At 30.0% G+C, this 115,343-nt stretch carries 129 protein-coding genes, 1 other RNA gene, 1 pseudogene and 1 riboswitch (2 of these 132 only partly in view); of the genes and pseudogenes, 28 read left to right on the forward strand and 103 right to left on the reverse strand.

The features are described 5' to 3' along the window. From P8F83_RS10720 to P8F83_RS10805, 18 genes are all read right to left on the reverse strand, one after another. Positions 1–956, reverse strand: partial view of a C40 family peptidase gene (locus P8F83_RS10720; RefSeq protein WP_326514592.1) — the 5' portion only. The gene continues 250 nt to the left of window position 1, outside the view; only the first 956 of its 1,206 coding nucleotides appear in the window; it begins with the start codon at positions 954–956; its stop codon lies beyond the left edge, outside the window. A gap of 348 nt (positions 957–1,304) precedes the next feature. Next, positions 1,305–3,578, reverse strand: coding sequence for a heavy metal translocating P-type ATPase (locus P8F83_RS10725; protein WP_326514593.1), 2,274 nt, complete (start codon positions 3,576–3,578; stop codon positions 1,305–1,307). Positions 3,579–3,602: 24 nt separating this feature from the next. Continuing rightward, positions 3,603–3,968 carry an ArsR/SmtB family transcription factor gene (locus P8F83_RS10730; RefSeq protein WP_021801173.1) on the reverse strand — a complete coding sequence of 122 codons (366 nt, stop codon included), beginning with the start codon at positions 3,966–3,968 and terminating at the stop codon, positions 3,603–3,605. Positions 3,969–4,305: 337 nt separating this feature from the next. After that, positions 4,306–4,635, reverse strand: coding sequence for a tRNA-binding protein (locus P8F83_RS10735; RefSeq protein WP_326514594.1), 330 nt, complete (start codon positions 4,633–4,635; stop codon positions 4,306–4,308). A 140-nt stretch (positions 4,636–4,775) separates the two neighbouring features. Beyond that, positions 4,776–5,501: an AraC family transcriptional regulator gene (locus P8F83_RS10740; RefSeq protein WP_326514837.1), complete on the reverse strand. Its 726-nt coding sequence runs from the start codon at positions 5,499–5,501 to the stop codon at positions 4,776–4,778. Positions 5,502–5,512: 11 nt separating this feature from the next. Continuing rightward, the gene (locus P8F83_RS10745) at positions 5,513–6,715 is read right to left on the reverse strand and encodes a tetratricopeptide repeat protein (protein ID WP_326514595.1); all 1,203 of its coding nucleotides are present in this window, start codon (positions 6,713–6,715) and stop codon (positions 5,513–5,515) included. Positions 6,716–6,753: 38 nt separating this feature from the next. Beyond that, positions 6,754–7,269 carry a 2'-5' RNA ligase family protein gene (locus P8F83_RS10750; protein WP_326514596.1) on the reverse strand — a complete coding sequence of 172 codons (516 nt, stop codon included), beginning with the start codon at positions 7,267–7,269 and terminating at the stop codon, positions 6,754–6,756. A gap of 24 nt (positions 7,270–7,293) precedes the next feature. After that, positions 7,294–7,824, reverse strand: coding sequence for a GNAT family N-acetyltransferase (locus P8F83_RS10755; protein ID WP_326514597.1), 531 nt, complete (start codon positions 7,822–7,824; stop codon positions 7,294–7,296). Between the two features lie 168 nt (positions 7,825–7,992). Then, the gene (locus P8F83_RS10760; RefSeq protein WP_315109468.1) at positions 7,993–8,484 is read right to left on the reverse strand and encodes a GNAT family N-acetyltransferase; all 492 of its coding nucleotides are present in this window, start codon (positions 8,482–8,484) and stop codon (positions 7,993–7,995) included. A gap of 17 nt (positions 8,485–8,501) precedes the next feature. Beyond that, positions 8,502–8,930, reverse strand: a complete 429-nt coding sequence (locus P8F83_RS10765; protein WP_326514598.1) for a GNAT family N-acetyltransferase — start codon at positions 8,928–8,930, stop codon at positions 8,502–8,504. Between the two features lie 104 nt (positions 8,931–9,034). Then, positions 9,035–9,439 carry a DUF4362 domain-containing protein gene (locus P8F83_RS10770; RefSeq protein WP_326514599.1) on the reverse strand — a complete coding sequence of 135 codons (405 nt, stop codon included), beginning with the start codon at positions 9,437–9,439 and terminating at the stop codon, positions 9,035–9,037. 3 nt (positions 9,440–9,442) lie between these two features. Then, the gene (locus P8F83_RS10775) at positions 9,443–10,507 is read right to left on the reverse strand and encodes a GNAT family N-acetyltransferase (RefSeq protein ID WP_326514600.1); all 1,065 of its coding nucleotides are present in this window, start codon (positions 10,505–10,507) and stop codon (positions 9,443–9,445) included. Between the two features lie 128 nt (positions 10,508–10,635). Next, on the reverse strand, positions 10,636–11,472 hold the full coding sequence (locus P8F83_RS10780; RefSeq protein ID WP_326514601.1) for a class I SAM-dependent methyltransferase: 837 nt from the start codon (positions 11,470–11,472) through the stop codon (positions 10,636–10,638). 136 nt (positions 11,473–11,608) lie between these two features. Further along, entirely contained in the window at positions 11,609–12,157 is a 549-nt protein-coding gene (locus P8F83_RS10785) for an SF0329 family protein (RefSeq protein ID WP_326514602.1), read from the reverse strand. Between the two features lie 30 nt (positions 12,158–12,187). After that, positions 12,188–12,484, reverse strand: a complete 297-nt coding sequence (locus P8F83_RS10790; RefSeq protein ID WP_326514603.1) for a hypothetical protein — start codon at positions 12,482–12,484, stop codon at positions 12,188–12,190. Positions 12,485–12,529: 45 nt separating this feature from the next. After that, complete coding sequence (locus P8F83_RS10795) at positions 12,530–12,733, reverse strand: hypothetical protein (RefSeq protein ID WP_326514604.1); 204 nt, start codon at positions 12,731–12,733, stop codon at positions 12,530–12,532. A 240-nt stretch (positions 12,734–12,973) separates the two neighbouring features. Next, the gene (locus P8F83_RS10800) at positions 12,974–13,174 is read right to left on the reverse strand and encodes a hypothetical protein (RefSeq protein ID WP_073022472.1); all 201 of its coding nucleotides are present in this window, start codon (positions 13,172–13,174) and stop codon (positions 12,974–12,976) included. 111 nt (positions 13,175–13,285) lie between these two features. Further along, the gene (locus P8F83_RS10805) at positions 13,286–13,999 is read right to left on the reverse strand and encodes a nitroreductase family protein (RefSeq protein WP_326514605.1); all 714 of its coding nucleotides are present in this window, start codon (positions 13,997–13,999) and stop codon (positions 13,286–13,288) included. A gap of 117 nt (positions 14,000–14,116) precedes the next feature. Between P8F83_RS10805 and P8F83_RS10810 the strand changes: the two genes are divergently transcribed. Then, complete coding sequence (locus P8F83_RS10810) at positions 14,117–14,464, forward strand: winged helix-turn-helix transcriptional regulator (protein ID WP_326514606.1); 348 nt, start codon at positions 14,117–14,119, stop codon at positions 14,462–14,464. A 73-nt stretch (positions 14,465–14,537) separates the two neighbouring features. Here the strand turns inward: P8F83_RS10810 and P8F83_RS10815 are convergent, their stop codons facing one another. From P8F83_RS10815 to P8F83_RS10840, 6 genes and pseudogenes are all read right to left on the reverse strand, one after another. Then, positions 14,538–14,999 (reverse strand): DUF6773 family protein, encoded by a 462-nt coding sequence (locus tag P8F83_RS10815; RefSeq protein ID WP_326514607.1) that lies wholly within the window; start codon positions 14,997–14,999, stop codon positions 14,538–14,540. Beyond that, positions 14,999–15,196, reverse strand: a complete 198-nt coding sequence (locus P8F83_RS10820; protein WP_073022475.1) for a helix-turn-helix transcriptional regulator — start codon at positions 15,194–15,196, stop codon at positions 14,999–15,001. Before P8F83_RS10820 ends, P8F83_RS10815 begins: the two co-directional genes overlap by 1 nt. Positions 15,197–15,582: 386 nt before the next feature. Continuing rightward, positions 15,583–16,870: pseudogene (locus tag P8F83_RS10825) on the reverse strand (IS30 family transposase); the annotation flags it as partial. Between the two features lie 253 nt (positions 16,871–17,123). Continuing rightward, a complete protein-coding gene (locus P8F83_RS10830) occupies positions 17,124–17,657 on the reverse strand; it encodes a MaoC family dehydratase (RefSeq protein WP_326514608.1) in 534 nt (177 codons plus the stop codon). 29 nt (positions 17,658–17,686) lie between these two features. After that, positions 17,687–18,199 (reverse strand): P-loop NTPase family protein, encoded by a 513-nt coding sequence (locus tag P8F83_RS10835; RefSeq protein ID WP_315109496.1) that lies wholly within the window; start codon positions 18,197–18,199, stop codon positions 17,687–17,689. 49 nt (positions 18,200–18,248) lie between these two features. Next, positions 18,249–18,797: a GNAT family N-acetyltransferase gene (locus P8F83_RS10840; RefSeq protein ID WP_326514609.1), complete on the reverse strand. Its 549-nt coding sequence runs from the start codon at positions 18,795–18,797 to the stop codon at positions 18,249–18,251. Between the two features lie 115 nt (positions 18,798–18,912). Between P8F83_RS10840 and P8F83_RS10845 the strand changes: the two genes are divergently transcribed. Further along, on the forward strand, positions 18,913–19,152 hold the full coding sequence (locus P8F83_RS10845; RefSeq protein ID WP_326514610.1) for a hypothetical protein: 240 nt from the start codon (positions 18,913–18,915) through the stop codon (positions 19,150–19,152). A gap of 41 nt (positions 19,153–19,193) precedes the next feature. On the opposite strand, the gene P8F83_RS10850 is transcribed toward P8F83_RS10845, so the two are convergent. Together P8F83_RS10850 and P8F83_RS10855 are read right to left on the reverse strand one after the other, a co-directional pair. Continuing rightward, a complete protein-coding gene (locus P8F83_RS10850) occupies positions 19,194–19,604 on the reverse strand; it encodes a nuclear transport factor 2 family protein (RefSeq protein WP_326514611.1) in 411 nt (136 codons plus the stop codon). Positions 19,605–19,703: 99 nt separating this feature from the next. Beyond that, on the reverse strand, positions 19,704–20,252 hold the full coding sequence (locus P8F83_RS10855; protein WP_326514612.1) for a cysteine hydrolase family protein: 549 nt from the start codon (positions 20,250–20,252) through the stop codon (positions 19,704–19,706). A 125-nt stretch (positions 20,253–20,377) separates the two neighbouring features. On the opposite strand from P8F83_RS10855, the gene P8F83_RS10860 reads away from it, so the two are divergent. Next, the gene (locus P8F83_RS10860) at positions 20,378–20,803 is read left to right on the forward strand and encodes an Lrp/AsnC family transcriptional regulator (RefSeq protein ID WP_326514613.1); all 426 of its coding nucleotides are present in this window, start codon (positions 20,378–20,380) and stop codon (positions 20,801–20,803) included. Here the strand turns inward: P8F83_RS10860 and P8F83_RS10865 are convergent. Together P8F83_RS10865 and P8F83_RS10870 are read right to left on the reverse strand one after the other, a co-directional pair. Next, positions 20,798–21,451: an HAD family hydrolase gene (locus P8F83_RS10865; protein ID WP_326514614.1), complete on the reverse strand. Its 654-nt coding sequence runs from the start codon at positions 21,449–21,451 to the stop codon at positions 20,798–20,800. The genes P8F83_RS10860 and P8F83_RS10865 overlap by 6 nt on opposite strands. A 102-nt stretch (positions 21,452–21,553) precedes the next feature. After that, on the reverse strand, positions 21,554–21,964 hold the full coding sequence (locus P8F83_RS10870) for a hypothetical protein (protein WP_286905173.1): 411 nt from the start codon (positions 21,962–21,964) through the stop codon (positions 21,554–21,556). Between the two features lie 301 nt (positions 21,965–22,265). On the opposite strand from P8F83_RS10870, the gene P8F83_RS10875 reads away from it, so the two are divergent. The 3 genes from P8F83_RS10875 to P8F83_RS10885 all read left to right on the forward strand — a co-directional run bounded on the left by P8F83_RS10875 (position 22,266) and on the right by P8F83_RS10885 (position 23,892). Then, positions 22,266–22,490: a DUF1659 domain-containing protein gene (locus P8F83_RS10875; protein WP_286905172.1), complete on the forward strand. Its 225-nt coding sequence runs from the start codon at positions 22,266–22,268 to the stop codon at positions 22,488–22,490. A 35-nt stretch (positions 22,491–22,525) separates the two neighbouring features. Further along, the gene (locus P8F83_RS10880) at positions 22,526–22,753 is read left to right on the forward strand and encodes a DUF2922 domain-containing protein (protein ID WP_286905171.1); all 228 of its coding nucleotides are present in this window, start codon (positions 22,526–22,528) and stop codon (positions 22,751–22,753) included. Positions 22,754–22,872: 119 nt separating this feature from the next. After that, a complete protein-coding gene (locus tag P8F83_RS10885) occupies positions 22,873–23,892 on the forward strand; it encodes a sugar ABC transporter substrate-binding protein (protein WP_326514615.1) in 1,020 nt (339 codons plus the stop codon). 41 nt (positions 23,893–23,933) lie between these two features. On the opposite strand, the gene P8F83_RS10890 is transcribed toward P8F83_RS10885, so the two are convergent. Both P8F83_RS10890 and P8F83_RS10895 read right to left on the reverse strand, forming a co-directional pair. Further along, positions 23,934–24,197, reverse strand: coding sequence for a hypothetical protein (locus tag P8F83_RS10890; RefSeq protein WP_326514616.1), 264 nt, complete (start codon positions 24,195–24,197; stop codon positions 23,934–23,936). 14 nt (positions 24,198–24,211) lie between these two features. Beyond that, positions 24,212–25,471 carry a DNA polymerase Y family protein gene (locus P8F83_RS10895; RefSeq protein ID WP_326514617.1) on the reverse strand — a complete coding sequence of 420 codons (1,260 nt, stop codon included), beginning with the start codon at positions 25,469–25,471 and terminating at the stop codon, positions 24,212–24,214. A gap of 183 nt (positions 25,472–25,654) precedes the next feature. On the opposite strand from P8F83_RS10895, the gene P8F83_RS10900 reads away from it, so the two are divergent. Further along, positions 25,655–26,674, forward strand: coding sequence for a sugar ABC transporter substrate-binding protein (locus P8F83_RS10900; RefSeq protein ID WP_326514618.1), 1,020 nt, complete (start codon positions 25,655–25,657; stop codon positions 26,672–26,674). Between the two features lie 51 nt (positions 26,675–26,725). Here P8F83_RS10900 and P8F83_RS10905 read toward each other — a convergent pair whose 3' ends face one another. Together P8F83_RS10905 and P8F83_RS10910 are read right to left on the reverse strand one after the other, a co-directional pair. Then, positions 26,726–27,265 carry a GNAT family N-acetyltransferase gene (locus P8F83_RS10905; RefSeq protein WP_326514619.1) on the reverse strand — a complete coding sequence of 180 codons (540 nt, stop codon included), beginning with the start codon at positions 27,263–27,265 and terminating at the stop codon, positions 26,726–26,728. Between the two features lie 72 nt (positions 27,266–27,337). Next, entirely contained in the window at positions 27,338–28,033 is a 696-nt protein-coding gene (locus tag P8F83_RS10910; RefSeq protein WP_326514620.1) for a TVP38/TMEM64 family protein, read from the reverse strand. A 168-nt stretch (positions 28,034–28,201) separates the two neighbouring features. Here P8F83_RS10910 and P8F83_RS10915 point away from each other — a divergent pair, with 168 nt between their 5' ends. Both P8F83_RS10915 and P8F83_RS10920 read left to right on the forward strand, forming a co-directional pair. Beyond that, complete coding sequence (locus tag P8F83_RS10915) at positions 28,202–28,891, forward strand: response regulator transcription factor (protein WP_238902486.1); 690 nt, start codon at positions 28,202–28,204, stop codon at positions 28,889–28,891. Further along, a complete protein-coding gene (locus P8F83_RS10920) occupies positions 28,884–30,209 on the forward strand; it encodes a sensor histidine kinase (RefSeq protein ID WP_326514621.1) in 1,326 nt (441 codons plus the stop codon). The genes P8F83_RS10915 and P8F83_RS10920 overlap by 8 nt, the downstream gene beginning before the upstream one ends. 84 nt (positions 30,210–30,293) lie before the next feature. Here the strand turns inward: P8F83_RS10920 and P8F83_RS10925 are convergent, their stop codons facing one another. Together P8F83_RS10925 and P8F83_RS10930 are read right to left on the reverse strand one after the other, a co-directional pair. Next, positions 30,294–30,689 carry a metal-dependent hydrolase gene (locus tag P8F83_RS10925; RefSeq protein ID WP_021801121.1) on the reverse strand — a complete coding sequence of 132 codons (396 nt, stop codon included), beginning with the start codon at positions 30,687–30,689 and terminating at the stop codon, positions 30,294–30,296. 81 nt (positions 30,690–30,770) lie between these two features. Then, a complete protein-coding gene (locus P8F83_RS10930) occupies positions 30,771–31,343 on the reverse strand; it encodes a phosphatase PAP2 family protein (protein ID WP_326514622.1) in 573 nt (190 codons plus the stop codon). A 156-nt stretch (positions 31,344–31,499) separates the two neighbouring features. On the opposite strand from P8F83_RS10930, the gene P8F83_RS10935 reads away from it, so the two are divergent. Beyond that, positions 31,500–31,802 (forward strand): hypothetical protein, encoded by a 303-nt coding sequence (locus P8F83_RS10935; RefSeq protein ID WP_326514623.1) that lies wholly within the window; start codon positions 31,500–31,502, stop codon positions 31,800–31,802. Positions 31,803–31,804: 2 nt separating this feature from the next. Continuing rightward, the gene (locus tag P8F83_RS10940) at positions 31,805–32,611 is read left to right on the forward strand and encodes a tocopherol cyclase family protein (RefSeq protein WP_326514838.1); all 807 of its coding nucleotides are present in this window, start codon (positions 31,805–31,807) and stop codon (positions 32,609–32,611) included. Positions 32,612–32,659: 48 nt separating this feature from the next. Here the strand turns inward: P8F83_RS10940 and P8F83_RS10945 are convergent, their stop codons facing one another. Beyond that, positions 32,660–33,214 carry a GNAT family N-acetyltransferase gene (locus P8F83_RS10945; protein WP_326514624.1) on the reverse strand — a complete coding sequence of 185 codons (555 nt, stop codon included), beginning with the start codon at positions 33,212–33,214 and terminating at the stop codon, positions 32,660–32,662. Between the two features lie 320 nt (positions 33,215–33,534). Then, on the reverse strand, positions 33,535–33,960 hold the full coding sequence (locus tag P8F83_RS10950; protein ID WP_315109542.1) for a DUF3788 domain-containing protein: 426 nt from the start codon (positions 33,958–33,960) through the stop codon (positions 33,535–33,537). Positions 33,961–34,167: 207 nt separating this feature from the next. On the opposite strand from P8F83_RS10950, the gene P8F83_RS10955 reads away from it, so the two are divergent. Further along, the gene (locus P8F83_RS10955) at positions 34,168–34,875 is read left to right on the forward strand and encodes a YjgB family protein (protein ID WP_326514625.1); all 708 of its coding nucleotides are present in this window, start codon (positions 34,168–34,170) and stop codon (positions 34,873–34,875) included. Positions 34,876–34,901: 26 nt separating this feature from the next. Here the strand turns inward: P8F83_RS10955 and P8F83_RS10960 are convergent, their stop codons facing one another. Both P8F83_RS10960 and P8F83_RS10965 read right to left on the reverse strand, forming a co-directional pair. Beyond that, positions 34,902–35,378, reverse strand: coding sequence for an HIT family protein (locus P8F83_RS10960; RefSeq protein WP_326514626.1), 477 nt, complete (start codon positions 35,376–35,378; stop codon positions 34,902–34,904). 97 nt (positions 35,379–35,475) lie between these two features. Next, positions 35,476–36,060: a TetR/AcrR family transcriptional regulator gene (locus P8F83_RS10965; RefSeq protein WP_326514627.1), complete on the reverse strand. Its 585-nt coding sequence runs from the start codon at positions 36,058–36,060 to the stop codon at positions 35,476–35,478. A 119-nt stretch (positions 36,061–36,179) separates the two neighbouring features. Here P8F83_RS10965 and P8F83_RS10970 point away from each other — a divergent pair, with 119 nt between their 5' ends. Beyond that, on the forward strand, positions 36,180–38,021 hold the full coding sequence (locus P8F83_RS10970; RefSeq protein WP_326514628.1) for a hypothetical protein: 1,842 nt from the start codon (positions 36,180–36,182) through the stop codon (positions 38,019–38,021). Positions 38,022–38,066: 45 nt separating this feature from the next. On the opposite strand, the gene P8F83_RS10975 is transcribed toward P8F83_RS10970, so the two are convergent. Both P8F83_RS10975 and P8F83_RS10980 read right to left on the reverse strand, forming a co-directional pair. Continuing rightward, positions 38,067–39,035, reverse strand: a complete 969-nt coding sequence (locus P8F83_RS10975) for a Gfo/Idh/MocA family protein (RefSeq protein ID WP_326514629.1) — start codon at positions 39,033–39,035, stop codon at positions 38,067–38,069. Positions 39,036–39,135: 100 nt separating this feature from the next. Next, positions 39,136–39,849, reverse strand: coding sequence for an ATP-binding protein (locus tag P8F83_RS10980; protein ID WP_326514630.1), 714 nt, complete (start codon positions 39,847–39,849; stop codon positions 39,136–39,138). A gap of 267 nt (positions 39,850–40,116) precedes the next feature. Here P8F83_RS10980 and P8F83_RS10985 point away from each other — a divergent pair, with 267 nt between their 5' ends. After that, the gene (locus tag P8F83_RS10985) at positions 40,117–40,434 is read left to right on the forward strand and encodes a hypothetical protein (RefSeq protein ID WP_326514631.1); all 318 of its coding nucleotides are present in this window, start codon (positions 40,117–40,119) and stop codon (positions 40,432–40,434) included. A gap of 49 nt (positions 40,435–40,483) precedes the next feature. Here P8F83_RS10985 and clpP read toward each other — a convergent pair whose 3' ends face one another. Both clpP and P8F83_RS10995 read right to left on the reverse strand, forming a co-directional pair. Continuing rightward, the gene (gene clpP / locus P8F83_RS10990; RefSeq protein ID WP_326514632.1) at positions 40,484–41,062 is read right to left on the reverse strand and encodes an ATP-dependent Clp endopeptidase proteolytic subunit ClpP; all 579 of its coding nucleotides are present in this window, start codon (positions 41,060–41,062) and stop codon (positions 40,484–40,486) included. 20 nt (positions 41,063–41,082) lie between these two features. Next, positions 41,083–41,460 carry a helix-turn-helix transcriptional regulator gene (locus P8F83_RS10995; RefSeq protein ID WP_326514633.1) on the reverse strand — a complete coding sequence of 126 codons (378 nt, stop codon included), beginning with the start codon at positions 41,458–41,460 and terminating at the stop codon, positions 41,083–41,085. Between the two features lie 143 nt (positions 41,461–41,603). Between P8F83_RS10995 and P8F83_RS11000 the strand changes: the two genes are divergently transcribed. Further along, complete coding sequence (locus P8F83_RS11000; RefSeq protein WP_326514634.1) at positions 41,604–41,864, forward strand: hypothetical protein; 261 nt, start codon at positions 41,604–41,606, stop codon at positions 41,862–41,864. A gap of 26 nt (positions 41,865–41,890) precedes the next feature. On the opposite strand, the gene namA is transcribed toward P8F83_RS11000, so the two are convergent. After that, complete coding sequence (gene namA, locus P8F83_RS11005; protein WP_326514635.1) at positions 41,891–42,907, reverse strand: NADPH dehydrogenase NamA; 1,017 nt, start codon at positions 42,905–42,907, stop codon at positions 41,891–41,893. A 117-nt stretch (positions 42,908–43,024) separates the two neighbouring features. Here namA and P8F83_RS11010 point away from each other — a divergent pair, with 117 nt between their 5' ends. Continuing rightward, positions 43,025–43,879: a CorA family divalent cation transporter gene (locus tag P8F83_RS11010; protein ID WP_326514636.1), complete on the forward strand. Its 855-nt coding sequence runs from the start codon at positions 43,025–43,027 to the stop codon at positions 43,877–43,879. A gap of 70 nt (positions 43,880–43,949) precedes the next feature. On the opposite strand, the gene P8F83_RS11015 is transcribed toward P8F83_RS11010, so the two are convergent. Then, positions 43,950–45,050 (reverse strand): GGDEF domain-containing protein, encoded by a 1,101-nt coding sequence (locus P8F83_RS11015; RefSeq protein WP_326514637.1) that lies wholly within the window; start codon positions 45,048–45,050, stop codon positions 43,950–43,952. A 160-nt stretch (positions 45,051–45,210) separates the two neighbouring features. Beyond that, entirely contained in the window at positions 45,211–47,196 is a 1,986-nt protein-coding gene (locus P8F83_RS11020) for a methyl-accepting chemotaxis protein (RefSeq protein ID WP_326514638.1), read from the reverse strand. A gap of 277 nt (positions 47,197–47,473) precedes the next feature. On the opposite strand from P8F83_RS11020, the gene P8F83_RS11025 reads away from it, so the two are divergent. The 5 genes from P8F83_RS11025 (at position 47,474) to P8F83_RS11045 (ending at position 53,289) form a co-directional block, all read left to right on the forward strand. Beyond that, positions 47,474–48,169, forward strand: coding sequence for a response regulator transcription factor (locus P8F83_RS11025; protein ID WP_286904068.1), 696 nt, complete (start codon positions 47,474–47,476; stop codon positions 48,167–48,169). 9 nt (positions 48,170–48,178) lie between these two features. After that, entirely contained in the window at positions 48,179–49,633 is a 1,455-nt protein-coding gene (locus P8F83_RS11030; RefSeq protein WP_326514639.1) for a sensor histidine kinase, read from the forward strand. Between the two features lie 2 nt (positions 49,634–49,635). Next, entirely contained in the window at positions 49,636–50,784 is a 1,149-nt protein-coding gene (locus P8F83_RS11035; RefSeq protein WP_326514640.1) for a hypothetical protein, read from the forward strand. An 88-nt stretch (positions 50,785–50,872) separates the two neighbouring features. Further along, complete coding sequence (locus P8F83_RS11040; RefSeq protein ID WP_326514641.1) at positions 50,873–52,162, forward strand: lipid II:glycine glycyltransferase FemX; 1,290 nt, start codon at positions 50,873–50,875, stop codon at positions 52,160–52,162. 80 nt (positions 52,163–52,242) lie between these two features. After that, the gene (locus P8F83_RS11045; RefSeq protein WP_326514642.1) at positions 52,243–53,289 is read left to right on the forward strand and encodes an alanine racemase; all 1,047 of its coding nucleotides are present in this window, start codon (positions 52,243–52,245) and stop codon (positions 53,287–53,289) included. 40 nt (positions 53,290–53,329) lie between these two features. On the opposite strand, the gene P8F83_RS11050 is transcribed toward P8F83_RS11045, so the two are convergent. After that, positions 53,330–54,964, reverse strand: a complete 1,635-nt coding sequence (locus tag P8F83_RS11050) for a putative bifunctional diguanylate cyclase/phosphodiesterase (RefSeq protein ID WP_326514643.1) — start codon at positions 54,962–54,964, stop codon at positions 53,330–53,332. A gap of 108 nt (positions 54,965–55,072) precedes the next feature. Beyond that, on the reverse strand, positions 55,073–55,225 hold the full coding sequence (locus P8F83_RS11055) for a hypothetical protein (protein WP_156337820.1): 153 nt from the start codon (positions 55,223–55,225) through the stop codon (positions 55,073–55,075). A 206-nt stretch (positions 55,226–55,431) separates the two neighbouring features. On the opposite strand from P8F83_RS11055, the gene P8F83_RS11060 reads away from it, so the two are divergent. Next, a complete protein-coding gene (locus P8F83_RS11060; protein ID WP_315109593.1) occupies positions 55,432–55,797 on the forward strand; it encodes a hypothetical protein in 366 nt (121 codons plus the stop codon). A 34-nt stretch (positions 55,798–55,831) separates the two neighbouring features. Here the strand turns inward: P8F83_RS11060 and P8F83_RS11065 are convergent, their stop codons facing one another. Together P8F83_RS11065 and P8F83_RS11070 are read right to left on the reverse strand one after the other, a co-directional pair. Next, on the reverse strand, positions 55,832–56,293 hold the full coding sequence (locus tag P8F83_RS11065; RefSeq protein WP_326514644.1) for a hypothetical protein: 462 nt from the start codon (positions 56,291–56,293) through the stop codon (positions 55,832–55,834). Between the two features lie 85 nt (positions 56,294–56,378). Then, positions 56,379–56,921: an AAA family ATPase gene (locus P8F83_RS11070; protein WP_326514645.1), complete on the reverse strand. Its 543-nt coding sequence runs from the start codon at positions 56,919–56,921 to the stop codon at positions 56,379–56,381. Positions 56,922–57,055: 134 nt separating this feature from the next. Between P8F83_RS11070 and P8F83_RS11075 the strand changes: the two genes are divergently transcribed. Next, positions 57,056–57,280, forward strand: coding sequence for a hypothetical protein (locus tag P8F83_RS11075; protein WP_073018839.1), 225 nt, complete (start codon positions 57,056–57,058; stop codon positions 57,278–57,280). Positions 57,281–57,357: 77 nt separating this feature from the next. Here P8F83_RS11075 and rnpB read toward each other — a convergent pair. The 8 genes from rnpB to P8F83_RS11115 form a co-directional block, all read right to left on the reverse strand. Continuing rightward, positions 57,358–57,699, reverse strand: an RNA gene (gene rnpB, locus P8F83_RS11080) — RNase P RNA component class A. Positions 57,700–57,763: 64 nt separating this feature from the next. Next, a complete protein-coding gene (locus tag P8F83_RS11085; protein ID WP_073018832.1) occupies positions 57,764–58,111 on the reverse strand; it encodes a hypothetical protein in 348 nt (115 codons plus the stop codon). Positions 58,112–58,246: 135 nt separating this feature from the next. Continuing rightward, on the reverse strand, positions 58,247–59,047 hold the full coding sequence (locus P8F83_RS11090; protein WP_326514646.1) for a Nif3-like dinuclear metal center hexameric protein: 801 nt from the start codon (positions 59,045–59,047) through the stop codon (positions 58,247–58,249). Further along, positions 59,044–59,742, reverse strand: a complete 699-nt coding sequence (locus P8F83_RS11095) for a tRNA (adenine(22)-N(1))-methyltransferase (RefSeq protein WP_326514647.1) — start codon at positions 59,740–59,742, stop codon at positions 59,044–59,046. Before P8F83_RS11095 ends, P8F83_RS11090 begins: the two co-directional genes overlap by 4 nt. A gap of 12 nt (positions 59,743–59,754) precedes the next feature. Then, entirely contained in the window at positions 59,755–60,642 is an 888-nt protein-coding gene (locus P8F83_RS11100) for a PH domain-containing protein (protein WP_326514648.1), read from the reverse strand. 66 nt (positions 60,643–60,708) lie between these two features. Beyond that, positions 60,709–61,821, reverse strand: a complete 1,113-nt coding sequence (gene rpoD, locus P8F83_RS11105) for an RNA polymerase sigma factor RpoD (RefSeq protein WP_073018821.1) — start codon at positions 61,819–61,821, stop codon at positions 60,709–60,711. Positions 61,822–61,847: 26 nt separating this feature from the next. Next, positions 61,848–63,623, reverse strand: coding sequence for a DNA primase (dnaG, locus tag P8F83_RS11110; RefSeq protein WP_073018819.1), 1,776 nt, complete (start codon positions 63,621–63,623; stop codon positions 61,848–61,850). 207 nt (positions 63,624–63,830) lie between these two features. Then, on the reverse strand, positions 63,831–64,859 hold the full coding sequence (locus P8F83_RS11115; RefSeq protein WP_073018816.1) for a deoxyguanosinetriphosphate triphosphohydrolase: 1,029 nt from the start codon (positions 64,857–64,859) through the stop codon (positions 63,831–63,833). A gap of 196 nt (positions 64,860–65,055) precedes the next feature. Between P8F83_RS11115 and P8F83_RS11120 the strand changes: the two genes are divergently transcribed. Further along, entirely contained in the window at positions 65,056–66,132 is a 1,077-nt protein-coding gene (locus P8F83_RS11120; protein ID WP_326514649.1) for a CotS family spore coat protein, read from the forward strand. 102 nt (positions 66,133–66,234) lie between these two features. Here P8F83_RS11120 and P8F83_RS11125 read toward each other — a convergent pair whose 3' ends face one another. From P8F83_RS11125 to tpx, 22 genes are all read right to left on the reverse strand, one after another. Beyond that, entirely contained in the window at positions 66,235–66,924 is a 690-nt protein-coding gene (locus P8F83_RS11125) for an OmpA/MotB family protein (RefSeq protein ID WP_326514650.1), read from the reverse strand. Continuing rightward, positions 66,921–67,394, reverse strand: a complete 474-nt coding sequence (locus P8F83_RS11130) for a motility protein A (RefSeq protein WP_326514651.1) — start codon at positions 67,392–67,394, stop codon at positions 66,921–66,923. The genes P8F83_RS11125 and P8F83_RS11130 overlap by 4 nt, the downstream gene beginning before the upstream one ends. Positions 67,395–67,403: 9 nt before the next feature. Then, a complete protein-coding gene (locus P8F83_RS11135; RefSeq protein WP_326514652.1) occupies positions 67,404–67,733 on the reverse strand; it encodes a motility protein A in 330 nt (109 codons plus the stop codon). 373 nt (positions 67,734–68,106) lie between these two features. Then, positions 68,107–70,740 carry a pyruvate, phosphate dikinase gene (gene ppdK, locus P8F83_RS11140; protein ID WP_326514653.1) on the reverse strand — a complete coding sequence of 878 codons (2,634 nt, stop codon included), beginning with the start codon at positions 70,738–70,740 and terminating at the stop codon, positions 68,107–68,109. Positions 70,741–70,812: 72 nt separating this feature from the next. Further along, on the reverse strand, positions 70,813–71,442 hold the full coding sequence (locus P8F83_RS11145) for a transcriptional regulator CcpN (protein WP_238902516.1): 630 nt from the start codon (positions 71,440–71,442) through the stop codon (positions 70,813–70,815). A gap of 201 nt (positions 71,443–71,643) precedes the next feature. Beyond that, positions 71,644–72,246 carry a DUF4342 domain-containing protein gene (locus P8F83_RS11150; protein WP_073018799.1) on the reverse strand — a complete coding sequence of 201 codons (603 nt, stop codon included), beginning with the start codon at positions 72,244–72,246 and terminating at the stop codon, positions 71,644–71,646. Between the two features lie 2 nt (positions 72,247–72,248). Next, entirely contained in the window at positions 72,249–72,992 is a 744-nt protein-coding gene (recO, locus tag P8F83_RS11155; protein WP_326514654.1) for a DNA repair protein RecO, read from the reverse strand. A gap of 12 nt (positions 72,993–73,004) precedes the next feature. Then, positions 73,005–73,895 carry a GTPase Era gene (era, locus tag P8F83_RS11160; protein WP_073018794.1) on the reverse strand — a complete coding sequence of 297 codons (891 nt, stop codon included), beginning with the start codon at positions 73,893–73,895 and terminating at the stop codon, positions 73,005–73,007. An 8-nt stretch (positions 73,896–73,903) separates the two neighbouring features. Continuing rightward, positions 73,904–74,311 carry a cytidine deaminase gene (locus P8F83_RS11165; RefSeq protein ID WP_420022611.1) on the reverse strand — a complete coding sequence of 136 codons (408 nt, stop codon included), beginning with the start codon at positions 74,309–74,311 and terminating at the stop codon, positions 73,904–73,906. A gap of 19 nt (positions 74,312–74,330) precedes the next feature. Next, positions 74,331–75,029, reverse strand: a complete 699-nt coding sequence (locus tag P8F83_RS11170; protein ID WP_073018790.1) for a diacylglycerol kinase — start codon at positions 75,027–75,029, stop codon at positions 74,331–74,333. A 12-nt stretch (positions 75,030–75,041) separates the two neighbouring features. Then, positions 75,042–75,545, reverse strand: a complete 504-nt coding sequence (gene ybeY, locus P8F83_RS11175) for an rRNA maturation RNase YbeY (RefSeq protein ID WP_315109619.1) — start codon at positions 75,543–75,545, stop codon at positions 75,042–75,044. Position 75,546: 1 nt separating this feature from the next. Further along, on the reverse strand, positions 75,547–77,604 hold the full coding sequence (locus P8F83_RS11180; RefSeq protein ID WP_326514655.1) for an HD family phosphohydrolase: 2,058 nt from the start codon (positions 77,602–77,604) through the stop codon (positions 75,547–75,549). A 27-nt stretch (positions 77,605–77,631) separates the two neighbouring features. Continuing rightward, positions 77,632–78,768 (reverse strand): sporulation protein YqfD, encoded by a 1,137-nt coding sequence (yqfD, locus tag P8F83_RS11185; protein WP_326514656.1) that lies wholly within the window; start codon positions 78,766–78,768, stop codon positions 77,632–77,634. Next, entirely contained in the window at positions 78,769–79,053 is a 285-nt protein-coding gene (gene yqfC / locus P8F83_RS11190; RefSeq protein ID WP_021801015.1) for a sporulation protein YqfC, read from the reverse strand. Positions 79,054–79,197: 144 nt separating this feature from the next. Continuing rightward, the gene (locus tag P8F83_RS11195) at positions 79,198–79,647 is read right to left on the reverse strand and encodes a GatB/YqeY domain-containing protein (RefSeq protein ID WP_073018782.1); all 450 of its coding nucleotides are present in this window, start codon (positions 79,645–79,647) and stop codon (positions 79,198–79,200) included. A gap of 44 nt (positions 79,648–79,691) precedes the next feature. After that, on the reverse strand, positions 79,692–79,868 hold the full coding sequence (gene rpsU, locus P8F83_RS11200; RefSeq protein ID WP_021801013.1) for a 30S ribosomal protein S21: 177 nt from the start codon (positions 79,866–79,868) through the stop codon (positions 79,692–79,694). Between the two features lie 119 nt (positions 79,869–79,987). Continuing rightward, positions 79,988–80,332, reverse strand: a complete 345-nt coding sequence (locus P8F83_RS11205; protein WP_238902521.1) for a histidine triad nucleotide-binding protein — start codon at positions 80,330–80,332, stop codon at positions 79,988–79,990. A 12-nt stretch (positions 80,333–80,344) separates the two neighbouring features. Beyond that, a complete protein-coding gene (mtaB, locus tag P8F83_RS11210; RefSeq protein WP_326514657.1) occupies positions 80,345–81,652 on the reverse strand; it encodes a tRNA (N(6)-L-threonylcarbamoyladenosine(37)-C(2))-methylthiotransferase MtaB in 1,308 nt (435 codons plus the stop codon). Further along, complete coding sequence (locus P8F83_RS11215) at positions 81,652–82,398, reverse strand: 16S rRNA (uracil(1498)-N(3))-methyltransferase (protein WP_326514658.1); 747 nt, start codon at positions 82,396–82,398, stop codon at positions 81,652–81,654. The genes mtaB and P8F83_RS11215 overlap by 1 nt, the downstream gene beginning before the upstream one ends. 12 nt (positions 82,399–82,410) lie before the next feature. Beyond that, on the reverse strand, positions 82,411–83,352 hold the full coding sequence (gene prmA / locus P8F83_RS11220) for a 50S ribosomal protein L11 methyltransferase (protein WP_326514840.1): 942 nt from the start codon (positions 83,350–83,352) through the stop codon (positions 82,411–82,413). A gap of 101 nt (positions 83,353–83,453) precedes the next feature. After that, positions 83,454–84,275, reverse strand: coding sequence for a CPBP family intramembrane glutamic endopeptidase (locus tag P8F83_RS11225; protein ID WP_326514659.1), 822 nt, complete (start codon positions 84,273–84,275; stop codon positions 83,454–83,456). A 157-nt stretch (positions 84,276–84,432) separates the two neighbouring features. Then, complete coding sequence (gene tpx, locus P8F83_RS11230) at positions 84,433–84,927, reverse strand: thiol peroxidase (protein WP_073018771.1); 495 nt, start codon at positions 84,925–84,927, stop codon at positions 84,433–84,435. A gap of 230 nt (positions 84,928–85,157) precedes the next feature. Here tpx and P8F83_RS11235 point away from each other — a divergent pair, with 230 nt between their 5' ends. After that, positions 85,158–85,685 carry a sigma-70 family RNA polymerase sigma factor gene (locus tag P8F83_RS11235; RefSeq protein ID WP_326514660.1) on the forward strand — a complete coding sequence of 176 codons (528 nt, stop codon included), beginning with the start codon at positions 85,158–85,160 and terminating at the stop codon, positions 85,683–85,685. Next, positions 85,675–86,985, forward strand: a complete 1,311-nt coding sequence (locus tag P8F83_RS11240) for a DUF4179 domain-containing protein (RefSeq protein ID WP_326514661.1) — start codon at positions 85,675–85,677, stop codon at positions 86,983–86,985. The genes P8F83_RS11235 and P8F83_RS11240 overlap by 11 nt, the downstream gene beginning before the upstream one ends. Before the next feature lie 53 nt (positions 86,986–87,038). Here P8F83_RS11240 and P8F83_RS11245 read toward each other — a convergent pair whose 3' ends face one another. Both P8F83_RS11245 and yaaA read right to left on the reverse strand, forming a co-directional pair. Continuing rightward, positions 87,039–88,445: an NCS2 family permease gene (locus P8F83_RS11245; protein WP_326514662.1), complete on the reverse strand. Its 1,407-nt coding sequence runs from the start codon at positions 88,443–88,445 to the stop codon at positions 87,039–87,041. A gap of 80 nt (positions 88,446–88,525) precedes the next feature. Then, positions 88,526–88,625: riboswitch (purine riboswitch) on the reverse strand. Positions 88,626–88,667: 42 nt separating this feature from the next. Continuing rightward, on the reverse strand, positions 88,668–89,429 hold the full coding sequence (yaaA, locus tag P8F83_RS11250) for a peroxide stress protein YaaA (protein WP_326514663.1): 762 nt from the start codon (positions 89,427–89,429) through the stop codon (positions 88,668–88,670). Between the two features lie 213 nt (positions 89,430–89,642). On the opposite strand from yaaA, the gene P8F83_RS11255 reads away from it, so the two are divergent. Continuing rightward, positions 89,643–90,191: an NADPH-dependent FMN reductase gene (locus P8F83_RS11255; protein WP_326514664.1), complete on the forward strand. Its 549-nt coding sequence runs from the start codon at positions 89,643–89,645 to the stop codon at positions 90,189–90,191. Between the two features lie 101 nt (positions 90,192–90,292). Here the strand turns inward: P8F83_RS11255 and dnaJ are convergent, their stop codons facing one another. The 9 genes from dnaJ to gpr all read right to left on the reverse strand — a co-directional run bounded on the left by dnaJ (position 90,293) and on the right by gpr (position 101,048). After that, on the reverse strand, positions 90,293–91,447 hold the full coding sequence (dnaJ, locus tag P8F83_RS11260; RefSeq protein WP_326514665.1) for a molecular chaperone DnaJ: 1,155 nt from the start codon (positions 91,445–91,447) through the stop codon (positions 90,293–90,295). 92 nt (positions 91,448–91,539) lie between these two features. Continuing rightward, complete coding sequence (dnaK, locus tag P8F83_RS11265) at positions 91,540–93,381, reverse strand: molecular chaperone DnaK (RefSeq protein WP_073018758.1); 1,842 nt, start codon at positions 93,379–93,381, stop codon at positions 91,540–91,542. 29 nt (positions 93,382–93,410) lie between these two features. Beyond that, positions 93,411–94,049: a nucleotide exchange factor GrpE gene (grpE, locus tag P8F83_RS11270; protein WP_326514666.1), complete on the reverse strand. Its 639-nt coding sequence runs from the start codon at positions 94,047–94,049 to the stop codon at positions 93,411–93,413. A gap of 26 nt (positions 94,050–94,075) precedes the next feature. After that, a complete protein-coding gene (gene hrcA / locus P8F83_RS11275) occupies positions 94,076–95,107 on the reverse strand; it encodes a heat-inducible transcriptional repressor HrcA (protein ID WP_073018753.1) in 1,032 nt (343 codons plus the stop codon). A gap of 199 nt (positions 95,108–95,306) precedes the next feature. Next, positions 95,307–96,434, reverse strand: coding sequence for a radical SAM family heme chaperone HemW (gene hemW / locus P8F83_RS11280; protein WP_326514667.1), 1,128 nt, complete (start codon positions 96,432–96,434; stop codon positions 95,307–95,309). A gap of 59 nt (positions 96,435–96,493) precedes the next feature. After that, positions 96,494–98,299, reverse strand: a complete 1,806-nt coding sequence (gene lepA / locus P8F83_RS11285) for a translation elongation factor 4 (protein ID WP_073018749.1) — start codon at positions 98,297–98,299, stop codon at positions 96,494–96,496. A gap of 205 nt (positions 98,300–98,504) precedes the next feature. Next, complete coding sequence (locus tag P8F83_RS11290; RefSeq protein WP_326514668.1) at positions 98,505–98,843, reverse strand: hypothetical protein; 339 nt, start codon at positions 98,841–98,843, stop codon at positions 98,505–98,507. Positions 98,844–98,903: 60 nt separating this feature from the next. Beyond that, positions 98,904–99,959: a stage II sporulation protein P gene (locus P8F83_RS11295; protein WP_326514669.1), complete on the reverse strand. Its 1,056-nt coding sequence runs from the start codon at positions 99,957–99,959 to the stop codon at positions 98,904–98,906. 108 nt (positions 99,960–100,067) lie between these two features. Continuing rightward, positions 100,068–101,048: a GPR endopeptidase gene (gpr, locus tag P8F83_RS11300; protein ID WP_021800993.1), complete on the reverse strand. Its 981-nt coding sequence runs from the start codon at positions 101,046–101,048 to the stop codon at positions 100,068–100,070. A 214-nt stretch (positions 101,049–101,262) separates the two neighbouring features. Between gpr and rpsT the strand changes: the two genes are divergently transcribed. Beyond that, positions 101,263–101,526, forward strand: coding sequence for a 30S ribosomal protein S20 (gene rpsT / locus P8F83_RS11305; protein WP_021800992.1), 264 nt, complete (start codon positions 101,263–101,265; stop codon positions 101,524–101,526). 290 nt (positions 101,527–101,816) lie between these two features. Here the strand turns inward: rpsT and holA are convergent, their stop codons facing one another. The 13 genes from holA to P8F83_RS11370 form a co-directional block, all read right to left on the reverse strand. Beyond that, positions 101,817–102,851: a DNA polymerase III subunit delta gene (holA, locus tag P8F83_RS11310; RefSeq protein ID WP_326514670.1), complete on the reverse strand. Its 1,035-nt coding sequence runs from the start codon at positions 102,849–102,851 to the stop codon at positions 101,817–101,819. Positions 102,852–102,872: 21 nt separating this feature from the next. Then, the gene (locus P8F83_RS11315) at positions 102,873–104,549 is read right to left on the reverse strand and encodes a ComEC/Rec2 family competence protein (RefSeq protein ID WP_326514671.1); all 1,677 of its coding nucleotides are present in this window, start codon (positions 104,547–104,549) and stop codon (positions 102,873–102,875) included. Between the two features lie 49 nt (positions 104,550–104,598). Continuing rightward, complete coding sequence (locus P8F83_RS11320) at positions 104,599–106,944, reverse strand: P-type ATPase actuator domain-containing protein (RefSeq protein ID WP_326514672.1); 2,346 nt, start codon at positions 106,942–106,944, stop codon at positions 104,599–104,601. A 94-nt stretch (positions 106,945–107,038) separates the two neighbouring features. Continuing rightward, positions 107,039–107,398: a stage V sporulation protein AE gene (spoVAE, locus tag P8F83_RS11325; RefSeq protein WP_315109666.1), complete on the reverse strand. Its 360-nt coding sequence runs from the start codon at positions 107,396–107,398 to the stop codon at positions 107,039–107,041. Next, positions 107,399–108,433: a stage V sporulation protein AD gene (gene spoVAD / locus P8F83_RS11330; protein ID WP_315109667.1), complete on the reverse strand. Its 1,035-nt coding sequence runs from the start codon at positions 108,431–108,433 to the stop codon at positions 107,399–107,401. Positions 108,434–108,449: 16 nt separating this feature from the next. Continuing rightward, entirely contained in the window at positions 108,450–108,908 is a 459-nt protein-coding gene (spoVAC, locus tag P8F83_RS11335) for a stage V sporulation protein AC (RefSeq protein WP_315109671.1), read from the reverse strand. Between the two features lie 82 nt (positions 108,909–108,990). Further along, the gene (sigF, locus tag P8F83_RS11340) at positions 108,991–109,746 is read right to left on the reverse strand and encodes an RNA polymerase sporulation sigma factor SigF (RefSeq protein WP_315109673.1); all 756 of its coding nucleotides are present in this window, start codon (positions 109,744–109,746) and stop codon (positions 108,991–108,993) included. Positions 109,747–109,764: 18 nt separating this feature from the next. Next, positions 109,765–110,193: an anti-sigma F factor gene (gene spoIIAB, locus P8F83_RS11345; RefSeq protein WP_238902537.1), complete on the reverse strand. Its 429-nt coding sequence runs from the start codon at positions 110,191–110,193 to the stop codon at positions 109,765–109,767. 15 nt (positions 110,194–110,208) lie between these two features. Then, complete coding sequence (spoIIAA, locus tag P8F83_RS11350) at positions 110,209–110,544, reverse strand: anti-sigma F factor antagonist (RefSeq protein ID WP_021800984.1); 336 nt, start codon at positions 110,542–110,544, stop codon at positions 110,209–110,211. 181 nt (positions 110,545–110,725) lie between these two features. Continuing rightward, positions 110,726–113,008 (reverse strand): AAA family ATPase, encoded by a 2,283-nt coding sequence (locus P8F83_RS11355; protein WP_326514673.1) that lies wholly within the window; start codon positions 113,006–113,008, stop codon positions 110,726–110,728. Positions 113,009–113,167: 159 nt separating this feature from the next. Continuing rightward, positions 113,168–113,842 (reverse strand): deoxyribose-phosphate aldolase, encoded by a 675-nt coding sequence (gene deoC / locus P8F83_RS11360; protein WP_326514674.1) that lies wholly within the window; start codon positions 113,840–113,842, stop codon positions 113,168–113,170. Between the two features lie 104 nt (positions 113,843–113,946). Further along, positions 113,947–114,990, reverse strand: a complete 1,044-nt coding sequence (locus P8F83_RS11365) for a DNA polymerase IV (protein WP_326514675.1) — start codon at positions 114,988–114,990, stop codon at positions 113,947–113,949. Positions 114,991–115,002: 12 nt separating this feature from the next. Then, positions 115,003–115,343 carry the end of a DUF4003 family protein gene (locus P8F83_RS11370; RefSeq protein WP_326514676.1) on the reverse strand. It continues 547 nt past the right edge of the window, so the window shows 341 of its 888 coding nt (coding positions 548–888); its start codon lies beyond the right edge, outside the window — the gene reads right to left on this strand; it ends in the stop codon at positions 115,003–115,005.

A 115,343-nucleotide genomic window follows, 5' to 3' on the forward strand; every position in this document is an offset into this window, starting at 1 on the left:
TCAAACACGTTAGGACCTGTAGCTCCATAAACATATGTAGCTCCTAATTTACTATATGCAACTGAAAGTAATGATGATCCTGATACATTGCCACCATTTCCACCTCTACTCATAGTAGGTGCTGTTTTTTGTGAAACTAGGCTTTTAGCTTTTTCAATTAAGTCAAATAACTCATTGTCAACAGTAGAGCTTTTAACACTCTTTCTTAATGCTCTTAGAGTAGTTATAGCATTGTTTAAATCATCAACTGTACTACTTGAATTATTTACTATGTTAGCAAATGGTCTATATAAGTTTCTTTCAGTAGTAGCTAAATCACCAGCTATTTTATCGTATTCTACTTTAGCTTGATCAACATACACTTGTTGTTCTGCTTTTTTAACATTTAGCTCGTCTAGTTTTACTTTATTATCTTTATTTAAGTCTTCAAGTTCTTGAATCTTAGTTTTAAGTGTTGCAATATGATCATCATATTCTTTTTGTTTAGCTTCAAGCTCGTCTATAATTTGTTTATCTAAACTCATTATCTTACCAACTGCTTGAGCCTTAGATATGAAGTCTCCTAAACTGTTAGCGCTTAACAGAATTCCTATATAGCTTTCTTGTCCACCTGATTTATATAGAGCTCTCATTCTAGCTCCAAAAACCTCTTCTTTTTCAGCTAATTCTTTTTTACTTTTTTCAATGTCTTTTTTAGTATTATCGATTTCTCTATTTGTATTACTAATTTTAGTATTATTATCGTTTAATGCGATTGCTATTGGTTGTATTTGTGCATCCAATTCATCAACTTTATTTTTTAATTCAGCATATTTGCTTTTAGCAATGTCAGCCTTTGCACTTTTGTCATTAATCTCTTGTTGCTGTTCTTGCGTTATAGGCTCTGCCCACGCTTGTGTTCCTATTCCTAATATTAATGATGTCGTAATTAAACCAGATATTACTCTCTTTTTCATTTTCATACCAGCATTACTATCTTAATAAGTAACACTTTCCCCTTTCGATTATCAGTAAACTAATATCATAATAACACTTGTCCCTATAATAGCCAATGTCAATTCATTCCATTAATAATCCTTTACAATTTCTTAAAAATGCCACCACTCCTTATATACTGCGAAAGTTGGCGGATGTATTTCTTACATTTTTCTTAATATTTTATAAATATTAATTTTTTGTGAACAAGCTTATTTGTTTATTAATAAATTTATCTAAATAACGGGGTCCCCTTTTATCCTTTTTTAACAGGTTGTAAACTACATACTAAAAATGCAGCCACTATTTAAATGACTGCATTTATATAACTATTTCTTTTCAATTTTCATGGCTCTCATGGAGTTTAATACTGCAAGAAGAGTTACTCCTACATCTCCAAATACAGCTTCCCACATAGTTCCTAATCCTATAGCTACAAGTACTAATAAAATTGCTTTAACTGCTAGGGCAAAGATAATGTTTTGCATTACTATAGTTCTTGTTTTCTTAGCTATTTTTATTGCTTCTGCAATTTTTGATGGTTCGTCAGTCATTATAACTACATCAGCAGCTTCTATTGCAGCATCTGATCCAACACCACCCATTGCTATACCTATATCAGCTCTAGCTAAAACTGGAGCATCGTTTATTCCGTCTCCTACAAATATTAACTTGCCTTTAGAGGATTTTTGTTTATCTAATAATTCTAACTTTTCAACCTTTTGATCTGGTAAAAGTTCAGCATGAACTTCGTCAAGTCCTAAGTCTTTAGAAACCTTTTTGCCTACTGCTTTATTATCTCCTGTAAGCATTACTGTTTTCTTTACGCCTAAAGCTTTTAAATCTCTTATAGCTTTGGCTGAATCATCTTTAACTTCATCAGATATTACTATATATCCATAATATTCTTTATCTATAGCTATATGAACTACAGTCCCTATTGTCTCAACTTCATTGTAGTTTATACCTTCTTTATACATAAGCTTATAATTACCAGCTAAAACTTCTTTTCCTTTAATACTTACTTTAACACCATGTCCAGAGACTTCTTCATAATTTTCAACAACTTCTTTTTCTATGTCTTTTCCATAAGCATTTAATATTGAAGTAGCTATTGGATGATTCGAATAACTTTCAGCATGAGCTGCATAATACATCAATTCATCATTAGTAGTATTTTCTTGCGGCTTAACTTCAGTTACTTTAAATACGCCTTTAGTAAGAGTTCCTGTTTTATCAAATACAACAATTTCTACATCATTAAGTGCTTCAAGGTAGTTTCCACCTTTAACAAGTATACCATTCTTTGAAGCCCCACCTATTCCTCCAAAGAAACCAAGTGGAATAGATACTACTAAGGCACAAGGACAAGATACAACTAAAAATGCTAATGCTCTATAAAGCCAATCTGAAAAAGTTGCACCTTGAATTACAAGTGGTGGAATTATAGCTAATGCCACTGCTGCAAAAACTACAGCTGGAGTGTAATATCTAGAGAACTTTGTTATAAACTTCTCTGTTGGTGCTTTCTTACTACTTGCATTTTGAACTAAATCCAATATTTTAGCTACAGTAGAATCTCCAAATTCTTTTTCAACTTCAATAGTTAAAAGACCATTTTTATTGATTACTCCACCTAAAACATTATCTCCTGCTTCAACTTCTCTAGGAACTGATTCCCCAGTTAATGCAGAAGTATCAACCATAGAAGTTCCTTTAATCACCTTTCCATCTAAAGGTACTTTTTCACCTGGTTTTACAACTATGATATCACCTATACGAACTTCTTCTGGAGACACCTTCTTTAGTTCATCTCCTACCATAATATTAGCAAAATCAGGTCTTATATCCATAAGTGAAGTAATAGATTTTCTTGAGCGATTAACAGCTATACCTTGGAATATCTCTCCTATTTGATAGAATAACATAACTGCTACACCCTCTGGATATTGACCTATTGCAAAAGCTCCAATAGTTGCAATACTCATAAGGAAGTTTTCATCAAATACTTGCCCTCTACGTATATTCTTTAGAGCTCTTAAAACAATCTCTCCACCTACAATAATATAACTTATAACGTATAATATTAATTCAGTAATAGGCGAAAATTTTGCTATACTTGCAACTCCAAATATCGCAGCTCCTATAACAAACTTAATTATTTCTTTTTTACTTCCCTCTCCATGTTCGTGATCATGTCCGTCATGATCGTGGTCATGATCGTGGTCGTGTTCATGGTCATGCTCCTCTCCATGTTCATGATGATGAGAATGACTTGTTGATTCCTTCTTCTTACTTCCAACTTCAACAACTTTTACATGAGATTCTACTTTAGGAACTAATTCTTTAATTTCTGAAACTAATTCCTTAGCTCTATCACCTTCATTTATTTCTACTGTTAGAGTCTTAGTCAAAAAATTTACGTTAGCTGAATCAATTCCAGCTATTTTTGATACCTTATCTTCTATCTTAGCTGCACAATTTGCACAATCTAGACCATTAAGGATAAATTCTTTTTTTATTAGTTTATCATCTTGTTTTTCTACACCTTTGTTAACTACTTTAAAATCACTTTTAATGTTTTTCTCAACTACTTTATCCATGGAATCTCCTCCTAATATAAATAATTACTTCTCTTCTATGTGAGTTAATCCAAGATTAAATATTCCTTTAACATGTTCGTCATCTAAGGAATAATAGACTACCTTTCCTTCTTTTCTGTATCTTACAAGTCTAGATTGTTTTAAAACTCTTAATTGATGAGAAATAGCTGATTGAGTCATACCAAGTAATGCTGCTATATCACACACACACATCTCGGCTTGAAATAAAGCACATAATATTTTTATCCTTGTTGTATCACCAAATATCTTAAATAAGTCAGCTAAGTCATATAGAACCTCTTCTTTTGGTATACAATCCTTAACTCTAGTAACTATATCCTCATGAATTACTGTACAATTACAGCTTTGAATAACTTCTTTTTCTTCCATAAAATCTTCTCCCTCATCTACAAACGTATGAATACTTGTTCATATGTTCATTATATGCAACTATGAAATTAATGTCAACAAAACTCAGAAAATAATTTGATATTTTTTGATCCTATTTTTAAGATATCTTTATCAACGTATAAAAAAAACACATCTTTCATTTCTGAAAAATGCGTTATCCGCTAGCTTTTAACAAAATGTGTAACAACACTTATATATATTCATATGATGTATTATAGTTAATAGTTTTTTGTTCATAACCGATTCTCCTAACCTATTTTTTATACAAGTGAAAGCCTCTTTTATAGAGGCTTTTCTTATATCATAGATCATTTTATCATCCTAACTTATCACCTTTCTTAACGCCCTGCTCTGGTTGAATTAATACGACTCCCTGCTCAGCATAAATTCCAAGTACTAATACTTCTGACATAAAATCGGCTATCTGTCTTTCTGGGAAATTTACTACACCCAGAATCTGTTTGTTTATAAGCTCTTCTTTGTTATAGCATTTAGTAATCTGAGCACTTGACTTCTTTACTCCAATTTCATCACCAAAATCAATCCATAATTTATAAGCAGGCTTTTTTGCTTTTTCAAAAAATTCTACTTTAATTATTTCTCCCACTCTAATATCTAACTTCATAAGATCTTCAAAAGTTGCCATTATAACACACTCCTATATAACGCTTTAGTTTTAAAATAATATATAAAAACAAAGAACTATTGTCTTAAATAGATCTCTTTTTCTATATTATTAACTTATATTATATGTTAAATAAAATAAATTTCTTATCCTAAATCAAGTTATTTCTTATTCATTCTTCTGATTCTTTTTCTATAATCTAAAGGAGTAATTTTCTCATGTATCTTAAATACTTTTGTAAGTGATGAGTTATAATTATATCCAACTTCATTTGCAATTTGAATTAAGTTTAAGTCAGTATCTCTTAAAAGTTCTTTTGCCCTTTGTATTCTTAATTTCTGTATATATTCAGTAAGATAAACCCCTGTTTTCTTTTTAAACCATTCACTATAATAAGTTGAATTATAATGTTCAATATCTGCCAAAGTCTTTAAATTAATATCCTCATTATAGTGTTCATGAATATATTTAATGGAATCCTCAATCCTCTTTTCAAATATAAAAGAACTAAAGTAATGATATAACTTTGATATTTTTTCACTGCTATAATAACCATCTTTAAGCTCATTTAAGATTAGAAATCTAATTGCTTTCCATTTATCATCTAAGGATAATTCAACTTCCTCATGCAATGTAGCACTACTATTTTCATTAATAATATATTCAGGTATATCTAAAACCAAAAACTCATTTTTCTTTTCTGATTTAAATGTATGGATACTACTTGGAGGTAAATAAAACAAATTATTTTCATCAAGTTCAAGCTCTTTATATTTAGTTTTAATATCTAACCTACCCATGATTGGTAATATAAGTTGTCCATACTTATGAAAATGCGTGGTTACTATATCTTTATATACTCTTACTTCGCTTAAAATTCCATTCATTTTAGTCATTACTATTTCCTTAATTCCTTTACTTTATCAAAACATTCCTCAGACAAATCTAACATATTATTTTCTTCATAAATTGATCCTAGGCTTGCCCATAATTTAATCTCTTCAGGATGCTTCTCTATACTTTTCTTCAAAAAATCTACCGCAACATTAAAACCATTATTATTTTTATAATAATTACCTAACAGTTGATAAGCCCTTATATCATCTTCGTTATAAGCTATATAGTCCTCTAAACATTTTATTTTAGTATCTAAGTGATCATTTGCCCATATATCAGTAACCCATCCAGATTGCTTTACATCCTTACTAAAATTATTTTTTAAATTCCCCTCAAATTCATCCAAGCTTATTCCTAAAGCATTTTCAAAACTTTCACTAAATATTTTTTCCTTACAACCAAGTATTATATCTTTAATGACACTAGAGCTCCTTAGATTTATTATTTTATAGATCGCGTAATGACTCTGCATATAAGCACTAGTATTTTCATTGTTAGTATTGTTTTTTTCCCAATCCCCACTATTGTTTAATTCTCTTAATGAAATGAAATCTAAGTCTTTATCAGCATAAACGTCCTCATTTCCTATATATTCAGATATACCTTCATTAAACCAAATTGGTAAATTTTCAATATTAATATTATTTTCTTCAAGAAAATTACTATATATGTAATGAAAATATTCATGAGAAAATGTGCTTTTAAATTTAGAATCTCCCCATCCTTGTAAAACACCATCTTCATATCTAGTCTTCTTCCCATTAAATATTATATCATGATAAATATCTTTAACATTCATATACATTGTATTAGTTGAGGGATTATAATATCCCACTACATCTGACACAGCTCCGCTTGTTTTATGCCTATTTAAAAATACACTCTCATCATAATCAAATTGTATAACAAGCTCCTTTGATGATATATATCCATACAATTCATTACTTTTCGCTTCTAATTCATCTAAATACGCAAAAACCAGCAGTAGAGCCGGCTCTACATCCTTGCTATGTAATATTTTATAGTTTTTATAATGTGTCTCTTCAAAACCACTTTTGTAATCATCACTCTCCGAACTTGTCATATCTATTTTATTTAAGATAAATATTCCTTTACTTTTGATATACAGACCTCCACAAATAACAAATAAAATACAAATAATACCTATAGTATAGATTGATTTTCTTTTTTTAACTAATCTCATATTTTCCCCCATTAAATTCTAACGATATTCCTTTATTATTAACCCAATTCCTGCTCTATTAATATAATTGATTCCTCAACTTCACCAATCATTTCAACAGATATTTTTCTTACTTCAGTGTTAAATTTATCATTATACTTTTGTACATCCTTAAAAGCCTTATCAAGTAAGTCAATAGAAGATAACTTCCCAACTGTCATATGAGGAATATATTCATATCCTAAATCAAATTTCTTTAACTTATCTTTATATAAAATATCATGAATCTCTTTAATTATCTCTATGCCTTGTACTACATTTAAAAATAAGTAGTTTCCATACTTGTCTACCTGTTTTCTAAAACCTTGTAATTCAATCTCAAATGCTTTTATATCTTTTAAAGCCTCTTTTAAATATAGACTAAGCTCCTCATTACTTAACTCATCCTCAAAAGGAAAAACCAATGTAATATGAGGCTCTACAAAATCTGATAATGGATCATATTTCTTTCTGATATTATTTATAATGTGCATATTTTCAAACTTAGGAAAAATCATTATAACTCTTGTATTCATAATATCACTCCTTTACTAACTTATTTATAAGGAGAACTCTAGTTGATAATCTCTCCTATCAATTTCATATAGTTCTTTATTTATTTCCTCTACTTCTTTACATCCTGATTTAAAATAAAAGGCAATAGTTTCTTCATCTGAACCAGCACAGATATAAATCTTATTCGCATCCCATTTTCGTGCTTCCTCTGTAGATAGCATAAACAACTTTTTACCTATTCCTTTATTTCTATAATCTAAAGTTATAAATAATTGATCTAATAAAACATACTTATACTTTTCTCCAAAAACTTGTGGATTAACTGTAGCAAACCCTAACAACTTATTATCTAGATTAAAAGCACCTATTGCACTTCCCCCATTTAAGATAGTTTCTCTTAAATGACTTATGTGATATTCATACCCATTAGGCCAATCCTCGTCTTGGTAGTTTATTTCTACTAGTTGACGATTTCCTTCTATTTCTCTCCATGCCTTTCCTATATATTGAGATGGATCTATTTCCTTTATACATTCACATTCTTCTAATGATAGTTTTCTATATAGTAACTCCATACTTTCTGCCTTCCATCTTATTTTCTCCAGTTAAATACGATCCCCAATTAATTTATTCCAATTATATCATATCATGGTATATAATTGGACAAGATTTACATCATATAGGCATTTAAGTGTAAAAAAGCCGCAAATTCAATCTATGAATATTGCGACTTCTTAATATTTCTATACACCTAATCTATAATTTTCAATATCTCTATATTCTCCAAACTTCATTCCCACTTCTTTTATTGTTCCACAAAACTCAAACCCAAATTTCTCATGAAGTTTTCTACTAGCTTCATTTCCTGCTGTTATAACAGAAACTACAGTATGCGTTCTTTCGTCTTTTTTAGCTTCATCTAAAGTGAATTCCATAAGCTTAGATGCAACCCCTTTTTTTCTGTAATCTGCTCCTATATATATTGATAACTCTACGGTACTCTTATAGGCTTCTTTCTCTCTATAGGAAGATAAACTAGCATAACCTGCTACACAATTATCTATCTCTGCAACAAATAATGGATGGTTGTGTATGTTGTGCTTATAAAACCATTCTTCTCTTTGCTCCAAGGTTCTTGGTTCTAAATCTAAAGTAGCAACTCCGTTTTTTACTTCATAATTATAAATTTCTAATAGTTCTTTTAAATCTGTTATTTTAGCTTTTCTTATTATCATATCCATTAATTCCTTCGCTATTTAATTTTTTTATTATCATTGTTTTGATTTCTAAGCATTCCATACTTGTTTTCAGGTAAATACTCAAACTTGTGTTTATTATAAAGTAAATCTGCTGGGCGATTTGCTATTAAGCAGATATAACTATCTTCATGTGTATTTTCTTCAAAATAACCATCAATAGCCTTCATAATTTGTTCTGCTAAACCTCTTCTTTGATAATCCTTGTCCACCATAATGTCACTCACAACATAGGTTATTCCACCATCACCAACTACTCTACCAAAGCCAATTAATTTTTCTTCATCATATAGAGCTACTATGAACAAAGAGTTGTTTAAAGCAATTTCACTTCTTTTCAAATCTTTATTCCCCATGCCAGAACGAAGCCTAAGACTCACATAATCCTCAGCTGATGGTGCTCCATATACAACTTGTATATTCATCTATTGCCCTCCATAGCTTTCTATTTATCTATTAGTTTATAAATATTATATTGCTTACTTGGCTAAGTTTTCAACATATAATTTCCCTAGGTTGTGATATTTATCTACTCTAAATCAAAAAGTAATATATCACCTTTAGAAGTCTTAATATAATACTTATTTTCATTTTTATAAAAATCATTTTTATTAACTTGCTCTTCTGTAATATCAGATTTTCCATATTTATCTTTTGAGTTATCATATTTATACATTATAGAATTACCACTATACGATAAACTAAAGTAAATAGGATCGCCTTCCTTAGTGAGCTGTACAATAGTTAAATCACTACTTTCACCTTGCTCTAACTTAAATAAAAACTCATCAAGCTTTTCAACATTATGCTTATTAGAAATCCCAGAAATTACATATCCTTTATTAATGTCTGATTCCATATTATACGAAGCTGACTTACACGAGGTCAAAGAAATCATTAAGAACATAATAAATACCATTTTTAATATTTTCATCTCTTATCTCCCCTTGATATATTCACTTTCTAAAATTGACATCACAATTAGGGACTCATAAGCTCCTTCATGTAAAATACATTCTCTCAAAATCCCTTCTTCTATAAAGCCCTCGGATTTATATAGATTTTGCGCTCTTTCGTTTTTTTCTCTAACATCAAGCCATAATCTATGCGCTTTTAACTCTTCAAAAGCAATCTTTTTAATCAACTTTAATGATTCTCTTCCAAAGCCTTTCCCTTTACTTGATATCACAAATCTTCTAAATTCAATATTTCTATTTGAATTTGTTAATCCTGCTATAATTATATATCCAACATTTTTCTTTGCAGTCTTATCTTCTACTATTAAATGAAGAATATCATCTTGAACTAATGCATTTCTATGTTGTTCTTTTGTCCATTGTCCAACATACTGAGCATTATTAGGTTCTCTTTCGCATTTAACTACAAAGTCTAGGTCGCACTCATTTGTATTTCTTATTATTATGGAGTTAGATTCCACTTTAATATACTTATTATACTCGTCAATAGTTAGTCCGTAACAAACTTCCCCCTCAAGCTTTATATTTTCCATTTCAAACCGTCTTACATTTTCTACTCTTTTCATTAAGGTCTTTTCCAAAACCCTCCCTGATCTAGGATTAGCTGCTCTATGATATGCCTCCAGCTTATAAAACTTGGGCTGTTTAAATGAGAAATCAATAACAGCATTTAATGCCTCTGTAGCATAACCTTGTCCAGTATAACCTTCACCTATACAATACTCAATTTCTGCAGTTTCGATGTCACTGTACACCCTACAAAAAGCAATTTGTCCTATGTTTTCATTATTTCCCTTAAGGATTATAGCCCATCTGTAGAAGTCATCCCTATCATAACTTTGAATCCATTTATTTAATAATTCTCGAACCTCTTTAACTGTTTTATAGACAGGTTCACCATATTCATTTTGCACTTTAGGATTTGCAATCCAATTTTTTATCATATGTGGTATATCATCGTATATAAATCTACGAAGTGTTAATCTTTCTGATTCTATTTGAACAGTTCCAGTGTGTCTTAACATTTTGCACCCCCAAATTTATAATAGCCCTAACTAAATTTAAATTATTATGATTATATCATAGGAATTATTATACTTTTAAGTAAAATATAACACATAAGTTTAAATATAATTTGTAAATACCTCTTACACTATTTTTCTGCTATAACTGTAAGCCAGTCACTTTCTTCCACCAAGTCTTGCTCATATAAGCCTTTTATAACTTTAACTTTACTAAACCCACTATTTAATACAACTTGTTTAATAACATCTTCAGTATAGTCATGAAACCAATTCCTATAAACTTTTAGATTATTCTTGTCTATAACCACATATTGATCAAGCCAAATATCATCGTTGTATTCAAATCCATTTTCCAAAACCATGTGTTTTTCTTCCCTCCAGAAACCTTCTTCACTAACATACCAATTTTTATTTACTCTATTTTTTATTCTCCAGAGTGGTGTAGAAACATCGAAGATAAACAAACCTCCATGCTTTAAAGATCTTTTTACTATATTAAATAATCTATTTCTTTCTTCATCTGAAAAAGTATTTACTTCACCATAAATTTGCAATACAACATCATATTGTCCGTTATAATCAAGGTTAAACATGTCTTGACATATATATTCTATAGGAAGTTTTTTCTGGTTAGCTATGTTCTTAGCATACTTGATTGACCCTTCTGAAAAATCTATTCCAGTTACTTTCTTTCCAATCATGCATAACTTTTCAGCATATAGTCCTGGACCACATCCTAAATCTAATATCTCTTTCCTATCTTTAATGATATTTTCTAAAAAAGCTATTGTTTTATTAATACTTTCAATGTTTCTTGATGCTCCATCCCCTTTATAATCTAAATGTGCTTTAAGCATTTGTTTTGATATATGGGGCTCTGTCCAGATAGAACCTGTGCCTTTTTCAAATAAGTTTGGTCTTTTATTAACTTCAAATACCTCATTAATAATATTTTCATTTATCATCTTCTCTTAACTCCTTAATTATATATTTGTAATAGTAGAATATTCAAAAATAATAAAAGCTGTAGATTTTACTCTACAGCTTCATCAAAATGATAGATTTATTGTAGTGAGAGTAAAATAAAATTCGATTGCATCATTAATAACTAATTTCTTCTGCATCTAGTCTTAATTTATAAAAAAATGCTAACCAATTTGGTTGCTTTTCTACTTCACTAACTAACTTTAACAATGTTCTTTTACCAATTCTTCTGTCTATTACTGCAAACATTCTTACAAGCATATTCTTAGAATTTATACTTTCGATAATATTAGAATTTTTATATTCATATATAGCTCTTGTAAAATCATAAATTTCAAATACACCATCTTTATGTGCAATATCTCTAATTTTATCTTCAATTATCTCGTTCTCTTCCTCGTATAGATACCCCTTATCTGTGTATTCTCTACTTGGTGCTTTAAGCTCATTTTTAACTCTTAATTCCTCTAACCTATACCCTTTAACATAAAAATCATAAGGATTACCTTTAACTACTTCCTTCCCATCAACCCTAACACACACCCTCCCATACTTATCTGGTGCCCCATGATAATGGGTAAGAAAATATTTGACTCTTCCTTTCAAAGAATCACAAATTAAATCCTCTTCTAATTCTCTTCTAAGTCCACTCCACGATTGTCCCATCTCATTTACCCCAATCTTACAAAAATTAATTTAGATTAAATAAATCACCCTAGGAATAATATCTATTATCAAAACCATTAATAATAAAATTATTGCTCCTATAACTTGGTATATATAATACTCTGGATATTTAGTTTTCATACTCACTCCACTTAATATAAGGACAATGCATGTTAAGCTAAAAATCAACGTACTAAATAAGCTTCCATTACTTAAGTTTTCTTTAAAGTCGCCATTACGAAAACTTATAAAAACCATAAAAACTGAAGCTATAATTGAAAAAGCTAAAATGAATCTACCAAGATTTTTATATGATCTTATCTCCATAAATTCTCCCCCCCTTACTTCACAATATCCAAACACTCTTTCAGTTTATTTTTTCTCCAATAGTTTCTTTTTCTCCATATAATTATTAACTTGATTTAATATACTAAGTAGTAATGTAATTACTAAAGATAACATCATCATATCTATATTTCCATTAAAGAAATCAAAGAAATGCAATACTGCTAAACTAATTGTTATGATGGCAGATATAATTGATACTATAAACAATACTTTTTGACTAACCTTCATAAATAATCCCTCTTTTCTTTTATCTATAATCCTTCTAAAATCTATCATAAAACTAAGTCTTATAGTAAAATACGGTTTTGTAACTATATTTTACAATTATAGGATAATTATATCACAATAATAAAAAACAAGCCCCATAATAGACTTAATTTCTATAATGGAGCTCATTTTTATTTATTTCTTCTATTTGAAAAACTTTTAATTCGCCAATTCCTAAATCCTTCATATATACTATAAGTACTAATTTTTAGAATTCCACTCATCACTTAATTTATCTTTTGCTTCTTCATCAATTCTAGGTCTTCTAACAGTTGAGGTTCTACTAGTTACCTTAATTGTTTTTTCGCCACATTCAGGGCACTCATACCAATATTTCATTCCAAGTTCATCATTCTCAAGTACAGGATACATCTGACACTTTGAACAAACTTTAATTCCCATAATTATTCTCCTTCAAAACTATAATTTAATCTTTACTGTAGATAAATTATAACATGTTTTTATGGAATTACTTAATTATCAGAAAAACATTTCTTAATTTACTATACATACTTATTTTTGAAACTCACTATTATTGCCTAAACTAAAGCTACCTCCAGTTGCAAGCTCAAAGTGTAGTTTAGCAATTCCCAAATCTATTAAGTCAAATCTATAACTATCAGGAACCCCAGCTCTCACAATTCCATCATTATACGTAAAGTGTACCTTTTGACTATTTTTGGCTGAAGGTGCTTTCTGCACAGCGGTAATTCCAGCAACAAACCAATCAGGAACAGCACTATCAGCCGTATAGAATGCTTCTATATCCTTTGTACGTTTAATTTTATTTACTAAACTTCCAATTAAAGATTTTTTATCAGCCGCAATACCTACAGTAATTACACAAACGAATTCTTCACCTTCTGAAACACTAAAAATCGGGTTTTCACGTTCAAATGAACCACCTACCCAACATGTTGCTAATCCTAATGATGTAGCCCTCAAAATAACTTTTTCTCCTACATAACCTAACTTCTCTTTTAAGTGAATATCATTTTTGGGTCCCTTCATAACTATAACTGAGCGTACTCCCTTGAACATACCATAGCTTTTGCCAAAGCTATTGAAAGCACTGCTGCCATCCTCAAGAAAAGAAATTGAAAGGCCATATTTTTGGTTCCCCTCCTCTATCTCGTTTATAAGTAAGGATATTTTTTCTTTCTCAATGACAGTTTCTAAATAACTACGCGTAGATACTCTTTGTTCAATTTCTTTTAAATAATCCATTTTTAATTCCTCCAATTACTTTGCAAGTTCATTATATAGAGAGTATAATTCAAATGATATATGTCATCAAGTATGCACTTATTTGTGTGATACTATCAAAAAGGAGAGTAAAAGAAAATGGTTGAAAAAGAAGAAATGGATAAAATAAAGAGTTGCAATAATATTGAGGGTTCCCATCCTATTGAATACACACTATCTGTAATAGGCGGACAGTGGAAGCTTCTGATTATATATTGGCTGTCTGTTAATAAAGTCATGAGGTATGGGGAACTTAAAAAAAGTATAAATGGAATTACACATAAGATGTTGTCTATGAGACTTAAAGAATTGGAGGATCATAAGGTGATTATAAGAACACAATACAATCAAATTCCTCCAAAAGTTGAATACAGCCTTTCTGAAAAAGGTTGGTCTTTACGCTCAGTTTTAAAGACCTTGTACGAGTGGGGAGAAGAGAATGAGTAGCATACAGATTGATTCTGTAATGCTACTCCTTTTGCTAACTCTATTGTTAGTCAATTCTACTAATTGATTTTAATTATTTAAAATTATCCTCATCTTCGCTATCTAATTCCTTTTCAATTTCTTCTTGCTTCCTTTTATTTAAATAATAAGACAGAAATGAAATAACTAAAAAACAAATAGTAGTACCTATAAAGATATATCCAAGCTTTGCTATGTCAGTTATACCTGCTAATACAAAAAGTATAATACAACTAAATAATCCTGATGTAATATCACTTATAATTATATTTTTCCAAGTATTATTCCCTTTAGGATAAATATCATTTCCTAAAAATATATTACTAGTTCTCACAAAAAAGACAGCACCTATAACCCCTGCTAATTCAACTCCAATTTGATAAAATGAACCATTAAAAAGAAATTTCTTAATCATAATTGCTATTAATAGATATCCTATTAATAGTTGAAAAGCATCGCTTTGGATTTTTCTCTTTGAGATTAAAATTCTCTCATCTTGATTTTTTAAACTTTTCATTACAGCTCCTCCCAAAATAAATCATTTAATGTTTTCCCTAATACCTTACATATAGCAATACAAAGATTTAATGATGGATTATAATTACCCGCTTCTATTAAACCTATTGTTTGCCTTGTAACTCCAACAGCTTTAGCTAAATCATCTTGTTTCATATCACATTCTATACGAGCTATTTTCATTTTTTTATTCTTCATACAAACACTCCTTATATTCCATATAATACATTATATATTTCTTAATGTCAAATATATATTGCATTATTCAATATAAAAAAAGCAAGATTTCTCCCGCTACTCAATAGTAACATGAGATGCCACTTTGTAAACTGATATGCAATGTTTATAACCAACAACTGAATATTTGTAAGCGAAACGCAACTTTTGAAATCGAAAAGCAAGTTTTGTAAATGAGAAGCTACATTTGTAATGAAAATGCAGTTTGATTTTTCCGTTTTATGCCGTATGATATTAAAATAGGCATGCTAAAAGGAAGTCGATTCTCTCTCAATTTTTTTGTAATCGGAGAATCCACCTCTAATATCAGTTCTATATGAGCTGTTGGCGGCATAGTTTATATTATTTTTGAGAAGAGCAGGTTTCATCATGATGTCACTGGCGGCAACCGGTGAACATCCTAGTTTATGTAGAACTTCTTCTCCGTGATAAAAGCTGAACGTTTCGTATGGGCTACGGTTGTTCAGTTTTTTCTTTGTATGAGTTGATGTGATTCATCATTAAACTAACATATTCCTGCGTAAGTTGATTAAAGTTAGTGCCTTTTGAAGTATTCTTCGAATCAACTCGTGATTTACTTCAATAGCACCTTTTGATACGGACTTCCGATCGCAATAAAATACATGTGTTCTCAACATAGGAAATGACCCCTATATTCAATGGCTTTAGGATTTGAAAATTCACTTCCATTGTCGGTAAGTATGACTGGGAAAAGCTTACTAAAAGCTCTTTTCCTAATGTTTCATCTAGCTGATTGAAAATATCAATTACTGATTTTGAAGTATTAGCGTCCCGCAAGAAAGCCAACATCATACTTGTATCCACAAAGTGTATGGTTAGAAGGCATTTGCCTCCTTTTGCTCCAATGACGGAATCCATCTGAACAACTGCTGTATCTGGATTTTTTTCAATAAATGCACTAAATGCTTCGTAGTTGCGCCCAATACGGCATCCTTTATCTACTTTGAACTCTGCCTTTTGTAACGTTCACGAAACTTTACCTTACGGGGTAAGTCAATATTCCTGACATCAAAAGGCAGGCATCGATATAGTTATAAATTGTTTTCTCACTGCACATAAGTTCATCTTCATGACTAACATATATTTGATGAACGGATTGCCCATTCTGAACGAGTGGTGAAATTATCTTATTCAACCGACCTATCTCGGCCTCAGAAACACATAATCCACTTCTGGATTGCGAGATAGATTCATGTGCTTTACGATGTGCAAGTTCTGCATCGTAAATACTTTTAATAGGGAGCACTTGCCGAGCGTTTCGCAGCCATTGCAAACGTAAGGAATGCGGAATCGTGCAGTACAGATTTCTAAAACGAAATCGGGGCAGTTATCATTACAGGATTGGCAGAGCTTACAGTAGACTGTAGCTTTTCTGGTGCAGTTTTTTTCACATACATCTTTTACCCTACAGTTGAACCGGTTCTTACAGGCATTAAATGGATAGCCCGGATAGCCGGTAGCAACTTCTGAAGTGTATTTACGCACTTCTCTAGAAATGGTAGTTGGATTTTTATCCAATCTGCGACTAATTTCTTTGAAGGAAAGACTTTCTTTCAGAAATTTTTGTAATTCAAGTCTTTCTTCATAAGTAAAATTTAGACATATATCCTCCATTCTGCCGCCAACTCTTTTAGGATATATGAATTTTAAACTTATCAAAACAAAAAAGACTGGTATGATCCAATCTTTTGTAAGCCAAGGTGCAACCGCCTTGCATATATATTAAATTTAAGAATTAATACTCAATTTAGAATCTATATGGTTGCGTTTCGATTTGCAATTGAGGAGATTTCTCCCGCTTTCTTATATTATAGTAAGTTTATTAGTTTTCAATAGAATCGATTTTATACTTCACATCATTTATATTTTAAAGCAAGGTTGCTTGGAAACATAGTCTACCATTACTATAGCCCTTAATAAGATTTCCTTCATGCTTTATATAAACAGGGGTATCTCCATATACAGGATAAATATATTTAACTTCTATTTCATTAGCTTTAGTTGTGTCGCAAAGTTCTTTTAGAATAAACATTCCTTGTACAACTGGATTCTCAGTAAGATGAATAGAATTTGTATCTCCTACTAGATGACTAAAATCTGCAATTTCTTCTTTTGAAAAATTACGCCATAAAGTTCCAGTATCTTCAACAATTTCAGCTTGATCAGAGTCTTTAACTGTTACATTCATCATTAAATAAACTGTCAATGTTTCTGCAATTTCACTATCAATGTATCCATTACAATTGATTACACAAAGCCTACTATTACCTTTTACAATCTCATTTTCATAGGTTTCTCTATCTGATTTTGGTTGAAACTGTTGATATTTTATTTTAGCAATAAATGCCCCCTCATAAAAAAAATCTTCCTTTGTAGTGAATGCTCTAAATAAATCAATCATTATATTTCTCCTTTTAAATAACCATTTATTTATAATGTTTTTAGCCATTTGTTTATACTTTTTTTCCCACTTAAAATAACTACATTTTTTTTATCTTTTTTAGCCTCGTTGAATAACTTTTGCCTTTCATTTTTCCTCTTTGGATAATCAATTAAGATATACTTCACAATATCAATATCAATTTTTTCTATACACCCTTCTGTAATATCAGGACGTTGAGTGCCTCGATACTTTAAATATCTTCTCACAAATCTATACAAACACGTGAATCTATTTATTTCTAGGAAAATAATTGTATCACATCTATTATACCTACCATCTTTTTTGTAATAATTAAACCTATTACCTTCATATATCCACCTATCCTTTTCTGATATACCTCTAGCTATATTTATCTGTTCATTTACTGGACGCTCCTGCCAATTATCTAACCAGAAAATTTTATCGTTATGATAAACTGGTATATTAAGTTTACTTCCGATAATATTCGCCAAAGTAGTTTTACCAGACCCTGAAGAACCAGTTATCCATATTCTCTGCAATTTATTTTCCTCCATATAAATAATAATTTACAATTGAGAATTAATTATATCATTCCCACTCCTCTTTTAAAATGGCATATATTACATCATCTGTCCATTCATTATTAAACCAAAAGCTCTTCTTAAAGTGGGCTTCTTTTCTCATTTTAAGTCTTTCCAGCAAAGCAACTGATTTAGTATTTCTCGGGTCAACAGAAGCGGTTATTCTGTGTTTATCTAAAATATTAAATAAGTAATCTATACTTCCTTTTACGGCTTCTGTAGCATATCCTTTACCTTGCTGTTTTTCAGATAATGTATATCCAATTTCAACTTGTAAATTTTCTTCATCACAAAAATGTATACCGATATCTCCTATAAATTCATTACTTTCTCTAACTATAATCCCAAGTTGATACCAAGTATCTGGTATGTTAGGAATTTTAGCTGTTTTTTCTAAAATAAATTCTTCAACTTCTTTAAGTTCTTTTGGTTTCCAAGTTTGAAATTTACTTACCTTTGGATCTGAACGATATTCAAAAATTGCTTTAGCATCCAATGGCTTGATACCTCTTAGTTCTAATCTCTCTGTTAAAATATCTATTTCTTTAATATTCATTACTTCTCTCTCCTTATGCCTTATGTAAAATTGTCTTTATATTCTAATTATATTATCACACTTGTATTGCATAATATAAACTATTAGTGTAATAATTATATTGAGGTGATAAGCTATGAAAAACAAAAAACCAGAAAAAATAGTAATAAAAGGTGGTTATGTAAAAACCCCAATTGAAGACATCCATGCTCACAACAAAGAAGTATCAAGAGGTACTGGCATTCAAAAAGCTAAAAAAGGCAAAGGCTCTTATAGTAGAAAAGAGAAATTTAAAGGAGGTTGTACAAGACAATCTCCTTATTATTTTTCATTTATACTTGAGGGTTATTCCCTTACCTTAAATCCTTTAATTTAAATAAGAACTATATCAAAATTCAATCATTCCATGCACTATTCCTATCTGTCTGGTTGAAAAGAATAATGCGCATGTATTATTTTCCATTCATCTGCTAGCAATTCTAAATATAATGTACATCTTACTACTGGTTCTGGAAAACTCTTATATTTTGATATGAAACATAGGCAAGCGGTTTTTTCTTTATGGAAAATATTTAAGTTTTCCATTAATAATGGCTCAACACTTCCTGATTCTGTTGTTTTTCCATTTTCAAAAAAGTCTACAAGTAATTTTAAATGTTGTTCTAAATCATAGGTATCATTATTCTTATGATTATCAAAATAAATTAATATGTTATTTTCATAATCATAAAACCTTTTTAATTTTTCAATATCCTTACTATAAAAACACTCATTATAAGAATTCAGAAAATCGATAAATGCTTTTTGCTCATTATTTTTGGTCTGCATAAGTTTCACCCCACAATAAAAATTATTTTCATTTACCTATTATTGTAAATTTATTTCCTGCTAATTTACATGCATATATTTATTTTTCTAAAAAAGTATTTAATTAATAAAATTCTCCCTCACCCACTCTTCACTGCTTATTACATTACTAAATCTTAAGCTTTGAGTAATTAGAGTTGCCTTATGAAGGTCTTTACTACTTATACTTCCAACCTTATTTTTTACATCTATAGTTCCAGTAGCATCTGATAAAAAATCAACTCTATATCCTTTATGAAAGGCTTCTCTTGCTGTCGTATCACAGCACATCTGAGTCATATATCCTGAGATAATAACTTCAGTTACATTTTCTTTTTTAAGAATCTCTTCTAAATTGGTTTCATGAAAACTACTTGGTTTGTTTTTTTCAATAATATAATCAAGATACTTCTCAAGAACCTTAGGGTGTATCTCCCACTCATTTGTATTTTTAATAAAGGTATCTCCAGAAAGAGAGGTATGCTGAACACCTATAACAAGAATCTTATTAGCTTTAGCATAATCCATAACCTTTAATATATTTTTAAGACTGTTATGAGGATAAGTAACCTTTAATTTACCTGTAAAATATTCATTTTGCACATCGATCACTAATAATGCTTTTTTCATATTCACTCCACCTTTACATTTAATTATCCTATTAGATTTGTTATACTAATGTTATCTTAAATCAAGGTTGAAATGTGAAAGGAATTCCTTAGTTTCACTTTAAAAATGAAAGGATTTTAAGCTTTATGTTTGATGAAATAGATTTGAAAATCATAGACATCTTAAAAACCAACTCCAAAACCCCACTTAAAGAGATTGGTGAAAAAGTTCACTTAACTCCTCAAGGGGTATCTAACAGAATTATAAGACTTCAGGATTTAGGCGTTATAACTCAGTACACCATATGTACTAATAATGCTCTTTTAGGCAACAATATCACTGCCTTTATCACTATTTTTATGAAAACTACAAAACATACTGAGCTTATAAAGTCTTTAAAAACAAATCCCCTTATAACTGAAGCCCATAGAATAAGTGGTGATGGCTGTTATTTACTTAAAGTTGTCTGCTCTAATATGAATGAAATCAACCTATTACTCGATAAACTTATGGAATATGGTACCTATAGGTTAAGTTTGTCCACCTCTTCAATAAAGGAGACTAATTTATGATACCTTAAGGACATCTAATATATCCATAACATTTTCAGCTATAAAGTCAGCTCCTGCGTTCTCAAGTTCTTTCCTATCTCCATAGCCATATAAAACCCCTATGGATTTTATACCTACTTGTTTTGCACCTATAACATCATGTTCCCTATCCCCTATCATAATTACTTGTGATAGATTCTTTATCTTACAACTCTCTAAGGCATGTCTAATAACATCTCCTTTTTTTGCCCTTGTCCCATCTAGGGTGCTGCCTGCTATATACGTAAAATACTTTGATAAGTTAAAATGTTCTAATATCTGTTTTGCAAATATTTCTGGTTTAGAAGTTGCTACAACTAACTCTTTATTATTACCTTTTAGTGCTTTCACCAAATCCTCAAATCCATCATAAATTAAGTTCTCAAATAATCCCTTATCTCTATAATATTCACGATAATAGTCTACTGCCTCTATAGCTTTCTCTTTTGAGAATCCGTAGTATTTTTCAAAAGAATCACTTAAAGGAGGCCCTACAAATTTACTTAATTGGCTCTTGTCCTCGACTTCAATACCGTATTTCTTAAGGGCATATACAATTGAATTTATTATTCCAACTCCTGAGTCTGTTATTGTTCCGTCTAAGTCAAATAGTATGTATTTATAATCCATTTACAATCTCCCCTTTCATAAATTAATTTTAACATTACCTTAAAATGAATACAAATTTTAGAAAATCAATTTTAAAAAGGATACTAAAAATAACGTATACCTTTAATAATCCTCAAATTCTCCTCCGCCCTTTATATATTCATAATAATGATTAAAAGCAGCATCCACTATTCTATTTAACGAAATGTTTATATCTGGATGTATATTCTTAAGCTCATTCATCTTTCTATAGGATGAACTTCTAATAGAAAAGGCTCTCCTTACCTCAACATCATCTTTGAAAGACAACTTTCTCATTTTTTCAATATTATTTACTATATCAGTTTTATCTGTATTTTCTTTTTCTAACTTTGTTTCACTACTTATTATTTTTGTAGTTTTATTTAAGGTGCTATGAAAGATTTCTCTTTCAATGTTATCATATGGTTGCATTTCCGCCCAATCTTCTATTATATCTTCTTCTAATAAATTTTCATCTTCAACTTTTGGTTCTAAATCATTTTCTCTACTCATTTTAAACCCCCTATAAAATATTTATATAATACTATATGCTTTTAAAAGAATTTTTGTACATTTGTACACTTGTACATCTGTACAGTTTAATTTTTGTAATATTGTACACTTTATTTTTTGTATTTCTGTACAATTGTACAGTTGTACAGCTGTACGTTTGTACAACTGTAATTCTAATTTTCATTAGACAATTTAATATATCTTTAAACATTTTTCGTTAAAATTTTATACTTGTACTTTGTTAAAATATCTTAATTGTGCGTATTTTATATTGATAGTAATTTCTGAGGAGTTGATATAAATGCCTGCAAAAACAAGTTTAGTTTCTAAATCACTAATATTAGAAATTGAGAATGGAACAAAAAGTTCTGGAGAAATACTCTATAGAAAAAAGACCTTTTCTGGATTAAATCCTAATGCTACACCTGAAGATCTTCTTGTTGTAGCAAAAGCTATAAAGGCTGTTTTAGCTGATAATACAGGTAGATTTCTTGAAAGCGATCTATCAGAATTAATTGAAGTTTAAAAAAGTAAGATTTATTAACAAGAGGAGGCAATATTATGGATAAATCTTTGACACTAACTTTCCTTACAGAAAACGGCGATAAATCAACTTTAACAATTGTAGGTATTAAGGATAACCTAAGTGATGAAGAGATACTTTCATTAATGGATACAATCATAGAGAGAAAAGTTTTCTTGAGTAAAAATGGGTTATTTATAGACAGTTATAGTGCAAAAATAACTACTAAAGAGACTCAGAAGATCGATTTTAAGAAAAACAATTAATATATTTAAGGTGGTTGGATTTTATTCAACCACCTTTTTTATAATATTTCTATTTTATTGAACTATAATAAAATAACAACAATAAACTATTAGTATATTAAACATAATAGGTGAACCGCATGTATGTATTAATTCCAGATGTTTTTTATGTTCCTGTTAGATATTCACTAAATAATGAAGCTCTATTTAATTCTAATCAAAATATCCCTAGGCAAATATTAATAGGAGTATCCCTTCCTAATCAAAGAGAAGATAGATGGATTAGGGATGCTACTGCCATGAAAAAAGAGGCTGATGCTCAGGGAGCTACTTTAAAAATAGAATATTTCGAATTCGATCCAGTAAAACAAGCTGAACAAGTAGCTGAAATGATAAAAGAAAAGGTCAATATAATAATCATTGCATCAATAGATGAAGAAAGCACTAAAAAACTAGTGGAAGATGCTCATGCTGTAGGCATAAAAATGATTTCCTATGAGGTAATTGCAAAAAACTCAGATATAGACTTTTTTATAGGTTTTAACAATATAAGAGTGGGAGAACTTCAAGGAAGATACCTTACCTCATATGTTCCAAAAGGAAACTACATTCTTTTATCAGGTTCCCCTAAAGGAGAACAGTTTAAAGAAGGCGCAATGGAATATATAACCCCTTTAGTTATAAATAGATCAGTAAAAATAATAGCAGATAAAGTAATTGAAGGATGGATTCCTCTAAATGCATATACAATTGTATCTGATATTTTAAACAATGTTACTGATAAAATAGATGCTGTTTTAGCGCCAAATGATGCAACTGCTGGTGCTGTAATAGCTGCTTTAAGTGAACATGGTTTAGCTGGTAAAACGGCTGTAACTGGTCAAGATGCTGACTTAGCTGCAGTTAAAAGAATAGTTGATGGGACTCAATTGATGACTGTATTTAAGGACAGTAGAGAACTTGCTAAAACAGCTGTGGATACTGCTATAAAATTAGTTAATGGAAGTGTAATTGATGTAACTAATGATATTAATAATGGTTTAAAGGATGTTCCCTCAATCCTAGTTGATCCAATACCAGTTGATAAAAGTAATATAGATAAAACCCTTGTTGCTACTGGGATTTATAAAAAAGATGAAATCTTTAAAAGGCTAAATTGAATAGTTTTAATTCAACTTAGCCTTTTAAAGTGTTATTGCTTCTACATCTTAAATAAAGTCCATTTACAGGTTTGGAGTTCATATTTTAATTCATAAATTTTATTTATTTTATCAATCATACTTTGACATCTAAAAACTAGCATGGGATTTCCAGCTAGTTTTTCTTTTTCTTTAAAAATCACTTTATCTACTTTAATTATAGTAGTAGATTTATCCTCATTTTTCATTCTAAATCTTATAGGACTAGGCTCACCAGCTTCAGTAAACCAGGCAATTACATCGATGGATTTAGCTATAACTTTCACTTAATACCAGCTCCTCATAATAAATTAGACATAACTAAATATTCATCTTCTCCTACTCCACCAGACATGTTTTTAACTCCTGATTTTATGAAGGATGAACGCACTATTGATTTCTGTCCGTATCTTAGCCTAATTTTGTCTATTACCTTATCTAAGTCACGCATCTTATCTACATTTCTGGAATCTAGAATATCATATTGATAAAATGCATTTGTAGATAAATCCGTAACATGAACACCTACATGACGCACATGTTCTCCCTTCCATGCTTCATTAAATAGTTCTGATGCAGTTTCTGCAATCTTTTGTGTTGAATCAGTTGGGCAAACTAATTTTCTTTGGTGAGAATAGTTTGTGAAATCGCTACTTCTTATAGAAATAGAAATAACCTTACAGTAGTTTTCAGACTTTCTAAGCCTCTCTCCAACCATCTCTGCAAGAGATAAAATTATCAACTGAATAGTTTTTCTATCTCTAACATCATAAGGTATAGTAGTAGAGTTTCCTATCCCCTTCATATCAATATTTTTATCTGCTTTTACCTCAGAATCATCTATTCCATTGGCATAGTTCCATATAAGTCTGCCATGACTCTTAAGGTGATAAGTTAAAAGACTAAGATCATAGTTTGCAAGCTCCCCTATAGTATAGATATTTAATTTATGGAGTTTAGGTAGTGTAGCTCTTCCTACCATAAATAAATCTTCCACAGGTAGTTTCCACATCTTATTCTTTATTTCATGTGGAAATAGGGTGTGTATTTTATCTGGTTTTTGAAAATCCGAGGCCACTTTAGCTAAAAGTTTATTATTTGATATACCTATATTCACGGTAAAGCCCAATTCATTTTTAATTCTGGCTCCTATTTCCTCAGCAAGTTTTATTGGATCAGGATATAAGTTCTCCATATTGCTAAAGTCTAGAAAACTTTCATCTACTGAAAAACGTTGTATCTTATTAGTGTATTCTTGTAATATTTCATTTAAGGCGTTACTGCACTGCATATAAAGATCATATCGAGGTGGAACTACCAACAAGCCCGGGCACTTTTGTCTTGCATTATAAAGACTTTCACCAGTTGTCACCTTAAACTTCTTAGCTAGGATAGATTTTGCTAGGACTATTCCATGTCTACTTTGCTCACTTCCACCAACTACACTGCATATATTCCTTAAATCTACTTTATCTCCATGCTGCAAGCGATAAACAGCCTCCCATGAAAGATAAGCACTATTAACATCTATATGAAATATCAATCTTTTATTCCCATTCATCTTTCACTACTCCTCTATTACCAATATTAATGAAATTAATATTATTATAGTGAACTAACGTTCCCATGTAAAGGGGGTGTTTTTATCAAACTCATAAAACATTAATAATATTTCTATTTTATTGAACTATAATAAAATAACAACAATAAACTATTAATATATTAAACATAATAGGTGAACCGCATGTATGTATCAATTCCAGATGTTTTTTATGTTCCTGTTAGTCGTTTACTAAATAATGAAAATCTATTTACCCCTAATCAAAACATCCATAGGCAAATATTACTAGGAGTTTCCCTTCCTAATCAAAGAGAAGATAGATGGATTAGGGACGCTGATGCCATGAAAAAAGAAGCTGATGCCCAGGGAGCTACTTTAAAAATAGAATATTTTGATTTTGACCCAGTTAAACAATCTCAACAAGTTGCTACTATGATAACTGAGCGAGTTAGTATAATAATTATTGTCCCAATAGATGAGGAAAGTACTAAACAACTAGTGAAGGATGCTCATGCTGTAGGTATAAAAGTGATTTCCTATGAGGCAATTGCAATAAATTCCGATATAAATTTTTTTATAGGTTTTAACAATATAAGAGTTGGAGAACTTCAAGGAAAGTACCTTACAACATATGTTCCAAAAGGAAATTACATTCTTTTATCTGGATCACCTAAAGGAGAGCTGTTCAAAGAAGGGGCTATGGAATATATAACTCCTTTAGTCCTAAATAGATCTGTAAAAATAATAGCAGATAAGGTAATTGAAGGATGGATTCCTATAGATGCATACACAATTGTATCTGATATTTTAAATAATGTTTCCGATAAAATAGATGGCGTTTTAGCACCAAATGATGCAACTGCTGGTGCTGTAATAGCAGCTTTAAGCGAACATGGTTTAGCTGGAAAAACGGCTGTAACTGGCCAAGATGCCGACCTAGCTGCAATTAAAAGAATAGTTTATGGAACTCAATTAATAACTGTGTTTAAGGACAGTAGAGAACTTGCTAAAACAGCTGTTGATACAGCTATTAGATTAGTTAATGGAAGTGTAATTGATGTAACTAATGATATTAATAATGGATTAAAGGACGTTCCCTCAATCCTAGTTAATCCAATAGCAGTTGATAAAAGTAATATAGATAAAACCCTTGTTGCTACTGGGATTTATAAAAAAGATGAAATCTTTAAAAGGCTAAATTGAATAGTTTTAATTCAACTTAGCCTTTTATTATTTTTTACTTCTTTATTAAAACTATTGGTGAATAACTTTTTCAAATCTAAAGAAATCTTCTCCGCCTGGTAATTCTTCATCTTCTGATTCATGTGAACCTGGATGATTTTTATTTAGATATTCTACTATTTTAAATCCACATTTATTTACATAAAAGTGGATATTACGTTTCTCAAAATATGGTGTATGAGTTTCCCAAACTTTGGTTTCAGGATGTTTTTCTTCGATGGCTTTCCACGCCTTATAGCCAATTCCATTACTATGGGAATCTATATTAATAAAAAGTAGATCTAAAGAATTGTGTTGTGTTTCTTTATCTATAACAACTACAGTTCCACCAACTTTTTTTCCATCTGATAATATATGATAAGCAATGGCTCCTTTAGCATTAAAAGATTCCTCTATAGTTTTATCTGAAGGGATAGGCTTATCTGATTCCTCCCCAAATTCTTTAACTATTGCATAAGTAAATGATTCTTGTAGGTCTTTTTTAAATTTCTGTAATTCCTCTTTTTTAGCTATGGTCAGTGTAACTATATTTTCTTTTTTATCTTCTATCATAAATTCTCCTCCTATAACTGTTACATATATGTTATCAAAACTACTTTTCTTTTACAATCTATCCCTTAATAACTATACTTCTTCAGCTTCAGCTCCTGAAAGTTTTTCTATAATCTTATCTTTATATACCATACCCAAAATAAATAATACTACTGCTATAATTGAAATTACTATTATTGAGGTATAGTTCTCATAATGTATATTAGCACCTATTACTACTGGAGCAGCTATTGATGGTAACCTCCCTACGAGTAAAATCACAAAAAACTTCATTGGTTTTATTGGTGTTAATCCTGCTAAATATATCAAAAAATCCTTTGGTAATCCTGGAATAATAAAAAACACAAATAAGGTAATAGTAAATTTTTTGCTATCAACAATATCAAAAATCCATTTATATTTTTCCTTATCTATTAGTTTTTCTACATAGGATGCCCCTATAAATCTTGTAAAGTAAAAAATCATAACTGACCCAATCATCATTCCTATAACTGAATAAAGTAATCCTAAAGGGACACCATATACATAACCTCCAGCAAGCTGAATTGCTTCCCCCGGAATTGGTGCAATGACAGTTTGTACTATTTGAAAAAATATAACTAAAAAAGCCCCAAACTTTCCTGTAGAAATTATATAATCTCTAAACTTATCAAGTGATGTAGTTAATTCAATAAGTTGTGGTAAATATCTAAATGTTAATATTACAACTATAATCCCTAAAATTATCAAGGCTATTTTCCCTAATAATATTTTTTTTGTTTTTTCCATAACTATCTCCTTCTTCATCTATGCTTTGACTTGATATTCTAAAGTTTATCTTTAACATCTTAAGATTTAGGTATATCAAATCTTAAGAAATCTTAAGTAGCTTTAAATGTATAGATTTAAGATATTTTGAGATATATACTAATAACATGCGGAGGTGATCAATGCATTATGAAAAATATTTTAATTGCAGATGATAATGAAGATATAAGAGAAATAGTTAGAGTTTTATTGGAAAGTGAAGGATACAATGTAGTTGAGGCAGTAGATGGGGAGGATGCTATAAACAAAGTGGATGATGAAATTGATCTAATAATCCTTGATGTTGTAATGCCTAAAAAGACTGGCTTTAAAGCATGTATAGAAATTAGAGAAAAAACAAGTGCTCCTATTTTATTTTTAACTGCAAAGTCCCAAGACTCAGATAAATATATGGCTTTTTCAGCTGGAAGTGATGATTATCTATCTAAACCATTTTCATATACAGAATTAGTATCAAGAGTTAAGGCCTTGCTTAGAAGATATTATGTATATAAAGGAAAAGAGATAAAAGATAGCGACAATTCAATAAGTATTAATAGCTTAATAATAAATACAAGTTCAAATGAAGCTTCAGTAGATGGAAAAGAGCTTATTTTGACAGAGATAGAATACAACATTCTTTTATTAATGGCACAAAATCGAAAAAAAATCTTTTCAGCCCAAAACCTTTATGAAAGCATATGGAGAGAGCCTTACTTCTATTCATGTAATAATACAGTTATGGTTCATATAAGAAACTTAAGAAGTAAATTAGAAGAAGATCCACAAAATCCTGAATATATCAAAACAGTTTGGGGAAAGGGGTATCGAATTGAGTAGAAAAGCTTTTTTCACTAAGTTAGAAGTAAAATTAATACTGTCATTAATCTTTTCGTTTATTGTATCTATTTTAATCTTTTTCTTAATAAATAACATTGGTCAAAAATTATTAAACAATTATTTTAATAAAACATCATTTTTATTAGATAAAAAAAAGCAAGCTATATCAGAATTTAAAGACTATGTTTCAGATAATAAGTTATCTATAAAAGATTATGATTCTCTAAAAAGCTGGACTAGTAATGAAAAGTATGTAGACATATATCTTTATAAGGATAATAACCTAGTTTACACTTCTAACTTAACTAGCGAAGTAACAAATTATGAACAATACAAGGAAGCTCCTATATTTCCTACTAATGTTCTTGTTGATATTCCTTTTGTTGATGGTAATGCTAAACTACATATGGAATGTTTTTTTGAGTATAAATACTACTATATATTAATATTCTTTTCAGTCTTTATATCAGCACTTCTTTTCATAATACTTATGCTGTTTTTTATTAATAAGAAGATAGGCTATATAGGTCAGCTTGAAAAGGAAATAAAAATACTAGAATGTGGGGATTTAAATTATAACATCTCTATAAAAAGTAATGATGAACTTTCATCCTTAGCTCAAAGTATTGATGATATGAGAAAGTCTTTTATAGAAAAGCTAGAAAGCGAAAATGAAGCAAGACTTGCTAATAGTGAGTTAATAACTGCTCTATCTCATGACCTTAGAACTCCTCTTACAGCATTAGTTGGATATCTAGATATTATAGAATATAAAAAATATAAAACTAATGAAGCCTTTAATCAATATATTCATAATAGTAGAGAAAAGGCATACCAAATTAAGTATTTATCTGATAAATTATTTGAATACTTTACAGTCTTCAATGCTAGCGACGATTTAAAATTAGAAATATTTAATGGAAATGAACTGTTTGAACAGTTGATTCAAGAGCAAATTTTAACATTAGGCAATAAAGGTTTTAACTTTATCGTTAATTCCTGCGATAGGCTGTTTTTTGTAGAGCTTAATTTAATATCAATTCGTAGAGTTTTTGATAATATTTTTTCTAATATATCTAAATATGCTGATACTTCTAAAGAAGTTAATATTAAATACTATATAGAAAATGAAAAAATAGTTATTACCGTAGAAAATAAAATAGATACTCTAAAAAGAGTTGATAGTACTAGTATAGGACTTAAAAACTGCAAAAAAATTATAGCCCTCCATAAAGGAGAATTTCATACCTTAAAAACAGATGATACATTTTTAGTTAAGTTGATCTTAAAAACATCCCCAACTTTAAATTATATTTAGGAAGTAATATATAAAAGCACTATAAAAAAGAGATTTACCATACTAATTTACTTAGTATGACAAATCTCTTTTCTTATATTTTCTTTATTTAACCAAAGAAAATATTATGTATATAAGTAACAGACCTATAAAAAAGTCCTCTGCTCCACCTGTTTTAAATAATTTAAAACCATAATGTTTTTTCTTAAGGGGATATAAAAATGGAACACCAGCCTTGGTTAATGAATCTAAAAATAAATGGGTAAAATAATTTACTCCCCATAAGATTCCTAACTGTTCATTAAAGGTATAAAGAAAATAAGAGCTTATCCCAAGTGCCAATAATGAATGTGTAAGGGTTCTGTGTTTTATTCCAAGGTATATATCCCAATCTGGGGCTATGGATCCTACTAATGCTATTGGAGCTATTAGCATATTATCTTTTGTGACGAGTGTAATTGTAGTTGCAATTCCCATAGCCAAATGAGTTCTTTTTAGCATATCTAAACACACCCTTTATTTTAATGCCTGTATATTATACCAGAATATACGTTCTCTGTCATTAAAATAAAGATTTCTATGCTAATATGTAAATATTCTATCTAATAAAACCATTCCTTGCAGATATCCCCCCTGCAATATTATAAACACTATCTTAGAGCAGACTATACCAATTATCATTCCTGCTATTACATCTGTTGGGTAATGAACATATAAATAAATTCTTGATAAAGCTATCAAAAAAGCTATTGCTAAAAATATTATTCTAAACTGCACAAAATAAGCTGATAAAACTTCTGCAACAGCAAAAGATGATAAGGTATGCCCTGATGGAAAAGAATATGATAAAGGCTTGTCAATTAATAAGTGCATACTCTCCTTATAACTACATGGCCTTGCTCTTCTAACTATATGTTTTATAATTCCTTCTCCAACTAAAGTACTGATAATCAAAGTTAATAGAACTACTTCCCCAATTAATCTCCGCTCTTCATTTATCATCAAAAACCCAGCAATTATAATCCATATAATACCCAAGTTGCCTAAGCTAGTTATTATGGGCATCGCTTTATCTAAATATCTATTTTTAATACGTCTACTTATAGTGAATAGTATATAATTATCAAATGTATGTATTCTTCTTAATATATCCATTTTGTGCCCCCTTTTTCTTATTGTTTATATTATTAACCATTTTAATTAGAAACAGATTAAAATATGGTTATTTTTTCTTTAAGAATTGTGAATCCTCAAGTTTTGTTATTATTTATGTTATAATAAAATTAAAATTATTGCAATGAGGTATTGTTTATGAATAAAAGTGATTTAAGTAGAAATTTATATATGCTTAAAGGCCCTTTAGCTAAAGAAGGGTACGACTGGTGGTGGCATAATTTTACTGGTTATAATACAAAAACTGGTGAAGCTAAAGCCTTTTTTGTTGAATACTTTGTTTGTAACCCTGCTTTAGGTGGAGAAAAAGCTATTTTAGGACAACTTCCTGAGAATATAAAAAATGGAGTAAAACCTTCCTATGCTTTGATTAAGGTTGGGCTAAACAAATACATAACTTTTATCCAATTAACGCCTTCTCTTCTGACGAAAATATTTTGAATGTGAAAATTGGAGAGTGTACATTAACTGAAAAACATATAGAAGGCCACTGTAGGGTTACTCCTGAAGATGCTAAAGACCACCCTGAATATATGTGTGATGCTGGTCAAATGTCTTGGAAGCTTTCTGTTGATAAAAAGATTACTTATAATGTTGGGTTAGGAGCCTCTAAATCCTTACGTAACTTAAATGCCTTTGAAATGTTTTGGCATGCAGAAGGAATTAAAACCGAATATTCAGGGATAGTTGTTCTTGATGGTGAGGTTTTTGATGTTATTCCTGAAAAATCTTATGGTTATGCCGATAAAAACTGGGGAAAAGATTTTACATCTCCTTGGTTATGGATAAGCAGCTGCAATATAAAAAGTTTAATTACAAATAAAACTTTAACCAATTCTGCCGTTGAGGTAGGAGGTGGAAAACCTAAAGTTTTAGGTGTAGCTCTAGATAGAAAGATTTTAGTTGCTTTATATTATGAAGGAAAAATGTATGAATATAATTTCTCAAAATTTTGGGAGAAATCAAATGTAGAATTTGGATTTACTGAAGGAGAGAGTATTAATAAATGGTTTGTTAATTCCAGTAATTCAGACTCAATAATGGAACTAACCTTAGAATGTCCAAAATCAGAAATGCTTTTAATAAATTATGAAGCTCCAAGCGGTAAAAAACTTCATAATAGATTGTGGAATGGTGGCACAGGATATGGTGAAATTAAGCTATATGAAAAAAAAGGCACTGAAAAAGTTCTTATTGATCATATGGAAATTAAAAATACTGGCTGCGAGTATGGAGAATATTCTAAATAAAAATAAGGAGTACTTCGCTTATGAAGTGCTCCTTTATTTTCTACACCTTTATTTAACATTATTATTTAATAAAACCATATGTATATGATCTTCCCAATTTCCATTTATCTTTAAATATTTATATGATAAACCTTCATTATAAAAACCTAATTTCTCAACTACTCTTAAAGACATTTTGTTTTTTGGCATAATATTGGCTTCAATCCTGTGCATTCCATACTCATCAAATATAATTTCAATTCCTTTTTGAATTGCCTCAGTTATATACCCCTTATTTATCTCATCTTTGTCTGATCTGTAACCAAGATAAGTTGATAAAAATATCCCTCTTACTATATTTGTAAAGGCTATGGAGCCTATTATTTTAGAATCATCTTCCTTTTTAAATACCCATAGTCTAAATGAATTATTATTTTTAATTTCTGTTAGTTCTTTATCTAGCTGCTCCTCATGATATTGCTTTGTATAAAACTCTTCATTTCTCACAGGTTCCCAGGCTTCTAAAAAGGACTTATTTCTTAAATAATAATCAACAACCATTTCTGCATAAGATTTATCTACTACTTTTAATAAAAGCCTTTCAGTTTCATAAACTGTTTTCACTAAAATCACTCTCCAAATTTATCTGCAATTAGTATAAAGACGTCTCTACCCAAAAGCATTATAGCATTAGTTATTAAAAGTACTAAGTCTCATATATTCCTCTACTATATACTAGTATTAACTAACATCCAAGCTTCAAATATATACTTAAACATTCTTATTTTTTCTTGTACACTTGTAGTTTTTAAGTTAGAATAATATTGTTAGGCAAAGGATGTTCTCAAAAAACATTTAACTTTTTATCATACATACTTTAAATTAACTTGTCAATAGTTATAATCACTCAAAAATTCAACTTACCTCTACCTCTTATAAATTCTCTAACTACTCTTCAACTTTTTATTTGGTCTTTTTTTTATTAATAACAATTTTTCTATATCTTTAGCTATTTCATCATCTACTCTATTTATGTATAACCATTTCCCATCATGATATTGTTTGGTATTGTCATAAAACTTATTAATGTATTCTGAGAATTCTTCTCTTGAATTTTCAAATTTATCGCGTTCAGCCTTTCCAAATATAATTAATATACACAACCCTTGTTCTTTTGGATATAAAGCACAGAGAGTTTTGCTGCTTTTACGATATTTAAGCTCATAAACCCCTGTTTTTCCTCCTTTATTCCATAAAATATCCATCTCATAGTTTTTTTCTATGAACTTGTTGATTAAACTCCAGTTTCTAAATATGTCATCTCCCATAAGATGTTTAAGCTCTTCTTCTGTTGGTATATTTTCAAGCATTCTACATACCTCCTCTTAATAATCTTACCTAAATTATAATATCAATAATATGACAACTGTTCGTCATATTGTTAATATTATTTTACCATTTTTATACTTTTATTGTAACCTTATAGTAATTGACTTTCTCTTTCTAGAAGCATAATCTTTAATTGTATATTATAAGAACTATTGGCGTCTTATAATTCAAATTGAAGGAGGATTACTATGTTAAAATACTTTAAGAAAAAAACTATTATTTGTACTATTTTTACTCTTTCATTTGTTTTCCTTGTAGGTTGCTCTAATTTCTCAAAACCTACAAACGAAGATAAACCTTCTACTGAATCAGAAAATAATGTATCCCAAAATCCTACTAATGAGAGCGGAAATACTGGTGGTGACTCTTCTTCTAAACCAAATACAACGCCACAAACACCGTCTAATTCTACTAGTCAAACTGATAATAAAACTATTTTAGATAATATTAAAAAGCTTGCTATAGAAGGGAAAATAATAAACAGCGAATTTGGAGTGAAAAACTCAAATCTTTCAGATATAGAAAAGAAATTAGGTACAGCTGACAAAACTGATTGGGTAGCCTCTGCAAAAGGCAACTACTCAACTTTCTCAAAACATAATTTAGTATTTGGTTCTAATAAAGGAGCTCAGATATTTGAAGCAAGATCTTTTGATCCTAGCTTAAAAACCCTAACACTTTCAGAAATAAAAAGCGCCTATGGAACACCGGCTCATGATGTAAAATCTAATGGAGAAGAAATCATAGGTTACACCTCTGGGGATGAATATAAACTATTATTTGTATTTTCTGCCCCTACTAAATCTAATAGTGATCCTAAACTAGATCATTATTCTGTTCTTTATCCCAAGGGAACAGTAAATTCTATGGCTAATGATCCAGGAAGAGAGTGGTAGTTAAAAAGGTCAGAATAAGTTAGTTCTTATTCTGACCTTTTATTTCTGAAATATTCTCTAAGTTTCTCTGCATACTCTGTTCTTTCCTCAGGTGCTGAGTTCCTTCTATCTGTTTTATATAAGTTGTCATTTTTATATCGTGGAAATACATGAAGATGATAATGCCAGACATCTTGATCCCCAGAAGGTTCATTATGCTGCCTTGTAGAAACTCCATCACATTTATATACTTCTTTTAATGCAATTGCAACATCTCTTTCAAAATCATGTATTTTATAAGATATTTGAGGAGATAAATCATATAAATTTTCTATGTGTTTATTAGGAATTATAATAACATGTCCTTTATTATTCTCCCACCATCCTGAAGCTATAAATGCTGTTATATACTCATCTTTATATATTATATCTTTTTGTTTTGTATATACATGTTCATTTTCTATCCCTTTAACTATGTTACAAAATGGGCAAATATATCCTTGTGGTTCATGATTATACATCATATTACCTCCAATAATTATTATATTAATTATATCCTTTTTACTCTATAAACTTCATCTATACTTCTAATTATTTGTATAGAATCATATAACTCATAACTTAATCTTCAAGTTTTTCTGACATTGGTTTATAGTACATTTTTAAACTTATTTTTGTCATCTCATCTATATTGTTATTTTCTGTATTCGTAATCCATCTAGAAAAAACATTATATAGTGCTCCTGCGTTAAAAGCTATCTGATACATATTTTCATCGCTTTTATCTAATATTTGAGACTGCATAGATTCTGTTAACCTATCTAAAATAACATGATTAAAGTTTACTTCGTATAATATTTTATAAATATCTTTTTGTTTATATAAAACTTCAAACATAGTTCTTATGAAAGCCTCAGGCTCTTTTGCTTTTCCTGTATTTAAATCAGTATATGGAGCAAGCTCCGTATTGATTTCAAATATAAGTGAATCTACAAGATCATTTAAAATGTCTTTTTTAGTATTATAGTTGTTATAATATGCAGTTCTTGATACTCCTGCTTTCTTTACAATATCTGTAACAGTTATACTGTCAAAAGGTTTTTGTTTTATCAAAATCACTAAAGCTGTATATATAGCTTCTCTAGTTAGCTTATTCGTAATCTTATTTGAGTAACGCTTAATTAGCTTTTCATCCTTGTCTGACATTACATATCCCTCCTATTTGTACGTTTTAAGGTTCATCTTATTGAATGTTTAAATTAACTTAACTATACTATATCTAATATGACATTACAAATGTAAGTTCAAAAGGAGAGATAAACAAGATGAAAAAATACTTTAAACTATTTTTAGGAATTTTATTACTTCTTTTATCGTTTTCTAAAGGTTTTTTCATAGGAATGCAGAAAGACACTTCCTTAGTTACTATGATATCAGGTTTTTTAATATATCTATATTATGAATTATTACTAAAAAGCAAAAACAAGCTAAGATTTATTTATCTGTTGATTACATTTATAGAAGTACTCTCTTTCACTATAAATTTAAATATTTTTAACTACATTTCAGGATTTTTACTTTTAGTATTAGCTGTAGTTGAATTTTTTTCTCTGCACATAGAGAAAAGAGGAAGAAAAACTATCTATAAAGTTGGTAAAGTCATATTTAGTTTTCTTGTTATTATTAGTGTGGTAGTTCTTATATTTGGTATCAATTCTAAGCCATCTAATAGTTTTACAACACCTAATTTTAAAAAAGTAACCTTAAAAGAAAATAATTTAGATTCAGAAGAAATAATGTTACAAAATATTGAGATAATGAATTCCTTTGGAAGCAGAGTCACTGGCTCTAAAGGACATAATGAGTTTATAAACTGGCTTAAATCAGAAATAACTGATATGGGCTTAGAAGTCCATACTAATAAATATAGCTTCGAACAATGGGAAGAAAAAACTTCTGAATTATCTATAGATGGAGAAAAGATAGAGGTATCCTCAGCCTATCCCTACTCTGGAATGACTGATAAAAATGGTGTAACAGGTGAGTTAGTATATATTAAAAATAATAATTACAAGCCTGCAAAAGGAAAAATTGCTGTTGTAGAAATTGATAACGCTAAAAAGCTACCTTTACCTCTTATCATGAATAAATTAGACTCATTTCCCCTTGATAATAATGTTATTTCAAGTGATGGTGATGTTGTTTTATCTTCAACCTTACAAACACCTAACTTAATTAAGTTAAAAGATTTAGGTGTAAAGGCGGTTGTTTTAGTTTGGAAAGGTGTATCAAATGAAAAAATAAAGGATCAATATCTTCCTTTTACAACTGATTATGCTGGAATACCTGCACTTTTCGTAAATGAAACAGAAGGTGAAAAAGTAATAAATTATTCAAATACTAAATCCACAGCAACTTTAACACTTGAAGCAAATACTCAATCAGATGCAAAAACTGAATCTTTTTATGTAATGTTAGAAGGTAAAAATAAAGATGAAACAATAATCATAAACTCTCACACTGATGGGGTTAACGTAGTAGAAGAAAATGGCGCCATTGCAATGCTTTCTATGCTTAAATACCTAAAGGATGAACCTTTAGATAAGAATATTGTTTTTGCTTTTGTAACTGGTCACTTTAGACTTCCAGTTTTTAAAGGAAGTTCTCAAGCAACTTCTACATGGCTTAATGATAATAAAGAACTATGGGATGGAAAAAATGGTCATAAAAAAGCTGTATCAGCCATCACTGTAGAACATCTAGGTAGTCTGGAATGGAAAGATGATGAAAATGGAGTGTATAAGCCAACTGGAAAAATTCAAAGCGAATACACCTATGTAAATAACTCTATTATGCTTGAGGTATGGAAGGAAGCTATTAAAGATAGAGAAAATACAAAAACGGTTTTTCTACATGGTCACAACAAGTTTGAGTTTGGAGAAAGTCAACCTCTCTTTGAAGAAAACATCCCTGTTATTGGCTTTATACCTATGCCAGATTATTTGCTAACAAACAGTAATAATAGAGAAATGGATAAATTTGATATCACCCTTATGCACAATCAAGTAAAATCTTTGTTAAAGGCAGCTTTAATATTAGATGATCTTCCTAAAGAACAACTTGGGGTTGGAGATGACTATAGTTATTTTTGGGGAAATACAAAATAAAAACATAAAAACTGTGCAATTACTCCCAATTGCACAGTTTTTTAATTATACTCTCTTTCCTCTAGCAACTTCATCCATAATTTTCATTACTTCTATGGAATCTTGCCAACTCATAACTTCACTTTCAAGTTTTCCTTCTCTTATACAGTTACTTACTTCTTCAATTTGATATTCAAAACCATTTATGTCAAAAGGAAGGTCTATTACTTCCTCTTTTCCATCTGATATTAAAATTACTTTTTCTCCACTTGAGTATCTTGGGATGCATATTCTTCCCTTGGTACCAATTATGTTAGCTTCTCTTATTGTTGGAGCATTTACTGCTCCATAAAGTTGCGCTTGTTCCCCATTTTCATAGGTTAAGGTTACAGATACATTTTCATCCACACCAGTTTTACCTATATAAAGAGTGCTATCAATAGCCTTTGGCTTGTTTCCAAATATAAATGCACTATAAGATATATTATATACTCCAACATCCAACAATGCTCCTCCAGCTAAATCCTTGTTATATATTCTTCCTTCTGGATCAAAAGGAACTAAACTTCCAAAGTCAGCTTGAAGTAATCTAACTTCCCCTATTTTTCCTTCCTCAATCAATTCTTTGGCCTTTCTATGAACTGGTAAAAATCTAGTTTTCATAGCTTCCATAAAGAATGCTTTGTTTTCTTCTGCAACTTTAATAACTTCTCTTATTTCTTTTTCACTTATAGTTACAGGTTTTTCGCATAATACTGCTTTACCATTTTTAAGGCACAATATAGAAAGTTCCTTATGAAAATTATGTGGAACTGCTACATATATTACTTCAACTTCTTCATCTTTAACTATTTCATCATAGCTTCCATAACACTTATCTTTAGTTACACCATATCTATTTCCAAAAGTCTCTGACTTCTCTTTACTTCTTGAAGCAACTGCTACTAACTCAACATTACTCATTGAAGTTACAGCTTGAGCTAACTTATTTGCTATTCCACCAAGTCCTATTATTCCCCACTTTATAGTTCTCATAATAATTCCTCCTTTTATCTTTATTGATATAGGAGAATTATACCATGTCTAAAAACAAAAAGTCACCTTATAATGTTTAACTATAAAGTGACCTTCTTTATTATAATATTCTTCCATCTCTACTTATAACTACAACTTCCCAAGGTATTACCTTACCACTCTTAAGCATAGCATTTTTAATAGCTACTTCTAATCCACCACAGCAAGGTACTTCCATTCTAACAAGTTTTAAACTTTTTATATTATTTTTCTCTAATATTAATGCAAGTTTTTCAGAATAGTCTCCTTCATCTAGCTTAGGACAGCCTATAAGGGTAACTTTTCCTTCCATTAAACTATGCATGTCTCTATAAGCATAAGCAGTACAATCTGCTGCTATTAAAAGTTCAGCATCTCTAAAAAAACCTGCTGTTGGCTGAACTAATTTTATCTGACATGGCCATTGTTTTAATGCAGAAACCTCATCCTCTTCTGATTTTTCCTTCTCTTTAGTTGACTTAATCTTATTATTTTGAGAAGCCATCCCAAACGGTGTAAAGTCCATTATATCCATGCTTCTATTCTTCTTTTCATTTTTGCTTTTGATTCTTTCTTGAACTGCATCATCATCATATTCTTCTGCTGATCTTTCAATTATATTAATGGCATCCATTGGACATCCTGGAAGACAATCCCCAAGTCCATCACAATATATATCACTAACTAAAGTAGCCTTACCATCTACAAGTTCTAATGCTCCTTCATGACATGCTGTTATACAAATACCGCAACCATTACATTTTTCTTTATCTATATTAACAATTTTTCTAATCATTTTAACCCCTCCACTATTAACTTATATTTAAATTATAGTAAATAAAGTTTATAAAATCAGTAACTAATGTTACCATCGTCACGGAAATTTACTTAGATTAATGTTACTTAGACATAAATATTAATATCTTAAATATTTTTTACCATTATTCCAATTAATTGAAAACATTGTAAATGCCCTTTATAATTAAGTTAAGCACCTCTGTAGTGCACATCATTTAAATAAGGTTTTATGGTGATTAATATGAAAATATCAAAACTAAGGTTTTTGAAAATTTTTCTACTATTATTGTTATTTGTAGCGCTTAGTAATAGAGCAATCTACGGAACTTTTAATATTCTTGCTTATCCAACTAAATTGACCTTTGACAGCTTTAGCTTCCCTAGTTCCGAAAAAACAATAACCTTAACTGGAGAAAATAAACCTAAATATTATATTTCTGATTCATTACATAAACTTACAGGCAAAAAAATCTATAGTGATATTTTAGATTTTAAAGGACCTGCAAGAACTATCTATCTTAAGATTGGTGAAGATGAATATCTTATATTCTCAACTGGAGGAGAAAATAACGATCCAAAGTAATTAGTTATAAAAAAGAACACACCTCTAAAATTTTAGAAGTGTGTTTTCTTTATAAGACCTTATCAACTATGCCATACTTAAAAGCTTCTTCTGCAGTCATATAGTAATCTCTTTCCATATCCTGCTCTATTCTTTCAAGAGGCTGACCTGTTCTCTCACTATATATTTTGTTTAACTTAGCTTTAGTTTTTAATAACCAATCAGCATGAATCTTTATATCCGTTGCCTGTCCCTGAAATCCTCCATGTACTGAAGGCTGATGTATTAGAATCTCACTGTTTGGAAGTGCAAATCTTTTTCCTTTAGCTCCTGCAGTTAATAAAAAAGATCCCATACTTGCAGCTAATCCTAAACATATAGTTGATACATCTGACTTTATATATTGCATTGTATCATATATAGCCATGCCTGCTGTTACAGAACCTCCTGGACTATTTATATACAAGTTAATATCCTTATCAGGATTATCTGACTCTAAAAATAATAACTGAGCAACTATAGTATTTGCAGTCTCATCTGTTACTGGTCCATTTAACATTATTATTCTATCCTTTAGAAGCCTTGAATATATGTCATAAGACCTCTCCCCTTTATTAGTCTGCTCAACAACCATTGGTACATAACTCATATTTATCACTCCTTATAACTTTATGCTGCCATAGAAAGTTTAGTCACATTAGAACCTCTTCTATCAAATACCATAACCTTACTTGTTCTAAATTCTCTTGGAGGAACTCCATAAATCCTTTTAAACGCTTTTGTAAAGGCCTCTTGAGAACTGAACTGATATTTTAACGCAATATCCACTATCTTATTATCTGTAGTTACTAGTTCACTTGCTGCCTCTTTAAGTCTTCTTTTTCTTATATATTCTGCCACTGGTTCCCCAACAACAGAATGGAATACTCTATGAAAATGATACTTTGATAAAAAAGCTTTATCTGCAAGTTCTTTTAACTCTATTTTGTTATCTAAATTGTCTTCAATGTATTCAATAGATTCTTTAATACAGGCATCATAGTTCAAGCTTAAACACCTACCTTGTTTATATCTGTTGATTATATTATAGTTTATGGTTTTTTATAAATCCTGTCTTTTTTTGCTAAAGTGATTTCTAGCATAATTAGGATATGTTATAATTGGGTTAAAGACTATAAGGAGTGATTTTCATGATTATGTTTTGGAATCAAAGAGAGGTTTTTATAGGTAATTCTCTTGAGAATTTTAATAGAGCTCAACATCTCCTTCAAATGAATAATATTAATTATAAGATTAAACTTTCTAGCAATAATAGTCCTAACTTAATTGCTTCACGTAGAGCAACTATGGGAATCTTTGGTGAAAACTCTACAGTTTCAACCATGTATTACATTTATGTTCATAAAAATGATTATGATGAAGCTTGTTATTTATTAAATGCTGCACACTAAATCCTTGGTGTGCAGCTATATTTATATTAAAATCCTCTTTTATATTGTTCTGGTATTAAGTCATCTCTTCCTTCTTCTTTAGCCCATTTTAAAATCACATATGGATCTCTAAGTAGTAATCTAGCTAGGAAGACAAACTCGCTTCTTTCATTTCCAAGTATCTCATCTACCATTTTCTTATCTGAGATTAACCCTCCAGCCATAACTGGTATTCCTGTATCTCTCTTAATAACTTCTGCAAACTTTACTTGATAACCTGGATATAGGTTGATTTTTGCATGAACTACAGCTCCTGCACTTACGTTTATTAAATCTATTCCATTTTCTTTTACTAAGTTTATTATCTTAGCTGTATCTTCTGGAGTGTTTCCACCTTCAGTAAAGTCTGAAGCTGATACTCTTAAAACTATAGGCATAGTTTCTGGAACTACTTCTTTTATTGCTTTTAATACTTCGTCTAAGAATTTAGCCCTATTTTCTAAACTTCCACCATATTCATCTTCTCTTTTATTTGATAATGGTGATAAAAACTCATTTATTAAATATCCATGAGCTCCATGTACTTCTATAAAATCAAATCCTGCTTTTACAGCTCTAAGGGCACCTTTCTTAAATGACTCTACTACATCTTTGATTTCTTCCTTTGTTAACTCTTTAGGAGTTTTGCTTTTATCGTCAAAAGCTATCTCAGATGGCGCAACTATATCTCCTGGATATTCAGATTTTCTTCCTGCATGAGCTAGTTGAATTCCTATTGGTGCACCATAAGCTTTAACTGAATCTGTTAGCTTTTTTAATCCTTCTATGTGTTCATCCTTCCATATACCCAAGTCTTTTTGAGATATTACACCTCTTTCTTCAACAGCTGTAGCTTCTATAATTATTCCACCAGCTCCTCCTATTGCTCTTGTTATATAGTGATGAATATGAAAATCCTTAACTTCTCCACTTTCATCACTTGAATACATGCACATGGGTGCCATCATAATTCTGTTTTTAAAAGTTATGTTTTTGATTTTAAAAGTATCAAATATTTTTGCCATTAGACTACCTCCAATATTTTAGTTTATATTTAAGCTAATTATATATTACTTACTAATTTTTTTAAAGTTGCTCTATATGTTATTTGTGTTAAAATTATTTTTAAGGATGGTGAATACATGAGCACACTTATTTTCTCCGATTTAAATATTGAATATGATAAAGAATGGAATAAAGATATTCCAAATTTAGTTTCTTATATAATTGATGAAGATCACACCATAAGTATGGGTGAAAAATTTACTACTAATATACATACTGACATAGTTATAAAAGATAAAAAGAATATATTTTTAAAGATTCCCTATAATACTAATAATCTAAATATACAAATACGTGCAGTTATAGACAATGATATTCTTATTTTAGATTTTGAAGAGCAAGATTTTATAGATTTTTTGAAGGAAAAAGGCTCTATCTATGGTAGGTTTGATGCTAAAATTATATTACTTTTCCTTTTTCAATACCTATCTATAACCTACACTGACACCTTGTTAGGTTTAGAAGATGATTTAAATGAACTCTTTGAGAAAGCAATAGACAAAGGTCATATTGATTTCAAAAAACTTCTTATAATGAAAAAAGAAAGTTCCTTAATAAAAAGAAACACTACATTTTACAAATCAATGATAAGTTATTTAGATGATGAGTTAGACGATTTACCTTTATATGAAAAGTTAATTTTTGTTCTAGATAATACTATAAACATGGTTGAAAATATAGAATCCTCAATATATTCTTGTATAGATATGTATAATTCCTTATCATCTAATAAGATGAATAAAACAATGCAGGTTTTAACTATAATCACTGTTATATCCTTACCTGCAACTATAATTACAGGTATATTTGGTATGAACTTTGATATTATGCCTCTACTTCATAACTATTATGGTTTTACCTTATCTATGGTTTTATTAATTTTAATAATAATCATAGAAATATATTTATTTAGAAAAAACAAATATATGTAATTTTATCTCATAAAAAGAGTGCTACAAATCTTCTTTTAATAAGTTTGTCTCACTCTTTTAGCTTAAATTACTATATCTCAAATATACATCTATCATCATTACAAATCTTATCTCTTCCTGTTCTTTTTGCTGTATATAATGCTCTATCTGCCATTTCTTTTAACTTATCTAAATCAACTACTTTATCTGGATAGGTTGATACTCCTATGGATACAGTTATGTTAATATACTCTTTATTCCCGATTTCAAAATCATATATCTTTACTGCTTTTCTTATTCTTGATGCTATTTGGAAGGCTTCTTCTTGTCCACAATCTAAAAGCAATATACAAAACTCTTCTCCTCCAACTCTACCTATAATATCAAAAGATCTACAGTTACTTTTAAGAATATAGGCTAATTCCTTTAGAACTATATCTCCTACAGGATGTCCATAAGTATCGTTTACTTTTTTAAAATGATCTATATCTACCATAAAACAAGATAAATCAAATTCATTTTCCTTAGCTTGTACGAAAGTTTCATTTACTAATTTATCAAAATTTCTTGTATTATTTAGTCCAGTTAAAAAATCTTGAGTAGAATTTTTTTTATATATTCTATAGAGTTCATTGGATTCCTGAACGTATTTTAATAAAAAATATTCTAGTGTTCCTGCTAGTAAAAAGGCTATAGAAAATTCTGATATAATCAAATATTTTTTCTCTACTTCATTCAATAAATATCCATAAGTTAAAAATAAAATCACCCATGAAACTCCCAAGGCTGTAAACCATCTTTTATTGAATTCTTTAACTTTTCTACTTAGAATATAAAAGCATATTAGACAGGATATCACTTGAATAATTGCAACTAAAGAAGATTGATTTAGTCCAAAATAGTTTATACGAAAAAATAAAATAATTACTCCTGATATTGCTGCGCTTGCTATTCCCCCTACTATATCCACAATCATTATAGTTAATATTCTAAGATCTAAGAACGTTTGTGTTTCAACAATATTTATGGTATAGATCATCATGAAAATACCTAATATTCCTCCAGCTATTCCTAATAATATTCTTTCTTTTACATCTTTCATAATATTTTGAGGTAATTCCTTTAATAAATGTTCCCCTATGAATGTAAAAGAAATAAGTAGTATCGTATTTATAAATAATTCACTAACCATAATTTCACCCCCTAAAATATTACTTTTAAAAATTATACTATTTTATAGGCTATTTTACAATATTTGTTCGTAATTATTTTTATATAATAATTACTTTTATTTATTTCGTATTTATAAACTAAAAAAGGCCATTCTACCTAAGTAGAATGACCTCTTTTTACTATAATTTAAATCTTTGTATTCCTAATTCAAGAGCTTTAGCTAACTCTTGAAGATCTTGTGCATATCTTGTAACTTCATCCATAGTTGCATTTATTTCTTCTGTTGAAGCTGATACTTCTTCCGATGCTGAAGCAGTTTCTTCTGATACAGAAGATATGTTTTCAATTTGACCTACTACTTCATCTTTTTTAGCATCAATTACTTTTGCCGAACTACCTATTTGTTTGATTCTTTCAGTTAAATCATTTATAGCATCCAATATTTTCATGAATATCTTTTCTGTCTCTTCTACTGCTATATCTTGGTCTTTTACTAGGTCATTTGATTCATTCATTGCCTTAGCTGCATTTTTAGACATAGTTTGTATGCTTTCAATTATTTTTCTGATTTCCTCTGTTGATTGTTTAGACTGTTCTGCAAGTTTTCTTATTTCATCTGCTACTACTGCAAAACCTCTTCCAGCTTCACCTGCTCTTGCAGCTTCAATGCTTGCATTTAAAGATAAAAGGTTTGTTTGTTCAGTAATATCTGCTATAGCATCAGAAATCATATTAATCTGTTCCGTTTTCTGACTCATGTCTGTAACTATCTGACTTACTTCATTAGAAGCTTCTTTGGTCCTGTCTGACTTACCTGCAAGTTCCTTAACTACATCTAATCCAATGTGTCCTAAGTCTAATGCATCATAGGCTACTTGTTCTAAATGGTTTGTGGTATCTGCAATTTCATCTATTCCTTCTGATAATACACTCATGCCCATTGCACCATCTTGAGCATTAGCTGCTTGTTCTGTAGCGCCTTGAGATATTTCTTCTATTGCTCTAGAAACTTGAGTTATAGATATTGTTGTTTCTCCTGCCATAGCTGCAAGGTTTGTAGAAGTCTCTAATACAACTTCTGAGGATACTTTAACTTCCGACATAAGACCTGATATGTTATCTATCATCATATTGAAATCTTTTCCTAAGAATCCAAATTCATCTCCCGACTTTATATCAACTCTAGTTGTTAAGTCACCCTTTGCAGTTTTACTAAATGCATCTCTTAATGCCTTTGCATGACTTGCCATTGATTTACTTAAAAAATAGGATAATATAGTTGATATTAATAGCATTACACCTATTGTAATAGCCATCATATAATTAATCGAGTCTACATCTTCACTTATTTCATCTTCACTCATTGAACCAATTATTTTCCAACCAGTGTTTTCATTAGTTGTGAAAGTTGCATATTTCTTATCACCATCATATACATAATCTGTAAATCCACTTGTACTTGTCTTTATATAATTCCAAACAGAAAGCTTACTAGCCTCTTCTGTACCTACTATCTCTTTATTTGGGTGTGCTATTATAACGCCGTTACTATCACTTATATACGCATAACCATTTTTTCCAACCTTAGAGTTTTCAAAAGTAGCTGTCATTCTTTCAAGTGAAACATCAACTCCTACAACCCCTACAACAGCACCATTATCTTCTACAGTTTGAACTAAACTTACAACCGTTTGTCCAGTTGCTACATCTACATAAGGACTTGTATAGAAAACTTTTCCTTTATTTTTAATAGCTTCTTTATACCACTCTCTTTCTTTATGGTTAAAGTCGCTAGGTAATTCAACTTTAGGATAAACTAAAAACTTTCCACTTTCTGTACCATAATAAGCATTTAAAACATCAACATTACTTGCTTTTATATCTTTTAAGTAAGCTTCAGTATACTGACTTCTATCCGCAGTACCTTCTGGTTTTGTAAAGTTAACATTTTGACTTGCCATCTTTAGTTGAATAGACATCGCATCAAAGTAATAATTAAGTGATGTATTAATTTCATGTACTGTTTGTTTACTTGTAAGTTCGAAATTTTTACTTAAAGTGTTTTTTGCTTGTCTATAATTTGACAATCCTAATATAATTAATGGTATTAGACATATGGATATTAAACTAACCATAAGCTTAGTACGTATCCCTTTTATGTTCATTTTCCTGTTTCTAGGCAATTAAACTCCCCCTTTTATTGTGATAAATGACAAAAATCCTTATTATTTATCATGCCTGTGTTTTAATTATCGACATTATTTTATCACACTTAAGCTACTATATAAATGTAATTTTTACTATTATTTAAATATTTTAAAGTAATTATTAATCTTTTACTTTAACTTGTATCAGTATTGTAACAAATTAGGTGTTCCTATCTTTAAATTACGTATTATATGCTAAAATAAGTTTAAGCTATGTTTATGCGAGGTGTTAAACATGAATAAAAAAATTTTGATTGTTGAAGATGAGGAGTCTATAGGAGATATTCTTTCCTATGCTCTTAGTAAAGAGGGCTTTTTGACTAAAGTTGCTAATAATGGAGCTATGGCTCGCGAACTATTAGATAAGTTTATCCCCAACTTAGTTATTTTAGATTTAATGTTACCTGATATAAATGGTTTGGATTTATGTAAATTAATAACTAAAAACTACAATGTACCTATAATTATGATAACAGCTAAATCTGATCCAGTAGATAAGATTTTAGGAATTGAATTAGGCGCTGATGATTATATAACTAAACCCTTTAATATAAGAGAAGTTATAGCAAGAGTTAAAGCTTTGTTTAGGAGAATTGAACTAATCTCTTCTAATGTTTCTTCTTATAATTCTAATGTAATTAAATTGAGAGATAATATAGAAATTCATACTGATGAACGTTCTGTAATTAAGGATAATAGTATTGTAGACTTAACTAATAAAGAGTATGACCTACTACTTTACTTAGCTCAAAATAAAGGAAGAATCCTTTCAAGAAGTCAGATTTTAGATAGTGTGTGGGGAATAGATTTTGTATGTGATACTAGAACTGTTGATATCCATGTTCAAAGAGTAAGAAAAAAACTTGATGAAAATAAGAACAACTCTATTATAGAAACAGCTTTTGGCATTGGCTATAAGCTTGTTAATTAAGAGGTGAATATGAGTTTATCTATAAGAAACAAACTTTTAATCTCATTTATATTTATTACATCTATTTCCCTAATGGCTTTAATAAGTTCATCTTATGAAGTTTTAAATAGTAATAACGAGTATTTTATTAATAAAGAAGTAACTGATACCAAAAATGGTATCGACTTATATTTGAAGCAATATTTCCTGGGAAAAACAATAGAGCTTAATGAGACTTCTATTAGGATTGAAGCCCCTAACTTATCTAAAGAGATCAGTAATAAGCTAGGTACTAGTGTAACTTTATATAACACTGGCTCTCAAGTTTTATACTCTATGGGAAATAGTTCTTTGACTAACTCTAAAGATTTAACTCAAGCCTTAGCTGGAAACATATCCTATACTATTGATAATAAAAATCAAGAAACTACAGTTTATTTTTCTTATCCAGTAGTCAGTAATGATGGAGTTATAGCTGTTCTAAGATATTCTAGAGATTATACTTACTTATTTAATCAGAGTTATGGCTTCTTAAACAGAGTTATTCCAGTTTCTGTGTTTATATTCATTGTAAGTGTGTTTCTTTCTTACTTAATCTCTAAACAAATAACAAAACCCATAACAACTCTTACAACCCAGGCAGAAAAGATTACAGAAGGCAACTGGAATGTCTCTCTTAAAACTAACTCTAACAAAGATGAAGTAAGTAAGTTAAGTAAGAGTTTTAAACTCATGGTTGATAAGATAAAGAGTCAACTAGACATCATAAGTAAAGATAGAGATACTTTAAAAGAGTTATCTTCTCAGCAAAAAAACTTCTTTGACAATGTTACTCATGAACTTAAAACTCCTATTACAACAATTGTTGGTTATGGTGAAATATTAAAAGATAACGGTTTTACAGATGAAGAGTTCTTTAATAGAGGTATTAATAAGATTGTTTCTGAAGGAAATAGATTAAATCGTATGGTTGTTCAACTTCTCGAACTATCTAAAAGCTCATCAAATGATTTTAGTTATGAGTTTAGAGAATTAAACTTATCTAAAGTCATAAAAAGCACTGCAGAAGAACTAAGTATTAAAGCTCATAGATATGGTATATCTATAAACTTAAATGTACTTGATGATATGACTATATATGGTGATGAAGATAAGATTAAAGAAGTTATAATAAACATTCTAGATAACTCTATAAAATATGGTTATCCGAACTCTTCTATTAAGATTACTTCTTTAACTGAAAATTCATCTTATAAACTTATAGTTCAGGATGAAGGTATAGGTATTAAACAAACTGAGCTAGAAAATATATTTTCTCCTTTTTATAGAGCTACTAAGATTGAGTCTAAAGAAAAAGGAAGTACAGGTTTAGGGTTAAGCATTGTTAAAAATATTTTAACTAAACACAATGCTTCTATAGATATTAAAAGTAAGGTCGATGTTGGAACTAAGGTTACACTTAGTTTTCCTAAAATGGAGGTTTAGAGATGAAAAAGCATTTTATATTAAAAGTTTTAGTCTTATTTATTTCTTTCTCTATACTTTCATTATGGTTTAATCCTACATCTATTTTTAGAAAAAAAACAAATACTATAGTACTTAATGATAGACCTATTAATATTTCATCTATTGAGGACTCTTCCTCTTATGTTAAAATAGATTCTACAAACAGCATTAATATAGGCAAATATTTTGATATAAGCTTTTGGATAAATAACGACGATATTTTTTTATCAAACATGTATTATTCATTTCATTCAAATGACAACGTAAAGATTTTAAATACAAAAACAAATTCTTACTCAAAAGTTGACTTGAAATATCAATCCTCGGAATATTGGGTATCTCCTTTGGGTGATGCTCTTTTATATAGAAGTTTAGACGAGTATACTGGTGAATATCTTAAAAGATATAATGAAGACATTTATAAAAAAATGCTTTCCTCTCCAAGTAAATTTTATTATTATTCCTTTTTAGATAATACTTCTACACCTATTCCAGAAGGATTATTGCCTATGAAGTGGCTTCCTGATGGTAGTGGATTTATAGCAAGATCAAGTGATTTTAGTAGTTTTGTTATTTATAATATAAATAGTAAGACAACTACTAATTTTCTTGATTATTCTTCTGGTATAGATGTCCCTTATGTATCTGAAGTCTATGTATCAAACGATGGTTCAACTTATTATTTTACTTATTACGATTATACATTAGGTATGTATTCAATTTATAAAATGAGTAAAAGAGATATGATGCCTGAAAAAATACTTAGTGATATGTCTATTAATGCTAATATAGAAATTATCAATAACAACTTACTTATACTTACTAATCCAGCTAAAATGTCAACATTTATATATGATGCTGAAAAACATAAACAACTCAAAACTATTAGCTCAACTTCAGTGAATTTTCGTATTAGTAATGACAAAAGCATGTTAGTATTTATTGAAGTAGGTAAATTGACAAAATTAAGTGTAGTTAATTTAAATGATCCTAACTTAACTTCAACAGAAATATTCCAAAACAAAAACTCTATCACAAACATAAGCTGGAGTAATGATAATAAATTATCATTTCAAGTTACAGACTCGTATAACGATAATAGTGTAGTTTACGTTTATTCCTTCAAATAATTTACAACTTAGATACAATATCTAGTTATTTTGATACATCAATATTATAAAATACCTCCTAGGAACTCTTTTCCTAGGAGGTTTTAATATGTACGTTTTTAAAGATATATCAAAAGATGAACTTAATAATTTCAACTATTATTCTCAAAAAGGGCATTTATTTCAATGTTCTAACTGGGGAGAAGTTAAAGAAAGTTGGATTTCTAAATATATTGGAGGCTTTAAAGAAAATACCGATGAGATAGTTCTAAGTTCTTTAATCCTAATAAGAAAACTGCCCTTTCTACCTAGATATATAGGTTATATTCCTAGAGGTTTTATTTGTAATTATGAAAATGAAACCCTACTGACAGATTTTTTTAGCTATTTAGATAAGTTTATGAAAGATAATAAGATAGCTTTTATAACTTTAGATCCTGACATCCCTTACAAAGTTAATGACTCCATAAACTCTAAGTCAGCTAAATTACTTAAATTTTTATCCTCAAAAAAAATCAAAGTTAACTCATCTACTAATTTTGATTCTATACAACCTGGAACTGTTTTCAGACTAGCTCTTCCTAAATGGGATAAAGATACTATAAAAGCAGCTACATTTAATAAATTTTCTTCAACTACTAAACGTAATATAAAAACAGCTTCTTCTAGAGGTTTAACAACTGAGTGTTATGATTCCACTAACATATCTCAGGAAACATTAACTAACTTTTATGAACTTATGAAAATAACAGGAAAACGAGATGGTTTTTTAATAAGAGACAGGAATTATTTTAATATACTTTTAAATAAATTGCATCCTAACATAACCATGTATTTAGTTAAATATGATTATGAAAAAGATTTTTCATATATGAATGCAAAACTTACCGAGTTAAGAGCAAAACAAGATATACTTCTTGATAAACTTAACAAAGATTCATCAAACATAAATATAAGTGATAAACTAAAAAACTCAATTAAAGATCTAGATAGACAGATACTTGAAACTAAATCTAAAATCGCCTCCATAAGTGTATATGAAGGTAAAACCATATACTTAAGTGGAGCTATCTACGCTCACTATGGGAATAAAGCCTGGTATCTCTATGGTGCATCACACGATATCTTAAGAAATACTATGCCTAATTATTTAATGCAATGGGAAATGATTAAGCACTCAATTGACTTAGGCTTAGAGCTTTATGACTTTAGAGGAACTCCTAAACCTACTGAAGCAAACAAGAATCTTTCTGGACTATATAAGTTTAAGAAAGGCTTTGGTGGGGACTTCATAGAATTTATAGGAGAAATATATATAATCAGAAGTAAGTTGTTATACTTTCTATATAAAACTGCCTTTCCAAAGTTTAAGGAAATCAGAAGTAACTTAAAAAAATAATCTATTACTTTTTACAACTTAGATACAACTATTGTATTAGACGAAACAAATTATGGCTATATTTAAATTAGGTGATGAATATGAATGTATGGTGTGAGGTTTATAAAGATAAAATAATTCACAATGTAGACCTTATAAAAAAGAAATCTTCAAAAAAACTTATGGCAGTAATTAAATCCAATGCATATGGATTAGGTATAAACGAAATATCTTCTATCTTAAGTCCTTTAGTGGATAGCTTTGCTGTTTCAACTTTAGAAGAAGCTCAAAGTCTAACTATAGAAAAAGATATTTTAGTTTTAACTCCTTTATGCGTATTTCACGATTATAACGATATAAATAGTAATATCATTTTAACTATAGATGATGAAGAAGATTTATCTTATCTAAATATGGAAAAACAATATAGAGTTCATATTTATGTTAACACTGGTATGAATAGATTTGGAATTGAAATAGATAAACTTCCTAAGTTTATCGAATATATAAAAAGTAATTATAAAAATGTTATTATCGAAGGTATCTATACTCACCTTCATAATACTAAAAACACTAATTACTCTTTAAAACAAATTGAAAACTTTAAGAAATGTGTAAACCCCTATATTGGAATTATTCCTAATATACATTGTTTAAATTCTAATGGCTTCTTAAATGATGTTTTATATGAGGTATGTGATTTTACTAATTTTATTAGAATCGGGAACTTACTCTATGGATATAGCGGATTAGATAAAGGATTTAAACAAACCTATTCTTTTAAAAGCAAAATACTAAAATCTTTTAAGGTCTCAAAAGATAATACCGTTGGTTATGGAGACAAATATAAAGCTCCTAAAGATATGCTTATCGGTGTCTTACCCATCGGTAAAATTCATAATTTTTATTGTTCTGTAAATAGGCATGGTTTATCTTTAATAAATCTACTAAGAATAATCTATAGATTTTTTGTACCTCTAAAGGAACTATATTTTGATGATAATCCTATCAATATAATTAGTCAGCCAAATATGGATAATACTTTAATAGATGCTACAAATCTAAAAGTTGGAGATATAATAACAGTTAAACTTTCTCCTATTATTGCTGATAGCTCAATTAAAAGAATATATATAAATAGTAATTAAAAGTCAAATGCTGCATACATTTTCTGTATACAGCATTTTATTAGTTCTCTTTATTATAATACGTAAATTTTCCTTTACCACTTCGTTTAGATTTATATAAAGCTTGGTCTGCCATTCTTGTAAGCTCAATTGTATCTGTACTATCAATATTCCATACAGCACCACCTACACTACATCCAACTCTTATTTCTTTTTGTTCTATGACAAATGGTCTGCTTAGATCTTCTATTATTTTATTTGCTACTAGACTTCCTCTAGCTTTTACATCCTCATTAGAATTTATTGCGACAACCACAAACTCATCTCCACCTAAACGTGCAACAAGTTCACCACTCCCTATATCTTCTTTAATTCTATCCGCTACTTCCTGAAGAAGCATATCGCCAATATGATGTCCATAGGTATCATTTACGGATTTAAATCCGTCTAAATCCATATAAAGAATTGTGAATGTTAAACTTTCATCCTTTGTTAATACTAACTTTTCTAAATAGTTCCCTAAAGCTATTCTATTAGGCAAACGAGTTAATTTATCGTAATTAGCTAACTCTTCCATCTCCCCGAGTTCACCTTTTGTTTTTATTAAGCTTTTAATCAAACTATCTAATGAAGATGATAAAACCTCTATTTCTCGTATTCCTTTAAATTTAGGCACATCAACAGCCTCACCCTCTCTAAGTTTGTTAGCTACAAAAGTAAGTTGTTTTAAAGGTTTAGTTATTATATTTGCACTAATAACTCCAAATATAACAAATGTTATTACCGCCAAAATTCCAAATGTCACTGAAAAAATAATTTGATTTTGTATAGCTTCATAGGCTAATTCTACTGGCTGCCTTGCTAGGATAACCCATCCTAGACCTGGATAATTTTCATATCCACTTTCTAAAATATATCCTGTCAGATATTTTTTACCATCTGGCCAAGTTTCAACCGACCATCCATTTTCTCCTGCTCTTGCTTTATCTATACTTTCCAAGTTAAGATTTGTTCCTATAAGTTCAGTTGGTCCAAGTAAAACAGCATTGTCTCCTTTACTTACAATAAAGACGTCCATTTTTTCCTTATTATTATTAGATTGAACCATAGTTCCTTCAACCTCTTTAGCCCAACCCCAACTTAAATGTGAAGCTAAAATCCCTGTAAGTTCTCCATTATCTGAAAATATAGGTGTACTTATATCTACAAACTTCATAGCTTCTCCTGTAGGATTTGGAAGCAAACTTGAGAGCAATACAGCATCGTGAACATCCCCTATATATGTACTGTTTAAAGCCTGATTGTATACAGGTCTAGCAGATATATTTTTCCCTTTAAGTATTCCATCAGTAGATTCTAATACCTCTCCATTTGGATCAATAAGACCTACCCATGAATATGAAGGAAAGTTAAGCTTCAACTCATCTAAAACTTTTCTAACTTCCTTAGTATTAGATGTATTTTTAAATATTTCTAACTTACTTAAAACATTTATCTCACCATATCTTGCCCACATATATTGGTCAAGTCTATTAGACATTTGCCATACTCTCTCTGATAAAGAGTTTCCAATCTCTTTTTTATATATGCTTATAGAATTAAGACTAATCACACTACTCAATATAAAAGTAAGTACTAAGATTATTATACTAAAACTTATTGTAAAGCGTGTTTTCAAATTTATAGATTTCTTCATTATAACTCCTCCATTACTAAATAAATATATCATAAATACATTTATTTTGTGAAGGATAACATAAAAAAGCTGTTTAGGAAGTAAAACCTCCTAAACAGCTAAATTTAACTAACTACACCCGCAACCGCAGCCACAGCCCTCTTCTTTCTTTTCACTTAACTTTCTTTTGCCACATGAGCATGTTGCATTTGGATCCTTAACTAATTCAACTGATTTATTGCCCCCACAGCGACATTGTTTTTTATTTTGTGTATTCTCCATGTACAACCATCCTTTTTATAAAATATTTTATTTCATTATACACTATAACTATCAAATAATAAATACTTTCAATAGATAATTATTATCATTTTATATTTCTAAATATAGCTTTATATAGTTTTTTTAAATTCTCTATATAATTAATTCACATTTTAATCACTAAATCTATACACTATACATATAAGAATGTTTTTTGGAGGATGTAAATGTACGTTAATATCGATGAAGAAATAAGAACTGAGAGTCTGGATGATTACAGTAACTATTTCAGATCTTTATCTTATGATGACGACTACGAAGATAGCGAATATACCCCTTTTAATACGGATATTCACCAAATACCTTTTGTACTTAATCCTTATTATATGCCTATTGGAGCAGACCTTGAGGCTTCCCAAGATATGCGAAAAAAGAAAAAATCAAAGTCTAACCCTAGACCTCCGTATCCTATGAATCCATATCCTATGAATCCATATTGGAATCATGGATATGGCTACGGCTACCCTTACCATCCATATCCTAATCAAGGATTTAATCCACTTCCTTGGTTCTTATTAGGATCTATACTTTAAAAATAAATGGTAGTTCATTCGTGAACTACCATTTTTAATCATTTAAATTTGGATTTTCTAAAGATATACACGCCTTTTTTATAAGTTTTATATCTTTAATCTCTGTATCTGAAGGAAATACTATTACTCTTATCTTGTAATTCCCTTTAATATATTCTATGGTTTTGTTTATTTGTTCTACATTTTTTACTTCTTCCCCTATTTCATTTTCCACCCAATTAATGGAGTTATAAATACTGTGCATAACTTTATTACGAAATTCTAATTGAGTAAATTCTGGCTTTAAATATTCTGATAATGTATCTTTAATATTAGAGTTAGCTTCATCTGCGCTTCCTATATATTCTAGCTCATTACTGTCTTTTTTATATATAAAGAAAATCCCTTTTTCTTCTGGAAGGCTCATTACATCAAAATCAATTAATTCTCCTAGGTTTTCTTTTATAAAATCCTTTGTTAATTCTTTTATATTTAATATATATTCATTTATTTGCAATTTTGCACCTCCTAATTATTCTATAGTATTCTCAATTATTATTTGTATTATTAGAAGGTTAGATTTTTAATGTTTTCCAAAATAGTTATTTATAATTTATTATTTTAACAACATCTCTAAATATACTTTCCTTACTTCTGTTACCATCAATAACATAATCACATTTTATAATATTAAATGCTTTACTATCATGCTCTACTCTTTGCAAAATATCCTCATCTACAACATTAAGCCTATTATGTTTTCTCAAACACATTCTATCAATTCTAATATCTTTATCTGTCTTTATATATAGTACTATTATCTTAGCATCTTTTATCTCTTTTTTTATTTTATCTACTCCAATTGGATCAATTACATAAACGGACACACCTTTATTTCTATATTGCTCCCTAGTAGCCCAGTAATGATTTGAATTAAAATATGTATAAGCTATTACTTCATCTTCTCTACTTGCAAACTCATGGTATGTAGCATCATCTACAAATATATGACCTTTTTCTCCATCATATCTTTTTTTCCTTGTTGTATAACTTTGTATATAATTATATCCTTCTTTTTCTAATCTTTCTGCAATAGTAGACTTTCCGCTTCCACTTTCACCTACTATACATATTATCTTATCCATTTTATGACTCCTTATAAAATTTGATAAATATATTATACACAAATTTAGTTTAAAATTCCTCATTCAATTTTTAATCTATTATTAAAGGATTTTCATCCTACATGTAGAATTATTTTTTAAAGGGGGTGACAATTATGTTTGAATATACATTTACTAACGTTATAGAAGTTCTTACACCATTCGAAGTTGATTTTGATCAAGTTAAAACAGAAGTTACACAAACTAATGAATACACTAGAAACTTATTTAAGTACCCAAACGGTTTGATATTAGATACTTATCAATACCGTGATAAAGTTGTTATTAAAAGCAATAGAAAGTTAGAAGAAAAAGATGGCGCTGTTAGCGTTGTACTTTAGACACCTATTTTATAGTGTTAACTTATAATCCAAAATTTTTATAATAAAAAACACTAAGTCTAAAACTTAGTGTTTTTTGTGCGAGATAAGTCTATAAGCCGAGTTCTGTATTAGTCAATCATCTATCTAGGCCTATTGTTCCCAATAGGCTCAAGCGACACACCCAGAGGCGGGACGAGCAGCCCCATTTGCCTCTCTATTCGGTCTTGCTCCAGATGGGGTTTACATAGCCATATAGTCACCTATATGCTGGTGAGCTCTTACCTCACCTTTCCACCCTTACCCAAAAACTTGGGCGGTATATCTCTGTTGCACTTTCCTTAGAGTCACCTCCACTGGCAGTTAACCAGCACCCTGCTCTGCGGAGCTCGGACTTTCCTCTCCTGACGTAAGTCAGCAGCGATTGACTGGCTTACTCGCAAGATTTATCTTATCATATAAGAGTGTATTTTGCAAATTATTTATTTTACTAACTTTAGTGAATTACTTACAAATACTCAATGCGATAAGTAAAAGAAAAATAATAACCACACCAAACATTCCAACTCCTGAAAATAACAAAACTAAAAACATGACTCCAAGTATCCCAAGTTTAGTTGGTGTTAGCTCAATAGAAGAATATTTCTTTTTACTAATGTACTTTCCTATCTTCATATTTCCGATTTTCATATTACCTATTTTTCCTGACTCTATATTCTTCTTTAATTTAGAACTTTCATATATATCCTTTATATCTTCAAGAACTTTTTTAGAATCTTCCGCTAAGTTTTCCCTATTGCCGCTAACATAACCTACCCCTGGTTTATATTTGCTTTCTCTTTTTTTACTCATTTTTTCCCTCAAAAGTATTGTTATTATATTACTACATATATATGCTTTAGTTTCCTTTTATGATAAAAATCTTATTCAACTAAATACTCCATTACAAAAAAATAAAAGCTATCTCTAGCTCTTATTATATCAACTCTATATAAATTTATATGGATCTTCTGATTTTTTCGATATTAAAATTTCAATACCTTCAACTGATTTAATGTCTTTTATAATTTTTTTAGATAGCTCCATAAACACTGGCCATTCGCTTCCAAAGTGTCCTATATCAAGAATATTTAATCCCATTTCTTTATAATCACTTGCATAATGATAAGTAGTATCACCTGTTATTACACAATCTGCCCCATTATTATAAGCTATAGAGAAAAAATCTTGACCGCTTCCATTTATTATAGCTATCTTTTTAATTCTATCATTTCCAGATGGAACATATCTCAAATTACTAATATTTAAAGAGATTTTAACTTTATCTATTAACTCATCTAATGTTATTACTTCTTCTAATTCTACAAATCTTCCTATCCCACTCTCATCAAAACCTTTAACTTTTGTTGGTTCTAATATGGACTTAGCTGAAAATCCAAGAAGTTCAACTATTTTATCATTTAAACCTTCTTTAACAGAATCAAAGTTTGTGTGACTTGAATAGAGATTTATATTATTTTTTATAAGATTAATTATTTTTTTACCCATCAAAGTATCTGTAGTTATAGTAGATGGTTTTCTAAAAATTAATGGATGATGAGTAATAATTAGATCCACATTATGCGCTTTAGCTTCTTCTATTACATCTAGTGTGCAATCTAACGCTATTAACACCTTCTTAATATCCGATTTTTTATCTCCAACCATAAGCCCAACATTATCATAATCTTCTTTTAATATAGGTGGAGCTATCTTTTCCATAATATTAATTATTTGTTCTAACTTCATATTATTAGCTCCTTTAATCTCTTTATTTTATCTGTGATTTCTACTTTTCTTTTAATAGCACTTTCAGTATCCTCTCTTATAAAAGAAAGAATAGTTTTGTATCTATCAAGTTTATTTTGTATAAAATCTTTAATTAATGGATGTTTATCCTCTATAAGTCTTGTGCTAACTTCATAATAAAAGGAATCTTCCTTAACTTTTACTTCATCTATTTTGTTTTTATTGTATTTTACTTTAAAAACCTCATAAAATATATTTTCATCTATAACTAAGTCTTCTTTTAAAATCTCAAAAGGACCTTTATATAAAAATTCTCTTAAGATTTCTGCATTTTGAGCTGGTTGTAGAATCATATATTTAAATTTTTGTACCTTCTTTATGTCTTGTACAATAATATCTCTTATTAAATTACCGCCCATTCCAGCAATAATAGCGGCTTCAACTTCTCCTAATCTTACAGTGGCTAAACCCGCACCTAATCTACATTGAATCTTATCAGAAACACCCTCAAACCTAACATTGCTTTCTGCCTTCTCTTTTGGCCCCTTGTTTATGTCTGAAGCAATCGCTTTAGTGCATATTTTATTTTTAACTGCATAAATAGGAATATATCCATGGTCTGTTCCAACATCAATCACACTTTCACACTTATCCATGTTATTCACTATACACATTAATCTTTTGCTTAACTCCATAATTACTCCGTTCTATAGATAGACATTTAATATCTTAATTTGAAACAAGAGAAATGCTAAGGCTATAGCTAAAGCTATATATATAAATTTATATGCAGATCTCTTATCATATTTTGCATTAAAATGTGAAGCATAATACATGCAAAATAAAATAATCATATTTAAAACTCCATATGACATTTGCTTAAACGCAAAGTTTTTACCAGTTCCCATTACTATGGGTTGAAATTTACCATCAAAGCTTAGTGGCATTGATGCTGGCAATGCTTGTTTTAAATATAATATAAACGGATTTAAGATTATATAAAAGATTATTACTGTAGTTAATATAAATGGAACAAATAACTTTTTATCTTTATATAATCTTCTATTTTTGTTTACTTTAGTTTCAAATTCCTGTAATTCTATATCTTTTTCTTCTATTATATTTTTAAATTTCTCAGCGTCTATTGGTGATATTCCATAACTTATCTCTGATGAATGTAAGTATATTACTTCACTATTAGAGGATGCAAACATATTGGTAACCCCAACATTATCAACAACATAATTACCAAATCCATACCTATCTCTTCCAAATCCCGAAAGTTTAAAACCTTTTATAGGACCTGTACTAACATTGTATCCATCAATATCATCTAAGTGTATTTTTATTTTTCTTATACCCAGTAACGAATTTATTATTACTATATTATTTTCTATCTGATACTTCAAAGTTAGTGTGATTAATAAATAGTAAATACAATATATATTAAATAAAATAACTAAAAGCTGTAGTAATGTTAATTCTATGTAAGAATTTACAAAGCTATTTACTGCTAAATACAGCCCATTAGCAACTACTATATACATTATAATTTCCAACAATGCTAAGCCTTTTTTAGGCTTAAATTCTTCCATTAAAATCACCTCAAAAATCATTATAGCATAGGATATAAAAATTAGCACCTAAAAAGGTGCTAATAACTAATCTAAATAATCTTTTAACTTTTTGCTTCTACTAGGATGTCTTAGCTTTCTTAAAGCTTTAGCTTCTATCTGTCTTATTCTTTCTCTAGTTACATTAAACTCTTTTCCAACTTCCTCAAGAGTTCTAGCTCTTCCATCATCTAAACCAAATCTTAGTCTTAAAACTTTTTCTTCTCTAGGAGTTAGTGTATCTAATACATTAATCAATTGTTCTTTAAGCATTGTAAATGCAGCCTGCTCTGCTGGTGCTGGAGCATCATCATCCGGAATAAAGTCTCCAAGATGCGAATCTTCCTCTTCTCCTATAGGAGTTTCTAATGAAACTGGTTCTTGAGCTATCTTTTGAATCTCTCTAACCTTATCTACAGGTAAATCCATAACCTTAGATATTTCTTCTGGGAAAGGATCTCTTCCAAGTTCTTGTAATAGTTGTCTTTGAACTCTTATAAGTTTATTTATAGTTTCAACCATATGAACTGGTATTCTTATTGTTCTTGCTTGGTCTGCTATAGCTCTTGTTATAGCCTGCCTTATCCACCAAGTAGCATATGTTGAAAACTTAAATCCTTTAGTAAAATCGAATTTTTCAACGGCTTTTATAAGTCCTAAATTACCTTCTTGAATTAAATCTAAAAATAACATTCCTCTACCAACGTATCTTTTGGCAATAGATACAACTAATCTTAAATTAGCTTCTGCTAACTTCTTTTTAGCATAACTATCCCCATTTTCAATTCTCTGAGCAAGTTGAATTTCTTCCTCAGAAGATAGCAGTGGAACCTTACCTATTTCTTTCAAATACATTCTAACAGGGTCATCTATAGCAATTCCTTCTGGGATTGATAAATCAAGTTCTTCTTCAACTTCTGCTTCTCCAATATCACCTAAAACTTCAATTCCCATGGACTCTAATACTTCATATATCTTTTCTATTTGTTCAGGGTTTAGATCTATTTCATCAAGTTCATCCATTATCTCCTTGTATGTTATGCTTCCACTTTTCTTACCCTTCTCAATTAACTTCTTAACAACTGTCATTTTTGTGCTTTTATCTTTTAAATCCTCAGTCTTTTCAACCTTATCCTTACCTTTAGTAATTTTTTCAGCCATTAAAATACCTCCTTCCGCTACGCCATTTAACCTCTTTTTAATCTTTTGAGTTCTAAATCAACATTCTTTAATTCTTTCGCTAGATTAATTAAATCCTCAAAAACCCCTTTATCTTCACTTTCCTTTAGCTTTTTCTTTATAGTATGCATTTTATTCTCTAATCTATATTTTCTTATGTTATAAATATAATCTTTGATAGATGCTTCTATATTACCCTCTAATATTTCTAATTCTCTTATCTTAATCCATTCACTTTGAGAATTTGTATCTTTGCAATTGTATTCTACAAAATCCTCCAAGTGGTCTTTTTTTTCTTCTTTACCTTCTATTATAAGTCGGTAAATATTTTGATGCGCTTTTGAAATTAGCTCCTGTTCACTTATATTTTCTTTTATTAATTGAAAATATTCATCTTTTGTCATTAGTTTAAGAAGTTGCCTCTCTCCCTTAAGGTAAGCAGGCTCTATATATGATTTTGTTCCATTTTCTTCCTTATTATTCATAAAGTTTTCATCTTTTTGGAATTTTGTCACTTTTTTAGAAAGTAGGTCATATAATGCCTGCTCTCTTATTCCTGTTTCTTCTGAAATCTTCTTAACATAAACATCTTTTTCTATGGGATTTAACTCTGCTAATATTTCTGTAACTTTTTGCCCATATAAAATTACATGCTCGTTGTTAGTAAAATCTATTCCTTCTTTTGCTCTTTTTAACCTATATTCAATTAGTGGAAGAGATTCATCTATAAGTTTTAAAAAGGCTTCTTTACCATTACTTCTTATATACTCATCAGGATCTTTTCCTTTAGGAACTGTGAGTACTCTAACATCAAAACCTGCACTTCTTAAAATCTCTAATCCTCTTATGGTAGCATTTTGTCCTGCTGCATCAGCATCGTAAGATATTATAACCTTATCTGCATATCGCTTTAATAGTCTTGCTTGATTTAGTGTTAGTGCTGTACCTAGTGATGCAACTGCATTTTTAATTCCATGTTGGTGAAGAGATATACAATCCATATAACCTTCAACTATTACAAAATATCTTTCTGGAAGCCCATCTTTAATAGCAAAATTTAATCCATATAAATTAGTGCCTTTAACAAAGATTGAACTTTCTGGAGAATTAAGATATTTTGGCTTAGAATCATCTAGTACTCTACCTCCAAATCCTATTACTCTACCTTTAAAATCAAAAACCGGAAATACAACTCTATTTCTAAATCTATCATAATAGTTTCCTTTTTCTGATTTAATTATTAACCCTACTTCCTCAAGTATTGCCTCATTGTAACCTTTAGATTTTAAATAAAATCTTAAACTATTCCAATCATTTTTAGCAAAACCCAATCCAAAACTTTTAATTGTTTTTGAAGATAGCCCTCTATTTTGGAAGTAACTCATAACATCTCTACTTTTAAATAAATTAGAAAAAAAGAATCTAGCTGCCTCTGTATTAATCTTATACATCAACTCTTTTTTAATTGCAGTTGAATTTTTTTCTCCATTTTCTAAATTTAGAGGAATGTTAGCTTTATCTGCTAAAACTTTTATCGCTTCCATAAAGGTTAGTTTTTTACTTTTCATTAAGAAAGTAATAACATTTCCAGCTTCTCCACAACTAAAACACTTATAAATTTGTTTGTCCTGAGACACGGAAAAACTCGGAGTCTTATCATTATGAAATGGACATAACCCCATATAATTTCTTCCTGATCTCTTAAGCCTTACAGTTTCAGAAATGATTTCTACAATATCATTTTCCTGCTTTATCCTTTCTATCAATGCTTCTTGAATCTGCAAGGAGTTCCCCTCCTTACTTTGATATTTTTTTCAACAATTATATTTATATTCGACATAAATTTTATAAATCCTTCTTGGGAAATTTAATAAATATAGAAGTTTTTACGATTATTTGTTAAAAACAATCGTATACTCCTGTAAAATTTTCAAAATTCTTTCCGGCTTCACTTATTTTACCAAAAATCATCTTCTATTATTCTTAATTCTCTAATAAATTACAAACTTTGGAACATAAAGATTATTAAAGATATTAATACAATAATCGTCACTCATTCCTGCTATATAATCTGCAACTCCTCTATGTAATCCTTCTGCTTTCACTATGTTCTGATAAATTTCTGGCATTTCTTGTGGGTTTTTGTAAAAATGTTCTATTACATTCTCTAAGACAAACTTAGCTTTATTCCTTTCAACCTTTAATACGTCACCTAAATAAATATTTTTAAACATAAACTTTCTAAGTTCAGCCATAGCATCTCCAACTTCTTTACTTAAACTGACCTTAATATTATTATCATTTATGTTCTTTAATGTATTTTCTATACAATCATTAACTAATGTATCTACTCTTTCGCCATGGGTATTTCCTAAAACCTTTATAATTTCTTTAGGTAGCATATCTTCACTTAAAAGATTTGCTCTTATAGAATCATCTATGTCATGATTAATATATGCCATCTTATCACTATATTTCACAACTTGCCCTTCAAGAGTTTTTGCTTTTGCTTTTCCATTTGAAAATCCACTATGATTTAAAATCCCATCTATAACTTCAGCTGTTAAATTAAGCCCCTTGCCGTTTTTCTCTAATTTTTCAACCACTCTAACGCTTTGTTCATTATGTCTAAATCCACCTGGCAAAAATTCATTAAGAACTTCTTCTCCATTATGTGCAAAAGCAACATGACCTAAATCATGACCTAAAGTTATAGCCTCAACTAATATTTCATTTAACCCAATTCCTGCTGCAATTGTCCTTCCTATCTGTGCTACTTCTAAAGTGTGCGTTAATCTAGTCCTGTAATGATCTCCAAAAGTTTTTATATAAACCTGAGTTTTATGTTTCAAACGTCTAAAAGATTTAGAATGTATAACCCTATCTCTGTCTATCATATAATCAGTTCTAGTAACATCCTTTTCCTCAGGAGTATTCCTACCTAATGTTTTACTAGAAAAGGAGGCTTCTTTTATCAATGTCAACTCTTCATTTCTTTCAATTTTTTCCCTAATGTTCATATAATTCACCTCTTAAATTATTATTCTATATCAATCATAAAATTCCTTCATTTTTTAATCACTATATATTATTTATGAAAGTTTTTAATATTTTATTTCATATAATTATTTTATCCCTTAATTTTATTATCCATTAGAATAAATAAATAAATTCATTAATATCATATTAATAGGAGCTTTTAAAGAGGAGGTATTTATGGCAAAAGAGGCTGTAGATAAAAAAAGAGAGTTACTAAGTATATACGAGATTAAGGAATTTATTTTATCACAATATAATATTTTTGATTGCGACATTACTCCAGTAAAATTTAAGGATACTGCGAAACAACGCGCTGTATATAAAATTTCTTCTGTTTATGGGGATTTCTGTTTAAAAAAAGTTTATTATAGTGAACAGGATCTTCTTTTTGTGTACTCTGCAATTGAGTGGTATCACCAAAAAGGTATTAAAGTACCTAACCTAATACCAAATATAAATAAAGGAAGATATGTATCTTATAAGGACATGTTATTTATATTAACTCCTTGGGTTGATGGAGTGAAATGTGATTTTGATAACTTAGAACATGTTATATATTCAATAAGAAACCTAGCAACAATGCATAAGGAAGGAGAAAACTTTTTCCCTATTAACGGCGCAACTATTAGAAAGGGTTTTGATAATTTATACATATCTACAATGAAACACTTTTCTCACATGCTTAATTGTTCAAACTATGCATTTAAATACAAAGATAAATTTTCTAAGACCTATTTAAAACATTTTGACTCTAACGAATATTTAGCTAAAACATCATTAGAGATTCTTTCTACTGTAAACTTTGATAATCTTACAAAATCTCTATGTCACGGTGATTATGTTAATAAAAATATAATTTTCAATGTTGATGGTTATGTTTGGGTTATCGATTTTGACAAGTGTAGATATGATTATGTAGCAAAAGATATTTCCTATCTTTTGAGAAGATTATTAAAACGAGAAAATACTAAATGGAATGTGGAGCTAGCTTTATCTTTAATAAATAACTATTTATCAATTAATAAACTTAATAAAGATGATATAAAGTATATTTTAGCATATCTAATATTTCCACAAAAGTATTGGAAGCTTTCACGTGACTACTATAAAAATATAAAGAAGTGTAATAAAAATTCGTTTAATTTGCTTTTATCTAAAGTTGTTGATAGAACTGATTTTCAACTTAGTTTTTCAACTGACATAATAGCTGCAATTGAAGAAAATTATAAAATAAAGATAAGAGACTTCAAGTAAAATCTTGAAGTCCTTTTTATATCAATATTATGTTCAATTATTAACGTACTTACTTATGATAATCAAATATATAACTATATATTAATGTGATTTTATATTCTGTTAATTACTCTTTGCCTCAATAAAAAAATCCACACGCCTATTTTGAGTCATGCCTTCCTCGCTTCCATTATCTGCAACTGGGTGAAATTCACTATATCCAACTGCAGAAAACATATTCGAATTAAGTTTTGATATTTCAACAAGTTCTCTTAATACATTAACAGCTCTACTTGTGGATAACTCCCAGTTACTATCAAATTCTTTAGTCTTTATAGGTCTATTGTCTGTATGACCTTCTATCCTAACCATTCTAATTGTTTGTTTATACTCAATTAGCATTTCTGAAATCTTATTAAGTAAAGGTGCTGCATCAGAGTTAATATCTGCTTTACCTGACTCAAAAAATATAGAATCCTCAACTCTCAATAAAATTTGATAATTATCTATTTTAGTAACTTTTAATTGCTCAGAAAATCCGGACTCATCTACGTAAGCTTTAATCGATTCATATAAGCTGTTAAAATTTTCTTGATTCGGCAATATTGTAGCATCTAAAGGCTCTACAATTGCATTATTTGCTTTCTCCATATTGTTAATTTCAATCGCTTGACTCATCATTGCAAAAGAAAAAAGAATTACGAATATAGCTAATAAATCTGTCATTAAGTCACTATAACTATCCTGCCAATTAGCTTCTTCTTCATCACTGTTATTACCTTCGAATCTACTAAATCTTCCTGCTTTTCTCATTGTTGACTAAGCCACCTCGCTTGCTTGTCCTTTTCGTTTATTTCAGTCTTCTCATTTAAATCTACATTCATATATGTCGCTAATTTTTCTCTAACAAACTTGGGATTTTGTCCTTGCTGAATAGCTGCAAGACCTTCAATTAATAATTCTCGTCTTGTTTCCTCTTCTTCACTCATAAACTTTAGCCTTTTTGATAATGGAGAAAATACTACATAAGCTATAAATGCTCCATAAAAAGATGATACTAACTCAAGAGCCATCATTGGTCCGAGTTTAGTTGGATCATCTAAGTTATTTAACATTGGAATCAATCCTATATATGTACCAAGAAGCCCTAACGCTGGTGCTGTAGCCGCTATCATTCCAAGCATATTAGCTCCTTTGTTATGTCTTTGTCTCATAAAATATGTTGCACCCTCTAATGAATCTCTAAGCTGCTCTTCTTCAGCTCCATCGACTATTAATTGCAAACCTTTTTTTTAAAACTCATCATTAGTTTGCGCAATATAATCTTCAAGTGCCAAAAACCCTTGCCTTCTTGCTATCTCTGAAAGTGAAACTATGGTTCGGATATCTTCTTTTATATCATAGTTATCTTTTTTAAATGCTTTTTTCATAACTGGCATAAGCGTTTTTAGCCTTTTTGGAGGAAAAGCAACTATTACAGAGCCAACTGTTCCTCCCATAATAATAAATGCAGATGGTAAGTTCCAGAATGAACCTGGTTCTCCGGATACTATTATTGATCCAACCACAAAGGAAACTCCCACCATTAATCCAATGAACGTTGATCTTCCTCTTTTCGTCAATATGAAACCCTCCTAAATCTATATAATTTTATGCATATTGATATTTTTCCTGTAAAGTTATCTCTAAAAATCAATACTATGATATTAGTTTACTTTAAACCTAATATAAACTTTCATTTAACCTTCAGATTGAGACTCTTCATTAAGATTATCGTTATATTTCTCGATATATTTATACATTAGTTTTTTTCCATTACTATTAAAGTAAAAAAATCTAATATAATAATGTTGCCATTAATAAATATGACTGACTTGTCTCCTTATTAAAATGTAATTATACTAAAAATAAAATAGTGATAATTCATACTCTTATAAAAATAAAAGGATAAATGTATTTCAACATTTACCCTTTAAGCTTCATTATATCAACAAACTATTTTCTTGGATTTTTAACTTGTGCTTGAGCTGCTGCAAGTCTTGCTAGTGGAACTCTAAATGGTGAACAACTAACATAGTCTAAACCAATGTTATGGCAGAACTCAACTGATGATGGATCTCCACCATGTTCTCCACATATACCAAGTTTAATGTCTGGTCTAGTTGCTCTTCCTTTTTCAACTGCAATCTTAACTAATGTTCCAACTCCATTTTGATCTAACTTAGCAAATGGATCTTGCTCATATATTTTATTTTCATAGTAAGCATTTAGGAACTTAGCAGCGTCATCTCTTGAGAATCCAAATGTCATTTGAGTTAAGTCATTTGTTCCAAATGAGAAGAACTCTGCTTCTTTAGCAATTTCATCTGCAGTAATTGCAGCTCTAGGTATCTCTATCATAGTACCTACTTTATATTCTAACTCTGCTCCTGTTTCTTCTAATACTGCTTTGATAGTACTAATTACAACATCTTTAACAAACTTAAGCTCTTTTATTTCTCCAATAAGAGGAATCATTATTTCAGGAACTACATTGTATCCCTTATTGTTTTTAACTTCAATAGCAGCCTCTATAACTGCTCTTGTTTGCATTTCAGCTATTTCTGGATAAGAAACTGCTAAACGGCATCCTCTATGTCCCATCATTGGGTTAAATTCATGAAGACTTTCTACTGTAGCTTTTAAATCTTCAAAAGTTAATCCCATTTCTTTTGCCAATGCTTCTATGTCTTCATCAGAATGTGGTAAGAATTCATGTAGTGGTGGATCTAGGAATCTTATAGTAGCTGGTCTATCCTCTAGGGCTTCATATATTCCAACAAAGTCTCCTTTTTGCATAGGAAGAAGCTTTTCTAAGGCCTTTCTTCTTTGCTCTTCATTTTTAGCTACTATCATCTCTCTAACAGCCATTATTCTATCTTCTGCAAAGAACATATGCTCTGTTCTACATAATCCCACACCTTCAGCACCAAACTCAACAGCTTGCATAGTATCTTTTGGTGTATCTGCATTAGTTCTTACTTTTAACTTTCTAACTTCATCAGCCCAGCCCATGAAAGTTGCAAAATATCCTGATATTTCAGGTGCAACAGTTTTTAATGCTGTAGGATAAACATTTCCTGTTGATCCATCTATAGACAACCAATCTTCTGAAGTTAAAACTTTTCCATTAACTTCTACTGTCTTAGCTGATTCATTAACTTTAATAGCTCCACAACCTGCAACACAGCAAGTTCCCATTCCTCTTGCAACAACCGCAGCATGAGAAGTCATTCCTCCTCTTACTGTAAGTATACCTTGTGCTGCAATCATACCTTCTATGTCTTCTGGTGAAGTTTCTAGTCTAACTAAGATAACCTTTTCACCATTTTCAGCTCTTAATTTAGCTTCTTCGGCAGTAAATGCTATTTTTCCTGAAGCAGCTCCTGGTGATGCTGGTAATCCTTTAGCTATTACTTCAGTGTTCTTTAATTCAATTTCATCAAAGTTTGGATGAAGTAATGAATCTAATTGCTTAGGTTCAACTTTTAATATAGCTTCTTCTTTAGTAAGCATTCCTTCTTCAACTAAATCTACAGCTATTTTAAGTGCAGCCTGAGCTGTTCTCTTTCCATTTCTTGTTTGTAGGAAATATAATTTCCCGTCTTCTATAGTTATCTCCATATCTTGCATATCTTTGTAGTGAGTTTCTAATGTATTAACAATATCTTCGAACTGTTTATATATTTCTGGATTTTGAACTTGTAATTTAGAAATTGGGAGTGGTGTTCTAATACCTGCAACAACGTCTTCACCTTGTGCATTCATTAAGTATTCACCATATATAGCATTTTCGCCTGTTGCTGGGTTTCTTGAGAAAGCAACCCCTGTTCCTGAAGTTTCCCCTTTGTTACCAAATACCATCTCTTGAACATTTACAGCAGTTCCCCATGCTCCTGGAATGTCATTAAGTCTTCTATAAACTATAGCTCTAGGATTATCCCATGATCTAAATACAGCTGTAACTGATTCTATTAACTGTACTTTAGGATCTTGTGGGAACTCTTCTCCCTTTTCTTTCTTATAAAGAGCCTTATATCTTTTTACTAACTCTTTTAAGTCATCAGCAGTTAAATCAGTGTCAAGATGAACATCATTTTCTTCTTTCATCTCATCGATAAGATTTTCAAATAATCTTTTCTCAACATCCATAACTACATCTGAGAACATTTGTATGAATCTTCTGTATGAATCATAAGCAAATCTTGGATTGTTTGTAAGCTTTGCCATTGCTTCAACAGATTCATCATTTAACCCTAAATTTAATATTGTATCCATCATCCCCGGCATTGATGCTCTTGCTCCAGATCTTACTGAAACAAGAAGAGGTTTTTCAACATTTCCAAATTCTTTGCCAGTGATTTTTTCAAGTTCATGCATTTTCTCATAAATTTCATCTATAACTTCGTTAGCTATAACTCTACCATCATCATAATATTTGTTACATGCTTCAGTCGTTACTGTAAAACCTTGTGGTACTGGTATTCCAAGAGTTGTCATTTCTGCTAAGTTAGCACCCTTTCCCCCTAAAAGGTTTTTCATTGATGCATTTCCCTCACTAAAAAGGTACACGTACTTCTTTTCTTCCATCTCAATACTCCTCCGTTCGATACGAAAATTATTGTTATATATACTAACGGGACTTTCCCGAAAGTTGCACTATTAACTATCTCCTAGTCTTACAAAAAGCTTCGTAATGTTTGTTTTGGATACCTTCCCTACCATTTTTATTATCTCTCTATCTTCTCGTGCTTCTCTTTCTATAATTGGAATGCTATCAATTTCATGTTCTATTATTTTCTTTGCCACAACAAACGCCGAATCCTCTGGACTAGCATAAATTATATTAGGCATCCTTGTCATTATGACGCCTACAGGTACCTTATGTATATCTGTACCTCCAATTGCTATCTTTAGAAAGTCTTTTCTAGAAACAGCTCCAGTCAAATTTCCATCGTTTTCAACAAAAAGAGTTCCAACATCCTTAAGGAAAAGATACACAATAGCGTCATATACCATAGTCTCTTCTGAAACAATTGTTGGCTTTGACATTATATCTTTAACCTTTATGTTGGAAATAAAATCATAAACTCGACTTTTTGTAGTTTTCGATGAATATACATATCCTACCTTAGGTCTTGCATCTAATATTCCCATCATTGTTAATACAGATAAATCTGGTCTTATTGCCGCTCTTGTTACTCCTAATTTTTCTGCTAAGGCTTCTGATGTTATAGGCTGTCCTTCTTTCACCAACCTAATGATTTCTTCTTGTCTATTGGAAAACTTCATACTATCCCTCGTTTCATCAAGGAATATTCAGACAATTCAAATTAGTTATAATATTTACAAGATTATTATAACATGTTATACAACTTTTACTATACTAAATTTTCTGAATAATTAATTAAATTTACTGAATATTCCCATGATTCTTTAATTTTCATCTCATTAATGTTAATTTGCTTCTATTTTCTTTATTTTACAGTCTTATCAATCTGTTTCTTTTTCTTCTTCTTCAAAATTAACAGTGTAGGTATAAAAAGTTTCTTCTTCATTTGAGCTTTTTTGGGTATTACTTTTGTTATAAGCTCCGTTTTTCACTTCTGAAACTTTGCTTTTTATACTTTCTGCAACATCTGATGCTTTGTCTTTTATATCATCATATGCCCCTTTTATATACTTATTTACTACTTCAACTTCTCCATTTTCTCTAGTTATCTCAATAGTAAGCTTAGTAACTATAGCCGTAACTACTCCTATAGCTAATAATTGTGGAAGCATTATAGCTATAACCCCTGCTGCTACTCCAGCATTTACAGGTATATCTACAACAGTTCTATCATCTTTTTTAATTTTGATTCTTGTAACATTTCCTTTTCGAACTACTTCTTTGATATAAGCTTTAAATTCTTCAAAGCTTTCATATTTTCCTTCTTTTTGAGATTCTTTTTCTGATGTTTTTATATTTTCCAAATATATTATAGCTTCTAAAACATCTCCGTCGCATTGTTCTAAAGCATATTTTGCCTCAGCATAAGTAGTATTAGTTCTTTCTCTTACTTTATCTACTTTTTCTAATGTTATTTCACTCACAGCTATCTCTCCTTTATATATTCTAACATTTCTAAACTTTTAGGTTTTTTAGCATAGTTTGAAGAAAAGATACTTGATGTTACTTTAAATATCTCATCCTTAATTTCTGTATTTACATTAACCCTATGAACCTTATCCATTGGTGAAGAATTTAGAAACCTTAATACATTATAAGCGGCAGTAGAAATACGAATACTATATTCTTTCGTACATTCTCCACATATTCCTCCATAATTTGCAAGACTGATGTAACTACTAGTATTAATCTTTTTGCCACAGTTTGCACAGTTATTAAGGTTCAAACCATATCCTGTAGACTTAAGCAGTTTAAGTTCAAAGCTTCTTACTAAAAGTTCATAGTCTATGGCATCAGTATTTAATAAATATAAACAAGTAACAAAATCCTTAAATAAGTTTGGATTACTTTCTCCATCTATTAAAGATATATCTATAAGTTCACAAAGATAAGATGAATAAGTAAGCTTTTCTAAATTACCTAATAACCCTTGAAAGGAATTAATAATCTTCCCTTCTGATAAAGAGTAAAGATTTTTACCTCTAAACATCATATACTCTCCATAACATAAAGGAAGTGTTATAGAAAAATGTTTACTTTTAGCTTTCTTTGCACCTTTTGCAATTGTAGTAATTTTTCCAGACTTTTCTGTAAAAACCCAAACTAATTTATCATTTTCCTTAAAATCCTGGGTTTTTATAATAACTCCTTGAGTTTCAAAAAGTGACATATCTCCACCCGCTTACTTAAGCTTCTTATAACCTAGATCTTTGAGTAGTAGCGGATTATCTCTCCACTCTTTTCTAACTTTAACCCAAATCTTTAAGTTTACTTTTTCTCTTAAGAAACGTTCTATTTCATATCTTGCCGTTTCTCCAATCTTCTTTAAACTCTGTCCATTCTTACCTATAATTATACCCTTATGAGAGTCTTTTTCGCAGATTAAATCTACTTCTATTGTATACATTCCCTTGTCGTTTTGTTTCATTTGAATTATATCTACAGCAATACCATGTGGAACCTCATCTCTAAGGGTCTTTAAGGCTTTTTCTCTAACAATTTCAGCTACAACAAACTTTTCTTGTACATCTGTGATCATATCTTCAGGATAGTACTTAGGACCTTCTGGTAAATACTTAACTATTAATTCTTTAAGTGTATCTACGTTTTTACCCTTTAAGGCAGATATAGGTATTATTTCAGCAAACTCAAATTCTTTTGAATAGTTTACTAAAGTTTCAGCAACTTTATCATGAGTGTTTTCATCTACTTTGTTAACTACAAGAAAAACAGGAGCTTTTTGATTTTTTAAAGACTCTAATATGAATCTATCTCCTCTTCCAATTGTTACATCTGGAGTTATTAAAAATAACACTACATCTACATCTTTTATAGAATCCTTCGCTGAGTTAACCATGTATTCGCCTAGCTTATGTTTTGGTTTATGTATTCCAGGAGTATCAACAAACACTATTTGATACTCCTCCTCAGTCAATATAGTTTGTATATTATTTCTAGTTGTTTGGGGTTTATTAGAAACTATTGATAGCTTCTCTCCCATAATATAGTTAGTTAAAGTGGACTTCCCTACATTTGGTCTTCCCACTATAGTTATAAAACCTGATTTAAACATTCTTCCTCCTAAACCTCAAGATCCTTTTTAGTAAACGATCCTGGTAACATTTCATCTAATGTTTTTATTATATAATCTTTTGAATTTTTTACTATTATCACTTTTATATTTTCATTTTCTGCAAATTCAGCCATTACCTGTCTGCATATACCACAAGGTGCAGTATACTTTTCTGTATCACCTATAACGGCTATTGCTTTTAATGTTCTATTGCCTTTTGATACTGCATTAAATATTGCTGTTCTTTCAGCACAATTTGTTGCTCCAAAAGAAGCATTCTCTATATTACATCCTTTATATATGTTTCCATCTTCAAATAAAGCAGCTGCTCCTACCTTAAATTTTGAATAAGGAACGTAAGCTTGCTCTCTAATCTCTATAGCAGCTAAAACCAGCTCTTCAACATTTATATCCATACGTAATCCTCCTCTTATTTTAACTAAAAAGCTTAAAAATTATGAAAGTCATAACCGTTCCAAAAATGGCTCCAACGATAACTTCTGCCACAGAATGTACTTCTGAGTCTACCCTGCTCTGGGCTGTTATAAAGGCCATTATGAAGCTTAAGCTTATTATAATAGGCTCCTCTGTTATTAAAGAAATCGCTGTAGCTAATGAAAACGCTAACGCACTATGTCCTGATGGCATACCACCTTTTAATGGCGTTCCTTCACCAAATATAGCTTTCACTATTATTGTTGCAATACACACTATAATCAATACAATAAATATCATATAAGGATGAGAGTTTTTTATTTTGTTTACCACCTCAAATGTTGCTCTATTTAACTTATCCCAAAATATTATATATCCAACTAGTATCGCATTAACTGCTGTTATCAAAACTCCTCCAGCAGCAGCATTTTTAGCTATTTTAGCTAAAGGGTGATAAAAATTTGTGGTAGAGTCTATGGCATACTCTATAGCAGTATTTATTAATTCTGCACTTATTACCATTGTTATAGTTACTGCCAATATAAGAAACTCAACCTTAGAAATATCATAAAAGAAACATGCTCCTAAAACACATATTGCTGCGAACATGTGGATTTTCATATTTCTTTGAGTTCTTACAGAATGAATTATACCATTTATAGCATGATTAAAGCTATCCACCAAATTTTTAACCTTCATAATCTCACCCCTCTAACCTCTTGTTATATTTAACTTGTTAAGTATAGCCTCTTCTCTATCTCTCATTACTTGCTTTTCATCCTCTTCCATATGATCATATCCTAGAAGATGCAAAACAGAGTGAACTGCTAAATAAGCAGCTTCTCTATCATAGGAATGATTATACTCTTCACTCTGTTCAACAGCTTTTTCTAAAGATATTACTATATCCCCAAGTACTAACTCTTCACCATCAAAATAAGTTTCATCAAACTCATAATTACTATATTGCTCTTTAAATACTTTTCCCTTTTCATAGTCTATCATTGGGAAACTTAATACATCTGTTTCCTTATCTATAGATCTTGTTTCTCTATTTATATCTTTTATCTCATCATTATCAACAAATATTAAAGATATCTGAGTTTCACACTTTACCTCTTCTTCTTTAAGTGCAAACTCTATAGTACTTTCTATAAACTCTTGAAATTCTTTAGTCACTTCTAATTTAGATTGTCTATTATCAGTATATACCAATTTATTTTACTCCTTTTTCTTCTGTGGGATATTCAATTCTCTCATGATATATTCCACTTAAAACTTTTAAAAAACATTGTCTTATTTTGGTTAAGTCTTTTAAAGTTAAATCACAGTTGTCTAACTGACCTGAATGCAACTTATCTTTAATTATATTATTAACCATTTCCTCTATTTTCCCCTTTGTTGGTTCACTTATACTCCTTACCGCAGCTTCTACAGAATCAGCTAACATTATTATTCCAGCTTCTTTGCTTTCTGGTATTGGTCCTGGATATCTAAAATCAGCTTCCTTAACTTCTTCTCCACCCTCTGGAGAGTTTTTCATCTTATAATAAAAATACTTAACCAAGGTTGTACCATGATGTTGAGCTATAATATCTCTTATCACCTTTGGCAAATTGTACTCTTTAGCCATCTCAAGTCCATCTTTAACATGGGATGTTATAATTAATGTACTTAAGTTCGGAGTTATTTTATCGTGAGGATTGTCTTTCCCTATTTGGTTTTCTTTAAAGAAATAAGGTCTTTTTGTTTTTCCTATATCATGATAAAAAGAACCTATTCTAGCTAATACTGAGTTACCGCCTATCTCTTCTGCTGCAAGCTCTGCTAAATTAGATACCAAAACTGAGTGATGATAAGTACCTGGTGCTTCCATTAAAAGTTTCTTAAGCAGCGGACTATTAGGATTAGATAGTTCTAGTAACTTAACAGTAGTTACTATATCAAACGTAGTTTCAAATACGGGTAAAAATCCTATAGCAAGTATTCCCGATAAAAGTATACCGACTCCCCCCATAGCTGTACTTTCAAGCACTTCCATCATATCATTTGATAATAATGTACCTGTTGAAAATGTAAGCACTGCACACATAAGTGCTATATAGGCAGTTGATAAAAGAATATCATTTCTTTGTTGCATTTTTCTTAGTGAAGTTGAACCTAAAACACTTGAAACAAAAGCTAAAATCATAACTTCTGGCTTAAAGCTTATAACTCCACTTATTAGAACACAGTTTAGCAAACTTACTACTAAACTTATTTTATAGTTCAATAACAAAGTTAGCATTATTGGTCCAAATATCATTGGAACTAAATAAGGTGATATAAGAGCCGTACTTCTTGCTAAAACTAAAGATATTATGTTAATTATGCTTATAAGTATTAGATTGTTTGTGTTATCAAAAATCTTTCTGTAATATTTATAAATATAAAAATATTCAATAGTTAATATTACAGCAACAAATATACCTAATACAAAATATACATATAAACTATCTCCTGCTGCAGAATTTTTAAGAAGTCCTAATTCATTTAGAAGCTCTATCTGAGACTCAGTAACAGGTTCTCCTTCTTTTACTATAGTTTGATTTTTCTTTATTACTATCTTAGGAACATTTTTCTGCGCTTCTTGAATTTTTTCATCAGTTTTTTCTTTATCATAAAAGAAGTTAGGTTTTATTTGAGAAGTTATAAGAAGATTCAGTATATCTCTAGGTCTTCTATTAAAACTACTGTTGTTTAAGTTGTTTTCAACTTCATTTTTTGCAGCTTGTATATCTTCTGCCTTATCTTCTTCTATGTTCTTTTTGTAAACAAGTCCTATTATCTCTAAGGACTTATTTTGAAATAAAGTGATGTCCTCTTTGGAAACTGAAAGTAAATATTTATAGTCTTCATCATCTAACTTAACTATATTTAATGTTTTTATAGCAGCTATTTTGTCATTCTCTTGAGCTGTAGAATCTTTAAGTGCTATTATCTTTTGAAAAAAGTTTTTTATGTTATCCTCTGATGTTTTTAATACATCTGTTTTCAATGTATACTGTTTATCTATTTGCTGAACAACTTCATCTTCCTTAGCTTTTGTAGCCATTTGATCTATTGTATCTCTAGGAGCCTTTATATCTGCATTAGCTATATCCCCTGGGTTTAAATTATATTTCTTAGTAACTATAGCAGTCATTAAAATCAAAAAAGCTAATAAGAAGGTGACGAAGAAAGTTAAAACTCTTTTTAGTTGTATATTTCTTTGGTTATCCAATTTCTTAGCCATAGTTTCACCTACTTTTTATTATTAAAGTTAATTGTTCATTTGTGATATATCTTGCTCTACTATAAACTTATTTTTTATTATGATTTTTCCATCCCCTATGTTTTCAACATCTTGAATTTCTTGTACTATGGTATCTTTCTTATCAATCTCTTTTAAAACTGCCTCTCTTGATTTATTTAGCACATCAAGCTTAACCTCATCTTCGTTTAAGTTTAGCTCTTTCTCTGACACCTCATAATAAACTTCACTTTTTATAAAGTTATCTTTGACTTCTATTTTATCATAGTCCTTATATGTTTTTATAGGCTTTTTTAGATAAATTTTCTTTCCTAGAACTTCGACATATATAGCTTTGTCTTTTTCTCCTGTTCTCTCTTTTGACTTACCGCTTATTTGTACCTCTAATATCTTTTCATAGGCCGTATTTGCCATAACCTTACCTTCTGCTTTAGTTGGATATTCAAGCCCTTCTTTTCCTTGATATGGCTTTATAAGCAAATCTCCTGCTTTAACTATATCACCAGGCTTAACAACAGCAGTTCCTGAAATTGTATAAATCCTTTTTATGACCCCGTCCATCTTAGCAATTACACCTTCATTGTCTTCTTTTTCCTTAATCTCTGGTGGGTTTACCTTCTCTTCTATATCTACCTTTAAGGTAGATCCTTCTATTCTTGCTTTTACCCACATTATATCGCTATTAGTGTCCTCTAGCTGCTTTTCTAAAGCATAAACATCTAAAGATGTTTTCTTAACACCAGGTTTTACATTTAATGAATTTAATTGTCTTCTAATCTCAAAAGGTGACAATATTTTTTTAGTGTTAATCTCTATGCTCCAAATATATGTAGACAAGTAGAACATAACCCCCAAAAATATTATTCCAGCTACACATAAAGAAACTTGCCTTTTAGCTTTTATAAGATAAAAAGCTAACCCTTTTTTTCCAACAACCTTAACTTTTGCATTTATTCTTTTTGCTATAGTTTGAACTTCTTTAAGGTCTACTAAGTTTATCTCCACAAGAAATGTTGTTAAATCAACTTTTCTAATATTTTTAGAATAAATGCCATGACTCCAAAGTAAATTGATAAATTTCTCTGGAATCATAGCTCTTACCTCTATAGTTATTGTTCCCTTTTTAAGTTTTTTTAATATCTCCATTTACCCCATCCCCTCATAAATTACTGATTTGAACTCTCCTTGAATTACTATAGTCTGCCCTCCAATAAAAGCTATCTCAAAGTCTTTTCCATTTATGGTTATAGTCCCTATTTTAGAATTTATCTTTATATACTCTCTTTCAAAGGCTATTATCCCTTTATGATTCTCTATAGATATTTCATTATTACTTGAGATAGTTATTTTCGGCGTACTTAATATTACATCATTTGGTATTTCTAGGTTTTCAGCTAACTTCATTTTTGCTCTATTCCACTTAGACTCCATAAAACCCCTCAAAAAAAAATCATTTCATATTAATTTATGATGATGTGGTTTATTAAATTACAAATTTTAAAATATCATTTATATTGATATTTCATGACATGTAAAAAAGGAGCTCACAAAGTGAACTCCTTTTATAACGTAAAATTATTTACTTAAATATTCTTTAACAATTGAACTTACAAGTTTACCATCAGCACGGCCTACAGTTAAAGGTCTGACTTTCGCCATAACTTTTCCCATCTCCTTAGGAGAGTTGGCACCAACTTCAAGCGCAGCTTGTTTTACAATTTCAAGAATTTCATTCTCGTTTAACTGTTGAGGAAGGTAATTTAGCAAAATCTCAATCTCAGTCTTAGACTTATCTACAAGATCCTGTCTATTTCCCTTTTCAAACTCAAGCATAGCTTCTTTTCTTTGCTTGATTTCTCTTGCTAAAATTTCTATAACTTGCTCATCTTCAATTTTGACATTGTTAGTTTTTTCAACTAAAAGTACAGCTGCTTTAGCCATGCTTAAAACTTCAGCCTTAAATTTTTCTCTTGCCTTTAAAGCCTGTTTCCAGTCCTCTTGAAGTCTTTCTTTTATTGTTGGCAATATAATACCTTCTTTCAAAGAAATTCTTTTATAGAACTCTGCTATTATTTAAACTTTCTCTTCCTAGCAGCTTCTGATTTTTTCTTTCTCTTAACGCTTGGTTTTTCATAATGTTCTCTTTTTCTTACTTCTGAAAGAACACCTGCTCTAGCGCATTTTCTTTTGAATCTTCTTAAAGCACTTTCTAGTGTTTCATTTTCTCCAACTCTAATTTCTGACATCTACTATCCCTCCCTCCGCTAGCTAATATGTTATAATGCACAGCCGTGGGCTTTAAACAACACACGCTATATTATACAATACTATATTTTACAATGTCAAGAACTTCATATAATTATTGTTAGCCTGGAGGCCATTTAAGACTTCTTCCTCCTAGAATATGAAAATGTAGATGATTTACAGTTTGACCACCATCTTCACCACAATTATTAACTATTCTGTAGCCAGTCTCTGATATACCTAGTTCTCTTACTATCTTATGGATAACTAAGTATATATGTGCTATTATATCACTTTTACTTTCATCTATATCATTAGCACTCGCTATATGTTCTTTAGGAATAACTAATACATGTACTGGAGCTTCCGGGTTTATATCGTGAAAAACAAACACCTTATCATCTTCATAGACTTTTTTTGACGGGATTTCTCCTTTTGCTATTTTACAAAAAATACAATCATTCATGTTTTCACCCCCTTAATCTATTATTTCTCCATAGGCTACTCCATTTCCTGCATCATTTATTTTTACTTTAATAATTTTACCTATTAAGTTTTTTTCTTTAGAACAAACTATAACCTTTATATAGTTATGAGTATATCCTTCATATAAGTCCTGTTCATTTTTTACCTTTTGCTCAAATAAAACAGGTATCTCTGTCTCTATATATTTTTCTATAAATTCTTTTTCATTTCTTAGGTCTAGCTCTATTAGTTTTTTACTTCTTTCCTCTTTGACATTTCCATCTATCTGATTTTCCATGTCAGCAGCTCTAGTACCTTTTCTAGGAGAATATTTAAATATATGCATCTTAGATAACTTTATTTTATTTAAAGTCTCGTAAGTTTCATTAAACTCTTCTTCTGTTTCGCCTGGGAATCCTACTATTATGTCTGTAGTTAAAGACACATCTTTTATCTTTCCCCTTAAAATATTTACTATACTCTCATATTCTTCTATGTTATATCTTCTATTCATTCTTTTAAGAGTTCCATTAGAAGCACTTTGTAGTGATAGATGGAAATGAGGACAAAGTTTTTTAAACTTTGTGATTCTTTCAACCACTTCTTCAGTAAAGAAAGTTGGATCAATAGATCCTATTCTAACTCTTTCAATTCCATCTATAGTTTCAATTTTTTCAATTATATCTATAAGCGTTATCTTCTGATCTAATTCTACTCCATAAGAGGCTATATGTATTCCTGAAAGTATTATTTCTTTAAATCCATTCTCAGCTAAAACTTTAACTTCTTCAATTACTTTTCTAGGATCTTTAGAACATACTGCGCCTCTAGTATATGGTATTAAACAATAGGCACAAAATCTATTACAACCATCTTGTATTTTTAAGAAAGCTCTAGTTTTATCTTGATACTCTTCGATTCTCAAATCTTCAAACTCCTTATTTCTAAGAACTTCTGAAACTTGAACCTGCATCTTACCTTCATCTTTAGCTTTATTAACCCAATAGACCACTTCTCCCTTGTTTCTTGAGCCTAATACTACATCTATGCCTTCTATGCTACTAACCTCACTAGGAGCTATCTGAGAGTAACATCCTACCGCTGCAATAACAGCATCTGGATTTTGTCTTCTTCCTCTAGAAATCATCTGTCTAGATTTTTTATCTCCCATATTAGTAACTGAACAGGTATTTATAACATAAACATCTGCAACTTCGCTAAAGTCTACAACTTCATATCCTTCTCTTATAAACTTCTCCATCATAGCTTCTGATTCATATACATTAACTCTGCAACCTAATGTTGCAAATGCCACTTTCATTACTCATTTCCTCCTAAATCTCCAAGCTCATATTGAAGCAATGATCCACAAACAAAACCTGCTGTTTCAGTTCTTAGAATTCTTGGTCCTAAAGTTACAATATAAGCTCCATTATCTTTAAGTTTTTCTATTTCCTCTTCTTCAAATCCACCTTCAGGACCTATTATAATCCCAAGTTTGTTTACACTTTTATCTATGTTCTTAACTAAAGACTTAACTCCAAAGTTTTCAGCATTTTCATAAGGAACTACAACTAAGTCCATAAGTTTCAACTCTTCCTCTAACTCTTTAAAAGAAATAGGAGAGTTTATCTTAGGTATAAAAGTTCTCTTACTTTGTTTTGAAGCTTCTAAAGCTATTCTCTCAAGTCTATCTAACTTCTTAAACTCACCCTTTAACTTAACGTCAACTCGCTCAGTTATTATTGGAGTTATTTCTTTAAATCCAAGTTCTGTTCCTTTTTGAACAATTAAGTCCATCTTTGCAGCTTTAGGAAGTCCTTGAAAAAGATATACTTCAAGTGGACTTTCATTATTAACTTCTAACTTTTCATCTATAACTACTTTAACTTCAGTCTTAGTTATTTCTGTTATTCTTCCTAAAAACTCTTCTCCTTGAAGATTATTTATAACTACTTTTTCACCTTCTTCAAGTCTTAGAACTCTATATATATGTTTAACATCTTCACCTAGTATTCTAGCCTCATTCTCATAAAACAGTTCTTTAGGAGTAAAAAACTTATGCATTCTCTTCTCTCCTTATTTTAACTTTGCTATTATACAATTCCACTCGCCATCTTTATTAACTTCTATAACTTCAAACCCATTTTCTTCAAGGTTCGCTATAACCATTTCTCTTCTATCATGGATTATTCCTGATGTTATAAAGATTCCATCTTTATTAAGTGCCGTTTTAACATCTGGAGTTAAAATACAGATTATTTCTGCTATGATGTTTGCAACAACTAAATCCGCTTTTCCATCTACTACATCTAAAAGATTACCCTCTAGTATTTCTATATTGTTGACATCATTAAATGTTAAATTCTCTTTTGCAGAGTCTACTGCAACTGGATCTAAGTCAACACCAACTACATGTTTAGCTCCGAGTTTAGCTGCAACTATTGCAAGAATTCCAGAACCAGTTCCTATATCAAAAACTACAGTATCTTCTTTAGTGTATCTTTCTAATGCCTCAACACACATTCTAGTAGTTTCATGAGTTCCTGTACCAAAAGCCATACCTGGGTCTAGTTCAACTATTAAATCCTCGCCTTCAGCCTTATAGTCTTCCCATATAGGTTTAATTACAATCTTTTTACCTATCTTAGTTGGTTTATAGTACTGCTTCCAGTTGTTTGCCCAATCTTCTTCTTTCATCTTTGTATAGATAACTTCTGCATCTCCCAAATCGAAGCCCATTTCTTTTAGTTCTTCAACTTTCTTTTTAATATAAGTAACTACTTCTTCTATCTTATCTTCTTCTGCAAAATACCCTTTTACACAAGCTGCTTTTCCTTTATATTCTAATATATTTAAATCTGCAAAATCCCAAGTTAAAGGTCCTTGCTCTCTATCTAATATATCATTAGGATCCTCTATAGCTACCCCCTTACAATCTAACGAGTAAAAAATAGCTGATACTGGTTCAAGAGCCTCACTTCTTGTTATTACCTTAACTTCCATCCAAGTTCCTTGCATTAAATTCATTCCTTTCTACATCCATTGACTAATATAATATTTTACACGTAAAGAGTAATTATGTCTATGGCATTTTAGAATTAACAATTGACTATCAAATATTACTTGATCACCTTATTTTGTACTATTGGTTTACTCTTTTTGTTGTATATTACAACTGTTATAATCGACACAAGAACAATAACAGAATTCGCAGCAATAGTCCCTGCCCAAGTCATAGTCATGGCCCCGAAGAGCGGTGATGCAGCGTTAAACATGGTGTGAAATAATACACACATAAACACACGGCCTTTTCCTGATATCTTGTAGATTGCTCCGTTGAAAAAACGAAACGCAATGAGTTGAACTGAAAACATCCAAAAGTTAATTAGTCCATCTCCATGATTCGTCCCTGGAATAAAGAAAAGTGGGATATGCCACGGAATCCAAATGAGCCCAGCCAAAATAGAAGATATAATAAAACCATATTTTTTATCAAGTCTAGGCTGCAATACGTACATCCAGCCAGATTCCTCTAAGCCACCAATAATAAGATTACCAGGCAAAGAAAGAAAAATCATATAAAATGGAAGGACCATTTTAGTGGTTCCTGTGACTACCATATGAGTCAAAAAATAAAGCGCAAGCCCTCCTATAACGAACAAATAGAGAGATATTTTATTCTTGACGTAAAAAACATTTTTCAACCATTCTTTAAGACCTGTTATTTTATTATTTTTCTTAAGAACTATATATGATGCAATAGCAGGCGATAAAATATATATGGCAAAAGGAATATTCATTACGAATTCCCCTAACGAGTTAACCCAATTATGAACCGAATATCCAAATTGTCCAAGAACAATCAATATGCCTGCTACAATATAAGCTATGCAAAATGTTAAAATCGTAAATTGTACTACTATCTTTTTATCCGTCTTCATTTCTTTACCTCACCTTTTAAAAGCCATGTTAGAATCTAACAAATGGTCAATTTGAATTTTATTAACAATTCTATCTTACCACATAAAAACAAAAAGAAGGCTATGTAATAAGGATCTTCTAACGCCTTACTACATAGCCCTTTATAAACATATTTAATTATTTTGCTGCCTTAGCTGCATTTATTATTTCTTCGAACTTAGGTTGTTCTGCTATTTCACCTAAATATTCTACATGCGTTACCTTATTATCTGAATCAACTACAAATGCCGCTCTAGTTAAAAGCCCTAACTCTTTAACATATGTTCCAGTAGCTTCTCCAAAAGCTCTATCTTTATAGTCAGAAACAGTTACAACATTTTCAATGCCTTCTGCTGCACACCATCTTGCTTGAGCAAAAGGTAAGTCCATTGATACAGTGTAAACTGTGACCCCTTTAAGTTCAGATACTTTTTCATTAAAGGTTCTAACCTCTAAGTCACAAACAGATGTATCTACAGATGGAACTGCTAAAAAAATTCTTACTCCCTTTGTATCTTTTAATGTTAATGGAGATAAATCATTTTTTGAAACAACAAAGTCTCTAAATGTATCTCCTACCTTAACTTCTTTTCCTACTAATGTTACTGGATTTCCTTTAAAATTCACTTGCATAATCCTATCTCCTCTCACTTTATCTATATTATTATATTTAATTATTAATTTTATCTATATTCATTATATACACTTACTACTTTTCCTATACAACTATATTTTACCAAATAATTTTTACTTGTCAATAGTTATTATTAGTTAATTTCAATATGTATTTTATTTTTATTGTATTATAATGGAACCGATAGCCTTTTCAATCCGTCTAATGGTTGAAAGAAGGAGGGATGAGATTGTTTTTATTAGTCAAAAGAGCTAAAAAAGGTGACAAAGAAGCCTTTTCTCAATTAATTAAGGACATAAGAATTGATTTGTATAAGATATCTAAGGGTTTCTTTAAAAATGAAGAAGACATAAAAGATGCTGTAAGCGAAACTATATTAACGGCTTATCAGAAGATAAACACCTTAGAAAATGAAAAACTATTTAAAACTTGGATAATACGAATACTTATAAACAAATGCAATGACATTTTAAGAAAAAACTCTAAAATTATTTTCTTAAACAATGAGATTGATGAAATTACCTATGATAAAGATCCTAATGAATATCTAGATTTATATGAAGCTATCAACACCTTAAATGATGATATAAAAATCTTAATTATTCTTTACTATTTTAATGATTTATCAATAAGTGAAATATCAAAAATCACAAATATAAAAGAAGGTACTATTAAATCTAGGTTATCCAGAGGTAGAGATAAATTATATTTAATTTTGAATGCTAATAAAGAAGGGAGTTTTGTAAATGGTAAATAATAATTTAGATAAAAGAATAAAAAATATAACTTCAAAAGTTGAACCACCTAAAGACTTTATAGATTTTACTGACAGTATTCTTGATTCCTTAGAACCTAAATCACAACCAACTAAGATAAACAGATTTCGAAGACTTCCTATGGTAGCTTCTTTTGCTTTAATATTTTTATTTATCTTCTTATCCCCTGTTTATGCTCAACTTACAAGCGTTTTTGATTCTTTTAAATCTTTAAATATTTTTAACAAAGACAACAGTGATGATTATATTAATAGCTTAAATATAACTGCAAAGGACTCTGATGTAACTTTTAATTTTAAAAATCTAGTTATAAGTGGTGATTCTATTATACTAAGTTATGAAGTAACTACCCCCTATAAACCTACTTCACTTCCTGGTATATGGGACTCAGATGTAAATATAAATGGTAAGAAAGTTGAAGATCCATTAACTGAGGACTATGGAACCTTAATCTCAAAAGATAATGGGTATACTTATGACATGGTTTCAACAATAGATATTTTAGATATAAAAAACATAAGTGAAAATGATAATATAAAACTAAAGTATACTATTAAAAACTTTGATGGTGTTGATGGAAAATGGGACTTATCTTTAAACCTTCCTAAAGATAAATTATATGATAAGGTTTATTATGCCGATACAAATAAAACTTTAGAAACCTCACAAGGCGATGTTACTTTTGATGAAATTTCTTTGGGACAATTTTTTGTAAAATCTATTTATACTATAAATAATGCTAGTAAAGACTTTAAATTCCTCCATTATATAATAAAAACTGATAAAAATGAAACACTGTTTAATTATAGAGGATCCTCAGCCTCAATAGATGGATCCTCAACAGGTGAAGATTATTTTTCATCTATAAAAGAAAGACCAGATAAAATCTGGATTATACCTTATAAAACCAATTATGATGTTCCAAGTTTGTTAGTTAAAGAAATCCCCGCAAAAGATTTAATAAATCTTCCTAAACCTTATGCTATCAGAATATCTGAAGACTTAGTCTTAAATATTCTTGAAACTTCTTATAAAAATAATAATTTAGAAATTAAATATAAATTCGATGGTGTTTGCTTTGATCCTAATATAGTTTCATTAAAGTATAATGATGATACCTATGTTAATCAAAAATATGGCTTTAATCCTAATTTACTAAGAGCTGATGAAGGAACCCTAACCTATGAAATTTCTAACTTAGATGATTTTAAACTTAAAGTTGTTAATCCAAACCACATTATTCCTGAATATGATAAACAACTAGAACTATCAGTTAAATAAAATTAGGGACAGTTAATGAAAATAATCATTAACTGTCCCCTTTATTGCTTATATTAATCTGGCATTAATATAAATCTTAATATAAATAAGAATGCCATTATGTACATAATTGGATGAACATCTTTTCTTTTACCTGTAAACACCTTCATTAGTGGGTAAAATATCATTCCTACAGCTATTCCGTTAGCTATTGAATACGTAAATGGCATCATAGCTATTGTAAAGAAAGCTGGTACAGCTTCTGTAAAGTCTGAGAAGTCTATTTCCTTAACAGCACTTAGCATAAGTACTCCAACTATTATAAGAGCTGGCGCTGTTGCACTCGAAGGAACTACCCCTATAAGACTGCTAAAGAATAATGAACATATAAATAATATACTCACAACTACATTAGATAATCCAGTTCTAGCTCCTGCTGCTATACCTGCCGCTGATTCTACAACTGTTGCTAAAGTTGTTGTACCTAAAAATCCACCTATAGTAGTTGATACTGCATCTGCAAATAGGGATTTTCTTAAATTCTTAGCTTCTCCATTTTCATCTACCATTCCTGAAGTTTGAGCAGTTCCAACTAGAGTTCCCAAAGAATCAAACAAGTCAACTAAACTTAAAGTTATTACAACCATAAAAATAGTAAGTATAGCTCCTATTAATCCGCCCCCATTATGAGATAATAGTCCTTTAAAGTCTAATGCTAAAAATGTATTTCCTATTGGTGGTAATGAGAATACATGCACATCATTAAGCTTTGTTATCCCCATCGGAATCCCTATTATAGTAGTTATTATAATTCCTATAAGCATGGCTCCTTTAACGTTTCTAGCCATTAACACAGCCATAATAACTAAACCTATTATTGTAAGTATAACTGAACTATTTTTAAAATCTCCAAAGGCTACTAAAGTTGCAGGATTAGCTACTACTATTCCTCCACTTTTTAAACCTATCAATGATATAAATAATCCTATACCTGCTGTTATAGCAAGTTTCAAGTTATGTGGCATAGCATAAACTATTTTTTCCCTTATAGAGGTTAAGGTTATGATTATAAATAATATCCCTGATATAGATACAGCTGCTAATCCTTGCTGCCATGTATATCCTAATTTCAAACAAATATTAAAAGCAAAGAAACTAACTAATCCAAGACCTGGAGCCAATACAAAAGGCATATTAGCATAAAAAGCCATAATAAGTGTACCTACTGCTGCTGCAATACATACTGATGCAAATGCAGAACCAACTACAGGGTCGTTTGCTATAGTTAAAACTGCTGCCTCATCACCCTTTAAACCTAAAGAGTTCATTCCTCCAAGTTTTAAAATATTAGGAACAACTAGTAAAGCATAAGCTATAGTTACAAAGGTTGTAATTCCACCTAATATTTCTGTCTTTACATCTGTTCTGTTTTCTTTTAACTTAAAGATTTTTTCCAAAATATTGTTTTTTTCAGTTTTCATAAAAAGCCTCCTCATATGTAATGCAATAAAAAAGTACCCGCTTGGAATAGGTAAACCAAACTGGTACAGTAAATACTTAACATCACCATTGATTTACCCATAGCGAAATTTTTACGGAATTTCGTAGAAACATCTGAACCGTATTATCAGATATATATGGGCTTGTACTTTTTGACTGACTTAACCATGATATAATAAGGCTTTCGCAATGTCAACTGGCGATTAATTTCTTATAAAAACCAAAAAATCTTCGTTAGATTTTTCTTCTGAATATTTATAGCCTTCGCACTCAAAATCTTTAATCCCCTCAATAGTTTCTATCTCATTTTCAATTAAATACCTTGTCATAAGACCTCTAGCTCTTTTTGCATATATACTTATTATCTTATATCTTCCATTTTTATAATCTTTAAATACAGGTGTAACAACCTTATACTTTTTCTTTAATTCCTCAAGCTTTGCTGCCTTTGAATATTCCTCTGAAGCTAGATTTACTAGAACTTTTGTTTTTTCTTTACTTAATTCATTATCTAAAACCTCAAGTATCTTATCACCCCAAAACTCATATAAATCTTTTCCTGATTTATTTTTAAGCTTTGTTCCCATCTCTAGTCTATGTTCTTTAATTCTATCTAGTGGTTTTAAAACCCCATAAAGACCAGATAATATTCTTAAATGTTTATCTCCATACAAAACGGCTTCATCTTTTAAAGAGTTTATATCTAATCCCCTATAAACATCTCCATGAAATGCAAATATAGCTTCTTTAACAGGATTTAATTCATATTGCTGAAATCTATAAAAATTAAGTTCTCCAAGTTTCTCAGAAATTTTCATCAATGAACAAATATCTTCTGGACTAAACTTTTTCAATTCTTTTATAAGTTTTTCTGATTCATTTATGAAATTAGGAGTTCTATCACTAACTACATTTGATTTATCACTAAAATTTAATGATTTTGCTGGTGAAACTATATATATCATATTTTGTCCTCTCATTCTTTTTATTCTTTATCTATAAATCTATTAAAACAAATAGATAGTTTAATTTCAATTATTAAAAATTTCTACAAATTAAACTTCTGCTAAATTTAATTTTACACAACCAATAGTTAATGTATTAACAATTATTGACAATCATTCTCAGTAATTTTATAATTAAAGCATAATATAAAGCATTTTAGGAGGTATTTATTTATGAGTAAAAAAACAATCGGTATAATTGTAGGTAGTCTTAGAAAAGATTCCTTTAATAAATCTATAGCTAATTATGTATCATCAGTATTTCCAGAAGATTATGAAGTTAAATTTATAGATATAAGTAATGTTGATATGTTTAATCAAGATCTTGAGGATAATCCACCAACATCCTGGATAAAACTTAGAGAAGAGGTTGCTTCTTCTGATGGTTTCCTATTCTTTACTCCAGAATATAATCGTTCTATCCCTGCAGTTTTAAAAAATGCTCTTGATGTTGCTTCAAGACCATATGGCAAAAGTGTATGGGGAGGTAAACCAGCAGGAATTGTGAGTGTTTCACTTGGTGCAATTTCAGGGTTTGGTGCTAACCATCATTTAAGACAAGTACTTACTTTTTTAGATGTTTATACATTACAACAACCAGAAGCTTATATAGGAAATGTTATGGCATTATTAGATGAAAGCGGCAATCTATCAAATGAAGGCACTAAAGAATTTCTTAAATCCTTTGTATCTGCTTTTGTAAAGTTTTCCGAAAAATTCTAACTTAAAAAGACTGTGCAGCACTCTTATACTTCGCAGTCTTTTTCTATCATGGTAAAACTTTATAAAAAATAAAAACCTAGCCATAAAACTAGGTTTTATTTTTATTCTCCGAATATTTTATCCATAAAACTCTTTTTATTTTTTGAATCTTTATGTTTTTCATGAGATACTTCCTGATTTTGAAGTTCCCCTGAAGCTTCCATAAACAATCTTAATGCTTCTTTTTGTTTTTCATTTAAAGCTTTTGGAATATCAACTATAACTTTAACATATTGATCTCCACGAGCTGATGAGTTAACCCTTTGAACACCCTTACCTTTAAGTCTAAATAATGTTCCAGATTGAGTTCCTGACGGTATGCTATATTTAACCTCACCATCAATTGTAGGAACTTTAATATCTACTCCTAGTGCTGCTTTTGCCATAGAGATATGTTCATCAATATATAAATCAAAGCCTTTTCTTGTATAAATCTTTGATGAAGCTACTGATATCTTAACATATAAATCTCCTGGAGGACCTCCATTTACACCATGGTCTCCTTGTCCCCTTAAAGGCATAACATTTCCTGTATCAACTCCAGCAGGAATATTAACTTTAATCTTTCTATTTTTTCTTACTCTTCCTTTACCTCTGCAAGTATCACAAGGTGCTTCTACTACTTTACCTGTTCCACCACAAACATCACAAGTTGAAGAACTAACAAAGTTTCCTAGTGGAGTTCTTCTCTCAACTCTTACTTGACCAGAGCCTCCACACTTAGAACAAGTCTTAGGTGAAGTTCCAGCTTTTGCTCCTGTTCCATGACAAGTCTCACAATTTTCTGTTCTTGTTATTGAAATTTCTTTTTCTACTCCAAATATAGCCTCTTCAAAACTTAAGTGAAGAGTATATTCAAGATCCGAACCTTCCCTTGGGGCATTTCTTCTTGAGCCACCACCGCCCCCAAAGCCTCCTCCAAAGAAGCTTTCAAATATATCTCCAAAGCCTCCCATATCAGAGAAATCAAAACCACCTTGACCAAATCCACCTGATCCGTCAGTTGTACCAAACTGATCATATTGAGCCTTTTTCTGAGGATCACTTAAAACTTGATATGCTTCATTTATTTCCTTAAATTTCTCCTCGGCTTCTGCATTTCCTTGATTTTTGTCAGGGTGATATTGAATTGCTAGCTTTCTAAAGGCTTTTTTAATTTCATCATCTGAGGCCCCTTTTTGAAGACCTAAAACTTCATACAAATCCTTTGACGCCATAAATCCACCACCTATTAAACTTAATTAAAAGGGAAGAGTAGTTCTCCCTTCCCTATCAAAATATTATATGCTATTTATCACTATGGTTTCAACTATTTATCGTCTTCTACCTTAAAATCAGCATCTACAACATTATCATCTTGAGCTGCTCCTTGGTTTGCTCCCATGTTATTTGGGTCAAATCCTTGTCCTTGAGCATTAGCATCTTGATAAATTTTTGAAGAAACAGCATAGAATTCTTGAGTTAACTCATCTGTAGCTTTCTTTATAGCTTCTAAGTCTTCTCCATCCTTGATTTTCTTAACTTCTTCTAATTTAGCTTGTATCTTGCTCTTATCTTCAGCTGATACTTTATCTCCTAAATCAGTTAAAGCTTTTTCTGTTTGGTAAACTACTTGTTCTGCATTATTCTTTATTTCTATAGAATCTTTTCTCTTCTTATCTTCTTCTGCAAATTTTTCTGCTTCTTTTACTGCCTTATCTATTTCATCATCTGAAAGGTTAGTTGATGCAGTTATTGTTATATTAGCTTCTTTACCAGTTCCTTTATCAGTTGCAGAAACCTTAACGATTCCGTTAGCATCTATATCAAAAGTAACTTCGATTTGAGGAATTCCTCTTGGTGCTGGAGCTATTCCAGATAGTGTAAATCTACCTAAAGTTTTATTGTCAGGCGCCATTTGTCTTTCTCCTTGAACTACGTGAATTTCAACGCTAGTTTGGCTATCAGCTGCTGTTGAGAACACTTGGCTCTTTCTAGTTGGTATAGTTGTATTTCTTTCTATTAATGGTGTAGCAACTCCACCTAATGTTTCTATTCCTAAAGTTAAAGGTGTAACGTCTAGTAATAATACATCCTTAACATCTCCTGTTAATACTCCACCTTGAATAGCTGCTCCTACAGCAACACATTCATCTGGGTTAACTCCCTTTGATGGATCTTTTCCAGTAAAGTTTTTAACAGCTTCTTGAACAGCTGGTATTCTTGTAGATCCTCCAACAAGTAATACCTTATCTATTTCTCCTATGCTAAGACCTGCATCATTTAAAGCCTTTCTCATTGGTTCTATAGTTCTTTGAACTAAGTCATGAGTTAATTCATTGAATTTAGCTCTAGTTAATGTTAAATCTATGTGCTTTGGACCTGTAGCATCAGCTGTGATAAATGGTAAGTTTATTATTGTTTGAGTTGATGAAGATAATTCTATCTTAGCTTTTTCAGCAGCTTCTTTTAATCTTTGAAGAGCCATCTTATCGTTTCTTAAATCTATACCATTTTCAGCTCTAAAGCTTTCAGCTATAAAGTCTATAATCTTTTGGTCGAAGTCATCTCCACCTAGTTTTGTATCTCCATTAGTAGCTTTAACTTCGAAAACTCCATCTCCAAGTTCAAGTATAGATACGTCGAAAGTACCGCCACCTAAGTCATATACAAATATTTTTTGGTTAGTATCCATTTTATCTAAACCATAAGCAAGCGCTGCTGCTGTTGGTTCATTTATTATTCTTAATACTTCTAATCCTGCTATTTTTCCAGCATCTTTTGTTGCTTGTCTTTGAGAGTCATTAAAGTAAGCTGGAACAGTTATAACTGCTTGAGTTACAGTTTCTCCTAAATAACTTTCTGCATCAGCTTTAATTTTTTGTAAAACCATAGCTGAAATTTCTTGTGGGGTATAGTCCTTGCCATCTATGTTAGTTTTATGGCTAGTTCCCATATGTCTCTTTATTGATATTATTGTTTTATCTGGATTTGTTATTGATTGTCTCTTTGCTACTTGACCTACTAATCTATCTCCATTTGCTTGAAAAGATACTACTGAAGGAGTTGTTCTTGCACCTTCTGCGTTTGCAATAACAACTGGATCTCCACCTTCCATTACTGCTACGCATGAGTTTGTAGTTCCTAAGTCAATTCCTATTACTTTTGCCATGTTAAATTTCCTCCTTAAATTCAGTTAAATTAGTTTACAACTTTAACCATTGAATATCTTATTACTTTTTCACCTTTTTTGTATCCTTTTTGGAATACTTCTGATACCTTGTTAGGTCCAAAATTTTCATCTTGATCATGCATTACAGCTTGATGAAGATTAGGATCAAAATCTCCTGAAGCATCTATTTCTTCAACGCCTAACTTCTCAAGAGAACCTTTGAAGCCTCTTATAGTCATTTCTATTCCTTTTTTAAGGTCATCAACTGATCCATCAACTGCCACTGCTCTCTCTAAGTTATCAAGAGTAGGAAGCACTTCTTTTATTACATCGTAACATGCATCAGTGTATATACCTTCTTTTTCTTTTTGAGATCTTTTTCTAAAGTTTTCATACTCAGCACTTAATCTTACTAGTCTTTCCTTTAATGCCTCAACTTCGTTATTAAGTTTTGTATTTTCTTCTTTTAATTTAGAATTTTTTCCTTTAAGCACATCTTCAATAGAGATTACTTCTTCAAATTCTTTATCTCCTAAAACTTCTGCTTCTTCAGCAGTTTCTTCAACATTTTCTTCTACGTCTTTAGAAGTATCTTCTGTTTCAGTAATCTGCTCTCCTTCTAAGTTTTCATTTTTTAAATCTTCAGTGTTAATATTCTCTTTTTCCAAAATCCTTACACCCCTTCTCTCTAGTATTATTTTAAGCTCTGATTGTTAAGAACATTATTAAGCTCCTTCATTACCTCTGCCATTATAGAAATAACTTTAGAATAGTTTATTCTCTTAGGTCCAATTAATCCAACTGTTCCAAGAGCTGTTTCTCCTAAAATGTATTCAGCAGAAATAATACTACAGTCTTTTGCTTGAGGTAAGAAATTCTCATCACCTATCTTTATTGATATTCCATGATCTGTGCTTATTAATTGATTTACAGTATCTTTGTTATAAAGAAGCTGTAAAATCTCTTTAGCTCTATCAATATCGTTATATTCAGAGTAATTGAATATATTGGTGGTTCCTTCCATAAATACCTCAGAAGAATCCGATGATTTTAATGTTTCATATAAAAGAGCTAAAACTCCATTTAATATTTCATCAAACCCTTTTAATTCATGAGTAAGCCTGTTTATGACTTCAAGGTTTATTTCTTCTATACTCAAATTAACAAGCCTATCATTCAGTATATTATTTATTTTTGTTACCGTCTCTATACTTAAAGGTTTATTTATCTTAAGTAGCCTATTTTTAACTACTCCACTATCAGTAACAATTACACATAGAATATTTATTATATCTATAGGTATTAATTGTGCAGATTTCATTGAACTTTTTCTAACTGATGGGGCTTTAACCACACAAGTTAATCTAGTTAGTTCAGATAAAAGTGAAGAGACTTGCTTTAATATACTATCCACCTCAAATAAAGCAGTATCAATAATATACTTTTTAATCATTAATTCTTCGTCTAAACTTAGTTTCTCGTAAGACATAAGTTTATCCACATAAAGTCTATAGCCTTTACTAGAGGGTACTCTTCCGGCAGATGTATGAGGTTGTTCCAAGTAGCCTAACTCCTCTAAGTCTGCCATTTCATTTCTAATTGTTGCAGAACTTATTCCCAATTCGTATTTCTTAGCTAAAGTTCTAGATCCTACTGGCTCTCCTGTGTTTATAAAATCACTAATTATGGCTTGTAGAATCTTAATTTTTCTTTCATCTATTGCCATAGTATCACCTCTTTTATTAGCACTCACTATCATCGAGTGCTAACGACTACGTATTTAATATATTATTTATAAGTTTTTTTGTCAATAAACAGAAATATTAATTAACTATGCTATGACTCAATTTAGAGAAATAATCTATATATTACTTAAAAATTCTGCTATTTTCTCTATATTACTACTGTTTATATTTTCCTAATTATTAACTTAACAAAAAATCACTCATAACGTAATTACTTAGTTGAATGCCTTCTTTATTTAAATATATTTTCCCATTATCTTTATTTAATAATCCTTTTTTTACGTGATTATTAATTACATCTTTATAAATGCTTTCCATAGATACATTAAATCTTTCAAAAAAATCTTTTTCACTTACTCCTGATGTTTTTCTAAGTCCCAAAAACATAAACTCTTCCATAAGTTCTTCTTTTGATAAATGATTAGTTTCCTCAATACCGTTTGATTTTTTTTCTACTGACAAAATATAATCTTCAATCTTATCATAATTTTTAGTTCTAGTTTCGTTTAACAAAGATGCAGCAGCTACACCACAACCTAGATATTCTCCAAGTTCCCAATAAACTAAGTTATGTTTGCATTCTTTATCATCTTTTGAGAAATTAGATATTTCATATTGTTTATATTCTTTAGAATCCAGATACTCTACTGCATACTCATACATGGCTCTTTCTTCTTCCTCAGATGGTAGCTTAAGTTTTCCTTTTTCATATAGTTTGTAAAATGGAGTACCTTCTTCTACTATTAAAGAATAAGCTGATATATGTTCTGGACTAAGTTCAACTACTGAACTTAGAGTTTCTTCAAAGTCTTTCAGAGTTTGACTAGGTAAACCAAACATTAAATCAACATTTACGTTTTTAAACCCAACTTGTCTAACTAAGTCGTAGTTTTCTTTAAACTCTGTAAAACTATGAATTCTTCCTAAACTTTTAAGCAAACTTTCATTTGAACTCTGCAGACCTAAGCTAAGTCGGTTAACTTTGTACTTCTTCATAAGTTCTAACTTGTCTCTAGTTAAAGTTCCTGGATTACACTCAACTGTAAACTCTACATCTTCCTCTAAGTTTAAACTACTTACATTCTTAAGTAGTTTCTCTAACTCCTCATAAGGTAGATAACTCGGAGTTCCACCACCTATAAATATAGTCTTAAAACTATAGTCCTTTGAAGTGTTATTGATTTCTATATTTAAAGCATCTACATACTTACTCATCACATCTTCTTTCCCACTATAAGATGAGAAGTCACAGTACTTACACTTTTGCTTACAAAAAGGTATATGTATGTATAATGATATTTTTTTCATAAAATCCTCCTTAACTAAATAAAGGGCATCACAATTTAAATTGCAATCCCCTTTATTAACTAATCTACTTTTAAAACTGCCATAAATGCTTCTTGTGGAACTTCTACAGATCCAACCTGTCTCATTCTCTTCTTTCCCTCTTTTTGCTTTTCTAAAAGTTTCTTCTTTCTTGATATATCTCCACCATAACATTTAGCTAATACATCTTTTCTCATAGCTTTAACTGTTTCTCTTGCTATGATTTTAGAACCTACTGATGCCTGTATAGGTATCTCAAACATCTGTCTTGGTATTATTTCTTTAAGTTTCTCTGTTATAGCTTTTCCTCTAGCATATGATCTTTCCTTAGGTACTATCATTGAAAGTGCATCTACTGACTCTCCATTTAGAAGTATGTCTAACTTAACTAACTCAGTTTGTATATATCCAGTTAACTCGTAGTCTAAAGATGCATATCCTTTAGTTCTTGATTTTAAAGTATCAAAGAAGTCATAAACAATTTCATTTAGTGGAATATCATAATGAATAACTACTCTAGTAGCTTCAAGATACTCCATATCTATAAAGCTTCCTCTCTTCTCTTGGCAAAGCTCCATAACTGCTCCTGTATAGTCTGTCGGAGTTATTATAGATGCCTTAACCATAGGTTCTTCCATATAATCTATCTCTGTCATTGGAGGAAGATTAGTAGGGTTTGTTAACTCTATCATTGTTCCATCTGTTTTATAAACCTTATATATAACTGATGGAGCTGTAGTTATGATATCTAAGTTAAACTCTCTTTCTATTCTTTCTTGAATTATCTCCATATGTAATAATCCAAGGAAACCACATCTAAATCCAAAACCTAATGCTATAGAAGTTTCAGGTTCAAAGTTTAATGCAGCATCATTTATCTGCAATTTTTCTAAAGCTTCTCTAAGTTCACCATACTTTGCACCATCTACAGGATATATACCTGAGAAAACCATAGGAACTGCTGGTTTATAACCTGCAAGTGCTTCTTTAGTTTCTCTTCCTTTTTCTGTTATGGTATCACCAACTCTAGCATCTCTAACATTCTTTATAGATGCAGTTATGTATCCAACATCTCCAGCGCTTAATTGATCTATAGGTAAAAATGCTGGTGTAAATACTCCAACCTCAGTTACTTCATAAACCTTGTTTGTAGACATTAATTTTATTTCAGTTCCAGGTTTAACTATACCGTCTTTTACTCTTACGTAAGAAACAACACCTTTGTAACTATCATAATATGAATCAAATATAAGTGCTCTTAAAGGTGCTTCTTCATCTCCTTCTGGAGCAGGTACTTTCTCAACTACAGCTTCTAAAACATCTTTTATGTTTAATCCTGTTTTTGCAGAAATCAAAGGTGCATCATGAGCTTCTATACCTATTATATCTTCAATTTCTGTTTTTATCTCCTCTGGTCTAGCACTTGGAAGATCTACCTTGTTTATTACTGGAACTATCTCCAGGTTATTATCTAATGCTAAATAACAGTTTGCTAAAGTTTGAGCTTGTATTCCTTGAGTAGCATCTACAACTAAAATAGCACCTTCGCAAGCTGCTAAACTTCTAGATACTTCGTAGTTAAAGTCTACATGTCCTGGAGTATCTATTAAATTTAAAATATATTCTTCACCATTGTCTCTTTTATAAATCAATCTAGCTGCTTGAGATTTTATTGTTATTCCTCTTTCTTTCTCAAGTTCCATGTTATCTAAAACTTGCTCTTCCATCTCTCTTTGAGTCAAGGTTCCGGTTTGCTCTAAGAGTCTGTCTGCAAGTGTAGACTTACCGTGGTCTATGTGTGCAACTATTGAAAAGTTTCTAATGTACTGCCTTCTATTCTTATTCATATCATCATCTATTCTTAAGAATTAAAATTCTCAGAATAGTACTCACCCCCGTGTAAAAATAAATCATAAATAGAACTTAATTTAGGTTCTGATAAATTATAACACAAACAACCTTCAAACTGTCAATAAAATTTGCCAATGTTGCTATGTTCTTAAGCTTTTTGTAGGCTTTTTTAAGAATCTAATGAAGCTCGAAAATAAACTTCTACATAAATAAGTTTCTTATTTGATTGTTTAAGTACTCAATTGAATTCTGTACTTTATTAAAAATCTTAAAGATTCCACTAACTTCATAGTCATCTCCATTAACTTCAAGTAAGTATTTATTATCATTACTTTGATGTATTTTAATGTTTGAGCTATCTACAATGAAGCTAGAAAACTCTTCTCCAAACTCATCTTTTATTTTTTGTAGGTCCATTCCTTGAGTTTCGGTTGTTCTTTCACTTAATGCTTTAGTATTAATCATATTTATCTTAACTACCCCTGTAAAAGTAACAACTAAAAAAACTACTAAAGGTATTAAAATTTTTAATTTCTTCAAAAAAGGCACCCCCTAGGTATATTATCTATAAGGATGCTCACTTTTTCCAATTTTATACTTCTAGCTTTTCTTTAGGGCTTCTGCTATTAGTCTAGCTATATATTTTGCACTGGCTTGAGCTTGAGTGTTTGTATTAGTATTAAATCCAACTTCTATTAAGATAACATTAGGATTTTTGCTTTGGTTAAAAGAGTCTTTACCTCTTGTATAAGTTGTTATACCTCTACTAAGTCCAGGAAATAGATTTCTTGATAACCCATTTAGTTTATCAGTTAAAGCTTGATTTTCTGCATAATGAGGATTATTTTTTGCTGTTACAAACATTATTGGCGCAAGCTCCTCTCCATTTATATTTGCTGTGAGTACCTTGCCACTTACCGCATCTCTATGAAGATCTATGATTATATCAAAGTTTTTATACTGATTTAAATACTTTTGTAGCGTTTCTCCTGATCTTTTATAGCTGTCATCATAGGATACAGAGTGGTTAGTTTTATCATGTAATGTTGCTATTCCATAGTTTTGTTCTAACTCTTTCGCTAAAGCATTTCCCACTCCAACAACACTATCATTTTCATTGGCTGTTTCCTTAGTTGCAGGATTATAATATTCCATAGTATGAGAGTGATAAATTAATACTCTCGGTTTGTTTATATCTAAAGTTTGTTTTAAACTAGGTTCATAAGCTTTTGATGCAACAGCGTTTGGATCTGGCGCCTCTTCTGGAGTATACTTTATAAGGCTATTATTATCCAATTCAAAAGGATTTAGGGTTGCTATAGAATTATCTTCATGACTTATTATTTGAGTGGAAATGTTATTAAAATAAGGTACTTCAGATTTTATAAGACTAAATAAACTTAGTTTACTTAATCCAACTGTTTCTATAAGCATATCCTTTATAGAAAGGTTATTTGTAGTGTCAGTAGAATTAACAGCCTCTGCATAGGGCAATCCTTTATTAAGTAGTGAAATGTATGCTTTAGAGTTATCTTTCTTTGTAGAAAGAGCAACATATCCAAATCTAATTAAAAAAATTCCCGCCAAAAAAATTAATACTATTTTTTTTATATCTATATTATTACCTTTTTTATTAGCAAATTTTCTATATACCAAAGTAAATTCCCCCTTAAATTTTATCTCTATAAATTTATATGGGAGAATTTACATAATTATTATTAATTTTTTATTACTTTACTATTTATTTATATATTCAATATTGTATTAATTCATAAACTTGTTTATATCTTCAATTTCTAAGTCTGGTTGAAGCGCTAAGTTTATTCCATTTGATATTATTCTAGACACCGCTTCTATAATAGTATCAACATCTTTAGGTGTAACCATCAAACTTCCTACATATGGATTCAAAACCTCTTTAATAAGTTTGCTTTTTTCTTTTTTATCTATAGTTTTAAGCATACTATAAAACTCTCCACCTTTATCTGAGTTTTCTATCATTTCATCAAGAAGTAAGTCTATAGTATCATTAGCTATAGTTGCTGCATCAACAACTGTAGGTACTCCTATAGCTAAAACCGGCACTCCTAAGTTTTCTTTATTTATCTGCATTCTATGATTACCAACTCCAGCACCTGGAGCGATTCCTGTATCCCCAAGTTGTATAGTTCTATTTACCCTCTCAAGTCTTCTTGACGCTAATGCATCTATACAAATAACTAAAGATGGTTTTATCTTATCTACTAAGGATTTAATTATTTCTCCAGTTTCAATTCCTGTTGTCCCTAAAACTCCTGGAGCTATAGCACAAACTGATCTTACAGCATCATCTATAGAGTCAGGCATCATAGTTTTTAAATGTCTGGTTATCATTATTTTTTCTGCAACCTTAGGTCCTAAAGAGTCTGGAGTAACATTCCAGTTTCCTAGTCCTACTACTAATGTGCTACTACTTTTAGAAGTATCTACTAACTCAGAGATGTTATCTGCTAAAACTTCTGAAATATCATCTATCACTTCACCATCATAACTTGTAAGCTCTGGCATATCTATTGTTATATAGTTACCTACTGGTTTACCTATCTTTTGTGCTCCTGATTCACTAGTTACCTCAACCTTAGTAACCTTAACTCTATTTTTATTTTCTTCCTTTACTATTACTCCATCTATTTCACTTTTATTTTTATGTTCTTTAGCATAAATCTCTCTAGCTTCAATAGCTAAATCCGTACGTACATTAAACATTAAAACACCCTCCTAGAAATATATTGTAATATTATATTTTCCCAATATATTGATAAATTATTTCATATTACATATAATTTTTAGTGGCATTTTAATTTTTTTCTTGAATAAAAAAATATTCAATGCTATAATATGGTTTGTTGAATGTGAACTCGAACGCAGATTTCCCCAAAACTGTGCTGAGGCCCTAATAAAATGAAGGGGGTGAAAAGGAATGGCAAACATTAAATCAGCTCAAAAGAGAATTAAAGTTGCTGAAACTAAAACTTTAAGAAATAGAATGATTAAATCAGCTTTAAAAACAGCTATAAAGAAATTCGAAGTTGCTGTTGCTGCTAGCAACGCTGATGAAGCAAAAGTTACTTTTGCTGGTGCAGTTAAAGCTTTAGATATGGCTACTTCAAAAGGAGTAGTACATAAAAACATGGCTGCTAGAAAAAAATCAAGATTAGCTGCAAAATTAAACGCTATGGCTTAATTTTATAAACCGATCCAATTAGTTTGGGTCGGTTAATTTACTTTTATGAAGCTTTTTTGTTAAAGTATCCAGTTACTTTGACAAACTCAGTAAGTTAAATCTATAACTTATTAAAACTCTCTCAAACTTTGTTAAAGTCTGTATAACTTTCTAAAAACTCTATTAAAGATTGTAAAAAGTCACACTACTTGTATAAACTTAGAAGAACTTTAACTAAGTTTGAGAAACTCTAACTCTACATTGTAGAGTTAAAAAAGTTGCCATTAACTAGTAATGACAACTATAAACTACTATCTTGATGAAGTTCTAACTGTAGATATAAGTAGAAATTCCATCTCAGTAAGTACATTCGTAGATAAACTCTTCATTCTTTTTTCTGTATCAACACAAAGTCTCATACAATCTTCAAGTTGTCTAAAAGAGAACTTCTTTCCTTGTTTTATTAGTTTCTCAACTACAAAAGGATGTAACTTTAAGTTACCTGCAATAACTTGAGGATTTAAGTTTTTCTCTGCTTGAAACTTAATTTCATATAATTTCTTAAACTGACCTTCTATAAGTGTAAGCAGTTTGTTTAAGTTCTCACCTTTAAAAACTAAGTCATTCATAAGAACTATTGCTTTTTCAGGTTTCTTATCTGAAATAAAGTCTATTAAATCGAATATATCTTCTTCACTTTTACTAGGAATAAGTGCATCTATGTCTTCTCTTTTTATTTCTCTACCTTCTGTGTAGTTGACTAACTTCCCTATTTCATTTCTTATTATTTCAAAGTTTTTCTCAACTTTATTTATAAAATATCTAAGTTCTACTTTTCCTATTTCTTTATTATAAGTTTTAAATATATTTTCAGCTTCCCTTATTAATCTATCTTCTTTTTGTCTATCTATATGTACTACAGTAGCTTTTTTATCTATATTTAAAATCCCTTTATGCTTAAGAGGTTTATCTCTTTTGTCATCTAAAAGTACATAAGAAAGTAATACTATGTGAGAAGGTGTATTGTTATAGTAATCTAATACCTTTTTAAACTCACTTTCAGAAAACTCTTTCTGACTTTTAAAGAAGTTTGCTCTATAAATTACAACTACCTTTACTTCACTCATAAAAGGCAGAGTTTCACAAGCATTAACTATATCTTCATAACTCACTTTAAATCCATCTAGTTTTATATAATTTAAATCTCTTAAATCCTTTGGAAGAACTTTATCAGTAATATTATCTATTAAACTCTTCATTAAAGCTTCATCTGTTCCAGCTAATAAATAAGAATTATTAAGTTTGCCATCTTTTATCTGTTTCTCTAACTCTTGAAGTTTTATCAACTCTATATATCTCCTTAACTATCAAAATCTTATAATTTTATTCTTAACTACTAAAAATCTCTCATTGTTATTCAATTGTATTATATCATAGTTAGGATTATTTTGATTTATTGAAAAGCAATATATTTCTTTAGATGGAGTCTTTATTCCAAGCAGTCCTTTTGATAATATTATATAACTTTCTCCTTTGGCTAAGGGTATTTTATCTATGTATCTTTTGTTTATACCAGTTAAGGCATCCTTTTCTTTTATCTTATTATCTTCCACTATATATTTAGAAATTTCTCCTCTATAGCTTACTCTTATTTCCTTATTTTTATCAATATCTATCTTTGGAAAAGGAGAGTAAATACTTATAGCAACAGGAATAAAAAAAACTATAGGAAGTTTTCTAAAGGCATTTATCCCTTTTTTAACAAATATAAAGCTTCCAAAACATATTATATAATAAAACATTACTTCTCGCTCTAATGGAATAAGAGGAATAGAAACATGGTTTAATAAATTTATTAGTCCATCTATTATTACACTTATGAACTCGCAAACTTTTAAAGTTACTATAAATAGTTTATCCCAAACACTTAATAAAAGAAGAAAATTTCCAAGTATAACTATAAGTGTAAAAAAGGGCATCAATATTATATTACTTATTACTACATTTAAAGAAAAATATCCTATGGTTACTCCTAAAATTGGATACGTTAAAATCTGCGGAGATATACTTATAGCCATCGCTTCTCTCAGATATTTAGGAAATTTATAAAAACATCTATCTAGTTTATTATTAAATAGTACTATCCCTAAGGTTGCTAAATATGATAGCTGAAATCCTAAATCTAAGGCATTATATGGACTTATTAAACAAAGAATTATACCAGAAAAACAAAGAGCTGATAAGGCGTCATACTTTTTATATAATGCTTCTCCAAGCTTTAATATAATAATCATAAAAAGAGATCTTAAAGTCGCTGCTGAAGCTCCTGTAAAAACTGCATAAACCACACAAATCAATAATGTTATTCTATAGTCAAAGAGCTTGTTTAAAATCTTATATATAAGGGCCATATGAAAACCTGATACTGAAATTATGTGTATTAGTCCATAATACTTCATATAGTCTTTTTGCTCTGAAGTAAGTCCATCCACATATCCAAAGGAGGTCGCAGAAACAAGAGCCGCATTTTCTTCGCTTAAAACCGACTTCATTCTGTTATATAAATATTCTCTATATTCATATAACTTAGTTACTACATCTTCTTTTTCTCCATAAACATACTTTCCTTCAAGAGTACCAACTATTCCTTTATCTTTATCAACTTCTAGTTTAAAATAACCATTTATAACATACTCTCTTCCCTTATCTAACTTAAGTTTGTTTCCTTTAACATATATTTTTCTGCCCTTATAGGTAGCTAGATATTCATTGTAATAACTTTCTCTTATCCTTACCTTAAAATTACTAATATCTTTAGTTTGAACTTTATAATATAAATGATTTGTTCCTAAACTCATTACTATAAAAAATGAGAAAAGTAAAATCTCTTTTCTTCCTCCAAAAACATATAAACTTAAAAGAAATAACCCAACTAAAATCAAGCTATACACATTAAATCCTAAATAATATAAAATACTTCCTAATAAAATAGATAAAAATATAATTACTAGAGGTTTCTTTAATAATATTTGTTCATTTTTCATAAAAATAGCACCTCCCTATTGAATTCTTACCCTGGGAGGTGCTGTTAATTCACTTTCTACTTAAAATTTTAGGAATAGTATATTCCAAAGAGACTAAAAACATAGCTGCAGCTGAAACAAGTGCTAATATAACAGAGTTATACTCCATATCTCCAATAACAAAACTGCTAACTAAAAGTACAAAAACAACTATACTTATTCTAACTGCTATTGATTCTTGTGTTAATTCTCTAATCTCATTTTTTACTATTGAATAAAATACTATAAAAGGCAATATTAATACATTTAATATTAGCAAACTAAACTCATCTAATAAAATTCTATTAAACATTATATATCCTAAACTTAATGATATTCCTTGGGATAATATAAATATCCAATATAACCCTACTCCTCTATCTACTAATAGATTAATAGTTCTACTTAAGTTTTTTAAATATATTAACTTTTCTAAACAATCTTCTTTTATATATAAATCAGCCACCTTCTTTACTAAAGAAGAAGCCTTCCCTTTCGCTATTGACAGGTTTGATAATGTAAGTAAAGGTAAATCAACTATCTCCTCTCCTGTTGAAGAGATCTTGTAGTTATCCTCTTTAAATATTGTAAAAATAAAGTTCTTAAGTTCAGGTGCAATTTTAGAGAATACTCTAGTTTTAGAAAGTACATCTATCTTCTCTTCTTTTGTAGCATTAAGAAGTTCAATTCCTGAAATAACTTCTGAATCATCATCTATGATTCCTACTTTTTTAGCTACAGTAGTTGCTGCAATCTTATTGTCTTCTGTTATTAATATAGGAAGAATTTTCTCCTTCCTAAGTCTAGTAATAATCTTCTCTATGCCGTCTACAATAGGATTTTCAAGACCAATAATTCCTACAAAAACCATGTTACTTTCTATATTTTCCTTAGCCGATGGTTCATAGTTAAAACTTCTATAACCTATTCCCATAGTTACTAATCCATCTTTAGATAACTCGTAGTCTCTTTCTCTTATTATTGTTTTATCTTCATCTGAAAGTTCTACTTCTATGCCATCTTTCATTATAAAAGTACAATAATCTAAAAGTTCATCTAAATTACCTGTTACATTAGCTCTATATCCTTTAGGCATCTTATTTACAGATGTGTATATTCTTTTATTAAAGTCCATAGGCATATCGAATATTCTTCTATTTTGTGAATCAATACTCCCTTTATACACCTTCTTTATAGCTGCAAGTTTTAACAATGCAATTTCACGTATATCCCCTGTCCCTTTATCTTCAGAAGTATTATAGGTTGCATTATTTGCTATAAGGCCTATCTCCATCATTCTATTAAAATTTAGATTTTCTTTATGAATGTCCTCTATGTCATAAAGTTCTTCATCGGTGTATATCTTTTTTGCATGCATTTCATTTTTAGATATGGACCCTGTTTTATCTATAAATAGAATCTCTATCTCATTAACCTCATCAAACCAAGAATGATTTAATATATGTATGTCATTCTGTAAGGTTATCTTCTTTATATGTCTAAAGAATAATAGAAAAATAATTATTCCACCAAAAGATAATGAACTTAAAAGTACATTATATATAAATTCATAGTTTACTCCTTTTATAATTACTCCTGTTAAGGATAAAACTACTCCTACTAAAAAACTATATGATAAAGTTTTGTTCCAATAAAACTCTGCTTTCTCATCAATGGTTTCTTTTCTAATATTAGTTGATGTAAGCATGTTCATAATTCTACCAAGTTGAGTATAGTTTCCTGTAGATACAACTATTCCTTTTGCTCTTCCAGAAACAGTTACTGTACCTTTAAATATTACGTTTTTTATTTCTGCTAAATTTGAAACCTCATAATCTAACTTACTTTCATACTTATCAGATATAAAATCTTCCCCAGTTAAACTTTTTTCATTAACCTTAAGATTTTCAGATTTTATTAATCTTATATCGGCTGGAACCGTCACCCCTGGTCTAATATCAACAATGTCTCCTATAACCAATTCTTCTGAATTAATTCTTGAAGGAAATCCATCCCTTATTACAACCACCTGTCCATAACTAATGTCTGAAAGTGCCTTAAGTTCTTTTTTCTTTAACTGTAGTTTGTTTATTTTAAAATATGCAACAACTAACGGAACTATTATAAGTATTATAGAAGAGAAATATCTGCCTATATACATCCCATATATAAACAAAGTTAAAGGCAACAAAAACCAACGATTCAAAAAATACTTTAAAGAAGTATTAAGAACTTTTGTATCATAAAGAATCCTTATTTTATTTTCTCCCCATTTTTTTCTTCTTTCATCTATTTCATTTTTGGATAAACCTTCTTCACTATTACTTTCTAAAAATTCAACAACTTTACTCCAAGTGTTTAAATACCAATTAATCACACTAATATCTCCTCTAAAGAATTCACAATTCTTGCTAATATAAATCAATAATATATATTATCGCATAAAACAAAGAAATCCTAAAGCCCCAGCTTTAGGATTTTGTTTTAGGATCAAATATTAGTGCCATTACATATCCAAAAAATATAGCAGCTTCTATGCCACCTGCAGTTCCTTTAATTCCTCCAGTAAAAGCACCTATAAGACCTTTTTCTGTTACTTCCTTTATTGTAGACTTAGCTAAGGAATAACCAAAGCCAGGTAATGGTACAGTAGCTCCTGCATGCCCTATGTCTACTATCTTTTGATATATATTAAAGTATGTTAATATTGCACCTACTGTTACATAAATGACTAATATACGACCAGGAGTAAGTTTGGTTTTATCCATAAGTATTTGTGCTATTACACAAAAAATTCCTCCTACTATAAATGAACTTATATAATCACCCATTTATTTATCTCCTTCTTTATTAAATTCAATTACTACTCCATGTGCTATTCCCGGTATACTCTCTCCTTGAAGTGAAGAAGTTGGACTCATTAAAGCACCAGTTGAAACTAAAAATATTCTATGTAATTCTCCTGCCATCATCCTCTTATATAAGTATCCACAAGACACCACTGCTGAACAGCCACATCCGCTTCCACCTGAATTGGTTTTCTGTTTTTCATTATCAAAAATAATTTCACCACAATCTATATAACATTTACTTACGTCATATCCATATTCTAAAAGAAGCTTTTGAGTAAGTTCTCTCCCTACTTTACCTAGATCTCCTGTAACAATTAAATCATAATCATCTGGCCTTCTATTTAAATCCTTAAAATGTCTGTATATTGTATCTACTGCTGCTGGAGCCATAGCTGCTCCCATATTGTCTGCATTTAATATTCCATAATCTTTTACTATACCTGTAGTTACGTGAGTAACCTTAGGGAAATTCCCCTCTTTTGCAAGAAGCATAGCACCTGATCCTGTAACTGTCCACTGAGCAGTTTCTTTTCTCTGAGAACCATACTCTAATGGAAATCTAAATTGCCTTTCAGCCGCTGAAAAATGTGATGATGTACTTGCAACAATATAATCACCAAACCCTCCATCCATAAGTAGAGAGGCTAAAGATAAGGACTCTGTCATAGTAGAGCATGCTCCAAAAAGCCCATAAAAAGGTATATTCAAATCTCTAGCTACAAAACTTGAAGAAGTAAGCTGATTTAATAGGTCTCCAGCAAATAAGTAGTGTATATCCTCTTCTTTAAGTTTAGCTTTTTTTATAGTTTCTGTTATTGCAGTGTACATCATAGAGCTTTCTGCTTTTTCAAAACTATCCTTTCCATTTATATCATCCTCTAAAATAATATCGAAATAATTCATAAGTGGCCCCTGACCTTCCTTAGGTCCTACCACCGAAGTTGTAGCAATTATTCTAGGTGGATTTGTGAACTCAACTGTTTGTTCCCCTCTTCTTTTGTCATGTAAATACATAAATAATCCTCCAATTCTACCAAATCATAATTACAATATAATGTATAACTCCAATTATTACAGACGTTCCAATTCCATAAACTAAAACAGGTCCTGCTATTGTGAACATTTTAGCCGCAACCCCAAATACAAATCCTTCTTTTTTAAATTCTATAGCTGGAGAAACTATGGCATTAGAAAAACCTGTAATAGGTACAACAGTACCAGCTCCCGCGAAAGATGCAATCTTATCATATATACCTAACCCAGTAAGCAGTGCTCCTAGGAAAATTAATATTATACTAGTAATACCTGATACCTGCTCCTCTGGTAATCCATAAGATGCAAAAAAGTTATATATCATCTGACCTATTACACAAATTAATCCACCAACCCAAAAAGCATGTATGCAATTTTTTAAAAGCTTAGGTTTAGGTTCTATTTCCTTTGATAATGTATTAAACTTTTGCTTTATTTGTTCTTCCCTTTTTTTCATCTATTCATCACCTTTTCATAGTTATTTACTTATATTATTCCAAAAAAAATAAGTTCTATGAATTTTTCATAGAACTTAGGTATTAATCACTAAGTCTTTTTCTCATTTCTAGAAGAACTTTCTTCTCTATCCTAGATACCTGTACTTGAGATATTCCCAAAAGTTTTGCAACTTGAACCTGTGTTTTATCCTTAAAATATCTAAGTACTATAATCTGTCTTGCCTTTATGTCAAGTGCCCTAAGGGCTTCTTTTAATGCAATTTTATCTATCATACTTGTATCTTCTTCACCAGTTTCACTGAGCTTATCTATTAACAAAACAGGTGCTCCATCATCTTGATGTATGGTGTCATATAGATACTGCATAGATGAGGCTGACTCTAAGGCAAAAACTATATCTTCCTTATTAAACCCTGAGTATTCTGCAAGTTCATCTATGGTTGGATCTCTATTTAGCTTTTTTGTTAGTTCTTCCCTAAAATAATGGAGCTTTTTAGCTAAAGTTTTAGTATTTCTACTAACCTTTATCATTCCATCATCTCTTAAAAACCTTTTTATTTCGCCTACTATCATTGGTACAGCATAGGTAGAAAATTTTACGTTATATGCATCATCAAAGTTATTAATCGCTTTAACTAGTCCAATAGAACCTATCTGCATTATATCTTCATAATCATATCCTCTATTTATAAACTTTTTGCTTAATGAAGAAACCAGAGGTGTATTTAACTCTATAAGCCTATTCATGGCTTCTTTATCTCCAGCTTTGACTCTTCTAATTAATTCTGAGTTATCCTCATAATTATATTCCTCTCTTCTCAAATTCCCTTTATCCATATAAATTCATCACCTGGCCTATATTGAGTTGAATTTTTTCTTTAAAATAATTCTTGTACCCTTACCTTTTTCGCTTTCAACTTGAAGAGAGTCCATAAAACTTTCCATAACGGTAAAACCCATACCGCTTCTTTCTAAATCTGGCCTAGAAGTATATAAAGGTTCCATAGCTTGATCAACATCCTCAATTCCTAAACCCTCATCAGCTATTACTATAGTTACTTCAGTTTTCTCTATAGACGCTTCAATTTTAACCATTTTATCTTCTCTGTTCTCATATCCATGTATAATAGAATTTGTAACTGCCTCAGATACCGCAGTTTTTACATCAGTAAGTTCCTCTACAGTTGGATCTAACTGAGAAATAAAGGCTGCCACAGCTACTCTAGCAAAACCCTCATTTTGTGATTTACTTAAAAATTCTAATTTAATCTTATTATCAACCATACCTCTATCCCCCTATTAATGGCAGTTTATAGCTTCCTCTATACTATCATACGCCTTAACAATTTTAAATAAGCCTGAAAGTTCAAATACTCTTTTAACACTTCCTTTTGGTTCCGCTATAACTACCTTTCCATCTTTAGTTATAAGCTTTTTATACCTTCCAATAACCACACCTATTCCAGAGCTGTCCATAAATGTCACACCTGAAAAATTTAATATTAGCTTTCTAACATTATCTCTATCAAGTCTGTCATCAATTTTCACACGCACTTCCTCAGCGCTATGATGATCTAATTCCCCGTTTAATGTTACTATTAATTTATCTTCATCCCTGTTAAATTTTAAGTACATAATCATTACTCTAAAGCAATTACCTTAGAGTACTTCACCTCCTCTACTCTAGCAGCAGGAATATTTCCTTCTTTTTCCATAATATTACCATAAATTTACTTGAATAGTCAAAGGTTTTACATAAATTTATTATTTTTTTTACTCTTTTATAAAGATAGAGGGCTTTACGCCCTCTAAATCATTACTTTCCATACTTATTCAATTCCTGTTTCATAAATGCTAATAACTCTTCTAATGTTTCTCCTTCTTCTTGAATAAGGATTTTCATAGCATCTGTTAAATCATCCATTGTATAAATTTTAAAATCTCCACGTGTTACAGCTTCCTCAACTTTAGGACTTAAAACTAGTTCGTCTTTATTAGCAGATGGTATAACAACACCTTTACCTTTTACAGTATCTAGAATCTCACACACCTTAAAAAACCCTTCTATTTTTTCATTTACACCACCAATAGGCTGGATTTCTCCAAATTGATTTATAGAGCCTGTAACAGCTATAGATTGTTTTATTCCTCTTTTGCTTAAGGATGATATTATAGCTATTATCTCAGCTACTGATGCCGAATCTCCCTCAACCATTCCATAAGTTTGCTCAAAGCTCAAATGAAAATTTACAGGTATTCTTTCATAAGGTGAAAAGAATTTATTTAAAACTGCCTTTAGTATTCCTAAAGATTTACCATGAATTTTACCACTTAAATTACTTTCTCTTTGAGCATCAATGATTCTACCTTCACCTTTTGTACATACACAAGTAATCCTCATAGGTCTTCCAAAACTCAAATATCCCAAATCTATTACTGATAGCCCATTGATTGAGCCTACAATCTTATCTTTTACATTTATTATCATCTTTTTACTTTTATACATCTTAAAAATCTCTTCTTCTATATGCTCTTCATTATAATAAGCTTTTATTATATGTTTAGCATTAATCTCCCCATCTAAAGCTGCTGAATTATTTGCCAAAAACAATAGTTTTTCTATTTCCAACTCATCTACCAAGACTTCTGATTTCGAAGATGCTTTTCTAGCTAAAAATTTAAATATTTCCTTTATACCATCTTCAGTTATCTTAAGCAGTTTGTTGTTATCTACTATTTTAAATATTAAATTCACCACTTGAGCTATTACATCATTATCAACATCTATTGTTGATTTCATATGAGCTCTTATAGGAAATATATTTTTGAAATCTTCATCATTTGAGTATAACAAATCATAGATTTCAAAATCCCCTATTAATATCACCTTTAAATTCATATTTATTGGTAGCGGCTTTAAACCATTTAATGAAAGAAATTCAAAATATCCTCTGTTATAATCATAGGACACTTTTTTATTTAGAAGTGCTTTTTTAAGATAAAAATAACTACCTGGACTATTAATTAATGAACTCATCCTTATTATAAGGCAACCTTCATTTGCTCTTAAAATAGAACCTGAAGTTATTAAAGATACATCGGTAGAATATACACCATTATGGTTTTCATACTCTATATTTCCTAGAAGGTTATTTACTGTTGGATCCTCTTCAAATATTACTTGTGGATATTCATTTTCGCTGTTATCAACTATAACATTCACTTGAAACTTATTAAGAATTTCTCCTATCTTTCCCTCATCATCTTCTAAGTTAATTGTATAGCTACTTATTATAGATTCTTCTACATGTTTATAAATAAACTCTAAATACTCTAAGGCAGCTTCATCTTCTTTAAATATATTACAATACCTTTCCCTGTTATTTTTCATAACATCTTCTAGGTATTTCCCTAAAATATCTCTGATCTTTTCTATAGAATCTAGTTCTAACTCTTTAAGTTCTTCTAGAATTTCTTCTGCCCCAGTCTTTAGTTTACTTGCTCTTGTAATAATATTATCTTTATCATTTTGTATAAGGTTGTCATAGTCCTTCTCACTCATAGCTTCCCCCTCTTTAAGTGGGATAAACACAAAGCCTTGAGTGGTTGCCTTTAAATCAAAACCTTCTTCCTTAGCCATATCTACTAACGTTCCAATATGCTCGCTTCTTTTTTTGTATACCTCATCTAATATATCCTCTTTATCTTTATTATTAGATGAGTTATAAAAATCAATTATGGAATCATAATATAATTCTTTTATCTCTTCAACTACCTTTTTCATTTTTAATCCATTACCATTACTTAAAAATAAACCTGTTGGATATCTAGGATCTTCATAAATCACGTAACAAATATCCTTAGGTTTTTCTCTTTTCTTTAGAATATCTTTAATAAAGTTTGTTATATCATCTATTTTATCTTTTGAAAAAGTATCTACAACATAAACATTATATCCTTCCTTATTAATTCCAAAGGCTAACTGAATTTTTTTATAAACATCTGAGTATTGTTGTACATTATTCCTATTATTAAATGGAAAGGCCTGATTTAAATCAATATTGTAAATTACTTCTTTTGGAGTTAACTCTCTTTTCATAAAATTTACCACTCTTCTTAAGGTAGAGTAGTTTCCTCCTTATTTAATTGTTTAATATATAAATATTCTTATTAGCCAATTTTAGGAATAGTTTTTTTCAATTAAAATAATAAAAAAGTACTCTAAAGATGCATATTCTTTAAGAGTACTTCTTTTATTTTAGTAATTGCTTTTTGATGTTCTTCCTTCAACTATATCTATTGATGATGATGCCCCTATTCTTGTAGCACCATTTTTTATAACAGCTTCTGCATCATCTATATTTCTAACTCCACCTGATGCTTTAACTCCCATATCTGGTCCTACTGTTTCTCTCATAAGCTTTATATCAGCAGGTGTTGCTCCACCTGTAGAAAATCCTGTAGAAGTTTTTACAAAATCTGCTCCTGCTTCTTTTGCAAGTTCACAAGCTTTTACTTTCTCTTCATCTGTAAGTAAACAAGTTTCTATTATAACTTTTGTAAGCGCTTTACCTTTAGCTGCATTTACAACTGCTTTTATATCTTCTCTAATGTAGTCATAGTCCTTATCTTTTAACTTTCCTATGTTTATAACCATATCCACTTCATGAGCACCATTTGCTATTGCATCTTCTGTTTCAAATGCTTTAACCTTTGAAGTGTTTGCACCTAAAGGGAATCCTATAACTGTACATACCTTAACTTCGCTTCCTTCTAATAGCTTCGAAGCTAACTTAACATTGCAAGGATTAATACATACAGAGGCGAATTTATACTCTACAGCTTCCTTGCAAACTTTCTCTACAGCTTTTTCTGAAGTTTCAGCCTTTAATACAGTGTGGTCAATAAATTTTGATAATTCATTTTTATTCATATATACATTCCTCCTGAGTAAACTTTTTCAAAAGAATTGGTTTACTAATTTCTCTCTACATTAAGTGATTATAAATTATATATTAATTTATGTCTATTCTTTTACTAGAATAATCTTAATTGCTGTATTTTATTTTCTTTTAAAGAAGATATAGATAATCCTATTAGTCTAAGTTCTTCTCCAATTAATTCATCAGTTAATATCTCTATTGCATTTTTAAATATCTCATCATATTTATCTACATAGTTCATTAATGTTTTACTTTTAGTATGAGATTTAAAATCCCAGGTTTTATATTTTATAGTTAAAGTTCTTCCTGATAGATTTCTATCTATTAAAATATCTGAAATTTCTTTAGAAAATCTATCTATATACTCTAAAAGTTCATCTCTATCATTTGTATTTTTTCTTAAAGTTGTTTCTTTTCCTATAGATTTTCTATCATGATTTATATTAACTTCTCTATTGTCTATTCCTCTTATTCTGTTATATATATCATCTCCATACTTCCCAAAATAATAAGTGAAAAGCTCGTTGGGTAAATCATATAAATCCTTTACCCTGAATATTCCTATGTTATTTAATTTCTTTACAGACTTCTCCCCTAATCCATGAATTTTAGAAACAGATAGCGGAAAAAGTATTTCTGGAACCATATCTTCAGTTATTTCCTTTATTCCATCTGGTTTGTTCCATTCGGAAGCTATCTTAGCTAAAAACTTATTGTAAGAAATTCCTGCAGAAATAGTAATTCCCAGTTCTCTTCTAATAGCTTTTTTAATATATAAAGCAGCTTCCATAGCTGTTAATTTACTGTTTGTAACGTCTAAGTACGCCTCATCTATAGATACTGGTTCAATTATAGACGTAATCTCTTCTAAAATAGAGAAAACTTTTCTTGATATCTCCTTATACCTTCCATATCTAACTGGCAGATATACCCCATGAGGACACTTCTCCTTTGCCATAAATAAAGGCATGGCTGAATGAACTCCAAAGGCTCTAGCTTCATAAGAGCAAGTAGCTACCACTCCTCTTTCACTTGTTCCTCCAACTATTACTGGTTTACCTTTAAGTTTTGGGTTATCCATAACTTCTACAGATGCAAAAAACGCATCCATATCCACATGAATAATCTTTTTATTCATATTTATCCCTCATTACACTAGATCACTTAATATTGATGTTTCCTGAGTTTTAGTAAAGTTTAATACGCATAAAGATATGAGCATTTCTAGATCGTCATTTGATATATCCTTGTTGTTTTGTAATATTAAAACCATAGCTAAAAATCTTCTAAAGCTTCCATCCATAAATAACTGAAGCTCCACATGTTCTTCAAGCTTTCCCTCCCATATATCTAACATCTTAACTGTATTTTCAATTTTATTAAAAAATATAGGATATAAAATAGCATATTGTGCTTCAATCTTTTCCTTCATCATATTATCATTAAGGTTTATTCCATTATTAAAAATTATAGAAGAAATCACCATATCCT

This window comes from Clostridium intestinale (genome assembly GCF_035905475.1).
GTDB classification, from domain to species: Bacteria; Bacillota; Clostridia; order Clostridiales; family Clostridiaceae; genus Clostridium_T; species Clostridium_T intestinale.

Bases quoted from the DNA above. Each gene is read 5' to 3' on its own strand.
- P8F83_RS10930 (WP_326514622.1), bottom strand. From the start codon at position 31,343: ATGGATATATTAAGAAGAATACATACATTTGATAATTATATACTATTC.
- clpP (WP_326514632.1), bottom strand. From the start codon at position 41,062: ATGAGTTATGTACCAATGGTTGTTGAGCAGACTAATAAAGGGGAGAGG.
- prmA (WP_326514840.1), bottom strand. From the start codon at position 83,352: ATGCAAGGAACTTGGATGGAAGTTAAGGTAATAACAAGAAGTGAGGCT.
- P8F83_RS10935 (WP_326514623.1), top strand. From the start codon at position 31,500: ATGAATAAAAGTGATTTAAGTAGAAATTTATATATGCTTAAAGGCCCT.
- P8F83_RS10910 (WP_326514620.1), bottom strand. From the start codon at position 28,033: ATGGAAAAAACAAAAAAAATATTATTAGGGAAAATAGCCTTGATAATT.
- recO (WP_326514654.1), bottom strand. From the start codon at position 72,992: ATGTCACTTTTTGAAACTCAAGGAGTTATTATAAAAACCCAGGATTTT.
- P8F83_RS10955 (WP_326514625.1), top strand. From the start codon at position 34,168: ATGTTAAAATACTTTAAGAAAAAAACTATTATTTGTACTATTTTTACT.
- P8F83_RS11215 (WP_326514658.1), bottom strand. From the start codon at position 82,398: ATGCATAAGTTTTTTACTCCTAAAGAACTGTTTTATGAGAATGAGGCT.
- P8F83_RS11255 (WP_326514664.1), top strand. From the start codon at position 89,643: ATGAGTAAAAAAACAATCGGTATAATTGTAGGTAGTCTTAGAAAAGAT.
- era (WP_073018794.1), bottom strand. From the start codon at position 73,895: ATGTTTAAATCAGGTTTTATAACTATAGTGGGAAGACCAAATGTAGGG.
- P8F83_RS11100 (WP_326514648.1), bottom strand. From the start codon at position 60,642: ATGGAAGAATTTAAGCCTAAAAAAGGCTTAGCATTGTTGGAAATTATA.
- P8F83_RS11070 (WP_326514645.1), bottom strand. From the start codon at position 56,921: ATGGATAAGATAATATGTATAGTAGGTGAAAGTGGAAGCGGAAAGTCT.
- P8F83_RS10915 (WP_238902486.1), top strand. From the start codon at position 28,202: ATGAAAAATATTTTAATTGCAGATGATAATGAAGATATAAGAGAAATA.
- spoVAE (WP_315109666.1), bottom strand. From the start codon at position 107,398: ATGGGTGATTATATAAGTTCATTTATAGTAGGAGGAATTTTTTGTGTA.
- P8F83_RS10820 (WP_073022475.1), bottom strand. From the start codon at position 15,196: ATGAAGAATAAAAAAATGAAAATAGCTCGTATAGAATGTGATATGAAA.
- P8F83_RS10745 (WP_326514595.1), bottom strand. From the start codon at position 6,715: ATGAGATTAGTTAAAAAAAGAAAATCAATCTATACTATAGGTATTATT.
- namA (WP_326514635.1), bottom strand. From the start codon at position 42,907: ATGGCAAAAATATTTGATACTTTTAAAATCAAAAACATAACTTTTAAA.
- P8F83_RS11050 (WP_326514643.1), bottom strand. From the start codon at position 54,964: ATGAAGAAATCTATAAATTTGAAAACACGCTTTACAATAAGTTTTAGT.
- P8F83_RS11145 (WP_238902516.1), bottom strand. From the start codon at position 71,442: ATGAAGTTTTCCAATAGACAAGAAGAAATCATTAGGTTGGTGAAAGAA.
- spoVAC (WP_315109671.1), bottom strand. From the start codon at position 108,908: ATGAAAAAAAGGGAAGAACAAATAAAGCAAAAGTTTAATACATTATCA.
- yqfD (WP_326514656.1), bottom strand. From the start codon at position 78,768: ATGGAGATATTAAAAAAACTTAAAAAGGGAACAATAACTATAGAGGTA.
- P8F83_RS11085 (WP_073018832.1), bottom strand. From the start codon at position 58,111: ATGAGTAAAAAAAGAGAAAGCAAATATAAACCAGGGGTAGGTTATGTT.
- P8F83_RS10735 (WP_326514594.1), bottom strand. From the start codon at position 4,635: ATGGCAACTTTTGAAGATCTTATGAAGTTAGATATTAGAGTGGGAGAA.
- P8F83_RS11205 (WP_238902521.1), bottom strand. From the start codon at position 80,332: ATGAATGATTGTATTTTTTGTAAAATAGCAAAAGGAGAAATCCCGTCA.
- P8F83_RS10815 (WP_326514607.1), bottom strand. From the start codon at position 14,999: ATGAAAAGTTTAAAAAATCAAGATGAGAGAATTTTAATCTCAAAGAGA.
- P8F83_RS10765 (WP_326514598.1), bottom strand. From the start codon at position 8,930: ATGAATATACAAGTTGTATATGGAGCACCATCAGCTGAGGATTATGTG.
- P8F83_RS11060 (WP_315109593.1), top strand. From the start codon at position 55,432: ATGTACGTTAATATCGATGAAGAAATAAGAACTGAGAGTCTGGATGAT.
- P8F83_RS10895 (WP_326514617.1), bottom strand. From the start codon at position 25,471: ATGAATGGGAATAAAAGATTGATATTTCATATAGATGTTAATAGTGCT.
- P8F83_RS11355 (WP_326514673.1), bottom strand. From the start codon at position 113,008: ATGAAAAGAGAGTTAACTCCAAAAGAAGTAATTTACAATATTGATTTA.
- yaaA (WP_326514663.1), bottom strand. From the start codon at position 89,429: ATGATATATATAGTTTCACCAGCAAAATCATTAAATTTTAGTGATAAA.
- P8F83_RS10760 (WP_315109468.1), bottom strand. From the start codon at position 8,484: ATGATAATAAGAAAAGCTAAAATAACAGATTTAAAAGAACTATTAGAA.
- rpoD (WP_073018821.1), bottom strand. From the start codon at position 61,821: ATGGCTGAAAAAATTACTAAAGGTAAGGATAAGGTTGAAAAGACTGAG.
- P8F83_RS10830 (WP_326514608.1), bottom strand. From the start codon at position 17,657: ATGATTGATTTATTTAGAGCATTCACTACAAAGGAAGATTTTTTTTAT.
- P8F83_RS10860 (WP_326514613.1), top strand. From the start codon at position 20,378: ATGTTTGATGAAATAGATTTGAAAATCATAGACATCTTAAAAACCAAC.
- P8F83_RS11245 (WP_326514662.1), bottom strand. From the start codon at position 88,445: ATGAAAACTGAAAAAAACAATATTTTGGAAAAAATCTTTAAGTTAAAA.
- P8F83_RS10740 (WP_326514837.1), bottom strand. From the start codon at position 5,501: ATGAATGGAATTTTAAGCGAAGTAAGAGTATATAAAGATATAGTAACC.
- P8F83_RS11225 (WP_326514659.1), bottom strand. From the start codon at position 84,275: ATGAAGACGGATAAAAAGATAGTAGTACAATTTACGATTTTAACATTT.
- yqfC (WP_021801015.1), bottom strand. From the start codon at position 79,053: ATGGAGTCTAAGTGGAATAGAGCAAAAATGAAGTTAGCTGAAAACCTA.
- P8F83_RS10800 (WP_073022472.1), bottom strand. From the start codon at position 13,174: ATGGGAATTAAAGTTTGTTCAAAGTGTCAGATGTATCCTGTACTTGAG.
- P8F83_RS10755 (WP_326514597.1), bottom strand. From the start codon at position 7,824: ATGGAGTTACTATATAGAAAACTATCATTAGAAGAATGTGAATGTATA.
- P8F83_RS10885 (WP_326514615.1), top strand. From the start codon at position 22,873: ATGTATGTATTAATTCCAGATGTTTTTTATGTTCCTGTTAGATATTCA.
- P8F83_RS11240 (WP_326514661.1), top strand. From the start codon at position 85,675: ATGGTAAATAATAATTTAGATAAAAGAATAAAAAATATAACTTCAAAA.
- P8F83_RS11040 (WP_326514641.1), top strand. From the start codon at position 50,873: ATGTACGTTTTTAAAGATATATCAAAAGATGAACTTAATAATTTCAAC.
- P8F83_RS10810 (WP_326514606.1), top strand. From the start codon at position 14,117: ATGGTTGAAAAAGAAGAAATGGATAAAATAAAGAGTTGCAATAATATT.
- P8F83_RS11030 (WP_326514639.1), top strand. From the start codon at position 48,179: ATGAGTTTATCTATAAGAAACAAACTTTTAATCTCATTTATATTTATT.
- P8F83_RS11115 (WP_073018816.1), bottom strand. From the start codon at position 64,859: ATGAACATTAGGGAAAAAATTGAAAGAAATGAAGAGTTGACATTGATA.
- spoVAD (WP_315109667.1), bottom strand. From the start codon at position 108,433: ATGTATTTACATGACAAAAGAAGAGGGGAACAAACAGTTGAGTTCACA.
- P8F83_RS10795 (WP_326514604.1), bottom strand. From the start codon at position 12,733: ATGAAGGTTAGTCAAAAAGTATTGTTTATAGTATCAATTATATCTGCC.
- dnaJ (WP_326514665.1), bottom strand. From the start codon at position 91,447: ATGGCGTCAAAGGATTTGTATGAAGTTTTAGGTCTTCAAAAAGGGGCC.
- hrcA (WP_073018753.1), bottom strand. From the start codon at position 95,107: ATGGCAATAGATGAAAGAAAAATTAAGATTCTACAAGCCATAATTAGT.
- spoIIAA (WP_021800984.1), bottom strand. From the start codon at position 110,544: ATGTACTTAAAATTTAACAGGGATGAAGATAAATTAATAGTAACATTA.
- P8F83_RS11095 (WP_326514647.1), bottom strand. From the start codon at position 59,742: ATGGAGTTAAGCAAAAGATTAATGTGTATAGTGAATAACATGGATAAG.
- P8F83_RS11075 (WP_073018839.1), top strand. From the start codon at position 57,056: ATGTTTGAATATACATTTACTAACGTTATAGAAGTTCTTACACCATTC.
- P8F83_RS10790 (WP_326514603.1), bottom strand. From the start codon at position 12,484: ATGGAGATAAGATCATATAAAAATCTTGGTAGATTCATTTTAGCTTTT.
- tpx (WP_073018771.1), bottom strand. From the start codon at position 84,927: ATGCAAGTGAATTTTAAAGGAAATCCAGTAACATTAGTAGGAAAAGAA.
- deoC (WP_326514674.1), bottom strand. From the start codon at position 113,842: ATGAATAAAAATGAATTATCAAAATTTATTGACCACACTGTATTAAAG.
- P8F83_RS11165 (WP_420022611.1), bottom strand. From the start codon at position 74,311: ATGGATATAAATGTTGAAGAGCTGGTTTTAGCTGCTATAGAGATTAGA.
- P8F83_RS10870 (WP_286905173.1), bottom strand. From the start codon at position 21,964: ATGAGTAGAGAAAATGATTTAGAACCAAAAGTTGAAGATGAAAATTTA.
- P8F83_RS10730 (WP_021801173.1), bottom strand. From the start codon at position 3,968: ATGGAAGAAAAAGAAGTTATTCAAAGCTGTAATTGTACAGTAATTCAT.
- P8F83_RS10950 (WP_315109542.1), bottom strand. From the start codon at position 33,960: ATGCTTGAAAATATACCAACAGAAGAAGAGCTTAAACATCTTATGGGA.
- sigF (WP_315109673.1), bottom strand. From the start codon at position 109,746: ATGGATAAAGGGAATTTGAGAAGAGAGGAATATAATTATGAGGATAAC.
- P8F83_RS10780 (WP_326514601.1), bottom strand. From the start codon at position 11,472: ATGATAAATGAAAATATTATTAATGAGGTATTTGAAGTTAATAAAAGA.
- P8F83_RS10725 (WP_326514593.1), bottom strand. From the start codon at position 3,578: ATGGATAAAGTAGTTGAGAAAAACATTAAAAGTGATTTTAAAGTAGTT.
- P8F83_RS10845 (WP_326514610.1), top strand. From the start codon at position 18,913: ATGAAAAACAAAAAACCAGAAAAAATAGTAATAAAAGGTGGTTATGTA.
- P8F83_RS11045 (WP_326514642.1), top strand. From the start codon at position 52,243: ATGAATGTATGGTGTGAGGTTTATAAAGATAAAATAATTCACAATGTA.
- rpsU (WP_021801013.1), bottom strand. From the start codon at position 79,868: ATGTCAGAAATTAGAGTTGGAGAAAATGAAACACTAGAAAGTGCTTTA.
- P8F83_RS11180 (WP_326514655.1), bottom strand. From the start codon at position 77,604: ATGGCTAAGAAATTGGATAACCAAAGAAATATACAACTAAAAAGAGTT.
- P8F83_RS10960 (WP_326514626.1), bottom strand. From the start codon at position 35,378: ATGATGTATAATCATGAACCACAAGGATATATTTGCCCATTTTGTAAC.
- ppdK (WP_326514653.1), bottom strand. From the start codon at position 70,740: ATGGAAGAAAAGAAGTACGTGTACCTTTTTAGTGAGGGAAATGCATCA.
- P8F83_RS10965 (WP_326514627.1), bottom strand. From the start codon at position 36,060: ATGTCAGACAAGGATGAAAAGCTAATTAAGCGTTACTCAAATAAGATT.
- P8F83_RS10785 (WP_326514602.1), bottom strand. From the start codon at position 12,157: ATGGGACAATCGTGGAGTGGACTTAGAAGAGAATTAGAAGAGGATTTA.
- dnaK (WP_073018758.1), bottom strand. From the start codon at position 93,381: ATGGCAAAAGTAATAGGAATTGACTTAGGAACTACAAACTCATGCGTA.
- P8F83_RS11055 (WP_156337820.1), bottom strand. From the start codon at position 55,225: ATGGAGAATACACAAAATAAAAAACAATGTCGCTGTGGGGGCAATAAA.
- P8F83_RS10805 (WP_326514605.1), bottom strand. From the start codon at position 13,999: ATGGATTATTTAAAAGAAATTGAACAAAGAGTATCTACGCGTAGTTAT.
- P8F83_RS10775 (WP_326514600.1), bottom strand. From the start codon at position 10,507: ATGTTAAGACACACTGGAACTGTTCAAATAGAATCAGAAAGATTAACA.
- P8F83_RS11125 (WP_326514650.1), bottom strand. From the start codon at position 66,924: ATGAGAAAAGCAGGAAGATTTAGTAGATTCGAAGGTAATAACAGTGAT.
- lepA (WP_073018749.1), bottom strand. From the start codon at position 98,299: ATGAATAAGAATAGAAGGCAGTACATTAGAAACTTTTCAATAGTTGCA.
- P8F83_RS11020 (WP_326514638.1), bottom strand. From the start codon at position 47,196: ATGAACATAAAAGGGATACGTACTAAGCTTATGGTTAGTTTAATATCC.
- mtaB (WP_326514657.1), bottom strand. From the start codon at position 81,652: ATGAAAGTGGCATTTGCAACATTAGGTTGCAGAGTTAATGTATATGAA.
- P8F83_RS10925 (WP_021801121.1), bottom strand. From the start codon at position 30,689: ATGCTAAAAAGAACTCATTTGGCTATGGGAATTGCAACTACAATTACA.
- P8F83_RS10980 (WP_326514630.1), bottom strand. From the start codon at position 39,849: ATGATTAGAAAAATTGTTAATATAGATAAAGAAAAATGTAATGGTTGC.
- P8F83_RS10865 (WP_326514614.1), bottom strand. From the start codon at position 21,451: ATGGATTATAAATACATACTATTTGACTTAGACGGAACAATAACAGAC.
- P8F83_RS10855 (WP_326514612.1), bottom strand. From the start codon at position 20,252: ATGAAAAAAGCATTATTAGTGATCGATGTGCAAAATGAATATTTTACA.
- P8F83_RS11090 (WP_326514646.1), bottom strand. From the start codon at position 59,047: ATGAAGTTAGAACAAATAATTAATATTATGGAAAAGATAGCTCCACCT.
- P8F83_RS11025 (WP_286904068.1), top strand. From the start codon at position 47,474: ATGAATAAAAAAATTTTGATTGTTGAAGATGAGGAGTCTATAGGAGAT.
- gpr (WP_021800993.1), bottom strand. From the start codon at position 101,048: ATGTTTAATGTACGTACGGATTTAGCTATTGAAGCTAGAGAGATTTAT.
- P8F83_RS10975 (WP_326514629.1), bottom strand. From the start codon at position 39,035: ATGAGAACTATAAAGTGGGGAATAATAGGACTTGGTGGAATAGCAAAT.
- P8F83_RS10750 (WP_326514596.1), bottom strand. From the start codon at position 7,269: ATGAATACAAGAGTTATAATGATTTTTCCTAAGTTTGAAAATATGCAC.
- P8F83_RS10840 (WP_326514609.1), bottom strand. From the start codon at position 18,797: ATGAATATTAAAGAAATAGATATTTTAACAGAGAGATTAGAACTAAGA.
- P8F83_RS10880 (WP_286905171.1), top strand. From the start codon at position 22,526: ATGGATAAATCTTTGACACTAACTTTCCTTACAGAAAACGGCGATAAA.
- P8F83_RS11000 (WP_326514634.1), top strand. From the start codon at position 41,604: ATGATTATGTTTTGGAATCAAAGAGAGGTTTTTATAGGTAATTCTCTT.
- P8F83_RS10850 (WP_326514611.1), bottom strand. From the start codon at position 19,604: ATGCAGACCAAAAATAATGAGCAAAAAGCATTTATCGATTTTCTGAAT.
- rpsT (WP_021800992.1), top strand. From the start codon at position 101,263: ATGGCAAACATTAAATCAGCTCAAAAGAGAATTAAAGTTGCTGAAACT.
- P8F83_RS11365 (WP_326514675.1), bottom strand. From the start codon at position 114,990: ATGAATAAAAAGATTATTCATGTGGATATGGATGCGTTTTTTGCATCT.
- P8F83_RS10770 (WP_326514599.1), bottom strand. From the start codon at position 9,439: ATGAAAATATTAAAAATGGTATTTATTATGTTCTTAATGATTTCTTTG.
- P8F83_RS11315 (WP_326514671.1), bottom strand. From the start codon at position 104,549: ATGAAAAATGAACAAATATTATTAAAGAAACCTCTAGTAATTATATTT.
- spoIIAB (WP_238902537.1), bottom strand. From the start codon at position 110,193: ATGGTTGATAATAAGATTAAATTAGAATTTTTAAGTAAATCACAAAAT.
- P8F83_RS11035 (WP_326514640.1), top strand. From the start codon at position 49,636: ATGAAAAAGCATTTTATATTAAAAGTTTTAGTCTTATTTATTTCTTTC.
- P8F83_RS10875 (WP_286905172.1), top strand. From the start codon at position 22,266: ATGCCTGCAAAAACAAGTTTAGTTTCTAAATCACTAATATTAGAAATT.
- P8F83_RS11170 (WP_073018790.1), bottom strand. From the start codon at position 75,029: ATGAAGGTTAAAAATTTGGTGGATAGCTTTAATCATGCTATAAATGGT.
- P8F83_RS10970 (WP_326514628.1), top strand. From the start codon at position 36,180: ATGAAAAAATACTTTAAACTATTTTTAGGAATTTTATTACTTCTTTTA.
- P8F83_RS11010 (WP_326514636.1), top strand. From the start codon at position 43,025: ATGAGCACACTTATTTTCTCCGATTTAAATATTGAATATGATAAAGAA.
- P8F83_RS11015 (WP_326514637.1), bottom strand. From the start codon at position 45,050: ATGGTTAGTGAATTATTTATAAATACGATACTACTTATTTCTTTTACA.
- hemW (WP_326514667.1), bottom strand. From the start codon at position 96,434: ATGAAAAAAATATCATTATACATACATATACCTTTTTGTAAGCAAAAG.
- P8F83_RS10900 (WP_326514618.1), top strand. From the start codon at position 25,655: ATGTATGTATCAATTCCAGATGTTTTTTATGTTCCTGTTAGTCGTTTA.
- P8F83_RS11120 (WP_326514649.1), top strand. From the start codon at position 65,056: ATGGCAAAAGAGGCTGTAGATAAAAAAAGAGAGTTACTAAGTATATAC.
- P8F83_RS10905 (WP_326514619.1), bottom strand. From the start codon at position 27,265: ATGATAGAAGATAAAAAAGAAAATATAGTTACACTGACCATAGCTAAA.